Source organism: Cognatilysobacter terrigena (genome assembly GCF_004361065.1).
In the GTDB taxonomy this organism is placed as follows: domain Bacteria; phylum Pseudomonadota; class Gammaproteobacteria; order Xanthomonadales; family Xanthomonadaceae; genus Cognatilysobacter; species Cognatilysobacter terrigena.
The window spans coordinates 1-109,143 of sequence record NZ_SELT01000004.1 but is presented as its reverse complement, the minus strand read 5'-3'; the positions used below and the strand labels follow the sequence as shown (position 1 = coordinate 109,143).

117 protein-coding genes and 1 riboswitch are annotated in these 109,143 nt (G+C 68.2%); of the genes, 66 read left to right on the top strand and 51 right to left on the bottom strand.

The window, feature by feature from the left end; genetic code table 11:
* Positions 1-68 precede the first annotated feature (68 nt).
* A complete protein-coding gene (locus EVS83_RS16230) occupies positions 69-260 on the top strand; it encodes a 30S ribosomal protein THX (protein WP_133499856.1) in 192 nt (63 codons plus the stop codon).
* 72 nt (positions 261-332) lie between these two features.
* Here EVS83_RS16230 and EVS83_RS04650 read toward each other — a convergent pair whose 3' ends face one another.
* The 4 genes from EVS83_RS04650 to EVS83_RS15600 form a co-directional block, all read right to left on the bottom strand.
* A complete protein-coding gene (locus EVS83_RS04650) occupies positions 333-1,361 on the bottom strand; it encodes a CE1 family esterase (protein WP_208108686.1) in 1,029 nt (342 codons plus the stop codon).
* Positions 1,362-1,483: 122 nt separating this feature from the next.
* Complete coding sequence (locus EVS83_RS04645; RefSeq protein ID WP_133499855.1) at positions 1,484-2,701, bottom strand: dipeptidase; 1,218 nt, start codon at positions 2,699-2,701, stop codon at positions 1,484-1,486.
* A gap of 22 nt (positions 2,702-2,723) precedes the next feature.
* Positions 2,724-3,935 (bottom strand): imidazolonepropionase, encoded by a 1,212-nt coding sequence (gene hutI, locus EVS83_RS04640; protein WP_133499854.1) that lies wholly within the window; start codon positions 3,933-3,935, stop codon positions 2,724-2,726.
* 133 nt (positions 3,936-4,068) lie between these two features.
* A complete protein-coding gene (locus tag EVS83_RS15600; protein WP_166636803.1) occupies positions 4,069-4,224 on the bottom strand; it encodes a hypothetical protein in 156 nt (51 codons plus the stop codon).
* 60 nt (positions 4,225-4,284) lie between these two features.
* Here EVS83_RS15600 and EVS83_RS04635 point away from each other — a divergent pair, with 60 nt between their 5' ends.
* Positions 4,285-5,517, top strand: coding sequence for a formimidoylglutamate deiminase (locus EVS83_RS04635; RefSeq protein ID WP_133499853.1), 1,233 nt, complete (start codon positions 4,285-4,287; stop codon positions 5,515-5,517).
* A 78-nt stretch (positions 5,518-5,595) separates the two neighbouring features.
* On the opposite strand, the gene EVS83_RS04630 is transcribed toward EVS83_RS04635, so the two are convergent.
* Together EVS83_RS04630 and EVS83_RS04625 are read right to left on the bottom strand one after the other, a co-directional pair.
* A complete protein-coding gene (locus EVS83_RS04630; RefSeq protein ID WP_133499852.1) occupies positions 5,596-6,153 on the bottom strand; it encodes a hypothetical protein in 558 nt (185 codons plus the stop codon).
* A 2-nt stretch (positions 6,154-6,155) separates the two neighbouring features.
* Positions 6,156-7,394 carry an alkaline phosphatase family protein gene (locus tag EVS83_RS04625; protein WP_246022774.1) on the bottom strand — a complete coding sequence of 413 codons (1,239 nt, stop codon included), beginning with the start codon at positions 7,392-7,394 and terminating at the stop codon, positions 6,156-6,158.
* Positions 7,395-7,490: 96 nt separating this feature from the next.
* Between EVS83_RS04625 and EVS83_RS04620 the strand changes: the two genes are divergently transcribed.
* From EVS83_RS04620 to EVS83_RS04600, 5 genes are all read left to right on the top strand, one after another.
* Positions 7,491-8,012, top strand: coding sequence for a YybH family protein (locus tag EVS83_RS04620; protein WP_133499850.1), 522 nt, complete (start codon positions 7,491-7,493; stop codon positions 8,010-8,012).
* 89 nt (positions 8,013-8,101) lie between these two features.
* Entirely contained in the window at positions 8,102-8,455 is a 354-nt protein-coding gene (locus EVS83_RS04615; RefSeq protein ID WP_133499849.1) for a hypothetical protein, read from the top strand.
* A gap of 122 nt (positions 8,456-8,577) precedes the next feature.
* Positions 8,578-9,363, top strand: coding sequence for an SEL1-like repeat protein (locus EVS83_RS04610; RefSeq protein WP_133499848.1), 786 nt, complete (start codon positions 8,578-8,580; stop codon positions 9,361-9,363).
* 56 nt (positions 9,364-9,419) lie between these two features.
* Positions 9,420-11,090, top strand: coding sequence for a urocanate hydratase (hutU, locus tag EVS83_RS04605; protein ID WP_133499847.1), 1,671 nt, complete (start codon positions 9,420-9,422; stop codon positions 11,088-11,090).
* Positions 11,091-11,092: 2 nt separating this feature from the next.
* Complete coding sequence (locus EVS83_RS04600) at positions 11,093-11,374, top strand: DUF3253 domain-containing protein (protein WP_133499846.1); 282 nt, start codon at positions 11,093-11,095, stop codon at positions 11,372-11,374.
* Positions 11,375-11,514: 140 nt separating this feature from the next.
* On the opposite strand, the gene EVS83_RS04595 is transcribed toward EVS83_RS04600, so the two are convergent.
* Positions 11,515-11,712: a hypothetical protein gene (locus EVS83_RS04595; RefSeq protein WP_133499845.1), complete on the bottom strand. Its 198-nt coding sequence runs from the start codon at positions 11,710-11,712 to the stop codon at positions 11,515-11,517.
* Between the two features lie 78 nt (positions 11,713-11,790).
* Here EVS83_RS04595 and EVS83_RS04590 point away from each other — a divergent pair, with 78 nt between their 5' ends.
* Positions 11,791-12,282, top strand: coding sequence for a hypothetical protein (locus EVS83_RS04590; protein ID WP_246022773.1), 492 nt, complete (start codon positions 11,791-11,793; stop codon positions 12,280-12,282).
* On the opposite strand, the gene EVS83_RS04585 is transcribed toward EVS83_RS04590, so the two are convergent.
* Positions 12,267-12,776: a GNAT family N-acetyltransferase gene (locus EVS83_RS04585; RefSeq protein ID WP_133499844.1), complete on the bottom strand. Its 510-nt coding sequence runs from the start codon at positions 12,774-12,776 to the stop codon at positions 12,267-12,269. The genes EVS83_RS04590 and EVS83_RS04585 overlap by 16 nt on opposite strands.
* A gap of 49 nt (positions 12,777-12,825) precedes the next feature.
* On the opposite strand from EVS83_RS04585, the gene EVS83_RS04580 reads away from it, so the two are divergent.
* Together EVS83_RS04580 and EVS83_RS04575 are read left to right on the top strand one after the other, a co-directional pair.
* A complete protein-coding gene (locus EVS83_RS04580; RefSeq protein ID WP_133499843.1) occupies positions 12,826-13,179 on the top strand; it encodes a hypothetical protein in 354 nt (117 codons plus the stop codon).
* Positions 13,180-13,190: 11 nt separating this feature from the next.
* Positions 13,191-13,625, top strand: a complete 435-nt coding sequence (locus EVS83_RS04575) for a nuclear transport factor 2 family protein (protein WP_133499842.1) — start codon at positions 13,191-13,193, stop codon at positions 13,623-13,625.
* On the opposite strand, the gene EVS83_RS04570 is transcribed toward EVS83_RS04575, so the two are convergent.
* Both EVS83_RS04570 and EVS83_RS04565 read right to left on the bottom strand, forming a co-directional pair.
* Positions 13,626-14,033, bottom strand: coding sequence for a hypothetical protein (locus EVS83_RS04570; protein WP_133499841.1), 408 nt, complete (start codon positions 14,031-14,033; stop codon positions 13,626-13,628). It lies immediately after the preceding gene.
* 10 nt (positions 14,034-14,043) lie between these two features.
* A complete protein-coding gene (locus EVS83_RS04565) occupies positions 14,044-15,246 on the bottom strand; it encodes a zinc-dependent alcohol dehydrogenase (RefSeq protein WP_133499840.1) in 1,203 nt (400 codons plus the stop codon).
* Positions 15,247-16,080: 834 nt separating this feature from the next.
* Here EVS83_RS04565 and EVS83_RS04560 point away from each other — a divergent pair.
* Entirely contained in the window at positions 16,081-16,317 is a 237-nt protein-coding gene (locus EVS83_RS04560; protein ID WP_133499839.1) for a hypothetical protein, read from the top strand.
* Between the two features lie 3 nt (positions 16,318-16,320).
* On the opposite strand, the gene EVS83_RS04555 is transcribed toward EVS83_RS04560, so the two are convergent.
* The 4 genes from EVS83_RS04555 to EVS83_RS04540 all read right to left on the bottom strand — a co-directional run bounded on the left by EVS83_RS04555 (position 16,321) and on the right by EVS83_RS04540 (position 21,976).
* Positions 16,321-17,904, bottom strand: a complete 1,584-nt coding sequence (locus EVS83_RS04555; RefSeq protein WP_133499838.1) for an XVIPCD domain-containing protein — start codon at positions 17,902-17,904, stop codon at positions 16,321-16,323.
* Between the two features lie 12 nt (positions 17,905-17,916).
* Positions 17,917-18,429: a hypothetical protein gene (locus EVS83_RS04550; protein ID WP_133499837.1), complete on the bottom strand. Its 513-nt coding sequence runs from the start codon at positions 18,427-18,429 to the stop codon at positions 17,917-17,919.
* Between the two features lie 323 nt (positions 18,430-18,752).
* Positions 18,753-21,257: an ABC transporter permease gene (locus EVS83_RS04545; protein ID WP_133499836.1), complete on the bottom strand. Its 2,505-nt coding sequence runs from the start codon at positions 21,255-21,257 to the stop codon at positions 18,753-18,755.
* Positions 21,257-21,976 carry an ATP-binding cassette domain-containing protein gene (locus EVS83_RS04540; protein WP_133499835.1) on the bottom strand — a complete coding sequence of 240 codons (720 nt, stop codon included), beginning with the start codon at positions 21,974-21,976 and terminating at the stop codon, positions 21,257-21,259. The genes EVS83_RS04545 and EVS83_RS04540 overlap by 1 nt, the downstream gene beginning before the upstream one ends.
* 112 nt (positions 21,977-22,088) lie before the next feature.
* Between EVS83_RS04540 and EVS83_RS04535 the strand changes: the two genes are divergently transcribed.
* On the top strand, positions 22,089-22,691 hold the full coding sequence (locus tag EVS83_RS04535; protein WP_425456063.1) for an arylesterase: 603 nt from the start codon (positions 22,089-22,091) through the stop codon (positions 22,689-22,691).
* A 3-nt stretch (positions 22,692-22,694) separates the two neighbouring features.
* On the opposite strand, the gene EVS83_RS04530 is transcribed toward EVS83_RS04535, so the two are convergent.
* Positions 22,695-22,907, bottom strand: a complete 213-nt coding sequence (locus EVS83_RS04530) for an RNA-binding S4 domain-containing protein (protein WP_133499887.1) — start codon at positions 22,905-22,907, stop codon at positions 22,695-22,697.
* 5 nt (positions 22,908-22,912) lie between these two features.
* A complete protein-coding gene (locus tag EVS83_RS04525) occupies positions 22,913-23,308 on the bottom strand; it encodes a DoxX family protein (protein WP_133499834.1) in 396 nt (131 codons plus the stop codon).
* Positions 23,309-23,436: 128 nt separating this feature from the next.
* On the opposite strand from EVS83_RS04525, the gene EVS83_RS04520 reads away from it, so the two are divergent.
* Positions 23,437-23,835: a VOC family protein gene (locus EVS83_RS04520; protein WP_133499833.1), complete on the top strand. Its 399-nt coding sequence runs from the start codon at positions 23,437-23,439 to the stop codon at positions 23,833-23,835.
* A 106-nt stretch (positions 23,836-23,941) separates the two neighbouring features.
* Positions 23,942-24,307, top strand: a complete 366-nt coding sequence (locus EVS83_RS04515; RefSeq protein ID WP_133499832.1) for a cupin domain-containing protein — start codon at positions 23,942-23,944, stop codon at positions 24,305-24,307.
* A 4-nt stretch (positions 24,308-24,311) separates the two neighbouring features.
* On the opposite strand, the gene EVS83_RS04510 is transcribed toward EVS83_RS04515, so the two are convergent.
* A complete protein-coding gene (locus EVS83_RS04510; RefSeq protein WP_133499831.1) occupies positions 24,312-25,256 on the bottom strand; it encodes a DMT family transporter in 945 nt (314 codons plus the stop codon).
* A 128-nt stretch (positions 25,257-25,384) separates the two neighbouring features.
* A complete protein-coding gene (locus EVS83_RS04505) occupies positions 25,385-26,278 on the bottom strand; it encodes a LysR substrate-binding domain-containing protein (RefSeq protein WP_133499830.1) in 894 nt (297 codons plus the stop codon).
* Positions 26,279-26,448: 170 nt separating this feature from the next.
* On the opposite strand from EVS83_RS04505, the gene EVS83_RS04500 reads away from it, so the two are divergent.
* Genes EVS83_RS04500 through EVS83_RS04490 form a run of 3 tightly spaced genes read left to right on the top strand, consistent with a single transcriptional unit; the run spans position 26,449 to position 28,330 of the window.
* Positions 26,449-27,342: a DMT family transporter gene (locus tag EVS83_RS04500; protein ID WP_133499829.1), complete on the top strand. Its 894-nt coding sequence runs from the start codon at positions 26,449-26,451 to the stop codon at positions 27,340-27,342.
* 5 nt (positions 27,343-27,347) lie between these two features.
* Entirely contained in the window at positions 27,348-28,103 is a 756-nt protein-coding gene (locus EVS83_RS04495) for a DUF6058 family natural product biosynthesis protein (RefSeq protein WP_133499828.1), read from the top strand.
* A complete protein-coding gene (locus EVS83_RS04490; RefSeq protein WP_133499827.1) occupies positions 28,100-28,330 on the top strand; it encodes a cyclase in 231 nt (76 codons plus the stop codon). The genes EVS83_RS04495 and EVS83_RS04490 overlap by 4 nt, the downstream gene beginning before the upstream one ends.
* Here the strand turns inward: EVS83_RS04490 and EVS83_RS04485 are convergent.
* Both EVS83_RS04485 and EVS83_RS04480 read right to left on the bottom strand, forming a co-directional pair.
* Positions 28,319-29,215, bottom strand: coding sequence for a DUF72 domain-containing protein (locus tag EVS83_RS04485; protein WP_246022772.1), 897 nt, complete (start codon positions 29,213-29,215; stop codon positions 28,319-28,321). The genes EVS83_RS04490 and EVS83_RS04485 overlap by 12 nt on opposite strands.
* 98 nt (positions 29,216-29,313) lie before the next feature.
* Positions 29,314-29,616, bottom strand: a complete 303-nt coding sequence (locus EVS83_RS04480) for a hypothetical protein (protein ID WP_133499826.1) — start codon at positions 29,614-29,616, stop codon at positions 29,314-29,316.
* Positions 29,617-29,775: 159 nt separating this feature from the next.
* Here EVS83_RS04480 and EVS83_RS04475 point away from each other — a divergent pair, with 159 nt between their 5' ends.
* The gene (locus EVS83_RS04475; RefSeq protein WP_133499825.1) at positions 29,776-32,193 is read left to right on the top strand and encodes a TonB-dependent receptor plug domain-containing protein; all 2,418 of its coding nucleotides are present in this window, start codon (positions 29,776-29,778) and stop codon (positions 32,191-32,193) included.
* Positions 32,194-32,263: 70 nt separating this feature from the next.
* Here EVS83_RS04475 and EVS83_RS04470 read toward each other — a convergent pair whose 3' ends face one another.
* Positions 32,264-32,833 carry a BON domain-containing protein gene (locus tag EVS83_RS04470; protein WP_133499824.1) on the bottom strand — a complete coding sequence of 190 codons (570 nt, stop codon included), beginning with the start codon at positions 32,831-32,833 and terminating at the stop codon, positions 32,264-32,266.
* A gap of 162 nt (positions 32,834-32,995) precedes the next feature.
* On the opposite strand from EVS83_RS04470, the gene motA reads away from it, so the two are divergent.
* Positions 32,996-33,856, top strand: coding sequence for a flagellar motor stator protein MotA (gene motA, locus EVS83_RS04465; protein ID WP_133499823.1), 861 nt, complete (start codon positions 32,996-32,998; stop codon positions 33,854-33,856).
* 3 nt (positions 33,857-33,859) lie between these two features.
* Positions 33,860-35,035, top strand: a complete 1,176-nt coding sequence (gene motB / locus EVS83_RS04460) for a flagellar motor protein MotB (RefSeq protein ID WP_133499822.1) — start codon at positions 33,860-33,862, stop codon at positions 35,033-35,035.
* Positions 35,036-35,038: 3 nt separating this feature from the next.
* On the opposite strand, the gene EVS83_RS04455 is transcribed toward motB, so the two are convergent.
* Positions 35,039-35,986 carry a peptidylprolyl isomerase gene (locus EVS83_RS04455; protein WP_133499821.1) on the bottom strand — a complete coding sequence of 316 codons (948 nt, stop codon included), beginning with the start codon at positions 35,984-35,986 and terminating at the stop codon, positions 35,039-35,041.
* 307 nt (positions 35,987-36,293) lie between these two features.
* On the opposite strand from EVS83_RS04455, the gene EVS83_RS04450 reads away from it, so the two are divergent.
* Entirely contained in the window at positions 36,294-36,719 is a 426-nt protein-coding gene (locus tag EVS83_RS04450) for a PadR family transcriptional regulator (protein ID WP_133499820.1), read from the top strand.
* Positions 36,716-37,642: a sensor domain-containing protein gene (locus tag EVS83_RS04445; RefSeq protein WP_133499819.1), complete on the top strand. Its 927-nt coding sequence runs from the start codon at positions 36,716-36,718 to the stop codon at positions 37,640-37,642. The genes EVS83_RS04450 and EVS83_RS04445 overlap by 4 nt, the downstream gene beginning before the upstream one ends.
* A 66-nt stretch (positions 37,643-37,708) precedes the next feature.
* Here the strand turns inward: EVS83_RS04445 and EVS83_RS04440 are convergent, their stop codons facing one another.
* Together EVS83_RS04440 and EVS83_RS04435 are read right to left on the bottom strand one after the other, a co-directional pair.
* Complete coding sequence (locus EVS83_RS04440; protein WP_133499818.1) at positions 37,709-38,956, bottom strand: polyhydroxyalkanoate depolymerase; 1,248 nt, start codon at positions 38,954-38,956, stop codon at positions 37,709-37,711.
* Positions 38,957-39,027: 71 nt separating this feature from the next.
* Positions 39,028-39,636, bottom strand: coding sequence for a class I SAM-dependent methyltransferase (locus EVS83_RS04435; protein WP_133499817.1), 609 nt, complete (start codon positions 39,634-39,636; stop codon positions 39,028-39,030).
* Positions 39,637-39,708: 72 nt separating this feature from the next.
* Here EVS83_RS04435 and EVS83_RS04430 point away from each other — a divergent pair, with 72 nt between their 5' ends.
* Positions 39,709-40,158: a CopD family protein gene (locus EVS83_RS04430; RefSeq protein WP_133499816.1), complete on the top strand. Its 450-nt coding sequence runs from the start codon at positions 39,709-39,711 to the stop codon at positions 40,156-40,158.
* A 141-nt stretch (positions 40,159-40,299) separates the two neighbouring features.
* Here EVS83_RS04430 and EVS83_RS04425 read toward each other — a convergent pair whose 3' ends face one another.
* Positions 40,300-41,985: an alkaline phosphatase gene (locus EVS83_RS04425; protein WP_133499815.1), complete on the bottom strand. Its 1,686-nt coding sequence runs from the start codon at positions 41,983-41,985 to the stop codon at positions 40,300-40,302.
* 176 nt (positions 41,986-42,161) lie between these two features.
* On the opposite strand from EVS83_RS04425, the gene EVS83_RS04420 reads away from it, so the two are divergent.
* Both EVS83_RS04420 and EVS83_RS04415 read left to right on the top strand, forming a co-directional pair.
* The gene (locus EVS83_RS04420; RefSeq protein WP_133499814.1) at positions 42,162-43,490 is read left to right on the top strand and encodes a dicarboxylate/amino acid:cation symporter; all 1,329 of its coding nucleotides are present in this window, start codon (positions 42,162-42,164) and stop codon (positions 43,488-43,490) included.
* Between the two features lie 25 nt (positions 43,491-43,515).
* Complete coding sequence (locus tag EVS83_RS04415) at positions 43,516-44,007, top strand: acyl-CoA thioesterase (RefSeq protein ID WP_133499813.1); 492 nt, start codon at positions 43,516-43,518, stop codon at positions 44,005-44,007.
* Positions 44,008-44,061: 54 nt separating this feature from the next.
* Here the strand turns inward: EVS83_RS04415 and EVS83_RS04410 are convergent, their stop codons facing one another.
* Entirely contained in the window at positions 44,062-44,703 is a 642-nt protein-coding gene (locus EVS83_RS04410; protein ID WP_133499812.1) for a C40 family peptidase, read from the bottom strand.
* A 167-nt stretch (positions 44,704-44,870) separates the two neighbouring features.
* Positions 44,871-45,419, bottom strand: a complete 549-nt coding sequence (locus EVS83_RS04405) for a C40 family peptidase (RefSeq protein WP_246022771.1) — start codon at positions 45,417-45,419, stop codon at positions 44,871-44,873.
* 114 nt (positions 45,420-45,533) lie between these two features.
* On the opposite strand from EVS83_RS04405, the gene EVS83_RS04400 reads away from it, so the two are divergent.
* Positions 45,534-46,013 (top strand): FKBP-type peptidyl-prolyl cis-trans isomerase, encoded by a 480-nt coding sequence (locus tag EVS83_RS04400; protein ID WP_133499810.1) that lies wholly within the window; start codon positions 45,534-45,536, stop codon positions 46,011-46,013.
* Positions 46,014-46,088: 75 nt separating this feature from the next.
* Here the strand turns inward: EVS83_RS04400 and EVS83_RS04395 are convergent, their stop codons facing one another.
* Complete coding sequence (locus tag EVS83_RS04395) at positions 46,089-47,696, bottom strand: M4 family metallopeptidase (protein ID WP_133499809.1); 1,608 nt, start codon at positions 47,694-47,696, stop codon at positions 46,089-46,091.
* Positions 47,697-48,000: 304 nt separating this feature from the next.
* The gene (locus tag EVS83_RS04390; RefSeq protein ID WP_133499808.1) at positions 48,001-49,593 is read right to left on the bottom strand and encodes a M4 family metallopeptidase; all 1,593 of its coding nucleotides are present in this window, start codon (positions 49,591-49,593) and stop codon (positions 48,001-48,003) included.
* A gap of 382 nt (positions 49,594-49,975) precedes the next feature.
* Here EVS83_RS04390 and EVS83_RS04385 point away from each other — a divergent pair, with 382 nt between their 5' ends.
* From EVS83_RS04385 to hutG, 3 genes are read left to right on the top strand one after another with little or no spacing between them, the layout of a single operon-like run.
* Positions 49,976-51,250 (top strand): NAD(P)/FAD-dependent oxidoreductase, encoded by a 1,275-nt coding sequence (locus EVS83_RS04385; RefSeq protein WP_133499807.1) that lies wholly within the window; start codon positions 49,976-49,978, stop codon positions 51,248-51,250.
* Positions 51,251-51,309: 59 nt separating this feature from the next.
* Positions 51,310-52,668, top strand: coding sequence for a glutathione-disulfide reductase (gene gorA / locus EVS83_RS04380; RefSeq protein ID WP_133499806.1), 1,359 nt, complete (start codon positions 51,310-51,312; stop codon positions 52,666-52,668).
* A gap of 16 nt (positions 52,669-52,684) precedes the next feature.
* Positions 52,685-53,500 (top strand): N-formylglutamate deformylase, encoded by an 816-nt coding sequence (hutG, locus tag EVS83_RS04375; RefSeq protein WP_133499805.1) that lies wholly within the window; start codon positions 52,685-52,687, stop codon positions 53,498-53,500.
* 3 nt (positions 53,501-53,503) lie between these two features.
* Here hutG and EVS83_RS04370 read toward each other — a convergent pair whose 3' ends face one another.
* Positions 53,504-53,908, bottom strand: a complete 405-nt coding sequence (locus EVS83_RS04370; RefSeq protein ID WP_166636802.1) for an antitoxin Xre/MbcA/ParS toxin-binding domain-containing protein — start codon at positions 53,906-53,908, stop codon at positions 53,504-53,506.
* Between the two features lie 226 nt (positions 53,909-54,134).
* Positions 54,135-56,045, bottom strand: a complete 1,911-nt coding sequence (parE, locus tag EVS83_RS04365) for a DNA topoisomerase IV subunit B (protein ID WP_133499803.1) — start codon at positions 56,043-56,045, stop codon at positions 54,135-54,137.
* 171 nt (positions 56,046-56,216) lie between these two features.
* Here parE and EVS83_RS04360 point away from each other — a divergent pair, with 171 nt between their 5' ends.
* From EVS83_RS04360 to EVS83_RS04315, 10 genes are all read left to right on the top strand, one after another.
* The gene (locus tag EVS83_RS04360) at positions 56,217-56,936 is read left to right on the top strand and encodes a hypothetical protein (protein ID WP_133499802.1); all 720 of its coding nucleotides are present in this window, start codon (positions 56,217-56,219) and stop codon (positions 56,934-56,936) included.
* A 124-nt stretch (positions 56,937-57,060) separates the two neighbouring features.
* A complete protein-coding gene (locus EVS83_RS04355; protein ID WP_133499801.1) occupies positions 57,061-58,743 on the top strand; it encodes a CTP synthase in 1,683 nt (560 codons plus the stop codon).
* Positions 58,744-58,813: 70 nt separating this feature from the next.
* On the top strand, positions 58,814-59,653 hold the full coding sequence (gene kdsA / locus EVS83_RS04350; RefSeq protein WP_133499800.1) for a 3-deoxy-8-phosphooctulonate synthase: 840 nt from the start codon (positions 58,814-58,816) through the stop codon (positions 59,651-59,653).
* A complete protein-coding gene (locus tag EVS83_RS04345) occupies positions 59,650-60,171 on the top strand; it encodes a hypothetical protein (RefSeq protein WP_133499799.1) in 522 nt (173 codons plus the stop codon). Before kdsA ends, EVS83_RS04345 begins: the two co-directional genes overlap by 4 nt.
* Positions 60,161-61,444: a phosphopyruvate hydratase gene (eno, locus tag EVS83_RS04340; RefSeq protein WP_133499798.1), complete on the top strand. Its 1,284-nt coding sequence runs from the start codon at positions 60,161-60,163 to the stop codon at positions 61,442-61,444. The genes EVS83_RS04345 and eno overlap by 11 nt, the downstream gene beginning before the upstream one ends.
* 3 nt (positions 61,445-61,447) lie before the next feature.
* The gene (gene ftsB, locus EVS83_RS04335; RefSeq protein ID WP_133499797.1) at positions 61,448-61,792 is read left to right on the top strand and encodes a cell division protein FtsB; all 345 of its coding nucleotides are present in this window, start codon (positions 61,448-61,450) and stop codon (positions 61,790-61,792) included.
* Positions 61,789-62,496, top strand: a complete 708-nt coding sequence (gene ispD / locus EVS83_RS04330; protein ID WP_133499796.1) for a 2-C-methyl-D-erythritol 4-phosphate cytidylyltransferase — start codon at positions 61,789-61,791, stop codon at positions 62,494-62,496. Before ftsB ends, ispD begins: the two co-directional genes overlap by 4 nt.
* A complete protein-coding gene (gene ispF, locus EVS83_RS04325; protein WP_133499795.1) occupies positions 62,493-62,972 on the top strand; it encodes a 2-C-methyl-D-erythritol 2,4-cyclodiphosphate synthase in 480 nt (159 codons plus the stop codon). The genes ispD and ispF overlap by 4 nt, the downstream gene beginning before the upstream one ends.
* Positions 62,972-64,012: a tRNA pseudouridine(13) synthase TruD gene (gene truD, locus EVS83_RS04320; RefSeq protein ID WP_133499794.1), complete on the top strand. Its 1,041-nt coding sequence runs from the start codon at positions 62,972-62,974 to the stop codon at positions 64,010-64,012. The genes ispF and truD overlap by 1 nt, the downstream gene beginning before the upstream one ends.
* Before the next feature lie 112 nt (positions 64,013-64,124).
* The gene (locus tag EVS83_RS04315; RefSeq protein ID WP_133499793.1) at positions 64,125-64,361 is read left to right on the top strand and encodes a hypothetical protein; all 237 of its coding nucleotides are present in this window, start codon (positions 64,125-64,127) and stop codon (positions 64,359-64,361) included.
* On the opposite strand, the gene EVS83_RS04310 is transcribed toward EVS83_RS04315, so the two are convergent.
* Complete coding sequence (locus tag EVS83_RS04310) at positions 64,358-64,906, bottom strand: Smr/MutS family protein (RefSeq protein ID WP_133499792.1); 549 nt, start codon at positions 64,904-64,906, stop codon at positions 64,358-64,360. The genes EVS83_RS04315 and EVS83_RS04310 overlap by 4 nt on opposite strands.
* A 134-nt stretch (positions 64,907-65,040) precedes the next feature.
* Here EVS83_RS04310 and surE point away from each other — a divergent pair, with 134 nt between their 5' ends.
* The 4 genes from surE to EVS83_RS04290 are packed head-to-tail and all read left to right on the top strand — an operon-like array spanning position 65,041 to position 67,898.
* The gene (gene surE / locus EVS83_RS04305; protein ID WP_133499791.1) at positions 65,041-65,826 is read left to right on the top strand and encodes a 5'/3'-nucleotidase SurE; all 786 of its coding nucleotides are present in this window, start codon (positions 65,041-65,043) and stop codon (positions 65,824-65,826) included.
* A 2-nt stretch (positions 65,827-65,828) separates the two neighbouring features.
* Positions 65,829-66,500, top strand: a complete 672-nt coding sequence (locus EVS83_RS04300; RefSeq protein ID WP_425456062.1) for a protein-L-isoaspartate(D-aspartate) O-methyltransferase — start codon at positions 65,829-65,831, stop codon at positions 66,498-66,500.
* 13 nt (positions 66,501-66,513) lie between these two features.
* A complete protein-coding gene (locus tag EVS83_RS04295; RefSeq protein WP_133499789.1) occupies positions 66,514-67,128 on the top strand; it encodes a YqaA family protein in 615 nt (204 codons plus the stop codon).
* On the top strand, positions 67,125-67,898 hold the full coding sequence (locus EVS83_RS04290; protein ID WP_425456061.1) for a peptidoglycan DD-metalloendopeptidase family protein: 774 nt from the start codon (positions 67,125-67,127) through the stop codon (positions 67,896-67,898). The genes EVS83_RS04295 and EVS83_RS04290 overlap by 4 nt, the downstream gene beginning before the upstream one ends.
* A 202-nt stretch (positions 67,899-68,100) precedes the next feature.
* Here EVS83_RS04290 and EVS83_RS04285 read toward each other — a convergent pair whose 3' ends face one another.
* Entirely contained in the window at positions 68,101-68,475 is a 375-nt protein-coding gene (locus EVS83_RS04285; RefSeq protein WP_133499788.1) for an Mth938-like domain-containing protein, read from the bottom strand.
* Positions 68,476-68,520: 45 nt separating this feature from the next.
* Positions 68,521-68,829, bottom strand: a complete 309-nt coding sequence (yhbY, locus tag EVS83_RS04280; RefSeq protein WP_246022770.1) for a ribosome assembly RNA-binding protein YhbY — start codon at positions 68,827-68,829, stop codon at positions 68,521-68,523.
* A gap of 78 nt (positions 68,830-68,907) precedes the next feature.
* Here yhbY and rlmE point away from each other — a divergent pair, with 78 nt between their 5' ends.
* From rlmE to EVS83_RS04215, 14 genes are all read left to right on the top strand, one after another.
* Positions 68,908-69,540, top strand: a complete 633-nt coding sequence (gene rlmE, locus EVS83_RS04275) for a 23S rRNA (uridine(2552)-2'-O)-methyltransferase RlmE (RefSeq protein ID WP_133499787.1) — start codon at positions 68,908-68,910, stop codon at positions 69,538-69,540.
* Positions 69,541-69,705: 165 nt separating this feature from the next.
* The gene (gene ftsH, locus EVS83_RS04270) at positions 69,706-71,598 is read left to right on the top strand and encodes an ATP-dependent zinc metalloprotease FtsH (protein WP_166636801.1); all 1,893 of its coding nucleotides are present in this window, start codon (positions 69,706-69,708) and stop codon (positions 71,596-71,598) included.
* 67 nt (positions 71,599-71,665) lie between these two features.
* A complete protein-coding gene (locus tag EVS83_RS15595; protein ID WP_166636800.1) occupies positions 71,666-71,821 on the top strand; it encodes a glycine zipper domain-containing protein in 156 nt (51 codons plus the stop codon).
* The gene (gene folP, locus EVS83_RS04265; protein WP_133499785.1) at positions 71,821-72,720 is read left to right on the top strand and encodes a dihydropteroate synthase; all 900 of its coding nucleotides are present in this window, start codon (positions 71,821-71,823) and stop codon (positions 72,718-72,720) included. Before EVS83_RS15595 ends, folP begins: the two co-directional genes overlap by 1 nt.
* A 298-nt stretch (positions 72,721-73,018) precedes the next feature.
* A complete protein-coding gene (locus EVS83_RS04260; protein ID WP_133499784.1) occupies positions 73,019-74,440 on the top strand; it encodes an amino acid permease in 1,422 nt (473 codons plus the stop codon).
* Positions 74,441-74,456: 16 nt separating this feature from the next.
* The gene (gene miaA, locus EVS83_RS04255; protein WP_133499783.1) at positions 74,457-75,410 is read left to right on the top strand and encodes a tRNA (adenosine(37)-N6)-dimethylallyltransferase MiaA; all 954 of its coding nucleotides are present in this window, start codon (positions 74,457-74,459) and stop codon (positions 75,408-75,410) included.
* Between the two features lie 147 nt (positions 75,411-75,557).
* The gene (hfq, locus tag EVS83_RS04250) at positions 75,558-75,833 is read left to right on the top strand and encodes an RNA chaperone Hfq (protein WP_115646894.1); all 276 of its coding nucleotides are present in this window, start codon (positions 75,558-75,560) and stop codon (positions 75,831-75,833) included.
* A gap of 24 nt (positions 75,834-75,857) precedes the next feature.
* Positions 75,858-77,162 (top strand): ribosome rescue GTPase HflX, encoded by a 1,305-nt coding sequence (gene hflX / locus EVS83_RS04245; RefSeq protein WP_133499782.1) that lies wholly within the window; start codon positions 75,858-75,860, stop codon positions 77,160-77,162.
* Positions 77,163-77,276: 114 nt separating this feature from the next.
* Positions 77,277-78,392 carry an FtsH protease activity modulator HflK gene (hflK, locus tag EVS83_RS04240; protein WP_133499781.1) on the top strand — a complete coding sequence of 372 codons (1,116 nt, stop codon included), beginning with the start codon at positions 77,277-77,279 and terminating at the stop codon, positions 78,390-78,392.
* Complete coding sequence (hflC, locus tag EVS83_RS04235; protein WP_133499780.1) at positions 78,389-79,252, top strand: protease modulator HflC; 864 nt, start codon at positions 78,389-78,391, stop codon at positions 79,250-79,252. The genes hflK and hflC overlap by 4 nt, the downstream gene beginning before the upstream one ends.
* Positions 79,252-79,440, top strand: coding sequence for a DUF2065 domain-containing protein (locus tag EVS83_RS04230; RefSeq protein WP_133499779.1), 189 nt, complete (start codon positions 79,252-79,254; stop codon positions 79,438-79,440). The genes hflC and EVS83_RS04230 overlap by 1 nt, the downstream gene beginning before the upstream one ends.
* Before the next feature lie 220 nt (positions 79,441-79,660).
* Entirely contained in the window at positions 79,661-80,953 is a 1,293-nt protein-coding gene (locus EVS83_RS04225) for an adenylosuccinate synthase (protein WP_133499778.1), read from the top strand.
* A gap of 142 nt (positions 80,954-81,095) precedes the next feature.
* Positions 81,096-81,788 (top strand): VgrG-related protein, encoded by a 693-nt coding sequence (locus EVS83_RS04220; protein ID WP_133499777.1) that lies wholly within the window; start codon positions 81,096-81,098, stop codon positions 81,786-81,788.
* Between the two features lie 64 nt (positions 81,789-81,852).
* Positions 81,853-82,032: a hypothetical protein gene (locus EVS83_RS04215; protein ID WP_133499776.1), complete on the top strand. Its 180-nt coding sequence runs from the start codon at positions 81,853-81,855 to the stop codon at positions 82,030-82,032.
* Here the strand turns inward: EVS83_RS04215 and EVS83_RS04210 are convergent.
* From EVS83_RS04210 to modA, 3 genes are read right to left on the bottom strand one after another with little or no spacing between them, the layout of a single operon-like run.
* On the bottom strand, positions 82,029-82,652 hold the full coding sequence (locus EVS83_RS04210) for an ATP-binding cassette domain-containing protein (RefSeq protein WP_133499883.1): 624 nt from the start codon (positions 82,650-82,652) through the stop codon (positions 82,029-82,031). The genes EVS83_RS04215 and EVS83_RS04210 overlap by 4 nt on opposite strands.
* An 8-nt stretch (positions 82,653-82,660) precedes the next feature.
* Positions 82,661-83,353, bottom strand: coding sequence for a molybdate ABC transporter permease subunit (gene modB, locus EVS83_RS04205; protein ID WP_133499775.1), 693 nt, complete (start codon positions 83,351-83,353; stop codon positions 82,661-82,663).
* On the bottom strand, positions 83,350-84,120 hold the full coding sequence (modA, locus tag EVS83_RS04200; protein ID WP_133499774.1) for a molybdate ABC transporter substrate-binding protein: 771 nt from the start codon (positions 84,118-84,120) through the stop codon (positions 83,350-83,352). The genes modB and modA overlap by 4 nt, the downstream gene beginning before the upstream one ends.
* Before the next feature lie 105 nt (positions 84,121-84,225).
* Here modA and EVS83_RS04195 point away from each other — a divergent pair, with 105 nt between their 5' ends.
* Positions 84,226-86,880: an excinuclease ABC subunit UvrA gene (locus tag EVS83_RS04195; protein ID WP_133499773.1), complete on the top strand. Its 2,655-nt coding sequence runs from the start codon at positions 84,226-84,228 to the stop codon at positions 86,878-86,880.
* Here EVS83_RS04195 and EVS83_RS04190 read toward each other — a convergent pair.
* The 3 genes from EVS83_RS04190 to EVS83_RS04180 all read right to left on the bottom strand — a co-directional run bounded on the left by EVS83_RS04190 (position 86,858) and on the right by EVS83_RS04180 (position 89,373).
* Positions 86,858-88,330, bottom strand: coding sequence for an MATE family efflux transporter (locus tag EVS83_RS04190; RefSeq protein ID WP_133499772.1), 1,473 nt, complete (start codon positions 88,328-88,330; stop codon positions 86,858-86,860). The genes EVS83_RS04195 and EVS83_RS04190 overlap by 23 nt on opposite strands.
* Before the next feature lie 62 nt (positions 88,331-88,392).
* Positions 88,393-88,641 (bottom strand): hypothetical protein, encoded by a 249-nt coding sequence (locus EVS83_RS04185; RefSeq protein ID WP_133499771.1) that lies wholly within the window; start codon positions 88,639-88,641, stop codon positions 88,393-88,395.
* Between the two features lie 3 nt (positions 88,642-88,644).
* Positions 88,645-89,373 carry a Crp/Fnr family transcriptional regulator gene (locus EVS83_RS04180; protein ID WP_246022769.1) on the bottom strand — a complete coding sequence of 243 codons (729 nt, stop codon included), beginning with the start codon at positions 89,371-89,373 and terminating at the stop codon, positions 88,645-88,647.
* A 264-nt stretch (positions 89,374-89,637) separates the two neighbouring features.
* On the opposite strand from EVS83_RS04180, the gene EVS83_RS04175 reads away from it, so the two are divergent.
* Positions 89,638-89,955, top strand: coding sequence for a KGG domain-containing protein (locus EVS83_RS04175; RefSeq protein ID WP_133499769.1), 318 nt, complete (start codon positions 89,638-89,640; stop codon positions 89,953-89,955).
* A gap of 63 nt (positions 89,956-90,018) precedes the next feature.
* Here EVS83_RS04175 and gcvP read toward each other — a convergent pair whose 3' ends face one another.
* Positions 90,019-92,964: an aminomethyl-transferring glycine dehydrogenase gene (gene gcvP, locus EVS83_RS04170; protein ID WP_133499768.1), complete on the bottom strand. Its 2,946-nt coding sequence runs from the start codon at positions 92,962-92,964 to the stop codon at positions 90,019-90,021.
* 67 nt (positions 92,965-93,031) lie between these two features.
* Positions 93,032-93,135, bottom strand: a riboswitch (glycine riboswitch).
* A gap of 161 nt (positions 93,136-93,296) precedes the next feature.
* Between gcvP and EVS83_RS04165 the strand changes: the two genes are divergently transcribed.
* Positions 93,297-94,016 (top strand): hypothetical protein, encoded by a 720-nt coding sequence (locus EVS83_RS04165; RefSeq protein WP_133499767.1) that lies wholly within the window; start codon positions 93,297-93,299, stop codon positions 94,014-94,016.
* 3 nt (positions 94,017-94,019) lie between these two features.
* Here the strand turns inward: EVS83_RS04165 and EVS83_RS04160 are convergent, their stop codons facing one another.
* Complete coding sequence (locus EVS83_RS04160; RefSeq protein ID WP_133499766.1) at positions 94,020-95,822, bottom strand: ABCB family ABC transporter ATP-binding protein/permease; 1,803 nt, start codon at positions 95,820-95,822, stop codon at positions 94,020-94,022.
* Between the two features lie 172 nt (positions 95,823-95,994).
* Here EVS83_RS04160 and EVS83_RS04155 point away from each other — a divergent pair, with 172 nt between their 5' ends.
* Positions 95,995-97,248, top strand: coding sequence for a multidrug effflux MFS transporter (locus tag EVS83_RS04155; protein ID WP_133499765.1), 1,254 nt, complete (start codon positions 95,995-95,997; stop codon positions 97,246-97,248).
* 42 nt (positions 97,249-97,290) lie between these two features.
* Here the strand turns inward: EVS83_RS04155 and EVS83_RS04150 are convergent, their stop codons facing one another.
* From EVS83_RS04150 to EVS83_RS04125, 6 genes are all read right to left on the bottom strand, one after another.
* The gene (locus EVS83_RS04150) at positions 97,291-99,318 is read right to left on the bottom strand and encodes a M2 family metallopeptidase (RefSeq protein WP_133499764.1); all 2,028 of its coding nucleotides are present in this window, start codon (positions 99,316-99,318) and stop codon (positions 97,291-97,293) included.
* Positions 99,319-99,399: 81 nt separating this feature from the next.
* Positions 99,400-99,918 (bottom strand): hypothetical protein, encoded by a 519-nt coding sequence (locus EVS83_RS04145; RefSeq protein ID WP_166636799.1) that lies wholly within the window; start codon positions 99,916-99,918, stop codon positions 99,400-99,402.
* A 25-nt stretch (positions 99,919-99,943) separates the two neighbouring features.
* Entirely contained in the window at positions 99,944-100,204 is a 261-nt protein-coding gene (gene minE / locus EVS83_RS04140; protein ID WP_133499762.1) for a cell division topological specificity factor MinE, read from the bottom strand.
* A 3-nt stretch (positions 100,205-100,207) separates the two neighbouring features.
* A complete protein-coding gene (gene minD / locus EVS83_RS04135) occupies positions 100,208-101,017 on the bottom strand; it encodes a septum site-determining protein MinD (protein ID WP_133499761.1) in 810 nt (269 codons plus the stop codon).
* Positions 101,018-101,107: 90 nt separating this feature from the next.
* Positions 101,108-101,893, bottom strand: a complete 786-nt coding sequence (gene minC / locus EVS83_RS04130) for a septum site-determining protein MinC (RefSeq protein ID WP_133499760.1) — start codon at positions 101,891-101,893, stop codon at positions 101,108-101,110.
* Positions 101,890-102,492: a GNAT family N-acetyltransferase gene (locus EVS83_RS04125; RefSeq protein WP_133499759.1), complete on the bottom strand. Its 603-nt coding sequence runs from the start codon at positions 102,490-102,492 to the stop codon at positions 101,890-101,892. Before EVS83_RS04125 ends, minC begins: the two co-directional genes overlap by 4 nt.
* 139 nt (positions 102,493-102,631) lie before the next feature.
* Here EVS83_RS04125 and EVS83_RS04120 point away from each other — a divergent pair, with 139 nt between their 5' ends.
* The 5 genes from EVS83_RS04120 to EVS83_RS04100 all read left to right on the top strand — a co-directional run bounded on the left by EVS83_RS04120 (position 102,632) and on the right by EVS83_RS04100 (position 106,976).
* Positions 102,632-103,837 (top strand): sensor histidine kinase, encoded by a 1,206-nt coding sequence (locus EVS83_RS04120; protein WP_133499758.1) that lies wholly within the window; start codon positions 102,632-102,634, stop codon positions 103,835-103,837.
* Positions 103,834-104,496, top strand: a complete 663-nt coding sequence (locus EVS83_RS04115; RefSeq protein WP_133499757.1) for a response regulator — start codon at positions 103,834-103,836, stop codon at positions 104,494-104,496. Before EVS83_RS04120 ends, EVS83_RS04115 begins: the two co-directional genes overlap by 4 nt.
* Positions 104,497-104,798: 302 nt before the next feature.
* The gene (locus tag EVS83_RS04110; RefSeq protein ID WP_133499756.1) at positions 104,799-105,869 is read left to right on the top strand and encodes an SRPBCC family protein; all 1,071 of its coding nucleotides are present in this window, start codon (positions 104,799-104,801) and stop codon (positions 105,867-105,869) included.
* A 79-nt stretch (positions 105,870-105,948) separates the two neighbouring features.
* Positions 105,949-106,299, top strand: a complete 351-nt coding sequence (locus tag EVS83_RS04105; RefSeq protein WP_166636798.1) for a DUF423 domain-containing protein — start codon at positions 105,949-105,951, stop codon at positions 106,297-106,299.
* Positions 106,300-106,301: 2 nt separating this feature from the next.
* The gene (locus EVS83_RS04100; protein ID WP_133499754.1) at positions 106,302-106,976 is read left to right on the top strand and encodes a DNA-3-methyladenine glycosylase family protein; all 675 of its coding nucleotides are present in this window, start codon (positions 106,302-106,304) and stop codon (positions 106,974-106,976) included.
* 285 nt (positions 106,977-107,261) lie between these two features.
* Here the strand turns inward: EVS83_RS04100 and EVS83_RS04095 are convergent, their stop codons facing one another.
* From EVS83_RS04095 to EVS83_RS15590, 3 genes are all read right to left on the bottom strand, one after another.
* A complete protein-coding gene (locus EVS83_RS04095) occupies positions 107,262-108,053 on the bottom strand; it encodes a M15 family metallopeptidase (RefSeq protein ID WP_133499753.1) in 792 nt (263 codons plus the stop codon).
* Between the two features lie 38 nt (positions 108,054-108,091).
* On the bottom strand, positions 108,092-108,604 hold the full coding sequence (locus tag EVS83_RS04090) for a hypothetical protein (RefSeq protein ID WP_133499752.1): 513 nt from the start codon (positions 108,602-108,604) through the stop codon (positions 108,092-108,094).
* Positions 108,605-108,607: 3 nt separating this feature from the next.
* The coding region (locus tag EVS83_RS15590; protein ID WP_484029926.1) for an alpha/beta fold hydrolase at positions 108,608-109,143 on the bottom strand (536 nt) is incomplete at its 5' end.

Sequence of the window (109,143 nt, the reverse complement as noted above, 5' to 3'; positions counted from 1 at the left end):
CGCGGCTCGTCCGCAGGCCCGCAGACGCGGCGCCGACGTTTCAATTCTCAGATTCCAGGAGCACCACGATGGGTAAGGGCGACCGCAAGACCGCCAAGGGCAAGCGCTACAACTCCAGCTACGGCAACGCCCGTCCGAAGGCGACCGCCGTCGCCACCGGCACGACCGCTGCCCCGGTCGCGAAGAAGGCGACCAAGACCGTGGCCAAGGCGCCGGCGACCAAGAAGGTCGCGGTGAAGAAGGCCGCGTCGAAGGAGTAAGCGCCCGGTTCGCCGGATGCAGAAAAGCCCCGCGAGAGCGGGGCTTTTTCGTTGTTGATGTTGCAATGCGCGTTACGACCGCGGCGGCATCGACTCGAAGAAGCGCCACATGACGTCGTTCGCCGAAATGGCCTGTGACGCCGGCTCACCGCGATCCTTGTGGCCACCGGGCCACGAATGCGCACCCGTCTCGGTGACGCAGAGCTGCACCTGCGCGCCACCGCCGCACGGCGCCCGCAGTTCGCAGTACGCGCCGGGCACGGTGAGCACGCGACGCGGCGGTGCGGCGCAACCGTCCCGACGCGCCCACATCTCGATCGTCTTCGGCACCGACATGAACTCGGTGACCATCGACGGATCGCGGAACGCGTTCGGACCGGCGCCGCCGTCGAACAGCACGTGATCGTCGTTGCGCGCGTGGAAATGCGCGACGGCGACGGGGCGCGACGGCGCGCATCGAACGGTGTTGTCCGTGCCGGCCACGGGCGCGACCGCGCGGAACACATCGGCGGCTTCGCACGCGAGCCGGTAGGCCATCATTCCGCCGTTGGACATGCCGGTCGCGTAGACGCGTGATCGATCGATGTCGAGCTGATGCTCGACGTTGTCGACGACCGTTTGAATAAAGCCGACATCGTCGATGCCGCGATCACGCGCCGCGCCGCAGCAGCGCCCTGCATTCCAGGTGGCGAGATGTCCGCCCGGCATGCGACTGAAACCGTTCGGGAAGACCGCGACAAAGCCGTGCTGTTCCGACGCCGTGATCAGCCCGTACTTCGAGTCGTCCGCCTGCCAATCCATGTCGCCACCACCGCCGTGCAGGGCGACGAGCAGCGGCGCCGGTCGGCCCGGCCGATAGCTGCGCGGCACGTGCACGCGGTAGAGGCGGGTGATGCCGTCGTGCCGGATCTCGTAGCGGTAATCGCCCGGTGTCGCGAGACGGGCACGCGGATCGCCGCCGGTCACTACAGACGCATCGGCGCGTCGCTGGGCCATGCGCGCTCGCAGCATCTGCGCAAAACGGCCGTCGCGCGCCTGGGCCAGCACGTCGACGGCGACGAGGAACAACAGCGCGATTGCGATCCAACGCCAGTGGCGCATGGCGACCTCGATCCATGGGATTAGCCACCGCGAACGCGCCGATACGGCGCGCGTTGACATCCGATACGCGTCGCCTCGTTCAACCGGAGCTCGCGGAGCAGCGCCGCCGTGCTGCCCGATCGTCAGCGCGACCCGCCGCGAAGCTTCGCGCCCGCTGCGTCCACCGCCGTCCACACGCGCATGAGGTTGGCGCCGAGTACTTTGCGGATCGTCGCGTCGGCATAGCCGTGTTCGCGCAGCGCCTGCACGAGATTCGGGTAGTCCGCCACGCTCTTCAGGCCTTCGGGCAACGCACCCGACACGCCGTCGAAGTCCGAGCCGAGGCCGACGTGGTCCTCGCCGAGCAGCTTGATCGCGTAGTCGACCTGGTCGACGACCTGCGACAGCTTCGTCGGCGGCTTTGGATGCGCCTTGTCCCACGCCGCGTCCCAGTCCTCGAGCGATTGCACCGTTTCGCCGCGTGCCTTCGCCTCGGTCTGCGCGCGCTGGAATCTCGCGAGCTCGCGGAAATAGGCCGTGGTGTCCGCGGCTGCGGCGGCATCGATGAAGCCGCTGCCGAAGGTGATCTGCACGACGCCGCCACCCTTCGCGATCTTCTTCGCCAGCTCGTCGCTGAGATTGCGTTCGAAGTCGGGCGTGAAATGGCGCAGGCCCGAATGACTCGCGATCACCGGCGTCTTCGACACACGCAGCACATCTTCGACCGATTCGTCGGAGAGATGCGAGACGTCGACCATGATGCCGAGGCGGTTCATTTCGGCGACGACCTTTTCGCCGAACGGGCTGAGCCCGTGCCACGGCCGATCGAGCGAATACGACCCGTCGGCGATGCGATTGCTGTGGCTGTGCGCGAGCGTGATGTAGCGGACGCCGCGATCGTGGAAAACCTGCAGCTGCGAGAGGTCGTCGCCGATCGGCGCGCCGTTCTCCATGCCGAGCGCGAGCAGCACGCGGCCGCCCTGATGCAGGCGCGCGTAGTCGCGCGGTTCGGCGATGACCGCGAACTTGTCCGGATGGCGGCCGACCATCGCCTCGACCGCATCGATCTCCATATGCGCCTTCTGTCGCGCCGTGCCCGCCGCGTCGTCCTCGGGCGAGGTGTAGATCGACATGAAGGCGACATCGAGGCCGCCCTGGCGTGCACGTGGATAGTCGAATTCGCGGTCCGGCGTGGCGGCGCCGAGATCGCGCCACGACTTCAGCAGTTCGCTCGGCGCATCGATGTGCGTGTCGACGACGACCGCGTCGTCGGCGAGTGCGCGTGCGCTCGGGTTGCGATCCGCCGCAAGGGCGAGCGCAGGTGCGAGCAGGAGGAGGACGGGCAGGGCGATGGGGCGCATTACGTTCTCCGTGTCGAAAGCATCAGGTGCGGCGGCCGGCGACCCAGCGCGCCTGCAGGAGGTCGCCGCCGAGCCAGTAGCAGAGCTCGGCGGGATGATTCACCCGCCACAGCGCGACATCGGCGCGCAGGCCGACGCGCAGCATGCCACGATCGGCGAGGCCGAGTGCACGCGCCGCGTGCGTCGTCGCGCCGCGCAGCGCGTCTTCGGGTGTCAGCCGGAAATGCGTGCAGGCGAGCTGCATCGCCTGTCGCAACGACAGCAGCGGCGAGGTGCCGGGATTGCAATCTGTTGCGACGGCCATCGGCACGCCGTGTGCACGGAACGCGTCGAGCGGCGGCCACTTGGTTTCGCGCAAGACATGGAACGCGCCGGGAAGCAGCACGGCGACCGTGCCGGCCGCGGCCATCGCACGCACCGCATCCTCGTTCGTGTGTTCGACATGATCGGCCGACAGCCCGCCGAATTCCGCGGCGATCGCGGCGCCGCCAAGATCGCTCAACTGGTCGGCGTGCAGCTTGACCGGAAGGCCGAGCGAACGCGCGCGCTCGAACAGGCGGCGCGTCTGCGAGGGCGAGAAGCCGATGCTTTCGCAGAACGCATCGACCGCGTCGACCAGGCCTTCGTCATGCAGGCGCGGCAGCCAGTCGATCGCGGCCTCGATGTAGTCGTCGGCGCGGCCGGCGTATTCCGGCGGCAATGCGTGCGCCGCGAGGTAGGTGGTGCGTACCGTCAGCGTGCCCTCGCCGAATCGGCGCGCGATGCGCAGCATCTTGCGTTCGTTCTCGAAGTCGAGGCCATAGCCCGACTTGATCTCGAGCGTCGTCACGCCGTCGGCGCGCAGGGCGTCGATGCGCGGCTTCGATTGGGCGTACAGCGCGTCTTCGGACGCATCGCGCACCGCGCGCACGGTCGACAGGATGCCGCCGCCGGCACGCGCGATCTCTCCGTAGGTCGCGCCCTGCAGGCGCATTTCGAATTCGACGGCACGATCGCCGGCGAACACCGCATGTGTGTGGCAATCCACGAGGCCGGGCGTGATCCAGCCCTCGACGTCCTCGACCGCGTGCGCGATCGACGCGGGATCGCCGGGCAAACCGGAACGGGGCCCGACATAGGCGATAACGCCATCGCGCCAGGCGATCGCGCCGTCGCGGATCGCGCCGTAGTCGTCGCCGTCGAGGGTGGCGAGCGATGCGCCGACGAGCAGGTGGTCGTACAGCCGGTCTGTCATGGTGCGGGTGTCGTCGACGACGTATGGCGGAAGGCGGAGTTCACGACGGGCGCCGCAAAGCTTGGCGGAGACCCGGAGGCCCTGCGCTCGAAGAGGCGAAAGTGCCGCCGACGATCAACCTGCGACCGCACCGTCACCGATCAGGCTCGCCGTCGTTGGAGGCGTCGTGCACGCGCGCCGCGGCACTGCGCTCGCGCTCGACAGATTCCAGCGTATGCGGTCGGCCGAGTAGCCACGCGAACAGCCCGATCAGGGCGACGATGACGCCGACGAATTCGACGATGCGCATGCGGTCCTTCCGTCCTGCGGCCGCGGTAGCCTAGCGCACCCCAAGCGTCCGCGGCCCGCCATGTCCGAATCGCCCGTCCAGCGCACCGCCCGGGGCTGGGAGCTTCCCGGCCTCGCCAACCTCCATTCGCATGCGTTCCAGCGCGCGATGGCGGGCATGGCCGAGCGCCAGACCGATCCGGCCGACAGCTTCTGGACCTGGCGCGACACCATGTACCGCATGGCGGCGCGCTTCGATCCCGACACGTTGCGCGAAGTCGCGGCGCAGCTCTACGTCGAGATGCTCGAGGCCGGTTACACCGCGGTCTGCGAGTTCCACTACCTGCACCACGCGCCCGACGGTCGGCCGTACGACGACCCGGCTGCGATGTCGCGCGCGCTGATCGATGCGGCGCGCGAGACGGGCATCCGCCTCACGTTGCTGCCGGTGCTGTACATGACGGGCGGTTTCGACGGCCGCGCGCTCGCGGAGCGCCAGCGTCGTTTCGGTCACGACATCGACGCCTATCTGCGACTGCTCGACACCTTGCGCGCATCGCAGGACGACACGCTGCGCATCGGCTGCGCGCTGCACTCGCTGCGGGCCGTACCGGAAGCCGCGATGCGCGACGTGCTCGCGGCACTCCCCGGGGACGCGCGCATCCACATCCACATCGCCGAACAGACGGCGGAAGTGGACGAATGCATCGCGGTGCGCGGCGCACGACCTGTGCGCTGGCTCCTCGACCATGCACCGGTCGATTCGCGCTGGACACTGGTGCACGCGACGCACCTCAACGATGACGAGATCGCGGGCATCGCGGCGTCGCGCGCGACGGTCGCGATCTGCACGACCACCGAGGGCAACCTGGGCGATGGGCTGTTTCCACTGCGTCCATTCCTCGATGCCGGCGGGCGCTTCGGCATCGGCTCGGATTCGCATGTGTCGACATCGCCGGTAGAGGAGCTGCGCTGGCTGGAATACGGCCAGCGACTCGTGACACGTCGTCGCAACATCGCCGTGCGCGAATCCACGAGCGTTGGCGAGACGCTGCTTGCAGGTGTGCTTTCCACTGCCGCCGATGCGACCGGGCAGACGATGCAGGGCGATCGCGTGGTGCTCGATGCGGGCGCACCGATCCTCGCAGGCGCGACGGAGGGCGACGTCATCGACCGCTGGATCTTCTCGGGCAACCGACCCGTCGTGCAGACGGTCGAAGTCGCCGGCGGCGAACGCGTGTGCGAGGGACGGCACGTCGACGCCGAGGCGATCGCGGTGCGTTACCGTGCGGCGATCGCGCGTCTGGTGGCTTAACGCACGACTTCGGGCTTCGTCCGCGCGAACGACGAACGACGTGGCGCTGCGCGCATCGCGGGCACGCGTTGTCGGACGCTACCGCGGCCCGTCGGCCTCCAGCCGATGCAGCCGCTCCGCCTGACTCGTCGCGAGCAGGCGTGCGTAGTCGCGATAGACGTATGCGAAGTAGCCGGCGAGCAGAACCGCGGCGACGAGCATCAGTGCCGATCGCCGCCGCAGGGTGCGGAGCGTGCCGCCGTACGCGAGCAGCCCGAACAGACCCAGCACCACGACGACCGCGTCGAAGCTCGATCGCTGCCAGTAGCTGCCGCCGAGATGCAGCCACATGCCGAACTCGTCGAACGTCAGGGCCATGCCGACGCCATAGAGCACCGCGAGCACACGACGCGCGCGTCGACCGGGCGTCCAGAACAGCAAGGCCGCGCCGACGATCGCCAGCGCGAAGATGCCGAAGTTCAGATGGTGGACGTGCGTGCCGCCGAGGTGCAGGTACAGATCGGGCAGCGTGCGCGCCATGATCAGGTAGACCAGCAGGCGTGCAACGAGGACCGTGATCACGAAGCTCGCGAGCGCAATGCGCCGCAGGCGGCGATCATCCGCATGCGGCGCGGGCTTCGTGGTCGCGGTGTCCATGTTCAGGGCGTGGGACGCAGCGCTCCCGCCAGCGCCTCGGGGTTGCCGTCGTTCGGCATCGGCGTCACGCCGAGCACGCGCGCGAGCATCGGATAGACGTCGACGTTGTCGATCGGCGGCAGCACCACGCCGTCGCGGAACGACGGGCCGTCCGCCACGAAGAGCGCACGCATCGACGGCAGCGCGGGATCGAAGCCATGCGAACCGCGCGGGCCTTTGCTTCGCGTCGCGAGCTTCGCGCGCGCCACCGCATCCCAACCTTCGTCCATCTGGCAGACGATGGGCGGCACGCGCGGACTCGTGCCGTACTGCCAGCGCGCGGGCAGCGTCTCCTTGGTCCAGCATTCGTAGTGATCGTGGCGGCCGACGAGCTTGGCCGTCGCTTCCGCTTCGTGACCCGGAAGCGGACGGAAGCCGACCGACTGCCCCGTCGTGATGTTCGCCGCGATGTCGGGCGAGGCCATGTCCTCGATCGTCACCGTATGGCCTTCGGCCACCGGCGCCATGCCGTGGTCCGACACGACGACGATGTTCACGCGATCGGCGAGCCCGCGCGACGCCAGCCCCGCGCGCAGGCGGCCGATGTAACCGTCGACGCGCGTTTCAGCGGCGAGGTCTTCCGCCGAGCCCGGGCCGTGGTCGTGTTCCTCGTGGTCGACGTCTTCGAAGTACAACGTGATCAGCTTCGGACGCACGCCTTCCGGGCGATCGAGCCACCCGAGCACGGCGTCGACGCGCGATGCGCCGGGGAACTTGTCGTCGAACGGACGCCATTCGGTCGGGCGAACGCCGCCGATCGGTGCCGCGCTGCCCGGCCAGAACATCGTCGCCGCGCGCTGGCCCGACTTCTCGACCGTCGACCAGATCGGCTCGCTGCCCCACCACGCGGCCGTGGCCGTGGCGACGTCGTCGTCCATGTTGAAGTGACCGAGCTGCGGGTCGTCCATCGTGTTGTGCACGATGCCGTGGTGATCCGGACGCAGGCCCGTCACCAGCGTGTAGTGGTTCGGGAACGTCAGGCTCGGGTACGACGGGCGCATGTATTCGGCGCGCACGCCGTGCCGGGCGAGGGAATCGAGGTTCGGCGTGTGGCCGCGCTGCAGCGCGTTGGCGCGGAACCCGTCGATGGAGATCAGGATGGTCGACGCCGCGGGGGTTGCCGGTGCCGTGGAGTGCGGGGAGGTCGAAGCGCAGGCGGCGAGCGTGGCCGCGGCGAGGGCAAGTACGAGCGGTCGGAGCACGTGGACGGGAGAGGTCGAAAGAGACCGTGACTTTAGCGGGTCGCGATGAATCCCCGATGCGCACACCATCGCGCAACTTCAAGGGAGAGAACCGCCATGGCTTTCGCGTTCGTGCTCGTTCCCGCGCTCGCCGCTGCGGCCGCCGCCGCGCCGACGCCTCCGCCACCGGCACCGTTTTCCGCCGACGAATGTGCGGTGTTCGCACGCGAGCTGTCGTTCGCGAAATCGGTGGCGGATCACGATGCCGCGGCGTTCGCAGAACACGTCGCGCCCGACGCCGCGTTCGCCGCCGGATCGCCGCATCCGCAGCGCGGGCGCGATGCGATCGTCCGCGCGTGGACGCCGATCGTGAAGGGCGAGGGCCTCCGCCTCGAGTGGTATCCGGTGCGCACGACCGTCGTCGGCGACATCGCGTGGTCCACCGGCCCGGCGCTCGCGGAGGAAAGCGAGAAGGGCACGACGCGGCTCACGCGCAGCACGTTCCAGTCGGTGTGGCGCCGCAATGCGCAGGGCGTCTGGCAGGTCGTGTTCGACGGCGGCACGCCGCCGCGCGAGGTGCAGGCGGCGGACGCCGAGGCGTTCCGCAAGGCGCGTCCGGCCGCCTGTCCGCGCGCGTAAGCCCGGCCTGAATCCGGCGGCGGCGTCCATGCGCCGTCGCCGCCGCGTAGGCGTATCGTGGCGGTGTCGACCCATTCGGGAGGCCCGTCATGAACACCCGACCGATTCTTCTCCCCACGCTCGTGCTCGCCGCGCTGCCCGCGTTCGCGGAACAGGCGACGCCCGAGCCGGCCGCCGCGCCGGCACCGACCGCGGACGCACAGCCTGCGCCGGCGCCTGCGACCGTTGCCACGGCGTCGCCCAAGACCGTCGCCGCCCGTGACGACCTCGCGGATCGCACCTGCCTCCGCGAGACCGGCACGCTGATCCGCGCGCGCTCCAGTCGCGACGCCAAGGGCTGCACCGGCTTGCCCGGCCGCGCCTACACGCAGGATGACCTGCGTCGCACCGGCCAGACCGACATCGCCGACGCACTGCGCATGCTCGATCCGTCGATCCGCTGATCGATACCGCTTCGTCGCACGACGCCCGGCTCCGGCCGGGCGTCGCCGTTTCGGGTTCAGGAAGCGGCCGTAGCCGCCGATAATCGGGCGATGCGCCGGCGCCCGGCGCCGGAGACGACCGAATGACCCGCACGCGCCTGCTCGCACTCGCCCTCTCGCTGGCCATCGCGCCCGCCGCGGCCGCCGACGCACCCGCCGTCGACCAGGCCGCGGTCAAGCAGAAACTCGAAGCCGCGCAGACCGCGATGAACGCGGGCGACACCGCCGAGGCATTCCGCCTGCTCGGGGCGGCGACGGAAATCGCGCATAGCGGGGCGATGGCGCACAAGCTGGGCCACCTCTACGAAGGCGCGGCCGCCGTGCCCAACCACGACGCGCTCGCGACCAAGTGGTTCGCCTACGCGGCCGAGCTCAACGACGCGGAATCCCTGCATCACCTCGGCATGCGCTACATCGACGGCACGGGCGGTGTGTCGCCCGATTTCCGCAAGGGCCTCGCACTGGTCAACCGCTCGGCGAACGGCGGCTACGACGTCGCCGAGGACTACATGCGCAAGTTCAATGCGGATCAGGACACCAAAGGCCGCTGCATGCTGTCGACGCTGCGCGGCTACGACATGCGCGAAGTCGTGTTCGGTGCGAACCGCTTCTACGACTTCAGCGACACCGGCGGTGAGGACGGCGGCGGCGACACGTACGAGATCGTCGGCCTGCGCGCCTACAACGACATCCTGCCCGCCGATACGCGGCCGGTGGCGCTGACGGTCGACGGCTTCTCGCATGTCGGCTACACGGAGGTGGATGGCCACCACTTCTACGAGGCGTACTACGACAAGCGCCGCCCCAGCAGCGCCGCCCTCCAGCGTGCCGCGCAGGTGCGCGCCAAGTGCGGCGTGCCCGAAGCCTGAGCCGCGACCGGCGCGAGCGGCGATAATCGGGCCTCCGCCCGACTGCCGACGCGCCGATGTCCAATCGCAATGATCCGTCCCGCGTGGTCCGCGCCCCGCGCGGCACGCAGCTGACCTGCAAGTCCTGGCTCACCGAAGCCCCGTACCGGATGCTCCAGAACAACCTGGATCCGGACGTCGCGGAGAGCCCCGCCGAGCTCGTCGTCTACGGGGGCATCGGGCGCGCCGCGCGCGACTGGGACTGCTTCGACGCGATCCTGAAGTCGCTGCGCGAGTTGAACGACGACGAGACGCTGCTCATCCAGTCGGGTAAGCCGGTCGGCATCTTCCCGTCGCATGCGGACGCGCCGCGCGTGCTGCTCGCGAACTCCAACCTCGTGCCGCACTGGGCGACGTGGGAGCACTTCAACGAGCTCGATAGGAAGGGTCTGATGATGTACGGCCAGATGACGGCCGGCTCGTGGATCTACATCGGCTCGCAGGGCATCGTGCAGGGCACGTATGAGACGTTCGTCGAGATGGGCCGTCAGCACTACGGCGGCAACCTGACGGGCAAGTGGATCCTCACCGCAGGCCTCGGCGGCATGGGCGGCGCACAGCCGCTCGCGGCGACGCTCGCCGGCGCGTGCTCGCTCACGATCGAATGCCAGCAGAAGAGCATCGATTTCCGCCTGAAGACGCGTTACGTCGACGAGCAGGCGACCGATCTCGACGACGCGCTCGCACGCATCGGGAAGTACACGAGGGCGGGCGAAGCGAAGTCGATCGCGCTGCTCGGCAATGCCGCCGACGTGCTGCCGGAACTCGTGCGTCGCGGCGTGCGTCCGGACGCAGTCACCGACCAGACGTCCGCTCACGATCCGGTGCACGGTTACCTGCCGATCGGCTGGACCGTCGACGAGTGGCTCGCCGCGCAGAAGACCGACCCGCAGCGCGTGCGCGACGACGCCAAGAAGTCGATGCGCGTGCATGTCGAGGCGATGCTCGCCTTCCAGAAGCTGGGCATCCCGACCTTCGACTACGGCAACAACATCCGGCAGATGGCGTTCGACGAAGGCTGCACGAACGCGTTCGATTTCCCGGGCTTCGTGCCGGCCTATGTGCGTCCGCTGTTCTGCCGCGGCGTCGGGCCGTTCCGCTGGGTCGCCCTCAGCGGCGACCCCGAAGACATCTACAAGACCGACGCCAAGGTGAAGGAGCTGATCCCCGATGATCCGCACCTGCATCGCTGGCTCGACATGGCGCGCGAGCGCATCAGCTTCCAGGGCCTGCCCGCGCGCATCTGCTGGGTCGGCCTCGGCCAGCGCCACAAGCTCGCGCTCGCGTTCAACGAAATGGTGCGCAACGGCGAACTCAAGGCGCCGGTGGTGATCGGCCGCGATCATCTCGACAGCGGCTCCGTCGCGTCGCCGAACCGCGAGACCGAAGCAATGAAGGACGGCAGCGACGCCGTGTCCGACTGGCCGCTGCTCAACGCCATGCTCAACGTCGCCGGTGGCGCGACGTGGGTGTCGCTGCATCACGGTGGCGGCGTCGGCATGGGTTACTCGCAGCATTCGGGCGTGGTGATCGTGTGCGACGGCACCGAAGCAGCGGATAGACGTCTAGCGCGCGTGCTGTGGAACGACCCGGGCACCGGCGTGATGCGACACGCGGACGCCGGCTACGAGATCGCGCAGCAGTGTGCGGTGGAGCAGGGTCTCAAGCTGCCGATGCTCGGCCGCTGAGCATGGTTGGCGACGCGACGATCCGCGAACGCATCGTCGCGTTGCTCGCATCGCGAGCGCCGACGTCGTCGATCTGTCCGTCGGACGTCGCCCGCTCGTTGAGCGACGACGAAGCCGAATGGCGCGCGTTGATGCCGCGGGTTCGACACGTCGCCGCGATGTTGTCGGAGACGCGTGTCGTTACCGTCACGCAAGGCGAGGGCGTATTGCCTTCGGCCGGCGTGCTCACCGCATCGGGGCCGATCCGGCTTCGCCGCGGCGCGATGTTTCCCGTCGACCGGTGAGGCGTTACGAGCGTTGCGTGTGGAGCCGCGCAGCTAGCGCACGCGGCTGCGCTTTGAGGCGCGATGTGGACGTCGACGGTATTTGATCACGTCGCCGCAAACGATCGTCGAGCGCGCGTCCCTCAATGCAGACCCAGAGGTCAGCACGCGCCGACGACAAAGCTGCACGTTGACTGAGGCTGCATGCGGCGCTGGCGGCGCGCAAGAAGCGCAGCGAGCTGTTGCGCGTCGATCTGCACATGCTCGCCCAGCTGGACGATGTCACGTTCTCCGAAACCCTGGATCGCAGGGATATCGCCCGCCCCTGATGCGGCGTCTCGGTCGCGCGGCGCGGACATCTGCGTGTGGCGAGGTGTCTTCGAACTGCAATACGACGGTCATAAGGTGGCGGCACACGTCCCTTCGCGCCGACCGCCATGGCCCTGCGTCGCCTCGCGTCCCTAATGCTCGTCGCCCTGCTGTCGTTCGCCGCCATCGCGGGCGAGCGCTACGTCGCCATCGAGAAGCGGCTCACGCCCGAAGAGCTCGCGTCGATCGGTCTCACGCCGGAGCAATTGCAGCGGCTCAATACGGTGCTGCGCGATGCTGCAGCACGCGATACCGCCTCTGCCCCGACGCCGCGTCGCGACGTCAGCGTGTCGAACGACGCCACGCCGTCGCCCAAGCAGCACGTCGGCCTCGACAGCGAGGCGATGACGGCGAAGGTGCGCGGTCGCGTCGACGGCTGGTCGCTGGGCACCGTGTTCGATCTCGACAACGGCCAGCAGTGGACGGTGCTCAAGGGCACCGTGAAGCTCAACCGCGCGATCGACTCGCCGACGGTGCGACTGGTGCCGGGCATCGCGGGACGCTGGTTCCTCGAACTCGACGAGGACCACCCGAAGGCGCGCGTCTATCGCAGCGACTGAGCAACGTCCGCGGCCTGCAGGCTGACCTGCTTGCCGCCGGGCAAGGTCTGCCGGCCCACTTCGACAAAGCCCTGTCGCGCGTGGAAACGTTCCGACGCCGGATTCGGTGGTTCGACATCGAATTCGCAGGTCACCCGCGGCACGTCATCGCGACGCGCGCGCTCGAACACGTCGGCATAGAGGCGCTGGCCGAAGCCCGCACCACGACATGCGGTATCGACGACCACACGATCGACGTACAGGAAGCGCGGATAGCGTGCGTCGAACCAGCGATAGTTGACGCTGTCGTAGTCGGCGCCTTCCCGGAAGGCCAGTACGAACGCGCGGACGTCGCGATTCTGTTCGACGACGCGGCACATCGCGCTCGCGGCGAGCAGTTGATCGAGACGCGCGTCGTTCATCGGGCTCAGCACCGCGACCGACGCGGCGTTGAGCGCGAGCAGGGTGGGGCGATCGTCGTCGCGGACGTCGCGCAGGTGCAGTTCGTCGGCCATGGTCGAGGGATCGTAGGCGTGGCGCGCGACCGGCGCTAGCATGCGGCCCATGTACGAGTCCCGCACGCGTCCGCTCCTGCCATTCCCGCTGTTCCTTCGACGCGTCGGGCGACACGCGCTCGTCGCGCTCGCGCTGCTCGCGTTCTCGCTGGGCATCGGCATGGCGGGCTACATGGCCTTCGAAGGCCTCAACGGGACCGACGCCTTCCTCAACGCGTCGATGCTGCTCGGCGGCATGGGCCCGGTGGACGCGCCGAAGCACGAGAGCGGCAAGATCTTCGCCGGCCTCTATGCGCTGTATGCGGGCCTGGTGTTTCTGGTCGCAGCGGGTCTCGTCGTCGCGCCGCTGGCGCATCGCCTGCTGCACCGCTTCCATTGGGAAGACGACGCGACGTCGTCGTAGTGGAGATCGCCATGTTGCGTCGGATCGCGTTGCTTTGCCTGCTGCTGCCGACCGTCGCCGTCGCGATGGATCGCAGCGAACGCGACCTGCGCGATACCGAACGCGCGGTCTGCCATGCATTCGAAGGCGGCGACGCGGCGTACTTGCGTCGTGCGTTGGATCCGACGTTCACGCTCACCGGTTCGAACGGCGTCGTGCAGGACCTTGCCCAGACGCTGCGCGAAGTCGAGCAGCGCGAGCCGCGCTACGACGAGTTCCGCAACAGCGACCAGGTCGTGCGGCGCTACGGGAGTGCCGCGGTGATCACCGGGATCACACACATCCGCGGCACGGCCGCCGGCAGCGCGTTCGCTGCCGACTTTGCGTTCACCGATACGTGGATTCGTCGCGACGGGCACTGGGTGCTCGTCGCGAGCCATGCCTCCAAGAAGCCGCCGAAAACCTGATCAGCTCTTGCGCAGCCACAACATCGCGACGAGCCCGACGAGGCCGACCGCCGCGATCGTATGCACGCGCTTGGAGTGTCGCGCGTCGTCGAACAACCCTTCGATGACGTTCACGCGGTCGGCGAGCAGCAGCATCATCCAGTGACGCAGCCGGCCTTCGCTGTGCCGGAATGCGGCGCGGCGAATCTTTCCTGAGAGGCCCGACGGTGGGCACGCACTGCCGAACACTGGCGTGATGCCCGGACGTTCGATCGAGTGCAGCACCTCGACGGTCTGCCGCTGGGGTTCCGGAATGTCCCAATGCACGTTCTCCAGGCGCGGTGGCTGGCGCTCCATCGGCACGGCCGGGCGGTTGGCGCGATCGAGGTCGGCGCCCCAGCCGGAGATCTGCGAGCGGTCGAAAGTCATGGCGGTTTCCTCAGTGCAGATGGGTCGGCGTGGTGGTCGTGGTCACGGTGCCGGTGTTGACGGTTTCCATGCCGGGCGGAATGAGCACGGTCTTGATGCAGCCGTCCTTCTTCGCCGAAAACATGTGGTACGCCTCGTCCACGTCCTCGAGCGCGACGCGGTGCGTGATGATTTCGCGTGGCTTGATACGGCCGGCCATGACGTGCTCGAACAGGCGGGGGAGGTGGCGCTTCACGCTCGCCTGGTTGCCGCGGATGGTCAGGCCTTTGTTGAGCGCATTACCGATCGGCACCATGTTCACGGTCGGGCCGTAGACGCCGACGATCGAGATGTTGCCGCCCTTGCGCACGGAGTTGATCGCCCACTGCAATGCGGTCGCCGCGCCCGCCTGGATCTTCATGCGCACGCCGGTGATCGACTGCCAGAGCGAACCGTCGGCTTCGGCGCCCACGCAGTCGATGCAGACGTCCGCGCCGAGCCAGTCGGTCATTTTCTTGATGTGCACGACCATGTCGTCGACTTCCTTGAAGTTGACGACCTCAGCCGGACCCCACTTCGATACGAAGTCGAGGCGATAGTCGACGTGATCCACCACAATCACGCGGCCCGCACCCATCAGCCACGCGCTCCGCGCGGCGAGGATGCCGACCGGGCCGGCACCGAAGACGACGACGGTGTCGTTCTCCTTGATGTCGCCCATTTCCGCGGCCTGGTAGCCGGTGGGCACGACGTCGGTGAGCAGCACCGCGTCTTCGATGTGCATGCCGTCGGGGATCTTCGTCGGGCCGATGTCCGCGAACGGCACGCGCGCGTATTCCGCCTGGCCGCCGTGGAAACCGCCGGTGGTGTGCGAATAGCCGAAGATGCCCCCGACGGCTGTCGCCTGCGGGTTAGTGTTGTGGCAGTTGGAATACAGCTCGCGCTGGCAGAAGTAGCAGGTGCCGCAGGCGATGTTGAAGGGCACGATGACGTGATCGCCCTTCTTGAGGTTCTGCACCGACGAGCCGACTTCTTCGACGATGCCGCAAAACTCGTGCCCGAAGATCTGGCCGACGCGGGTGTCGGGCACGAGGCCGTGGTAGAGGTGCAGGTCCGAACCGCAGATGCACGTGCGCGCGATTTTGACGATCGCGTCGTTGGGATGTTCGATGACGGGTTCCGGCATCTGCTGTGCGCGGACCTTGTAAGGACGTCGATAGACGGTCGCGAGCATGTCGTCGTTCTCGAAGAGTGCGTGGGAACGACGTTAGGTCGCGCGATATCTAGATGGCGGCAAGCCAGCCGTGGTGAATGCGCACGACGTTGCGATGCAATCGTGTGCGTCACGTTCGCTGATGGTCGACGTCGTCCGCTTCATCGATGCATCGACATGCAGGCAGGCTGTGCAGTCGATGCCGGAGGACAACGATGTGCAGTGTCGATGTGCGATTGGATTTCGCGACTGACGCGCATCCCGATTGCCGGCTGCGACATGGCTCGCGTGCAAACGGCGCATCGCATCGCAACCATCGAGCGGATCAGGATCGGTTAACCCGGCCGCGGGCACCTTTGCTGCAAGGCCGCCGACAAGCAAAGCCAACGGCACCGACCGCGGCCCCCGCACGCCCGTGCACAGGCGTTGCGCGGCGACGACGCTTGCCTGCCCCGACTCCTGTCGGGGCTTTCTTTTTAAGCGTTCGAATGCATCGGAGCGCGATGCAGGTGTCGCGTGGCGACGAACGGCAAGCGGCCATCACGACGATCTCACGGCCGCTGGATGAGCCTGAATACGTAGTTCGCATCACCGTGGTCGCAGGTCATTCCTCTCCGCCCCGAGCCTTCCGGCTCGGGGTTTTTTCTGCGTGTGTGCCGTCACGCACGGCTAACGCATGTCGGCGCAGCGTGATGGCGCGACGGCTCTCCGTCGCGGTTCCGCCTCGCGCGGATACGCCTCCTGTGAGGCATGAGTCCCCGGCGTCGTCGGCCGGGGACTCCTCGTAGAGGGCTCTCGAACCGGAGGCCGCCCGATGCGGCTACGACTGGCGACCACGTCGCCCGCGAGGCATGCATGCGCCTTCATGCATTCCAGATGACCGACGGCACGATGCACGTGGTGGCCGAACGGCTCGCCGCCGCACTCGATGCGCATCGCGAGCTCGACGCCCACGACATGGGCGTCGCCGAAGTCGACCTCGCGCAACTTAGTCCCAATCTCGTGCTCGGCATCGGCCTCGATGCCTGGGCGATCGCGCGCGGCGAAGACGCGTTGCTGATCCGCTCCGCGATCTCGATGCAGACCTGCTGAGGGTCAGAGCGCGCCGATGGTGCGAACGGGCGCGGGCTGCGCCTGCTGCGGTGCAACGCGGTCGGGGGTGTCGCGCGCAGTGTCGCGTCGCCGATCGAGTTCGGCACTCAACGTCCGCAACGCCTGCAGGCTCGTTTCGACGGGCGTGTTCGCGGCGACCGCCGCATCCACGCGCGCCCAGCGATTGGTCGGTGATGTCAGCTCACCTTGAACCGCGAACAGGTAACGGCCGTCATCGCTGCGGACGACACGATCGATGCGTTCGAGCCCGGCCTCGCGTGCGACCGGCAGCAGCGCGGCGGCGACACGCTCGCTGATCGCGTCGGGCGTGCGACCGAACTGGGCGTCGAGGCGGTGCACGCCGTCGAGTGCTTGGGCGCGCAGCGTGGCGTCGGCGGGGCGCAGCGACTCGGTTTCGGATCGCGGAGCGACGTCGGCCTGGGTCTTCGTCTGAAGCGCCGCCGGGACAGGCCCGATCGCGACCGGACGGAACTCGAATCGCGCTGCCAGCGCGTCATCGCGCGGCTCCGCATTGAAGCGGTCGCCCGGTGTGCCACGTGGTGCAAGCTCGTCGACGCGACCGCGTTCGCCGTGCCGGTCGAAGACCGACGTGCGATAGAAGAACGCACCTTCTTCGGAGCGGTGGATGACGTAGCGACCGGGGTCGGCGGGTAGGTCGCGCTTCTGCGCGAGCGATGTGTCGGACAGGCCGTTGAGCGAATCCACGACGAGGTTGTACGACAGCGTTCCGAGGCCATCGTGGTGGTAGCTGTCGCCTGCGTTCGAATGCGCGCCGGCAACGGTTACGGAAAGGAAGCGTCCGTCCGCCGTCGCACCGGGATCGAGAATGCTCGTCGACTGGAAGAGATTGCGGCGCTCGTCCGCGGCGACGATCTGGAAGCCGGTCATCACCGACGCGGGCGGCCGTCGGTCCGAGAGGCGTGGCATTCCCGTACCGACGGGATCGATAAGGTCGAGTGCTTGCGGCACCCGTCCGGGCGGAACCAATGGCGGCGCGGTGTAGTGCAGTTCACTTCCTTCGTGCCGAAATCCGCGCGGATCCTGGATGCCGCGTTCGTGCACGACCCGCGCGAACGCCGCGGCTTCTTCGGCGCCACGCGAGAAGCCGAGGTCCGCGATGCGGATCTCGACGTTCGGGTTTTCCGCCTTCCACTGCGCCGCCTTTTCGATGAGGAGACGGTACATGCGCTCGATACGGTCGTCGTACGTGAACCCCACCGCGCCGTCGGCGAGTCGGATGACCGCATTGCTCTGCGTCCCGATACCTTCGACGTAACCCGAACCGATGCGCGGGTCGCGGCGGCGGGCGTCCTCGACGTCCTGCCACACGCGCGCCACCGCCGTAGCGTGTTCGGGGTCGTGCCGCATGTCGTTTCCCGTGCCGTCGAAGCACGCGACGAACAGTCGTGCATTCGCGTCGCCGGCGGGGAGGAAGCGCGGTGTGCGCATCGTCGCCAGCTGCTGCTCCGCGTGGCGATAGGTCTCGATGTCCGCCTGCGTGGCGGGGCGGAAGCTCACACCGTCTTCGAGAATGCCGTCCTGGCCAACCTTGTGATGTTCCGTCATCAGTGCGCGGCCTCAGTAGGTATGCGACCAGGCGCGTACGGGGTCGGCGCGGAAACTGCTGTGAGGGTTGCCCGGGATCTGCGGGTCGCGTGTCGGGACGAATGCCTTCATGTAGACGGCGACGGTACGGTCGTCGACGACCACGATGATCCCCGGATCGCCCATTACCGCGTTCGGCGGGATCTGATCGGCCGGAACCCGATGGAGGACGACATGGCCGGGAAAGATGCGGTCGAGATCGAGTGTGGCTTCGAGGGGCGTACCGTCTTTCGACGTCCAGCGCACGACTGCGGGCCCGGCGAATGTCTTGTCGACGATCGCGTTCGCTTCCCAGTGTTTGATGTCACTCTCGCCGTTGAACGAGTGCGTCGCAGCGCGTTCGCTCGGCACGACATGCTCCATACCGCCGTACGTGACGCTGCAGCTTCGGGTGTCGTAGCAGTAAGCGCCGAACGTGTGGTTACGGAAGTGCTGGCCGTTCGCTGCGGTGACGACCGGCAGGTCGGACGAATTCGCGTCGTGCACGGGCAGGCATCCTGATGCAAGAAGAAAGGGAGCGCAGGCGAGAAGTCGCGACAGCGGCGTCACGGCGTGATCCCCATCGAGGGCAACGAGCCGAGCGGCGTCGCGCGGGAACTGACCGCGGGGTTACGGCGCATCGATAGCGCCTTGCCGAGAGATGCGGCGAGCGTACCCGCTACATCCGGCGCTGCTCGCGGGGTGATGGACGTCACTGCACTGGAGCGGAGCCTGGCGCCAACGCGCCCGGACGACATTCGGAACATTCCATGTTTCCCGAAACGATCTGCCGCCACGCTAGCGGCAGGCTCACGAGTGGTCAATCGACCTTAGTCCTGCAACTCCCTCAACGTCGTCGACGGCGGCGCATCGAGCACGCGACGCGTCGCCCACAGTCCGGCAATCAACGCGGCCAGCGTGCCGATCGCTGCGCCCGCAATCGCAGGCTTGGGATCGAAATGCCACGGCAGGTCGAACACACGCGTGGCGACGACACCCGACAATACCGATGCCGCGATCGCAGCGACGAGTCCCGACAGCAGGCCGATCGCGACGAACTCGGATGCCTGTGCGAGGCGCAACTGCCCGCGCTTCGCACCGAGCACGCGCATCACGCCGCCTTCGAGGAGGCGTTCGTCCTGGCTCGCGGTCACCGCCGCCATGAGCACCAGCACGCCTGCGGCGAGCGAGAACCAGAACACCACCTGCACGACGGTGGACACCTGATCGCCGGTGGCGCGCACCTGCGCGAGCACGGCGTCGACGTCGATCACCGTGAGATTAGGGAAGCGGTCCACGATGCGCGCGGTGAAGCGCGGTTGCGATACGGGGACGCGCACGGCGGTGATCCAGCTCGCGGAATAGCCGTCGAGCGCATGCGGCGACGCGACCACGAAGAAGTTCGGCTTGAAGCTTTCCCAATCGACCTCGCGCAACGACGTGATGCGCGCTTCGAAGGGCTGGCCGGCCACGTCGAACTCCACGCGATCGCCGACCTTCCACCCGAGGCGATCAGCGAAGCGCTTTTCGACCGACAGCTCCGGCGCGCGCGGCGTGCCCGTCCACCAGCGGCCGGCGACGATCCGGTTGCTCGTTTCCGGTTTGTCGGCGACGGACAGATTGAACTCGCGTTCGGCGAAGCGGCGCGCATCCTCGTCGGCATACGCCTTGGGATCGACCGCCGCACCGTTCCGGCTCACGAGGTGCGCGCGGATCATCGGGAACAGCACCGGCGCTTCAAGGCCTTCGCCGCGAATGAAGGTGCGCACGTCGGCGACCTGGTCCGGCTGCACGTTGATGATGAAGCGATTCGGCACGTCGGCGGACAGCGACTGCTGCCAGCGATCGAGCAGGTCGGTGCGCACGAACGTGAGCAGCAGCAGGGCCATCAGCCCGAGGCCGAGTGCACACACTTGCGCGACGCTCGCGCCGGCGCGTCGGCTCACGTTCGCGAGCCCGTAGCGCAGCGGCCCACGCAGTCGCGTACGCAACATGCGTACGGCGACGATCAGGAGGCCGGCGAGCAGCGCGAGCACCGCAAGCGTCGCGACGACGCCGACGAGCATTGCAACGCCGAGCGTCGCCGAACCCGCCTTCCACCACAGCAGGCCGCCCAACGCGGCAAGACCGAGCGCGCCCACCAGCCACGCGCTCGGTTCTGAGGCATCAAGGTCGCGGCGCAACACGCGCAACGCGGGCACGCGACGCAACGCCAGCACCGGCGGTGCGCCGAATGCGATCAGCACCACCAGGCCGAGCAACAGGCCCTGCAGCGCGGGCCACGCGGTAGCGGGCGGAATCGAGATGGCGAGCTTCTGCGCCAGCCACAGCCCGACGCCCCACTGCATCGCGAAGGCGAGCGCGACGCCGATGACACTCGCGCCCAGTCCGAGCAGCATCAGCTCGCCGACATGGATGGCGACGATGCGTCGTTGCGACGCACCGAGGCAGCGCATCACCGCGGCGCCCGCACGGTGTCGTTCGCTGTGCCGACGTGCGGCCATCGCGACGGCGACGGCCGCGAGCATCACCGACACCATCGCCGCGAGACCGAGGACGCGTCCCGCACGATCGAGCGCGGAGCGCACTTCCGGCCGCGCGTTGCCGATCGTGTCGAGTCGCTGGCCGCGTTGCAGCGTCGACTTCGCGACGGCGTTGAAGCGCTCGACCGCACCAGCCTCACCGGCGACGACGAGCTTGTATTCGATGCGGCTGCCGGGTTGCACGAGCCCCGTGCGCTGCAGGTCGCCAAGCGAAATCAGCACGCGCGGCGCGATGTTGAAGAGATCCGTCGACGCGTCGGGTTCCTGCGCGACGATCGCGGCGATCGGGAACTGTGCGTCGCCGAGCGACACGACGTCGCCGAGTTTCGCGTCGAGCGCCTGTGCGCCGTTGCGCGTGATCCACGCACTGCCCGGCGCGGGGCCGTGGGTGGCGGTAGATTCGCGGCCGGTCGCGTCGATGAGGCGGAAGCTGCCGCGCAGCGGGAATGCGTCGCCGAGCGCGCGCAGGTCCGCGAGCTTCAGGCGTTGCGCATCGCCTTCGCCGATCGACGCCATTGTGGTGAGCTGGCGTGTTTCGGCGAAGCGCAGGCCGGGTGCACGCGCGGCCTGCAGTTGCCGCGGCGAGGCCGGGTCGTCACCGCGCAGCACTGCATCACCGCCGAGCAGCCGGTTGGCTTCGATGGCCAGCGCGCGATCCGCGCGGTCGGTGACGAACCCGACGGCGGTGACCGCCAGCACCGCGAGCAGGATCGCGGCGAGCAGGATGCGCACTTCGCCCGCGCGCAGGTCGCGGCGGAGCTGGCGCCAGGCGAGGATGAGGGCGGTGGGCATCAGACGGTCGCCGAATCGTCGACGAGCCGGCCGGCGTCCAGGCGCAGGCGGCGACTGCAGCGTGCGGCCAGCGCGTCGTCGTGCGTCACCAGCACGAGCGTGGTCCCCGCCTGCGCGTTGAGTTCGAACAGCAGGTCGATGATCGCAGCGCCGGTGCGGGTGTCGAGGTTGCCGGTGGGTTCGTCGGCGAACAGCAGGCCGGGGCGGGTGACGAACGCCCGCGCGAGCGCGACACGCTGCTGTTCGCCGCCGGAGAGTTGGCGCGGGTAGTGGCCGAGCCGTTCGCCCAGGCCGACGCGCTGCAGGATCGATCGCGCCGGCGGTTCGGCGTCGGCGTCACCGCGTAGCTCCAGCGGCAGCATCACGTTCTCCAGCGCGGTCAGCGAGGGCAGCAACTGGAAGTTCTGGAAGACGAAGCCGACCTTCTCGCCGCGAACGCGCGCACGGCCGTCCTCGTCCAGCGTGGAGAGCGGCGCGCCGTCGAGCAGCACGCGGCCGGAGGAGGGCACGTCCAGCCCCGCGAGCAGCGAGAGGAGGGTGCTCTTGCCCGAGCCCGAGGCGCCGACCACCGCCACCGCCTCGCCGGGCGCGATCGCGAAGCCGACGTCGCGCAGGATGACCAGGTCGCCCGAGGGCAGGGGGACGTGCTTGCCGAGGCCCTCCGCGGTGAGCGCGGAGGGCGCGGTCCTTCGGCCGGGGTTCACGGTGGCGTCGAGCATCATGTCTCCAGTGGGGCCGGGCGTCCGGCCGGAGGACTGCATGAAACTGGCATATGACGGCGTGAGCGCGCGCATTCAACAGGGTCTTTGGTGGGTGGTACTTCTGGTCGCGATGGCGCTGGTCGCGCCGGTGCAGGCCAAGGCGCCGGTCCGCGCCCCCGCGACGACGAAGACGGTGCTCGTCATGGGCGACTCGCTGTCGGCTGGTTACGGCATCGCGGTGTCGCAGGGCTGGGTGTCGCTGCTGGGCCAGCGGCTGAAGGCGACGAGCCCGCGCTGGTCGGTGGTCAACGCCAGCGTGAGCGGCGAGACGACGGCCGGCGGCCTGTCGCGGTTGCCGGCGGCGCTTGCGCGCGCGAAGCCGGGCGTAGTCGTTATCGAACTCGGGGCGAACGACGGCCTGCGCGGCCTGCCGGTGCGCGACATGCAGGCCAATCTCGATCGCATGGTGAAGCTGTCGAAGGCGTCGGGCGCGAAGGTGCTGGTGATCGGCATGCGCATGCCGCCGAACCTAGGGCGCGCCTACACCGAGGGCTTCGCGAACGCGTACACGACGGTGGCGAAATCGAACGGCGCGACGCTGCTTCCGTTCTTCCTCGAGCCGATCATGCTCGACCGCGGCGCGTTCCAGCGCGACAACCTGCATCCCACCGCGGCGGTGCAGCCGCGCCTGCTCGACCACGTCTGGCGCCCGTTGGCGCCGATGCTGCGCTGATCGTCAGCCGACGCGGATTTCGGTCGTGCCGACGCGCACGACCTGGCCGGCGCGGATCTTCGCCGTCTTGCGCAGCTCCACGGTGCCGTCGACGTTGACGGCACCGCTCGCGACGATCTGCTTGCCCGCGCCGCCGCTGTCGCAGAGGCCGACCAGCTTGAGCAGCTGGTTGAGCTCGACGAATTCGCCCTCGAGCTCGAAATCGATGACCTGCATGCCCATCAGCGTTCGTTGACGCTGAAGCGTCCCGGGCCGAGTAATGCGAGCGCGAGTGCGGACACGAGGTACATCGCCTGCAGCTCCAGCGCCCAGCCGCCCTGTTCGTTGAACGAGCCGATCTGGCCCATGTGCACGAGCAGGATCGCGACGACCATGTTGATGAAGACCAGCACCGCGCCGATGCGTGCGTGGAAGCCGGCGATCAGCATCAGCGGGCCGATTACTTCGCCGAGCAGCACGCCATAGCCGAGCGCGCCGGGCAGGCCGTGCGACTGCACCATGTGGACGATGCCGCCCATGCCGCCGTTGAGCTTGGATAGGCCGTGGAACAGGATCAGCACGCCGAGCGTGATGCGCAGCAGGAGCTTGGCGATGTCGTGCTGGGTATTCGCGTTCATTCGGTTCCCCCGTGATCGCGGCGAGGATAGACGCATCGCCGCTCCGCTGTCTTCGCCGGCGGATGGCGGCATCGCGATCGTGTGAATTGGTTAGCATCCCGACCGACTTTTCTTCCGGGACGCCACCGATGATCGCCTACACCACCCTCGGCACCAACGACCTGCCGCGCGCCGCCGCGTTCTACGACGAGCTGCTCGCGATCATCGGCGCCAAGCGCGAGATGGAGCAGCCCGGCTACTTCATCGCCTACGGCAACGGCGGCGCCGGCGCCGGCCTCGGCGTGACCGTGCCGTTCGACAAGAAGACCGCGACGGTCGGCAACGGCGTCATGGTCGCGCTGGAAGCGAAGGACCGCGCGCAGGTCGACGCCGTCTACGCGAAGGCCGTTGCACTCGGCGGCACCGACGAGGGCGCGCCGGGTGAGCGCTTCCCGGGCTTCTACGCCGCCTATTTCCGCGACCTCGACGGCAACAAGCTCAACGTCTGCTACATGACGTTCGATCAGGGCGAGCACGCGCCGGCCTGACCGTCGGCCAGAGATTGATCGCCGAAGGCGTCGCCCCGTGCGGCGCCTTCGTCGTTCTGATCGCGCGTCGACGCCCGCGGTGCCAGCCTTCGTGCAGGAGGCGGCCATGCACACCAAGAAGCTCAGGTTCGGCGAAGGATTCCGCGTCGCGTTCGAGGTGCGGAAAGCGCAATGCGCGGAGATGGTGCTCGCGCCCGGCGACGCCGAGGGCGGCGACGACAACTATCACCGCGGCGCGGATCAATGGCTCTACGTGGTCGATGGGCGCGGCGTGGCGACGGTAGAAGTGGACGGCCGCAAGCGTCGCATTACGCTGGAACCCGGCCGTCTGCTCGTCATCGAAAAGGGCGAGCGCCACGAGGTGCGCAACACCGGGACCGGTCTGCTGCGCACGCTCAACTTCTACTACCCGCCGGCATTCGCGCGCGACGGCGACCCGAAGGGGCCGGGGAAGAAGCGCGCGTCGAAGTGATGCATCAGTCGACCATGCCCTTCGACTCCGACGCCGCGAGCATCTCCGGATGCTCGATGCGACGCAGCCGGTGCAGCAGCGGATACGCGAGCACCGCGCCGAGGATGATGGCGACGCCGCCGTAGAAGGCGAGGCTCAGCTCACGCTGCTCGCCGAGCAGCAGGATCGCCAGCACGATCGCGTACACCGGCTCCAGATTCACCGCGAGCTGCGCCGCGAACGCACTCATATGCCGCAGCGCAACCAGCGAGAGCGCATAGGGAATCAGCGTGCAGCCGATCGCGAGTGCGAGCAGGAGGCCAATGTCGTGCAATGACGGAACAGCCAGCGTCAGCGCTTCGCCGGGCGCCACGATCGCCATCAGCGGCGACAGCACCGTCAGCGTCAGCACGCCGGCGCCGAGTTCGATCGCCGTCACCGTCAGCGCATCGCCATGCTCGACCATGCGCTTGTTGAGCGAACCGAACAGCGCGACGAATAGCGCCGATAGCGTGCCGACCGAGACGCCCGCGCGCATGCCGTGCGGAATGCCGCCAACGACGAGCGCGACACCCGGCAGCACCGCGACACCGAGCAGGAAATCGCGCGGCTGGAATTTCGTTTTCGCGAGCCACGGCTCCGCCATCGCGGTGAAGACCGTGCCGAGCGCGATGCACGTTGCGCCGACGGACGCGTTCGACAACTTGATCGAGCCGTAGAACGTCAGCCAGTGCAGTGCGACGAGCGCACCGATGCCCGCATACGCCGCGACGATGCGCCCCGGCATCGCACGCAGTCCGCGCCACACGCGGGGCACGAACGCCAGGGCCGCGACCACGAACAGCATGCGCCACCACACCAGCGGCAGCGCGCGCAGCGTGATCAGCTTGCCGAGGATGGCCGTGAAGCCCCAGAGGACGACGCAGACGTGGATCTGCAGGAAGGCGCGGCGGGTTTCGGGGGTCGACATCGCGTCATTATCGCGTCGCAACGGACACGCATGTCGATCGATCGCGGCACGCGTTCGCAGATCGACGCTTGCGTTGCGCGACACGGTGATCGGCCGCGGCCGAGTCGGACCGCTGCGCCGCGCCGCGGTCAGCCGCCTTGCGCCCGCGCTTCCTCGATCACCCAGTCGACGAACGTGCGCGCGGCTGGGCGCAGGCGACGATGCGTCGGCAGCACGACGTAGTACGACCAGCGCGATACGAGCGACGGCCCGGGCAACTGCACCAGCCGTCCGTTGGTGATGTACGGCGCGACGATGTGCTCTCGCGCGAGCACCGCGCCGAGGCCCGTGGCGGACGCTTCGAGTGCGCCCGTTGAATCGGTGAAGCGGAAGCGTTCGTCCGGCGTCACGCCGAGCACTTTCGCGGCGCGGAACCAGTCGTGCCAGCCCTGCCGTGCGTTGTCCGAGACCAGCGGCAGGGCGGCGACGTCGCGCGCCGTCTTCGTTGTCGCGAATCCGGGCATGTGCGGCGCGGCGACGGGGTACAGGTGCTCGTCCATCAGCTTGGTCGCCTGCGTACCCGGCCACTGGCCCGAGCCATGGCGGATCGCGAGGTCGGGGCCGCTGTCGTCGAAGCGGGCGAGCGCGAAGCCGGTTTCGATGCTCAGGCGGATGCCGGGGTGGGCGTCGGCGAATCGCGCGAGTCGCGGCATCAGCCATGTGCAGGTAAAGGAGTGGAGCGTCGCGATACGCACGAGGTCGCGGTCCTCGCTCGACGCCTTGAGGCCGCGCAGCACGTCCTCGAGGTCCGCGAGCGAGCTGCTGGCGGCGTCGGCGAGCTGCCGCCCGGCAGCGGTCAGCGCGACTCCGCGCGCATGGCGCTGGAACAGCGGCAGCCCCAGACGCGATTCGAGCTTGCGCACGTGGTGGCTCACCGCGCTGGCGGTGATGTGCAGCTCCTCGCCGGCGTGGGCGAAGTTCTGGTGGCGCGCCGCGGATTCGAAGGCGGCCAGAGCCGAAAGCCATTCCGCACGGGTGCTCATCGGAGCCTCAAATCAGATTTGGGTCGGGCCTCCAAAGTATGCGCTTGTGCCGGCCCACGGTGCGCGGACAATGGGTTCCGACACCAAACTGGCTCATGGCCGACGGTGCGCACGATGCGGATAGCGTCGGCGGCGCGCCCGGCGGAGCCTGCGCCATCCGGAGGATGCCCATGGCCGTGAACGCTTCCGCCGCACCGATCGCTCCCTCTACCACTGCACGCTGGGCGACGCCGCTCGAGATCGGCGTGCTCGGTGCGATCTGGGGCGCGTCGTTCCTCTTCATGCGCGTCGCGGCGTCCGAGTTCGGGCCGGCGGCGCTGGTCGAACTGCGGCTCGCGCTCGGCGCGATCGTGCTGCTGCCGTTCCTGTGGAAGGCGCGTGCGTCGTTCCCGCTGCGCCTGTGGCCGAAGCTCGCGCTCATCGGCGCGATCAACTCCGCGATTCCGTTCCTGCTGTTCGCCTGGGGCGCCGAACGCGCGCCGGCAGGCGTCGGCGCGATCTGCAATGCGATGACGGTGCTGTTCACCGCGCTGGTCGGTGCGTTGTTCTTCGGCGAGAAGATCGGGTTCGCGCGGAGCATCACGCTTGCCGTCGGTTTCGCCGGCGTCGTGGTTCTCGCGAGCGGCCGCATCGCTGGTGCCGATATCGCGCCGGCCGTGATGGCCGGCTCGGCCGCGGCGCTGCTGTACGGCATCGGCATCAATCTCGTGCGTCGCCATCTCACGGGTCTTCCGGCAAAGGCCGTGGCGCCTGCGACGCTGCTGTGCAGCGCGATTCTCGTGCTGCCGTTCGGCATCGCGCAGTGGCCGTCGACGATGCCGTCCGCACACGCGTGGCTGTCGGTCGTGCTGCTCGGCGTGATGTGCACGGGCATCGCCTTCGTCATGTACTACCGGCTGATCGCGCGCATCGGCGCGGGCAGGGCGTCGACGGTGACCTACCTCGTGCCGCTGTTCGGCGTTGCGTGGGCGTGGATGCTGCTCGGCGAAGCCCCGACGCTGCGCATGCTGATCGCCGGCGCGCTGATCCTTGGCAGCGTGGCGATGAGCCAGCGGGCGAAGTGATCGCGATGTCCGTCGCGCGATACCTCGCGGCGCAGTACTGGACGTCAGAGCGCCTCGCCTCGGAATGCGGGGTCGCAGAAAGAACGCTCGACGCGCTCGTCGACGCAGGCATCGTTCCCGCGCCGTCGTACCGGGTCCATGCGCAGGGTGTGCTGACGTCGGTCGTGTTCGGCGAATTCGCCGGCATGGATGCCGCACCGGGGGCGTACTTCCATCCCGGCACGAAGCGATGGGTGCGACGCGCGCTGCAGGTCATCGCGCGCGTCGGCCTCGACGATGCGCCGGCAGCGCTGCGCCGCGGATTCGAACGTCGCTTCGCGGCCGCATTGCGCCGCACGGACCGCGAGCTGCTCCGCATCGAGGATTGCTTCGCACCCGATGGAACGCCGCGCGACGCGGCGATCCATGCACGCTGCAGCACGGCGTGGACGTACCTCATGAACGGGACATTCGGGCTGTGCGTGCGCGACTGCGGTTCGGTGGCGTCGATCGTCCGCAAGGAGCTGCTGCAGGAGCACCTGACGCGCTACGCCGCGCGCGAGACGATCGAGGATCGCGATGTCGCGCCGCTGCTGACGCTCCTCGACATCTATGCCGATGCCGCGATGCCGTTCGCGCCGCCGGAATATCCCGCCAGCAGCCGCAAGCGCCTGGTCGAGGACTTTGGTGCGCGGGTGCGTTCGCGGGCGTCCCGCATCGCACCCGCAAGTCCCCGCCGCCTCGATCGGGAAGCGGTCCGGATCACCGAGCGGACGCCATGAGCGACGTCCAGCACCGCGCCGTCTTCGACTTCGAAATCGCGTTCAGCAATGGCGGCGGCCTGTGCGGCTGGGATTTCCGCCTCGAAATCCCCGGCGACGCCGTTGACGAGGCGTGGCTCGCCGCGCGCATCGTCGATGACATGCGGCTGCTGTTGGTGGGTTCGGTGACGTTGTCGAACGTGCGCGTGATCGCCGAAGCGCACAAGCGCGTCGCGTCAGCGGCGTAGCAGCTTCGAGATCATCGACATCGCGGCGGCCGGGTTGCGCTGCTTCGCGCCGCTGATGAAATAGACGAACACGTCGCGCGCGCGCGGCGCAGCGGGCTCGGCCAATCGCGGAATGTCGGCGGGCGCATCGCCATGCGCCCATAGGCGCGCACGTTCGAGCCACGCGTCGACGTCGTCGCTCTCGTAGCCTTCCGCGACGTCGACGCGCGACCGCATCAGGCGCAGGTAGACGACGTGGCCGGTGACGTCGCCGAAGGCCGGCAGGTCGGGCGCGTCGGTGAATACGGTGGCGGCGCCGAAGTCGCGGGCCACTTCCACGTAGCGCGGATCGACGAAGCTCGGATGTCCCGGCTCGATCACGTGCTGCAGCGGGCGGCCGTCGAGCGTGCGGGGCAGCAGGTCGAGGAAGGCGGCGAGATCGTCGGCATCGAACACGCGGCTGGGCGGCATGTGCCACAGCACGGGGCCGAGGCGGTCACCGAGCTCGGCCAGCCCGCCGTTGAGGAAGGCCCACGCCGCCTTGCCGCACTTCGCGAGCGGGCCGCGCTGCGTGATGTGCTGCGGCGCCTTGACCGAGAACACGAAACCGTCCGGTGTCTGCTCGCGCCACTGCGCGTATTCGGACGCGCGCCGGGCGCCGTAGAACGTCGTGTTGATCTCCAGCGTGGAGAAGCGCCGGCTCGCGTATTCGAGCTCGCGCCGCGTCACCAGGCCCTGCGGATAGAACGTGTGCCGCCACGGCGCGTACGTCCAGCCGCCGATGCCGACCCGGATGCCGTCGACCGCGGGCACGCCGCTGCCGAAAACGGCCGGCGCGTTCGCGAGAAACGCACTGGTCCGCGGCGTTCGGTCCGACAGCAGCATCTCGCGCGGCCGGCCCTGCACGATCAGGCTCCCTGCGACGGGCCGAGGAGGCGCGCGGGTTCGCGCGCGGGGCGGCATTCGACACGGGACAGGCAGGGCATGCGGCGCACGGTCAGGCCTCAGCTGTTCCAGTCGTCGTCGTTCTCGAACTCGACGAGCACGTCGAGGTCGTAGGCCAGCGCTTCCACCGCATCGCGCACGCGGCGCACGGTGTAGTCGTTGCCGGCTTCGATCTCGAGTTCGTGCACGCCGGGGCCCTGGTCATCGGGCAGGCCGGCGGAACTGGAGTCGTCGTCGTCCAGATGCGGCATCAGGTCGGCGACTTCCTCGACATGCTCGATGCCGTCGATGCTCGCCAGCAGATTGCCGATGGCGCGGGCGTGGTGGTCGCTCCCGGTCACTCGCATTCGCATCACGGGCATGGTGGGGACTTCCTGTGGTGGGGCGATTTCGAAGCTAGGACGCCAGCGGCAAAGGCGGCGTGATGGATTCGCAAGGTCCCTGAGCGGTTCATCGCGTGGACGCGTGGCGTTTGTCCCGCTAGATTCCGTGCGGGGGATCACTTCTTCGGGGACAACCAGATGCAGGGACCAATCGACCTTTCGCGTCGCGCCGTTCTGTGTTCGACGATCGCGGCCGTGCTCGTGCTCGCCGCGCCGTATCGCGCCCATGCGCAGGACGCGACGTCGACCACTGATACATCGACCGCGAAACAGCTCGACACCGTCGCGGTGATCGGCTCGCGTCGCGTGCAGCGTTCGTCCGAGACCACCACGCCGGTGCCGGTCGACGTGCTGCCGATGCAGCGTCAGGCCGAGACCGGTGGACAGTTCGACCTCGCGCAATCGCTGCAGGCCACGGTGCCGTCCTTCATCTCGACGCGGCAGACCGGCGCGGACGGCGCGGACCTCGTCGACGGCGCCGCGCTGCGCGGACTCGGCTCCGACCAGACGTTGGTGCTGGTCAACGGCAAGCGCCACCACACGGTGTCGCTGGTGAACATCTACGGCGCGCGCGACCGCGGCAACACCGGCACCGATCTCAACGCCATCCCGGTGATGGCGATCGACCGCATCGAAGTGCTGCGCGACGGCGCGGCGGCGCAGTACGGCTCGGACGCGATCGCGGGCGTCATGAACATCGCGCTCAAGCGCCGCGAAGGCTGCGAGAGCGCGCTGGGTTGGGGCCAGTATTCGCGCGGCGACGGCGAGAACTGGCTGGCGTCGGCGTACTGCGGCATGAAACTCGCGACCGGCGGCTCGCTTTCGGTGACCGGTGAGTGGCAGGACCGCGGCCGCTCCAATCGCGCGACGGCCGAGAACCCGCTGCGCATCATCGGCGACTCGCAGGTCATCAACCGCACGCTCTACCTCAACGGCGACCAGCCGCTGGGCGAAGCCGCGACGCTGTACTTCACCGCCGGCATGCAGAGCCGCGCCGCGTCGTCGGCCGCGTTCGCGCGCGGTGGCGTGGGCAGCGACGACATCCCGTCGCGCAACTCCGCGGCGATGTATCCCGACGGCTTCGTGCCCTTCATCGACGGCGACCTGCAGGACCGCTACGGCATCCTCGGCCTGCGTGGCGACGTCGGCCTGTGGCATTGGGATCTCTCGCAGACGCACGGCTACAACGAGCTGCGCTACGACATCAACCACACGCTCAATGCGTCGATCGCGAACGCCGAAGCGCTCGCAGGCCGTCCGGCCGTCAGCCAGGACCGCTTCGACGCCGGCGGCTTCTCGTTCGAGCAGAACACCACCAACCTCGACCTTTCGCGCTTCTACGACGGCGTGCTGCAGGGCATGAACGTGGCGTTCGGCGCCGAGCATCGCGAGGAGCGCTACCGCATCCGCGCGGGCGAGCCGAACTCGTACATCGACGCGGACGGCGCGGGCACCGGCGGCAACGCGGGCAGCCAGGGCTTCCCGGGCTTCCAGCCGGGCGACGTGACGAATCGCAGCCGCAAGAGCGATGCGCTGTACGTCGACGTGGAACTCGACCTGACCTCGCGCTGGACCACCGACCTCGCCGCGCGCTGGGAGGACTACAGCGACTTCGGCTCGACGCTCAACGGCAAGATCGCGAGCGCGTTCAAGGTCACCGACACCTTCCTGCTGCGCGGCTCGTACAGCAGCGGCTTCCGTGCGCCGTCGCTGCAGCAGAAGTACTTCTCGTCGACGATCACCGACTTCATCAGCGGCCAGCCGGTCGACATCGTGATCGCCGCGAACGACAGCGCGCTGGCGCAGGCGGCGGGCATTCCGTCGCTGAAGGAAGAGACGTCGAAGAGCGCGACGCTCGGCTTCACCTGGACGCCGTCGCGTGCGCTGTCGTTCACGGCCGACGCCTACCGCATCGACATCGACGACCGCGTCATCCTCACCGGCGAATTCGGCACGGACGACCCGAACATCGGCGCGATCCTGGCCGCGCGCGACATCGGCAGCGCGCGATTCTTCGTCAACGCGGTGAACACGCGCACGACGGGCCTCGACCTCACGCTGTCGAACCATTCGACGCTGTGGGGCGGTGCGCTCGACACATTCCTCGCCGCCAACTTCGGACGCACCGAAGTGACGAAGGTGAACGCGCCGGCGTCGCTTGCCGGCCGCGAGGATGCGCTGCTGCCGGAGCGCGATCGCCTGTTCGTCGAGAACGGCGCGCCGGATCGCAAGGCCGTGCTCGGCTTCGACTGGACGCGCGCGCAGTGGAACGCGAACCTGAAGATCATCCACTTCGGTCCGCAGGAACTCGGTACGTTCTCCGGCACCGCCGCGGGCGTTCCGAACCAGCACTACGACGCGAAGACCTCCGCCGACATTAGCGGCACCTACGCGTTCACGCCAAAGGCGAAGTTCACGGTGGGCGTCACCAATCTGTTCGACGTCTTCCCGACGCGGCAGGATCCGAACGAGACCGACAACGGTCACATCTACGAGAGCGTGCAGTTCGGCCTGAACGGCCGCGCGTACTTCGCAAGGTTCTGGTACGGCTTCTGATCGGCACTGCGACCTGTGATGCGAAAACGCCCGCGAGATGCGGGCGTTTTCGTTTTCGAGGGCAATGGGTTCAGTCGACGCGCGAATCGCGCGGCTGCCAGTCCTCGTTCGGCGGCGAGCTGGAGAAGCCGCTGCCGGGCTGGTTGAGCCCGCTGCGCACCGCGCCGCCGGGGCCGAACGAGGCGATGCCGTTGTCGACGTGGATGCGGTTCTCGACATGGACGACGCCGCGGATCGCATCGGCGATGTCCTCGGCGCGATGCTTCATCCAGCGCGTCGGCACGTCGCCGGCGAGCACGACGCGGCCTTCGTCGACGGTGACGAGGATCTCCGACGCATCGACGAGTTCGTCGTCGCGCAGCCGCTCGTTGAGTTCCTCGGCGATGAGCAGGTCCGAACGCGTCGCGTTCTTCGTGCCGCGGCGCGCATGCATGGCGCGATGCGTCGAGCGCTTGATCGCGCGGTCCTCTTCCTGGCGGAGGTCGTAGCGCGGTTCCTGGGGGCCGCCGATCTCGGGCGGGCCGAACGAGTCGTCCGCGCGGCCGGTTCCGGCCCAGCCGTGGTCGGTCAGGGACGGCAAGTTCTCGTAGAGGCGCGCGCCGGCATCGCGATTGGGGCCGTGAGGGGTATTCGGATTCATGGTCGGGCTCCTGCGGGTCCAGCTTCCGATGCTGGTCGCGCCGGTGTGACCGGTGCGCCAACAGCGAGCGGCCGTAGGTCGCTGAACAGGCCCGACCTCAAGAAGCGGCCCCGGTCGCCGATAGCTTCCGTGTCGAGTCCCCCGCAGCGCTGGAGCACACGGATGTACCTGATCATCGGCGCGTTTGTCGTCATCGCGAGCGTGCTTGGCGGCTTCATGATGGTCGGCGGCAAGCTGCTGGCGTTGTGGCACGTCAACGAGATCGTGGTGATCTGCGGTTCGGCGCTCGGCTCGTGGGTGGTCGCCACGCCGATCAAGACGATCAAGGCCTCGCTCGCCGGCGTGAAGGGCGTGCTGAAGGGCCCGAAGTACAAGCGCGAGGACTACGTCGATCTCCTGAAGCTCATCTACGAGCTGCTGGTGAAGATGCGTCGCGAAGGCATGATGGCCATCGAAGCGCACATCGAGCAGCCGAACGACAGCTCGATCTTCCAGAAGTATCCGAAGGTCCTCGCGGACCATCACATGCTCGACTTCATCACCGACTGCCTGCGCCTGATCGTCGGCGGCAACATGGCGCCGCACGAGCTGGAGTCGCTGCTCGAGTACGAGCTGGAAACACATCACCACGAAGCGCTGGAACCCGCGCATTCGGTGCAGAAGGTCGGCGACGCGTTGCCGGGCTTCGGCATCGTGGCCGCGGTGCTCGGCATCATCAACACGATGTCGATCGTCGGCAGCGCGGCGCCCGCCGAGATCGGCGAGAAGGTCGCGTCGGCGCTGGTCGGCACGTTCCTCGGCATCCTCGTGTCGTATGGCTTCGTCGGCCCGATCGCGAGTGCGATGGAGAACCGCGCGCACGAGGACGGCAAGGCGTTCGAAGTGGTCAAGATGGCGCTGATCGCGTCGCTGCGCGGCTACGCGCCGAGCGTCGCCATCGAGTTCGCACGCAAGCTGCTGTTCTCCGACGTGCGTCCGTCGTTCCAGGACCTGGAAGCGGATCTCAAGGCGGCCAAGGGCTGATCCATGGCCGCGCAGCAGCAACAGCCGCCGATCATCCTGATCAAACGCCGCAAGAAGGGCGGCGGCGGGCATCACGGCGGGTCGTGGAAAGTCGCGTACGCCGACTTCGTCACCGCGATGATGGCGTTCTTCATGGTGATGTGGCTCGTCGCGCAGATGCCGCAGGAGCAGCTCGGCGGCATCGCCGACTACTTCAAGAACCCGAGCGCGGTGCGCGGCCGCACCAGCACGATGGTGCAGGGCAAGATGGGTCCCGGCGGTGCGGGCGATACGCCGATCAAGATGTTCCAGCAGGTGCGCAATCCGCCGGGCGCGGGCGCGGCCAAGATTCCGGGCCTCGGCAACGGCAAAAACGCCGACGCCGAAGCCGCGCGCAAGGCGCTCGAACAGGCCGACAAGAAGAAGCTCGAGATCCTCAAGCAGGATCTGCAGAAGGCGATCGGCCAGAGCCAGGCGCTCAAACCGTTCAAGGACCAGCTGCTCATCGACATCACGCCGGAAGGCCTGCGCATCCAGATCATCGACGCGCAGAACCGGCCGATGTTCGATTCGGGTTCGCCGGACCTGAAGCCGTACACCAAGTCGTTGCTGGTGGAACTCGCGCGGTACGTCGACCAGGTGCCGAACCGCGTCGCGATCAGCGGCCACACCGATACGTTCCGCTATGCAGCGAAGATCGGTTACAGCAACTGGGAACTGTCGGCCGATCGTGCGAATGCGGCGCGCCGTGCGCTGATCGAAGGCGGCATGCGCGAGGAAAAGCTCGCGCGCGTCGTCGGCCTGTCGTCGTCGGTGCCGTTCAATCGCAACGATCCGGCCGATCCGAAGAATCGCCGCATCTCGCTGGTCGTGCTGAGCCAGGAAGCCGAGCGCATCGCTGCCGAAAGCGATGAACCGCGCCTCGCGGGCGACGGCAAGCCGAACGATCCGCCGCCGGTGCCGAAGTCGATGGACGCCGGTCCGCTGGTCGCGCGCAAGGCGATCGCGTTGTCGAACGTCACGCCGGACATCGTGCCGATTCCGGCCGTGTCGAATGCAGCGGCAAAGCCCGCCACCAACACGGCGTCCGGTAAGGACGATGCCGTCGCCGCGACAGAGGCCGCGCTCAAGGTCGCGAACGGGCGTCCGACGCAACCGGCGGCGCGCGCGGTCGTCGCGCCGCCGATGATCACGCGCTGACCGTCAGGACTTCGCTTCGCGCACCGGAAGCGGCACGTTGCACAGGTCGATGTGGTGCGCCTGCACCTTGTAGAACGCGTCGCGACGATTGCGGCGCGATTCGACGAGCTGCTTGAACACCGCGGACTCGGTGCGCATCAGTTCGAGGTTCGTGCGCTCGGCGGCCGGCACGTCCGACGCCAGCTTGATCGACGCGATGCCGACACGCTGCTCGGGCTTTTCGAAGAACCCCATCGCACCCGGGCCGCGCGGAATCGTCGACAGCCACTCCATGCCCTGCACGACGCGGCCGATCATCGACATGTTGCGATCGAGCTGGCGGGGCGACTGGCCCGTCACGACGTAGAGCTCCGTCGCGTCGCTCGAATCGGCCGCTTCGTTGCGGCCCGCGCCGACGGCGCCGTAGCAATGCGCCATCCAGTACGTGCCGGCCTTGGGATCGTGGCCGGCCGGGAAGCCATCGGCGAAACCGACCTGCGGCGCCCAGCCGTCGACGTCGGGCAGGCGCGTCCACGTTTTCGTCAGCGATGCATCGCGGCTGGTGAACTCCGCAGGCAGCTTCTTGATCGCGCCGCCGAGCGGCTTGCGCTTGGCCTGGTCGTCGCTGTCCGGGTCGCCCCACTGCACGACGAAGTTGTCCTGCGAACGCACGATCGCCAGGCCGTTCCAGTAGCCCTCCTTCGCGAACGTGCGCGCGTTCGCGACGTGCTTGGGCGAGAAGTGCGGCGCGAGTTCGATGACGACGCGATGGCCGTTCGCGAGATCCATGTACAGCGTGTTCGCCGGATCGAGCGCGCGCCAGTCGGACGGCTTGGAGGCGTCGATGATCTCCTGCATGGACATCACCTTCGCCGGCGTGGCGGGCGCCTTCGGCGTGGCGGCGTGCGCGCCGAACGCGAGGCAGGCGAGGGCACAGGACAGCGGAACGGCGAGCGGGCGCAGCGTCGGCATGGCGGATTCCCCAAGGTGGTCCGCCGATTCTGGCGCAGCGGCTGCTCGGGCTGCACGCCGCGGTGCGATCGGCTCTTTCGCGACGCGCGAGCGCCGCGTCCGCCGTGGTGGCCAAAACCACAGCGACTTTGCTGCCGGCCCTGCTGCTCGCTGGTCGCGCCCGGGCGCTGCACCCCGGCGTCCTTACGGGGTCCGGGCCCCACCCACGGGTCAATCCAGCCATGACGTCGGTCCCCATGACGTATGGCAGGCTCGCTATAGCGGAGTTCGCACTAGAGTGAACTCGACCCTAGGACGAGCCTTCGCCATGTCCGCCCAACCCGAACACGAACCCGATCTCGACCTGCAGCTGCGCAAGTTCCAGAAGGAGCTGAGCGCGGGCACCGTCTCGCTGGCGCTGCTGGCCGTGCTCGGCGACGCCACCGAGCCCATGTACGGCTACCAGATCGCCAAGCGGCTGGAGCAGCTGGAAGGCGTGCTCAGCGGCAAGCAGAGCGCGCTGTACCCCGTGCTGCGCGGCCTCGAAGGCAACGGCCTGCTCGAGAGCTTCGTCGAGCCCTCCGTCTCCGGCCCGCCGCGCCGCTACTACCGCATCAACGACGCCGGCCGCGTCGTGCTCGCACGCTGGGCCGACGCCTGGCGCGCCACGCGCGACTCCGTCGACGCCGTGCTCGGCCCGCTGGCCGCCCATCCATCCACCGACTCGTCCGTCTCCCGGGGAGACCTCGCATGAACGCCGCCACGTCCTTCACCGACCTGCCGCGCCCGCCGGCCACGATTGCCGACTATCTCGAACGCCTGCGCGTCGCCCTCGCCGGCGCGGACCCCGCGCTCATCCAGGACGCGCTCTACGACGCCGAGGATTACCTGCGCTCGGAGATGGCCGCGAACCCCGGGCGTTCCGAAGCCGAGGTCATCGCGGAAGTCGCCGGTAGCTACGGCGCACCGAACGAGGTCGCCGACATCTACCGCGACACCGAGGCGCGCGTGCAAACCGCGCTGCAGCCGCCCAAGCGGCCCGCCGCCCGCTCGGCGCTCGCGCGCTTCTTCGGCGTCGCCGCCGAGCCGCGCACGTACGCCGCGCTGTTCTACATGCTGCTCTCGCTCGCGACCGGCATCTTCTACTTCACGTGGGTGGTGACGGGGCTTTCGATGAGTGCTGGTCTCGCCGTGCTGATCATCGGCATCCCGTTCGTGATCCTGTTCTTCGGTTCGGTGCGCGTGCTCTCCCTGGTCGAAGGGCGACTGGTCGAAGTGATGCTCGGTGAGCGCATGCCGCGTCGTCCGACCTACGTCGCGAAGGACGGCACGCTGCTCGAACGCATCCGCGAGCTGTTCGTCGACCCGCGCACGTGGGGCTCGATGCTCTACATGCTGCTGATGCTGCCGTTGGGCATCATCTACTTCACGGTCGCGGTGACGCTGCTGTCGATCGCCGCGGGCTTCATCGCTGCGCCGGTACTCGCGCTGTTCGCATGGGCCGGCTGGGCGCCGTTCGACGAATTCACGATCAGCGGCGTGAACTACTGGGGCCTGCCGTTCGTGTTCGTCGGTGGCATCGTGCTGCTGTTCGCGACCCTGCACCTCGCCCGCGGCGTCGGCAAGCTGCACGGCCAGATCGCGAAGACGATGCTGGTGAAGTCGTCGCCGGCCTGACGCATCTGAACTCCGCAAACGAAACGGGCGCCTTCAAGGCGCCCGTTTTTCGTTGCGTCGATCAAATCACTTCGACGAATACGTCGCGAAGAAATCGCGCACCTTCGGATACACCTGCGTGCGCCAGCGGCGCCCGCTGAAGATGCCGTAATGGCCCGCGCCTTCGACGACGAGGTGCTGGCGGTCCGCCTCGGGAATACCGCTGCACAGCTTCTGCGCCGCGCGCGTCTGGCCGCGGCCGGAGATATCGTCGAGCTCGCCCTCGATGGTGAGTAGCGCGGTGTCATGGATCTTCGACGGATCGACGCGCTGGCCGCGCACTTCCCATTCGCCCTTCGGCAGCAGGTGTTCCTTGAACACGATGCGCACCGTGTCGAGGTAGTACTCGGCCGGCATGTCGAGCACGGCGTTGTACTCGTCGTAGAAACGACGATGCGATTCGGCGTCGTCGAGATCGCCCTTCAGCAGGTTCTCGTAGAAGTCCCAGTGCGACTGGAAATGCCGCTCCGGATTCATCGCGACGAAGCCCATGTGCTGCAGGAAGCCCGGATACACGCGGCGGCCCGCGCCCGGATACGGCACCGGCACCGGATGGATCAGCTGCGTCTCGAACCACCACATCGGCTTGTGCGTGGCGAGATCGTTCACCTGCGTCGGGTTCTCGCGTGTATCAATCGGGCCGCCCATCATCACCAGCGACTTCGGCGTCGGCTCGCCGCGCGCGGCCATCAACGACACCGCCGCGAGCACCGGCACCGTCGGCTGGCAGACGCTGATCACGTGCAGGTTCTGCGTGCCGATGTGACGGATGAACTCCTCGACGTAGAGCACGTAATCGTCGAGGTGGAACGGGCCGTCCGCGGCGGGCACCATGCGCGCGTCGATCCAGTCGGTGATGTAGACGTCGTGGTCGCGCAGCAGCGTGCGCACGGTGTCGCGCAGCAGCGTGGCGTGGTGACCGGAGAGCGGGGCGACGACGAGCACCGTCGGCGCACCCTGCAAGGCTTCGACGCTCACAGCGTCGTCGGCATAGCGCTTGAAATGCAGCAGTCGGCAGAACGGCTTGTGCAGCGCCTCGCGTTCGATCACCGCATAGCTGCGGCCATCGACCTCGACATCGCGGATGTCGAAGCGCGGCTTCTCGTAATCCTTGCCGAGGCGGTAGAACAGCTCGGAGCCCGCCGCCATCTGCGACGCGCCCGGCATCGACGACAGCCAACTGCCCGGCGCGCCGAAGGCCTTGCTCATCGCATCGGCCCAGTAGGTCATCGGCGCGAGCCAGGCCCGGCCGAGTTCATGCATCTGATAGAGCATTCGGATCCCCCCGTTGCACCGCAGCATAGCGCAGGGGCTTGACGCCGGAATGTGAAGCGGGTCCGGCTCGTTCAGGCGGGAATTTCCAGCGCGGCTGCCTCGTCGGCAAGCGCCGGCGACAGCCAGAGATGCGAGCCCAGCGCGGTGAATCCCGCGGCCTCGAAACGCTCGCGATAGAAGCGTGGAGGGCGACGACGGAAGCCCGCGGTGTCGCCTTCGATCTCGTCCTCGCGGGTGAACGTCTCGAGAAATGCGACGCCAGCGCACAACTCGGCGAGGCCCGGCAGACCGGCGTCGAGCTCGCGCGCCTCGAGGTAGTGCATGACGTCGCTGCAGACGACGAGGTCGGCGGGCGGGCAGGGCCGCAGCGATGCGAAGTCGCCGAACGTCGCGAGGTGCACGTTGCGGCGACGCCCGTAGCGCTCGACCGCATACGCGCTGCTGTCGAACCCGATGTACGCCGCCTTCGGCAGCAGCTTCTTCAGCGCGGGCTGCCACGCGCCCTCGCCGCAGCCGACATCGAGCACGCTGCGCAGAGGACGTTCGAGCCAGTACTCGGCCGTCGCGACCGCGAGCGCCACCTTGCGCGCGAGCCGCGCCGCACCGCCGATCGCCTCGCGTCGAAGCGCGGGGTCGCGATACCAGCGTTCGAAATAGTCGCGGTCGTAGTGCTTGGTCATGGAGGTCGCCGTGGACGGACGGTGCGCGATGCGCGTGGCATCCTACCGGCCCCGATCGAAGCGCGCTCCGCCATGGCCTATTTCTGGATCAAGACCGCCCACGTCGTGTTCGTGATGGCGTGGATGGCGTCGGTGTTTTACCTGCCGCGCATCCTCATCAACATCGCGGAAGCGGGCGATGTTCCAGCGGTGCGCGAACGCCTCGTGCTGATGGGCCGGCGGCTCTATCGCTTCGGCCACATGATGTTCGGCTTCGCGTTCGCGCTCGGCCTGCTGCTCGCACTCGGCGGCAAGGTCATCGCCGGCATGCCCGTGTGGTTCGCACCGGGCAACGGCTGGCTGCACGCGAAGATCGGCCTCGTGATCGTGATGCTCGCGTTCTTCATCGTGAGCGGGCGCTGGCTCAAGCGCGCGGCACGTGGCGAAGCGATTCCGACATCGCGCACGTTGCGCATCATCAACGAAGTGCCGGTGTTGCTGCTCGTCGTGATCGTCTACCTGGTGCTCGCCAAGCCGTTCTGATCCGGGCGGCGCAGAAGCCAAGCACGGCGGCGCTCGCGGCTAACACCTGTTCGACAGGCGCCGTCGAGCACGAAACGCGAGCAATCGCGAACGCACTAGGACCGACCGCCAACGCACTCGCGCAGCGGTCAATCGCCGACGTCAGAGCCTCGGAACGATCGTCGCCGGCATCGTCACCGGCACGCCATGCGCATCGCAGCCGCCGGCCTTGCACACCGCGGTGCGGAGACGCGGCGTCGCCTGCAGCAGCACGTGGAAGATCGAGTTCTCCTCGAGCGAGCCGCGGATCGCCTCGCTGCCCGGGCCGCGCGCCCAGATGCCGACGTCGTCGCCGCCGTGCGTTTCCGAGGCCATCGGCACCAGCGCTTCCTGCATGTAGTCCTTGTCGGTGGTGTCGACGCGCGTCAGGTCGGGCCGGCCCTTGGTGGCTTCCTGCGCACCGCTGACGAGGTGCGGGTAATGCTTCGTGCCTTCGGGCTGCTGATCGGTCGCGCCGGTATAGCCGGGACCGTTCGAGTAGTTGAGCGTGGTGTACGGGCGGCCGGTCGCATCGAGCGCGTATTCCGTCTTGCCGTCGCCTTCGCCGCTGCTGCCTTTCACTTTGCCGAGGATCGGATTGCCGCGCTGCGGATAGCCGACGAAGCTCAGCGTGTGCGAGTGGTCCGCGGTGACGAGGATCAGCGTGTCGTCGGCGGACGTCGCCTGCATCGCCGCGCGCACGGCATCACTGAAGGCGATGGTTTCGGTCAGCGCGCGATATGCGTTGCCTTCGTGGTTCGCATGGTCGATGCGGCCGCCTTCCACGAGCAGCACGTAGCCGGTGCCGCTCTTCGAAAGTCGCGAGACGGCTTCGCGCGTCATCGTCGCGAGGTCGGGTTCGCCGCCCTTGTCGGTGTCGCGATCGGCGACGTAGTGCATGTGGCTCGGGTCGAACAGGCCGAGCACAGGCGCACCGGCCGGCGCATCGGCGAGCTGCTTCGCATTCCACACATAGGCGCCGCCCGGATGCTTCGTGCGCCATTCGCCGATGAGGTCGCGGCCGTCGAGGCGCAGGCCGTGCTTGTCGGCGTATTCGGGGTCCTCGTCCGCGGCGGGCATGAAGTTCGAACGTCCGCCGCCCATCAGCACCTTCACCCGATCGGCGAGCGGCGACTCGATGAGCTGGCGCGCGATGTCGATGCAGCCCGCGGCGCGCGCGTCCTCCGGCATCTCCTCGTCGACTTCCCAGTTGCGATCGGGCACGTGGGTGAACGTTGCAGCCGGCGTCGCATGCGTCACGCGCGTGGACGTCACGATGCCGACATCCATGCCCTGCGACGCGGCGAGTTCCCACAGCGTCGTCGTCGGGTGCAGCTTCGCCTGTTCGCAATTCCCGCGCGGCACTTCGGGGCCGACGGAAATCACGCCGATGCGCGTTTTCACGCCCGTCGCGATCGCGCTCATCGTGCCGGCCGAGTCCGGCGTCTGCGAATCGGTGTTGTAGGTCTTGCTGAGCGCGGTGTACGGGAAGTCTTCCCAGCTCAGGCGGTTCTCTTCGCCCGGATGGCCGTTGCGCTGGCCTTCGAGGATGCGCGCGGCGGCGACGGTCGTCAGGCTCATGCCGTCGCCGAGGAAGACGATCACATTCTTCGCATGCCCGCCCATCGCGCCGCGCTCGGCGGCCTGCGCGGCGCCGTTGCGGACCCACCACGCCGTGGTTTCGCCGGCAGGGTGCTGGATGGTGGGGACGTCGACGGTGTAGGCGGCCGCGGTCGGCGCAGTGGTGGCGCAGGCGCCGCAGAGCAGCGTGGTGGCGAGCGCGAGGCCCGCGGGAAGAAGGCGATGCATGGACGACACGGCAGGGGCGAAGGCGGCCGATTATGCCGATCGGGCGTGACCGTTCGCGTCGGCCGTTCGCAGTCGTGCGGTCGGTCACGCTGGCGGGACGCTGCGGCGTCACGCCCGGCATCGTTCCACGACGCGCACTTCGCTATGGTGCAGTCCTGACCTTTCCGGCCCGTCCCATGTCCCTCGTCCACGCCTGGCTGAAGATCCGCTTCTGGAAGCGCGTGCTGCTCGGCTTCGCGCTTGGCGCGCTCGCGGGCTGGCTGCTCGGGCCGGCGGCGGCGACATGGTTCGGCCCGCTCGGCGACCTCTATGTCCGCCTGATCAAGATGATCGCGGTGCCGCTGGTGTTCTTCGCGGTGGTCAACGCGGTTGCCGCGCTGCACGGGCAGAAGTCGATGGCGGCGCTCGGCGGTCGTACGTTCCTGTGGTTCGCGCTGACGGCGGTGATCGCGGTCGGCATCGGGCTCGGCGTCGGCACGCTGCTGCAGCCGGGCGTCGGCGTGACGCAACTGGCCGTCGACCCCGACTACGTGCCGCGCTACGTGCCCAGCGTGTCGAACGTGCTGCTGTCGGTCGTGCCCGACAACCCGTTCGCCGCGATGACCGGCATCGGCGAGAAGAAGAACGCCGCGGGCGAAATGGTGCTCGCGTTCGGCAAGGGCTCGATCCTGCCTGTGATCTTCTGGGCCGGCATCCTCGGCTTCGCGATGGTGAAGCTCGGCGACCGCGTGCCGCGCCTGCGCGAGCTGATGGGCGAGGGCCGCGACCTGATGGTGCAGGTCACGCGCTTCGTGCTCGAGATGACGCCGATCGGCACGTTCGGCCTGATCGCCGCACTCGTCGGCGAATTCGGTTTCGAGAAGCTGCTGCCGCTCGGCAAGTTCGTGATCGCGCTGTACCTCGCCTGCGGCCTGCACATCGTGCTGAGCTACGGCGGCCTGCTGCTGCTGCATCGCCTCAATCCGCTGCGCTTCTTCAAGGGCGCGTTCCCCGCGATGCAGGTCGCGTTCGTGAGTTCGTCGAGCTTCGCAGCGATGCCGGCGTCGCTCAATGCGGCGACGCGCAACCTGGGCGTCGACAAGGACTACGCCGCGTTCGCCGTGCCGCTCGGCGCGTCGATCAAGATGGACGGCTGCGGCGCGATCTATCCGGCGCTGTGCGCGATCTTCATCTCGCAGTACACCGGCGTGCCGCTCACGCCCGACCAGTACTTCATCGTGCTGATCGCGTCGGTGCTCGGCAGCTTCGGCACGGCCGGGGTGCCGGGCACGGCGGTGGTGATGGCGACGGTGGTGCTGTCGGCGGCCGGCCTGCCGCTGCAGGTCATCGGCTACCTCTACGCCATCGATCGCGTGCTCGACATGATGCGCACGATGACGAACGTGACGGGCCAAGTGCTGGTACCCGTGCTGGTCGCGCGCGAGACCGGGCTGCTCGATACCAACGTCTACAACGCGGGCCGCACTGACGTCGGCGGACTCGACGCCGAAACCGAAGCCGCCTGACGGCGGCTGTGGTACACCGTCGCGCATGAGCGACCGCGAACTCACGCTGCGTTTCCTCGCCCAGCCCACCGACGTCAACTACGGCGGCAAGGTGCACGGAGGGGCGGTCATGAAGTGGATCGACCAGGCCGGTTACGCCGCGGCGGTCGCGTGGAGCGGGCACTACTCGGTGACGGTCGCGGTCGGCGGTATCCGCTTCCTCGCGCCGATCCGCATCTCCGACCTCGTCACGCTCGAAGCCAAGCTCGTGCATACGGGCACGACGAGCATGCATTTCGCGATCGAAGTCCGCGCGCGCGACCCGAAGGATCCCGCATCGGGCGATCGCCTGTGCACGCACTGCGTGATCGTGTTCGTCGCGCTCGATCAGCCGGAAGGCAAGCCGGTCCCGGTGCCGCCGTGGACGCCGGTCGACGAGAACGACCGGCGGCTCGCCGACTACGCGCAGCAGGTGATGGCGCTGAGCCGCGGGATCGAGCCGCTGCTCGAAGACGTGGTCAAGGCCACGCACGCCTGAAACGAGGAAGGCCGCCCGGAGGCGGCCTTCGAACACCGAAGCAGTGCGTCGAACTCAGATTCCGGCGACGCGGCGCGCTTGGACGAACTTGCCGTTCCAGTAGCCCGTGTCGAGCTGGGAGACGGTGACGTCGCGACCGGTGCGCGGCGCGTGCAGGAACTTGCCGTCGCCGATGTAGATGCCGACGTGGTCCACGCCGCTGCTGTGCGTGCTGAAGAACACGAGGTCGCCGGCGGTGAGCTGGCTGCGCTCGACCTGCATGCCGGTCTGCGCCTGCTCACGCGCGACGCGAGGCAGCTCGACGCCGAGGGCGTTGCGGAAGACGTAACCGACGAGACCGCTGCAGTCGAAGCCTTCGGTCGACGTGCCGCCCCAGCGATACGGCGTGCCGAGCAGGGCGAACGCGCGGGCGAGGACGCTCTGCGCGCGGCCGGTGACCGGCGTGGCGGTGGCGTTCGAGGTCGAACGCGCGCCCGGCACGATCAGGCGGTTGATGTCCGACGCCAGCATCAGCGCGCGGTCGGACAGGCTCATCGAATCCGGCAGCGCGGCGCGCGAGTCGGCCGGCGCGTCGGCGCTGTCCGCTCCCATGCCCGTGGTGGTCGCCGGATCGGCGAACGCCGGGGCGGCCGCCAGCGCCAGAACGGCGGCCAGGGCGGCGCGGGTGAAGGAGCGGTTGAAAATGTTTCCGGTCATCACCGGGACCTCACGAATTCGTCACGGGGGCATCATGCCCGCCGAACGGAGGCGTTTGGTTAGCAGAACGTTAGACGACCGTTAATTCGCGGGGCCGGTGTCCCAGAAACGGACTTCAGCGTTGTGACGGCGGCTGTGCCCCGGACCGGCGTCCGGCCGCTTGGTCGTCACATCAGGACGCGCCGTGCGCCGCGGAAGTGATCGCGCCAATACGGGCCGTCCAGCCGGTCCAGGCGGACCGTCCCGCCGGTGCTCGGGGCATGCACGAAACGCCCTTCGCCGACGTAGATGCCGACGTGGCTGACCGACGCGGCATCACCGAACACCACCAGATCGCCCGTCGCCATGCGCTCGAAGCCCACGCCTTCGCCGAGGCGGGCGAGTTCCCCGGAATTGCGTGGCAGCTGGCGCGAGAGCACGTCGTGGAAGACGTAGCCGACGAGGCCGCTGCAATCGAACCCGGATTCCGGCGTGTTGCCGCCGTAGCGGTAGGGCGTACCGACCAGCGACAGCGCGCGCATCAGCACGGCGTTCGCGGCGTCCGGGTTTTCGGGCGTCACGATCGGCCACACGGCCGGGAAGACGGTATGGGTCACCGACGGCGAATGGCGCACCGTCGGCGCGTTGCCGCCACAGGCGCTGAGGAGCAGCGACAGCGCGAGCACCGCGCTCGCTGGCGCGGCGAAACGCTTGCCGGGATAATGCGGCGGTTCCATGTCGGCAAAGCTTGACGGCTCCATCACGCCGCTTCAATGCCGCTCGTCCCGCCAGCTACTGCGTCCGCGCGTCGCCGGCATCGCCCTTCCGCCGCCGGCGGCATCAGGATTCCCATGAAGATCGAAAAGAACAGCGTCGTCCGCTTCCACTACACGGTGTCCGAGCAGGGCCAGGAGCCGATCGAGTCGTCCGAGGGCCGCGAGCCGCTGGCCATCCTCATCGGCCACGGCAACATCATCCCGGGCCTCGAGGAAGCGATGATCGGCCACGAGGCCGGCGACAAGTTCGACGTCGACGTCCCGGCCGCGCAGGCCTACGGCGAGCGTCGCGACGGCCTGACCCAGCGCATCCCGAAGAAGCACTTCGAAGGCCAGCCGCTGCAGCCGGGCATGCAGGTCGTGCTCAACACGAACTTCGGCCCGCGCGCCGTGACGATCGAGAAGGTTGGCATGACGGTGGTCGACGTCGACCTGAACCACCCGATGGCCGGCAAGGACCTGCACTTCGCGATCCAGATCGACGAGGTGCGTGAAGCCAGCCCGGAAGAGCTCGAGCACGGCCACGTGCACGGCGACGGCGGCCATCACCACTGATCCGCCGCGCATACATATATATGTGCAAACGAAAGGCCCGCCGAAGCGGGCCTTTCGCATTTCCGGGCTGCGGAATCAGCGGGTCGACGAGGTCACGTTCGCCCCGGCCCAGGCGCGGTTGACGGCGTTGTACTCCGGGGAGTTCAGGCCGTAGAGGTCGCGCGCGGCGTTCAGCGTGCTGGTGCGGGCCTGCGCGTACGTCGAGCTGGACGTGAAGTACAGGTCCATGGCGCGGTACCAGATCGCCGCCGCCTTGCTCCGGCCGATGCCGGTGATGCCGGTATCGCCATTGCAGACGAGGTTGACGGGCATCAGGTTGTAGCTCGTGCCCGCACCGAACCCGGCCGGCACCACGGCGCCTTCCGCCAGCAGGTAGAAGAAGCGGTTGGCGACGCCCGAGGTGTAGTGCGGGTCGTCGAAGAAGGTGAAGCGGCGGTTGCGCGGATAGCAGACGTACGACGCGCCATCCATGTCCTGCTTGAACATCCGGCGCAGCGCCTTCGTGTTGTCGGGATTCGAGTTGTAGATCTCCTCCCCGATCAGGTAGTCGCCCGGATCGTTGGCGTTCGCGACCGACCACTCGACCATCGTGCCCATGATGTCGCTGGACGCTTCGTTCAAGCCGCCGGCATCGCGCGAGTAGGCGAGGCCGTTCACCGCGCTGGTCACGCCGTGCGTCATCTCGTGGCCGGCGACGTCGAGCGCGACGAGCGGACGATACGTCGAGCCGTCGCCGTCGCCGTAGCGCATGCAGAAGCACGAGTCGTCCCACGATGCGTTGACCCAGTTGGTGCCGACATGCACCAGGCTCTTCGCACCCTTGCCATCGTTCTTGATGCCGCTGCGGCCGAAAGTGGTCTTGTAGAAGTCCCAGGTCGCGGCGACGCCGTAATGCGCGTCGACTGCCGCGGTGGCGCGATCGCTGGTGCTGCCATTGCCCCAGGTGTTGTCGGCGTCGCTGAAGATCGTGCCGGTGGTCGAGCTGGTCGAACCGTTGTGGTTGTCGAGCGTGGTGCCGTTGCCGCGTGTGGTGTCACGCAGTTCGAAGCCGCCGGTGACGGAATCGGTGCTGATCGACACGGTGCCGAGCGTGAGCGAGTTGCCGGTGCCCGTGGCCGCGGCAGTCTGGATCGCGTCCCAGCGGTCGAGCAGGCGACCGCTGCGCGCGTCGACGAAGTAGTGCATTTCGGTTGGCGTGCGGTCGGGCTTGAAGCCGCGCATCACGACTTCCCATGCGAGCGCAGGCACGGCGTCGCGCGCGAACACGACCTTGCGCGCGGTCGGCATGCCCTGGAAGCCCGTGCCGAAGTCGGCGCCCGCAGCGACGATCGCATCGTTCGAACTGATGCGCGCGGCGATGTCGGGACGGATCGTCGTCGCCAGGCTCAGCGACGTCCCGCGCAGCTGCCCGTTGCGCGAATGGGTGACGAAGTCGCCGCCGATCACCGGCAGGCCGAGGTAGCTGCGGGTGAACCGCACGTGCTCCGTGCCGTCGCGGTCGACGACCACGTTGCGCACCGCGAAGGTGTCGCCGTCGGTGGCCGCGAGATCGGCGCGATGGGCATCGAGAAGCGCGCGGGCGCGGCTGGCGGCGGGCGAGGCATCGGCCGCGATCGCGGCCCAGACGGAAGCGCCCAGGGCCGCGACGACGGCGAGGCTGAGGAAGGTTCGGGTGTGGGACATGGCGGGTCACCTATGGGGTCGGGGGAAGGCGGGCAACGCGGGACGCGCCGGCCTCTCGGCCGGCACGGCGGCCCAGTCCCGAGGGCATCCTGCGGAAGACCTGCCGGAAACGTCCGTGTGCTTCCAATCCGGGCAGGCCCGGACGCGAGACGATCCGGGAATGTGACGCGGGTCAAAAAATAAACCCTTCCGGAACGGCGCGAACCGGGCGCGGCCGCATTTGCCCCTCCGTTCGTCGGAAGCAGGCCGCCGAAAAGAAACGGCCCGCCGAAGCGGGCCGTTGCAGTGACTGCCGACGAGGCGATCAGTTGACGCTGGTGGCGGTCCACGCGCGGGCGACGGCGTTGTACTCGGCCGAGTTCAGACCGTAGAGGTCCTTGGCGGCGTTGAGCGTGGCGGTGCGCGCCTGCGGGTAGGTCGTGGTGGAGGTGAAGTACACGTCCATCGCGCGGTACCAGATCGCCGCCGCCTTGGCGCGGCCGATGCCGACCACACCGGTGTCGCCGTTGCAGACCAGGCTGGCCGGCGTGAGGTTGTACGACGTACCCGCACCGAAGCCGGCCGGTACCACGGCGCCTTCCGCCAGCAGGTAGAAGAAGCGGTTGGCGACGCCCGACGTGTAGTGCGGATCGTCGGTGCGCTTGAACGCGCGGCCCGGGTAGCAGACGTACGACGCACCGTCGAGGTTCTGCTTGAACATGCGGCGCAGCGCCTTGGTGCCGTCGTTGACGTTGTAGATCTCCTCGCCGATCAGGTAGTCGCCCGGATCGTTGGCGTTCGCGACGGACCATTCGACCATCGTGCCCATGATGTCGGACGAGCCTTCGTTGAGGCCGCCGGCGTCGCCCGAGTACGCGAGGCCGTTCACCGCACTGGTCACGCCGTGCGTCATTTCGTGGCCGGCGACGTCGAGCGCGACCAGCGGCTTGTACGTCACGCCGTCGCCATCGCCGTAGCGCATGCAGAAGCAGGCGTCCGACCACGACGCATTGACCCAGTTGGTGCCCACGTGCACGAGGCTGAGCGCGCCCTTGCCGTCGTTCTTGATGCCGTTCCGGCCGAACGTGTTCTTGTAGTAATCCCACGTCGCCGCGACGCCGTACGCGGCATCGACCGCCGCCGTCGCGCGATCGCTGGTGCTGCCATTGCCCCAGGTGTTGTCGGCGTCGGTGAAGATGGTGCCCGTCGTCGAGGTGGTCGCCGCGTTGTGGTTGTCTTCGCTCAGGCCGCCACCGCGCACGGTGTCGCGCAGCTCGTAGCCGCCGGTGATCGAATTGGTGTTGATCGACACCGTGCCGAGCGTCAGCGAGTTGCCGGTGCCGGTTGCCGCCGCCGTTTCCACCGCATCCCAGCTGTCGACGATGCGGCCGTTGTTCGCGTCGACGAAGTAATGCATCTCGGTCGGCGTCTGGTCGCGCTTCGCGCCGTTCATGACGACTTCCCACGCGAGGATCGGCGCGGCATCACGCGCATAGATCACCTTGCGGGCGGTCGGCATGCCGTGGAAGCCAGTGCCGAATTCGGCGCCTGCCGCAACGATCGCGTCGTCACCACTCAGGCGCGCGGCGATGTTCGGACGCAGCGTCGAACGCAGGCTCATCGAGGCGCCGCGCATCTGGCCGTTGCGGGCATGCGTGACGAAGTCGCCGCCGATGACGGGCAGGCCGAGGTAGCTGCGGGTGAAACGCACGTGCTCGGTGCCATCGGCGTCGACCGACACGTTGCGCACGGCGTAGGTGTCGCCGTCCGCGCCGGCGAGCAGCGCGCGGTTGGCGTCGAGCAGGCCGCGAGCGTGATCGGCGGCGGGCGAGATGCCGGTGCCGGCGAGCGAATAAGCGGAAACCCCCAGCGTCGCGAGGATGGCTGCAGCCAGCGCGACGGACTTCGTATTCGACATGGAAACCCCTTCGGTTCGGGAGAGAGATGGAGCAGGGCGCTCAAGACTCCGGCGGCGTCCTGTCGACACGGCGCATGGGCAACGTCGAACGTAGAAAAACAGGACAGGCCGATGCGGTCGGATGTTTGAATGGGTGACCGGCGTCGCGAAACCGTGTCTGAAGTGGACAGATCCAGCGAAGTAAACGGCGGTTCGTGCTGCGACGCGTCATGAAGATGGCGTGAGGCGGACAGCTTGGATGCGCGTTGCCTTGGAACGCGCCGATGCGCGTTCGTGCCTCGGAGGCGCCAGCAGGCGCGTGCGAAACTTGCGGCCGTGGCGGACGCACGGCGACCGCTCGCTGCGCATCGACGCGCCGCCCCACCAGAAGGACGCTTGACCCGTGACACCCGCCCCGCAGGACCCGACGACGGACGTGCTCATCATCGGCGGCGGCGTGATCGGGCTGGCCAGCGCGCTGGCGCTGGCCGAGGCGGGCCGCTCCGTCCACGTCATCGAAGCCGGCCGCATCGGCGGCGGCAGTTCGCACGGCAACTGCGGAACGATCACCCCGAGCCATGCGCCGCCGCTCGCGGCGCCGGGCATGGTCACGCGCGCGCTGTCGATGATGCTGACGCCGGACGCGCCGCTGTACATCCGTCCGCGTGTCGACCTCGCGCTGTGGCGCTGGTTGTGGGAACTGCGCGGACGCTGCAACCCGCGACACTGGCGCGAGAGCGCGACAGCGAAGGCCGCGCTGCTCAACGATTCGCGCGTGCGGCTGGAGGAGTGGGTCGCACGCTACGGCCTCGACTGCGAATTCCTGCCGACGGGCGAGGACTACGTGTTCCGCGACGAACGCCGCTTCGAGCACGGCCAGCACGAGGTCCCGCTGCTGCGCAAATTCGGCGTCGACGTGCAGGTGCTCGATGGCGCGACGTACGAACGCGACGAGCCTGCGATGAAACCCGGCGTCGCGGGTGCGCTCCGCTTCGAAGGCGATGCCGCCTTGCGTCCGGATCGTTACGTCGCCGAGCTGGCGCGTGTCGCGCGCGAACGCGGCGTGCTGATCGACGAGCAACGGCCGTTCACTGGGCTGACGACGTCGGCGCAGGGGCATGTCGTCGAAACGTCGCGCGGTTCGATCGCCGCACGCGATGTGGTCGTCGCCACGGGCGCGTGGTCGCCGCGTCTTGCCGACGCGCTTGGCCTGCGTTGGCTCGCGCGCACGATCCAGCCCGGCAAGGGCTACTCGATCACGTACGACCCGCCGGCGCTCACGCCCAAGCGACCGCTCGTGCTGCGCGAACGTGCGGTGTGCGTGACCGCGTGGGCGAGCGGCTATCGCCTCGGCAGCACGATGGAATTTTCCGGTTACGACGAGCGCCTCGACGAGCGTCGCCTCGGCGCACTCGAACGCGGCGCGCGCGAATACCTGCGCGATCCCGTCGGGCCGCGCGTTCGCGAACGCTGGTTCGGCTGGCGGCCGATGTCGCTCGACGACGTGCCCATGATCGGCGCGGTGCCCGGTCAACGCGGTCTCTGGCTCGCGACGGGTCACGGCATGATGGGCGTCGGCATGAGCGCGGGCACGGGCCAGCTGCTCGCCGACCTGGTCGCCGGCCGCGCGCCCGCGATCGATCCCGCGCCGTACCGACCCGATCGGTTCGTCCGCTGAGTGCAGCGACGTAACGCGGCCCTCGGCGTAATGCAGCGTCAACAGCGACCGGACACGACATGACCGAAGCACGGACCGACTTCGACCTGATCGTCATTGGCGGCGGCTCCGGCGGCCTCGCCGGCGCGTTTCGCGCCGCGAGCCATGGCGCGCGCGTGGCGCTGCTCGAGCCATCCGCGCTCGGCGGCACCTGCGTCAACGTCGGCTGCGTGCCGAAGAAGGCGATGTGGCTCGCGGCGGAGGTAGCCGGCAAGCTGCGCCACGCGGCGACGCTCGGCTTTCCCGCGGCCGACTGCGCGCTCGACTGGCCGACCTTCATCGCGCATCGCGAGCGCTACATCGAAGGCATCCATGCGAGTTATCGCCACCGCCTCGACGACGCCGGCATCGCGCTCATGCCGACGCGCGGCACGTTGCTCGACGCGCGGCGCGTCCGCACGGGCGAGGGGCTCGTGCTCAGTACATCGCACATCCTGATCGCCACCGGCGGGCATCCGATCAAGCCCGAAATTCCGGGCGCGGAACTCGGCGGCGTGTCGGACGACTTCTTCGCATGGCGCGCGCCGCCGCCGACCGTCACGATCATCGGCGGCGGTTACATCGCGGTCGAACTGGCGGGCGTGTTGCAGACGCTCGGGAGTCGCGTGTCGCTGCGCGTGCGCGGGCCGGAACTGCTTCCCGGCTTCGACCACGAGATCACCGCGCAACTCATCGACGACTACCGGCATCTCGGCGTCGACGTGCAGCTGTCGACGCCGACCACTGCGATCGAACGCGTCGACGGCGGCCTGCGCGTGCGCGGCGACGGTGACGGGTGGAGCGATCCCGTCGAGCAGGTGCTGTTCGCGACGGGTCGTCGACCCAACACGCAAGGCCTCGGGCTCGATGCCGCGGGTATCGCCGTCGATGCGCAGGGGTTCATTCCCGTCGACGCGCTCAACCACACGGCTGTCGGTGGCGTGTACGCGGTGGGTGATGTCACGCCGTCGCCTGCGCTCACGCCGGTCGCGATCGCCGCGGCACGCCGCCTCATGGATCGCGTGTTCGGCGGTCGCCCGCATGCGCCGCTCGTCCTCGACGACGTGCCGACCGTGGTGTTTTCGCATCCACCGATCGGGCGTGTCGGGTTGTCGGAGCGCGCCGCGCGCGCGATCTACGGCGACGACGTCTACATCGCGCGAGCGGGTTTCCGTCCCATGCTCAACGCATTGTCCGCATCGCCGCAGCGCAGCCTGTTCAAACTCGTCTGCACGGGCGAGGAGCGACGTGTCGTCGGCCTGCACCTGCTCGGCGACGCGGCCGATGAAATGCTGCAGGGCTTCGCGGTCGCCATGCGTCGCGACATCACGCTCGACGACCTGCACGATACGATCGCCATTCATCCGACCAGCGCCGAGGAGGTCGTGCTGATGCGCTGAGCATCGCGCGAACCGCATGACCGACGACGTCATCACCACCGACACGTACACGCTCTACCGCGGTCGCGCGCCGCTGCTCGTGAGCCTGCCGCACGACGGGAGCGAGATTCCTGCCGACCTCGCCTTGCGCATGACGGACGACGCACGCCGCGCGCCCGACACCGATTGGCACGTCTCGCGCCTGTACGCGTTCGCGCGCGACATGCTGGGGGCCTCGATGCTCGTCCCGCGCTTCTCGCGTTACGTCGTCGATCTCAATCGGCCACCGGACGACACGTCGCTGTATCCCGGCCAGAACACCACCGGTCTATGCCCAACGCGGCGCTTCACCGGCGACGACGTCTATCTCCCCGGTGCGCAGCCGGACGAGGACGAGGTGCGGTCGCGCGTCGATACGTACTGGCGTCCCTACCACGACGCGCTGCAGTCGGAACTCGCGCGACTGCGCGATGCACACGGCCGCGTCGTGCTGTGGGAAGGCCATTCGATCCGCGGCAGTGACCTGCCGTTCCTGTTCGACGGGCGATTGCCGGACCTCAACCTCGGCACGTCGAGCGGCGCGAGTTGCGATGCCGCGCTGCAGGCGTCACTGGAACGTGTGTTGGGCGAGCAGTCGACGTTCGACTGGGTCGCGAATGGACGCTTCAAGGGCGGATACATCACCCGTCACTACGGTCGGCCCGAAGACGGCGTCGACGCCGTGCAGCTGGAAACCAGCCAGCGGAACTACATGGACGAGGCGAGCTTCGACTACGACGACGTCAAGGCGTCCGCGTTGCAGAACGTTCTCGAGCGCCTCCTGCGGACCGCGCTCAACCACACGCGCCGCTGATCGCTACCAGAGGCAGTCCTTACACCGCGATTCGACGTTCGCGACGACCCGTGCCAGACCTTCGGGCGTGCGCATGAGGTCGCGGGGACGGCCATGCAGCGCGGGTTCCTCGTTGTCGAGCCAATGGTCCATCCGGTCGGTGGAGCCATAGACATCCCCGAGACCCCGGTGAAGGCGCACGAGCAGCAACAGGCGCTGTGCGATGTCCGAGCCCGGCGGAATTCGCGCCGTGCCCGATGCGATGGCGCTCGCGGTCACATTGTCGACATCGGCGACGGCACGGACGTCCGCGTTGCGTAGCGCCAGCGCCGCGATCGCGCGGCGCGCATCGAGCGCCAATGCTTCCGCGGAAACGCGTGCGTCACCGCGGTCGACATGGACGGCGTGGAAGTCGGGGTTCGCGCTCATGGGCGTCACCTTCGCCGATCGACGATGACGGAGGAGTCCACGGCCGGCCTGGCCGACGGACAACATTCATCAGATGCGAAGCGTCTTGACGTGAACGCGTTGCTGTCGAGCGGACGACGCCCTGACCGCTTGCAGGGGCCTGCCGCGAGCGAGCGTTGACGGATGCATCACAGGCGTCGCGGAGAAGGCCGGAAACCGCGTCTTCTCCGCCGGGACGCGGTGAACCTCAAACCTCCAGCGTCGCCAGATCGCCCTTGCTCTCCAGCCACGCCTTGCGGTCGGACGCGCGCTTCTTCGCGAGCAGCATGTCCATCAGCGCGAGCGTTGCGTCGTTGTCGTCGACGGTGAGCTGCACCAGGCGGCGCGTGTCGGGGTGCATCGTCGACTCGCGCAGCTGTTCGGGGTTCATCTCGCCGAGGCCCTTGAAGCGGGTGACGGAGATGGCGCCGGTCGGCGTGCCCTTCTTCTTGGCAGCGCGATCGCGTTCGATGCGGTCGATGAGGATGCGCTTCTCTTCCTCGTCGAGCGCGTAGAAGACCTGCTTGCCGACGTCGACGCGGAACAGTGGCGGCATGGCGACGAACACGTGGCCTTCGCGTACCAGCGCCGGGAAGTGGCGGAGGAACAACGCGGACAGCAGCGTCGCGATGTGCAGGCCGTCGGAGTCGGCGTCGGCGAGGATCACGACCTTGCCGTAGCGCAGGCCCGAGAGATCGTCCTTGCCGGGGTCGCAACCGATCGCGACGGCGAGGTCGTGCACTTCCTGCGAGGCGAGCACGCCGCCGGATGCGACTTCCCACGTGTTGAGGATCTTGCCGCGCAGCGGAAGGATCGCCTGGAAGTCCTTCTCGCGCGCCTGGCGCGCGCTGCCGCCTGCCGAATCACCTTCGACGAGGAACAGCTCCGTGCGCGAGAGATCCTGCGATGCGCAGTCGGCGAGCTTGCCCGGCAGCGCAGGCCCCTGCGTCACCTTCTTGCGCAGGACGACCTTCTCGCTCTTCAGGCGCGCGGCAGCGCGTTCGATCGCCAGCTGCGCGATGCGCATGCCGAGATCGACATGCTGGTTCAGCCACAGCGAGAACGCATCGTGCGCGGCGGATTCGACGAAGCCCGCGGCCTGGCGCGACGACAGGCGTTCTTTCGTCTGACCGGAGAACTGCGGGTCGGTCATCTTGATCGACAGCACGAACGCGACGCGATCCCACACGTCTTCCGGCGCGAGCTTCACGCCACGCGGCAGCAGGTTGCGGAAATCGCAGAACTCGCGCAGCGCATCGGTGAAACCGGTGCGCAGGCCGTTGACGTGCGTACCGTGCTGCGCGGTCGGGATCAGGTTGACGTAGCTTTCCTGCACGAGGTCGCCTTCGGGCACCCACGCGGCCGCCCAGTCGACGACTTCGGTCTCCTTCGTCAGCGAGCCGACGAACAGCTGCGACGGCAGCACCTCGCGCTCGCCGAGTTCACCCTTGAGGTAGTCGCGCAGGCCGTCCTCGAAATACCACTCGTCGCGCTCACCCGTGGCTTCGTCGATCAGGCGCACCGTCAGGCCGGGGCACAGCACCGCCTTCGCACGCAGGAGGTGGCGCAGCGCGCGCGCGTTGATCTTGGGCGTGTCGAAATATTTCGGATCCGGCCAGAACTGCACGCGCGTGCCGGTGTTCTTCTTGCCGACGGTGCCGATCACCTCGAGCTTGGAATCGCGGAAGCCGTCCTTGAACGTCATCCGGTATTCGTTGCCGTCGCGCTTGATGCGCACGTCGACATGCTTCGACAGCGCGTTCACCACGCTCACGCCGACGCCATGCAGGCCGCCCGAGAACGTGTAGTTGTTGCCGCTGAACTTACCGCCGGCGTGCAGGCGGGTGAGGATGAGCTCGACGCCCGGGATCTTCTCCTCGGGGTGGATGTCGACCGGCATGCCGCGGCCGTCGTCGCTGACCGAGCAGCTGCCGTCGGTATGCAGCGTGACCTCGATGGTCTTGGCATGCCCGCCCAGGGCTTCGTCGACCGAGTTGTCGATGACTTCCTGTGCGAGGTGGTTGGGGCGGGCGGTGTCCGTGTACATGCCCGGGCGGCGCTTGACCGGGTCCAGCCCGGAGAGCACCTCGATGTCGGCGGCGTTATATCGCTTGTTCATTAGTCGAAATGCTAACAGAGGGCGTCGCACCCGCTCGGACGCTCGAAGCTGAACAACTTGTTGCCGCTTTAGCTTCCTTTTCACGTGGGGGCTACGGGGCGGGTCCGTAGGGTCGCGGCCCGGATGACGGCACTCCCCCGGGCCGTCCCGGTACCCCCTCAAGGAGGCTCCATGAAGAAGCGCATTCTCGCCCTGTCGATTCTGGCCACGCTCGCGGTTCCCGCGTTCGCGCAGGTGTCGCTGCCGCCGGTCGCCACGCCCGTGACGCCCACCACGACGGTTCCGGCCACGCCGGTCACCGGCTCGGTGGATGGCGCCGTGAGCGGCACCGTCGGCGCGACGGTTGACACGACCGATGCGGTCAAGGCGACGGGCAAGGCGCGCAGCAATGCTGTGCATACCGCCAAGTCGACCGCCCGCACCGCGGGTGACAAGGTCGGCGCGGTGGTCCGCGACGCCGGCCGCGCGGTTCCGCCGGTCACCGCGACCACGGGCACGACTGTCGACGCTGGTGCGACCGTCGGTACGTCGGGCGTCGATGCCACCGGTTCGGTCAGCGGCAATGTCGCCGGCTCGACCACCGGCACCTCGGCGACCGGCACCGCTGGCGCGACCACGGGCGCGACGACCCCGGCCGTCCCGGTGACCGGTGCGACCAACGCCGCCGTCCCGGCGCGCGTGAACTCGCAGGGCGCCGTGAACGCGTCCGGTCAGGCCGCGGATGCCGTCTCCGGCAACGCGACCGCGGCGACCCGCTCGGCAGTGACCGCGGGCGACACCACGGCGACGGTGACGACGGACGACGCGCTCGCCGGCACCGGCCAGCTGAAGGGCGATGACGCCAAGTCGGACAGCAAGACGAAGTCGAGCAAGACGCGCAAGCACAAGTAAGCGAACCGCGCTCGAGCACGCTCGAAACGCCCCGGCTTCGGCCGGGGCGTTTTCGTTCCGGACGCCGGAGTCGCGGTCGCGGCGTCGCATCTGTAAACTACGGCTTTCCAGCGCACCCGTGCCCATGACTTCCGCAAGCCATGTAACGCCGCTCGTGTTCGTCACCGGCGGCGTGGTGTCCTCGCTCGGCAAGGGCATCGCAGCGGCCTCGCTCGCGGCCATCCTCGAATCGCGCGGCCTGCGCGTGACGATGATGAAGCTCGATCCGTACATCAACGTCGATCCGGGCACCATGAGCCCGTTCCAGCACGGTGAGGTGTACGTCACCGACGACGGCGCGGAGACCGACCTCGACCTCGGTCATTACGAGCGCTACGTCCGCACGCGTCTTAGCCGCAAGAACTCGATCACCACTGGCCGCATCTACGAGGCCGTGATCCGCAAGGAGCGCCGCGGCGACTACCTCGGCGGCACCGTGCAGGTGATCCCGCACATCACCGACGAGATCAAGCGCGCGATCGTCGACGCCACCGACGGCTACGACATCGGCCTCGTCGAAATCGGCGGCACCGTCGGCGACATCGAGTCGCTGCCGTTCCTCGAGGCGATCCGCCAGCTGCGCAGCGAGCGCGGCCCCGAGTCGACGCTGTTCATGCACCTCACGCTGGTGCCGTGGATCGCCGCCGCCGGCGAGCTTAAGACCAAGCCGACGCAGCACTCCGTCAAGGAACTGCGCTCGATCGGCATCCAGCCCGATGTGCTGCTCTGCCGAAGCGAACAGCCGCTGCCGGATTCCGAGCGTCGCAAGATCGCGTTGTTCACCAACGTGCCCGAGCGCGCGGTCATCTCGGCGATCGACCTGGACAACATCTACAAGCTGCCGCGCTTCTTCCACGACCAGGGCCTCGATGAGATCGTGATCCGTCGCCTCGGCCTGCAGGCCGGCGCCGCGAACCTCGCCGAATGGGATGCCGTGCTCGATGCGAGCGAGCATCCGGTTGACGAAGTCACGATCGGCGTCGTCGGCAAGTACGTCGACCATCAGGACGCGTACAAGTCCGTCGCCGAAGCGCTCAAGCACGGCGGCCTGCGCCAGCGCACGCGCGTCAACCTCAAGTGGCTCGAATCCAGCGACATCGAGAAGCAGGGCGTGTCCGTGCTTGACGGTGTCGACGGCATCCTCGTCCCCGGCGGCTTCGGCGATCGCGGCTTCGAAGGCAAGGTGCTCACGTCGAAGTTCGCGCGCGAACACGGCATTCCGTATTTCGGCATCTGCTACGGCATGCAGGCGGCGGTGGTCGACTATGCGCGTAACGTGTGCGGTCTCGCGGGCGCGAACAGCACCGAGAACGATAAGGCGTCGCCGCATCCGGTCATCGGCCTGATCACCGAATGGCGTACGCAGACCGGCGACATCGAGCGTCGCAGTGAAGGCAGCGATCTGGGCGGCACGATGCGCCTCGGCCTGCAGGACCAGCGCCTCAAGCCGGGCACGCTCGCGCGCGAGACCTACGGCCGCGATGTGGTCGGCGAGCGTCACCGGCATCGCTACGAGTTCAACAACCGCTATCGCACGCAGCTCGAAGACGCGGGCCTCGTGATCTCCGCGAAGTCGATGGACGACCTGCTCGTCGAGATGGTCGAGCTCAAGCGCGATGCGCATCCGTGGTTCCTCGCCTGCCAGGCGCACCCCGAGTTCCTCTCGACGCCGCGCGACGGGCATCCGCTCTTCATCGGCTTCATCCGCGCCGCGCGCGAGCACAAGGCGCAGGCTGGCGGCCGTCTGCTGAAGGAAGTGCGCAACTGATGCGCATCGCCTGCGTTCCGTCTTTCCGTGCGATGCGCGATGCGCGCGTCCCCACGTTTCGGAGTCACCCATGAACCTCTGCGGATTCGAGGTCGGCCTCGACAAGCCGTTCTTCCTGATCGCCGGTCCCTGCGTCATCGAATCGATGGAACTGCAGATGGAGACGGCGGGTCGCCTCAAGGAGATCACCTCCGAGCTCGGCATTCCTTTCATCTTCAAGTCGAGCTTCGACAAGGCGAACCGCACGTCGATGTCCGGTTTCCGCGGCCCCGGCATGGAAGAGGGCCTGAAGGTGCTGTCGGAAGTGAAGCGCCAGCTGGACCTGCCGGTGCTTACCGATGTGCACGAGTACACGCCGATCGACGAGGTCGCGAGCGTAGTGGACGTGCTGCAGACGCCAGCGTTCCTCGTGCGTCAGACCGACTTCATCCGCAACGTCTGCGCCGCGGGCAAGCCGGTCAACATCAAGAAGGGCCAGTTCCTCGCGCCGTGGGACATGAAGCCCGTGGTCGAGAAAGCGAAGTCGACCGGCAATCAGCAGATCATGGTGTGCGAGCGCGGCGCGAGCTTCGGCTACAACAACCTCGTGAGCGACATGCGTTCGCTCGCGGTGATGCGCGAAACCGGTTGCCCGGTCGTGTTCGACGCGACGCATTCCGTGCAGCTGCCCGGCGGGCAGGGCACGTCGAGCGGCGGTCAGCGGCAGCACGTGCCCGTGCTCGCGCGCGCGGCGATGGCGGTCGGTATCGACGGCATCTTCATGGAGACGCATCCGGATCCATCGAAGGCGTTGTCCGACGGTCCGAACGCGTGGCCGCTGCCGAAGATGCGCGCGCTGCTGGAAACGCTGAAGCAGCTCGACGAAGTAACCAAGCGCAACGGTTTCCTCGAGTCGGAATACGCTTCGTGACAGCGGCGCGGTTCGTCCTGACGCTGTTTTTATTGGCGGCGGCCAGCGCCGCTGCGGCGAGCGAGCCGCCGGCCGCCGCACCGCAAGCGGCGCCGCAGTCCGACATCTCCGCACAGTTCGATGCCGACGTCGCGCGTTACCAGCCGTTGGTCGAAGAGTCGGCCGCGATCAAGAAGTGCGTCGACGCCGAGCTCGCGCGTCGCGGGCTCGACATGCAGTCGGCGATGGATGTGCTCGACGCCACGCCCGATGCACCGACGCTTCGCACGAACCTGCTTCGCCTGATCGACCAGGACGTCGAGCTCAGTGCCGACGATCGCAAGACGCTCGACGCCGACGGTCGCCTGCGCGTTCCCTACATCGGCTACCAGACCAAGGGCGCCGCGACGTTCGATCTCGGCGTCGTCGCCCGCGTCATTGCGGTGCAGTCCGTCTATCTCGATCGCGCGCTCGACAGCCGCTGCGGTCCCAGCCCCAAGCTTCTTACTTTCATCGGAGTTACGCCCCGTGCAGATTGAACGCATCCACGCCCGCGAAATCCTGGACAGTCGTGGCAACCCGACGCTCGAAGCGGAAGTCACGCTCGCCGATGGCAGCTTCGGCCGCGCGATGGTGCCGTCGGGTGCGTCCACGGGTACGAAGGAAGCCGTCGAACTGCGCGATGGCGACAAGACGCGCTACCTCGGCAAGGGCGTCACGCACGCGGTCAACAACGTCAACACGACGATCGCGCAGGCGCTCGCGGGTTTTGACGCGAACGACCAGACGGGCCTCGACCGTCGACTGATCGACCTCGACGGCACGGACAACAAGGGCCGCCTCGGCGCGAACGCGCTGCTCGGCGTGTCGATGGCGAATGCGCACGCGGTCGCGGCGTCGAAGAAGATGCCGCTGTGGCAGCATCTGGCGAATGGGCGCGAAGCCGTGCTTCCGGTGCCGATGATGAACATCATCAACGGCGGCGCGCATGCGGACAACAACGTCGACCTGCAGGAGTTCATGGTGCTGCCGGTCGGCTTCGACAGTTTCCGCGAAGCGCTGCGTGCGGGCACCGAGATCTTCCACGCGCTGAAGAGCGTGCTGAAGGGTCGCGGTCTTTCGACGGCGGTGGGCGACGAAGGCGGTTTCGCGCCGGACCTGCGCAGCAACGAGGAAGCGCTGGAGACCATCCTCGAGGCGATCGGCAAGGCCGGCTATCGCGCGGGCGAGGACGTGCTGCTGGGCCTCGACGTCGCGTCGAGCGAGTTCTTCGAGAACGGCAAGTACAACCTCACTGGCGAAGGCAAGCGCCTGACCAGCGAGCAGTTCGTCGACTTCCTCGCCGACTGGACGCAGCGCTATCCGATCATCACGATCGAGGACGGCATGGCCGAGCACGACTGGGCCGGCTGGAAGCTGCTCACCGAGAAGATCGGCAACAAGGTGCAGCTGGTCGGCGACGACCTGTTCGTCACCAATCCGAAGATCTTCAAGGAAGGCATCGATCAGAAGGTCGCGAACGCGATCCTCATCAAGGTCAACCAGATCGGCACGCTGACCGAAACGCTCGAAGCCATCGCGATGGCCGATGCGAACCGTTACGCCGCGATCGTCTCGCACCGCTCGGGCGAAACCGAGGACACGACGATCGCCGACATCGCCGTCGCGACGACCGCCACGCAGATCAAGACGGGTTCGCTGTGCCGCAGCGATCGCGTCGCCAAGTACAACCAGCTGCTGCGCATCGAAGAGCAGCTCGGCGCGGCCGCGCGCTACGCCGGTCGCAACGCGTTCGTCTCGCTGGCGCGCTGATCGATGGCGCGAACGCGCTACGGCCTGCTGATCCTGATCAGCCTGCTGGCACTGCTGCTGGTGGGCCTGCAGACACGGCTGTGGCGCGGCGAGGGCGGCCGCGAAGCGGTGGACACGCTGCAGCGCCAGGTCGACGCGCAGGCGCATGAAAACGGCGGTCTTCGCCAGCGCAACGATGCGCTGGCTGCCGAAGTGGAAGACCTCAAGTCGGGCGAGGCGGCCGTCGAGGATCGCGCGCGCAGCGAACTCGGCATGATCAAGCCGGGCGAGGTGTTCTATCGCGTCGTCGAGAACGCGCAGACGCAGCCGAAGCCGGCGACCGCGGATACCGCGCCGGCGACGCCATGACGGCGATCTGGGCCGTGGTGCCGGCCGCGGGCAGCGGCAGCCGTTTCGGTGGCGACATTCCCAAGCAGTACCTCGAGGTCGCCGGGCAATCGCTGATCGCGCACGCGCTGGACGCCTTGCTGTCGCATCCGCGTGTCGCCGGAGCGATGGTCGCGTTGGGCGCAGGCGACACGCACTGGCCCGGCTGGACAGCGCGACGCGGCAAGCCGGTGCATTCGTGCATCGGCGGCGCCGATCGCGCGGCGTCGGTGCTGGCGGCGCTACAGGCGCTCGCGCCGGTCGCGGGCGAGGACGTGCTCGTGCTCGTGCACGATGCCGCACGCCCCAACCTGGACACGCGCGACCTCGATCGCCTGATCGACGCCGCATTGCAGGACGGGCACGGCGCGCTGCTCGCCGCACCGGTACGCGACACGCTCAAGCGTATCGACGACGACGGCCGCAGCGCGGGCACCGAGCCTCGCGAGCGCCTATGGCGCGCGTTGACCCCGCAGGCCGCGCGCCTCGACGTGCTGCGCGAAGCGCTCGAAAGCGCACGCGACGCTGGCACTCTCGTTACGGATGAAGCAATGGCGCTCGAACGCATGGGCCGTCGCCCCCGCATGGTCGAAGGCCGCGACGACAATATCAAGGTGACGACGCCGGCCGACCGTGCGCTCGTCGACCATCTGCTTTCGAGCCGAGCGAACCGGGAGCGCGCATGAGCATTCGCATCGGCCAGGGTTTCGACGTCCATGCATTCGGCGACGGCGACCACGTCATGCTCGGCGGCGTCCGCATTCCGCACAGCCGCGGTGTCGTCGCGCACTCCGACGGCGACGTGGTGCTGCATGCGCTGTGCGACGCGATCCTCGGCGCGCTGGCGCTCGGCGACATCGGCCGCCATTTTCCGCCGAGCGACGAGCGGTGGCGCGATACGGACAGTCGTGCGTTCGTGCGCCGTTGCGTGTCGCTCGCCGCGGAGCGCGGATTCCGGGTCGTCAATGTCGATGCGACGGTGCTTGCCGAGCGTCCGAAGGTCGGTCCGCATGCGCAGGCCATGCGCGAGCTCATCGCGGGGGATCTCGGTATCGAAGTCGACGCTGTGAGCGTCAAGGCGACGACGACCGAACGGTTGGGTTTTACCGGTCGCGAAGAGGGCATCGCCGCGATGGCGGTCTGCCTGCTCGAGTCGATCTGATGACGACCGACTTGCCGCGCGCGCACGGCCCGTCCGTGCTCACCGCGACGTTCCGCGCCACGCCGGACGATTTCGTTGTCGAGGAAATTGCCGGCTTCGAGCCGACCGGCAGCGGCGAACACCTGCTGCTCGAGATCGAAAAGCGCGGCCTCAACACGGCATTCGCGGCGCGGCGCATCGCGGAGTGGGCGGGCGTCAAGGACGTCGCCATCGGTTATGCAGGCCTGAAGGATCGGCACGCAGTGACGCGACAGCGCTTCACCGTGCATCTGCCGGGGCGCGAATCGCCGGATGTGGCCGCGCTGGAAGGTGCGTCGTTGCGCGTGCTTTCGTCGACGCGCCACGCACGCAAGCTCCCGCGCGGCGCGCTCGCCGGCAACCGTTTCATCCTCACGCTGCGCGATGTCGACGGTGATGTCGGCGCGATCGATGAGCGCCTGTCGCTCATCGCAACGCGCGGCGTGCCCAACTACTTCGGCGAGCAGCGGTTCGGCCGCGCCGGCGATAACGTCGAGCAGGCGCTCGCGATGTTCGCCGGCCGTCGCGTCCGTCGCGAGGACCGAAGCCTGCTGCTGTCGGCAGCACGATCGGAGCTTTTCAACCGCGTACTTGCCGAACGCGTGCGTCGGCGCTGCTGGGACACGCCCCTGGACGGCGAGGTCTGGATGCTCGACGGCCGCCGCAGCGTGTTCGGACCGGAGCCGTTCGACGACGCGCTCGCGGAGCGGTTGGCGACATTCGACATTCATCCGACGGGTCCGCTGTGGGGCCGCGGCACGTTGCGCACCACCGGCGAATGTCGCGATCTCGAGCAGGCCTGCTTGGATGCGGACAACGGTCCGGCGCTGCGCGAGGGATTGGAGCGCGCAGGGCTCGAACAGGAGCGACGCGCGCTCAGGCTTCGTCCGGCCGATCTCGACTGGGCATGGGCGTCCGATCGCGTGCTCGAACTGCGTTTTGCGCTGCCGCCAGGTGCTTACGCGACCTGCGTGCTCGACGCGTTGGGCGACGTCGCCGCGGCGTCCCGTCGGCCCGACTGACCGTTCGTCGAACGCGGCCAGCCGTCACATGCGGCGCTGGTAGCGCGGGCGTATAACCGCTTCGACGCCCGCCATGGGGGCGGACGCCGCGTTGACGTCCGAAGGAGGGTCTATGTCCGCAATGCGTTCCGCATTCCTGGTCGTTCTCCTCGCCGGCAGTGCCGCCGGCTGCGCGAGCACGCACGATTCGTCCGCGTCCACCTACGTTTCACCCCGGGCATCGAGCTCGGTGCTTGCTCAGCAGGACGGCGAGTACATCGCACGCATCAATCAGCAGGCGCTGACGCGTGGCATTCATGTCGAATGGGTGAATCCGCCGCTGAAGCACGCCGCGAAGCCGCCTCGCTAACGCTTCGCCAGCACGACCACGACCGCGCCCGTCCCGCCCTGTGCGGGCGGCGCGGAATGGAAGCCCAGCACGTCCGCGCGCTGGCGTAGCACGCGGTCGACCATGTTCTTGAGCAGCGGCGCGCCGCTGCTGTCGAGTTCCGCGGCGCCGCGTCCCTTGCCGTGGATGATGCGCACGCAGCCGACGCCGTGTTTGCGCGCGTCCGCGAGGAACGCGCGCAGCAGCGACTGCGCCTGGCGCGCGTCGAGCCCGTGCAGGTCGAGTTCATCCTGCGCCGACAGCTCGCCGCGCTTGAGGCGCTGGAAGACGGCGGGCGGAAGGCGTTCGTCGCGATGGCTGAGCACGTCGCCGGCGCCGAGCAGTTGCTCGTCCAGCGCGAGGCGGAATTCGCTCGCCGCGGCGGCTTCGTCCTGTTCGGCCATGCGTGCGCGGGGACGCGGCTTCGGCGCGGTCGGCGGCAGGGGCGGCGCCTCGACCGGGCGCACGGGGCCCACCGCCTGCCGGAACAGTTCCGAATCGTCGTCGCGTGGATCGCTCTCGCCCATGCCGCCAGCGTAAACGCCGGGCGCGCGGCGCGCTGCGACGACGTCTTCATCGCGCGAATGGGCGGCCGGGACGTTCGGCTATCATGAGTCCCCGCCGTCGCCGGCGGTTCCTCCACCCGGCGCACCGAGTTCGAATGCGAGTCCTCATCAGCAACGACGACGGCGTCGACGCGCCGGGCATCCGCGTCCTCGCGGAGCACCTGCGCGCCGCCGGCCATAGCGTCATCACCGTCGCGCCCGATCGCGACCGCTCCGGCGCGAGCAATTCCCTCACCCTCGACATGCCGGTGCGCGTGATCCAGCAGGACGCGCAGACCTGGCGCGTCCACGGCACGCCCACCGACTGCGTGCATGTCGCGCTGACGGGCATGCTCGACGAGGAGCCGGACATCGTCGTGTCGGGCATCAACAACACGGCGAACCTCGGTGACGACGTGATCTATTCCGGCACCGTCGCTGCGGCGATGGAAGGCCGCTTCCTGGGCCTGCCGGCGATCGCGGTGTCGCTCGCCACGGCAGATCACGTCGGGCGTCATTACGAAACGGCCGCGCGGGCGGCGGTCGAGCTCGTGGCGCGACTGTCGGTCGACCCGCTACCGGCCGACACCATCCTCAACGTCAACGTGCCCGACGTGCCGTGGGATGCGCTGGCCGGCTTCGAGGTCGGCCGCCTCGGCAATCGCCACCGTGCGGAAGCCTGCGTATCGCAGGTCGACCCGCGCGGTCGCCAGTGGTACTGGATCGGCGCGGCCGGTGCCGAGCAGGACGCCGGTCCCGGCACCGATTTCCACGCCGTGCGACGCGGTTGCGTGTCGATCACGCCGATCCATGTCGACCTCACGCGCTTCCAGGCGCTGGAGCAGGTCGCCGGCTGGGTCGGTGGGCTCGCCGACACGCTGCGCCTGAAGTCGGAGGCGTGACGATGCGCATGAACATGAAGCCGGAGACCACCGGCAGTGGCCTGACGTCGCAGCGCGTGCGCGACCGACTGGTCGAGCGCCTGCGCGCCAACGGCATCGTCGACGAGCGCGTGCTGAACGCGATCCGCACGGTGCCACGTCATCTGTTCGTCGACGAAGTGCTCGCGTCGCGCGCGTACGAAGACACCGCGCTGCCGATCGGTCACGGCCAGACGATCTCGCAGCCGTGGGTCGTCGCGCGCATGACCGAGGCACTGCTCGAAACGAGCCCGAAGAAGGTGCTGGAGATCGGCACCGGTTCGGGCTACCAGGCCGCAGTGCTTGCGGCGCTGGGTCTCGAGGTGCACACGGTCGAACGCATCGGCGAGCTGTTGCGCGTCGCGCGCAAGCGTTTGCGCCAGCTCGGCATGACGGTGCGCACGAAGCACGACGACGGCCGCATCGGCTGGCCCGAAAACGCGCCGTTCGATGCGATTCTCGTCACTGCGGGCGCGCCGGCGCTGGTCGATGCCCTGAAGGCGCAACTCGCGTCGGGCGGTACGCTGATCGCGCCGGTGGGGCCCGCGAACGCGCAGGCGCTGGTGCGCATCCGGCAGCGCGAGGACGGCAGCTTCGACGAGCAGGTGCTTGCGCCCGTCGTATTCGTGCCGCTCCTGTCGGGCATCGTGGATTGATACGGAGAACCGCTTGAAGCTTTTCGCCCCGTTGTACGACCGCGCGATCGGATGGGCCCGCCATCGGCATGCCGAGCGTTACCTCGCGGTGCTGAGCTTCTTCGAGGCGATCATTTTCCCGGTGATGCCGGAAGTGATGCTCGCGCCGATGTGCGTCGGCCAGCCGCGTCGCGCGTTCCGTTTTGCGACCGTGAGCCTCGTGTTCTCGTTGCTGGGATCGGTCGTCGGTTACGCGCTCGGGCACTACGCCTTCGAAGCGGTGAAACCGCTCTTCGCCGCCATGGGCATGCTGCCGGCGATCGAGTCGGGCATCCGCACCGTGCAGGCCGAGATGGCGAAGTCGCCGTGGGCGGTGTTCACCTTCCTCGTGCTCGGCGGTTTCATGCCGATCCCGCTCAAGGTGTTCACGTGGGCGTCGGGCATCGTCGGCGTGCCGATGCTGCAATACCTGCTCGCGATGGCGGTGGGACGCGGCAAGCGCGTGTTCCTGCTCGCGCTGCTGATCCGCATGGGCGGCGAGCGCGCGGAGGCGCAGCTGCGTCGCTACATCGAGCCGGTGGGCTGGATCGCGACGGCGATCGTCGTGGTCGGTATCGGCGTACTGGCGTGGAGAGCGCACGGGGCATGACGATGCAACGAATCGCGATGTGGAGCGTGACTGCGCTGTTCGCGTTGCTCGCGGGCTGTTCGAGTACGGTCATCCGCGAGCCGTCGGCGACGCGTAGTCCGCCGCGTGTGTCGACGCCGAAGCCCGGCGCAACGACCGTCGTCGAGCGCGGCGACACGCTCTATTCGATCGCGACGCGCAACGGCATCAGCGTGCTTGATCTCGCGTCATGGAATGCGTTGCCGCCGCCGTACACGATCTATCCGGGGCAGCGGCTTCGCCTGTATCCGGGCGGCACACGCGTCGTGTCGACGCCGCCGCGCACCACGCCGCCGCGTACTTCGACGACATCACCGGCGACTCCTCCGCGCGACACGCGTCCCGCACCACCGCCGGTGGTGGTCGCGCCGCCTGCAAGCGGTTTCGCGTGGCGCTGGCCGGCCGAGGGCGCGCTCGTGTCGCGCTATGTGCCGGGCGAGCCGACGAAGCAGGGTATCGACATCGGTGGCAAGGAAGGCTCGCCGGTGCGTGCGGCGGCCGATGGCACCGTCGTCTATTCCGGCGCAGGGCTGGTCGGCTACGGCGAGCTCGTGATCATCAAGCACAACGAGCAGTGGCTGTCGGCGTACGGCCACAACCGCAAGCGGCTGGTCAACGAAGGGCAGCTCGTTAAGGCGGGCGACGCGATTGCGGAGATGGGCCACCGCGGCGCGCCGCGCGACATGCTGCACTTCGAGATCCGCTACGCGGGCAAGCCGGTCGATCCGCTGCTTTATCTGCCGGCGAAGTAATCGAGGCGTCGGAAGAGAACGGGCGCGCGGCATTCTGCGCAGGCGGCCGCGGTGTCATTCGATCGCTCTCGCGAGCGAACGTGCCGGCGTGTCGATCAGACCGCTGCTTGACGCGCTCCGATCGCGTCGGATCTTTGCTGCCGCTCGAACGCTCGCGACGATTCTTCGTCGTCGCATCGCGGCGCCTGCCGCTCCGCGCCGATCAACCGCCGAGGATGAAGCCCGCGACGACCCGCCGTCCTTCGCCTGCGAGCACCGCATACGTCCGCGCGGCGGCCGAGTTGTTCATCACCTCGAACCCCACGCCCGCTTGCAGGCAGGCGGCCTGCGTTGCAGCCGGCGCGAACGCCTGGCGATCACCGCTGCCGATGACGATGACGTCGGGCTTCAGCGCGAGCAGTGGTTCCAGCAGTTCGGGTGTGAGCAGCCCGACGGCAGCGACCGGCCAGTCTTCGACCAGCGTTTCGGGCGACACGATGAAGCTGGTCGTCAGCTGGCGGTCGTTCACCAGCGCCGAGCGGCCGTCGGCGCCGCGCAGGACGTTGATGTGATCGGGGTTTTCGAGCGTCAGTTGCATGCCGGCCGTCGCAGGGAGTGTCGACGCGTCGCCGTCGGAAGGGCGTCAGGCCCGCGGCAGGACGATCTGCCGCTTGTCGCGGCTCTGGCGGTAGAGCACGGCGGTGTGGCCGATGCGCTGGACCAGTGCCGCGTCGGTGCCCTTGACCAGTTCGTCGACGAGCGCGTCGCGCGCCTCGCGATCCTCGGCCGCCACCTTCACCTTGATCAGCTCGTGGTCCTCGAGCGCCTGACCGACTTCCGCCACCAGCGCCGGGGTCACGCCCTTGCCGCCCACCTGCAGCATCGCTTTCAGGCCGTGGGCCTGGCCGCGGAGGAACCGGATCTGGGCGTTGGTAAGGCGTGGCGAAGTCAAGCGAACGTTCCAGGAGCGCGGGGAGGCGCAGGGTATCATGCGGCCTTGCGCCGCCTTTTCCGGCGCGTGCACATACCGATGCCGACGCGCAGCAAGTCCAGCCACCGCTGGCTCAAGGAACACTTCTCCGACCCGTACGTGAAGAAGGCGAAGGCCGAAGGCCTGCGCTCGCGTGCGGCGTACAAGCTGGAAGAACTCGTCGAACGTGACCGGCTCCTCAAGCCCGGCATGGTCGTGGTCGACCTCGGCGCGGCGCCCGGCGGCTGGTCGCAGTGGGTTCGCCAGAGCCTGGGCGACAGCGGGCGCGTCATCGCGCTCGACATCCTCGCCATGCCGCCCTTGGCGGGCGTCGAATTCCTGCACGGCGACTTCCGCGAGGACGAAGTTCTCAAACAGCTCGAAGCCAGTCTCGGCGGGCAGCCGGTGGACCTTGTGCTGTCGGACATGGCCCCCAACATGAGCGGTATGGACGCGGTGGACCTGCCGCGGGCGATGCACCTGGCGGAACTCGCGATGGATTTCGCCGACCATCACCTGCGGGTGGGCGGCAACTTCCTCATCAAGCTGTTCCAAGGTGTGGGGTTCGACGAGTACGTGAAGGAACTCCGGCGTCGGTACGACAAGGTCGTCATCCGCAAGCCGGCAGCGTCACGTAAACGGTCGCCCGAGGTATATGCGCTCGCGCAAAGCCGGCGTGCGCAGATGAAGTAAGGTGGCATGACGCCGTTAACGGCGTGATGCAGGGGCGTCGCTGAACCGCGATGCCACGAGCACGGCCCGTAAGCGGCCGTGGCCGCATGATCGGAGCCATTCCGGCACGCGGCTTGAAGGGACGTACAGGGTGTACGTGCTCCAATGGCGCCTCAAGGTATGAAGATGAACGACTTGGCCAAGAATCTTTTGCTGTGGGTGGTGGTCGCCGTCGTGCTGATGGTGGTCTTCCAGGCCTTCGGCCCGCGCAGCGCCCAGACCGAGACGCTGGCCTACGACCAGTTCATCCAGCAGGTGCAGTCCGACCGCGTGCAGAAGGTGCAGATCGCGGAAGACCGCACCACGATCGCGGGTGAGCGCAAGGACGGCACGAAGTTCGTGACGTATGCGCCGGAAGACAGCGGTCTGATGTACGACCTGCTGCACCACCGCGTGTCCGTCGCCCAGCAGCCGCCGCAGAACGGCCCGTCGCTGTGGGCGATCCTGCTCAATTTCCTACCGATCCTGTTAATCGTCGGCGCGTGGATTTTCGTCATGCGCCAGATGCAGCAGGGCGGCAGCAAGGGTGCGATGAGCTTCGGCAAATCGCGCGCGAAGATGCAGGGCGAGGACCAGGTCAAGGTCACGCTCGCCGACGTCGCGGGTTGCGACGAGGCGAAGCAGGAAGTCGGCGAACTTGTCGAGTTCCTGCGCGATCCGTCGCGCTTCCAGAAGCTCGGCGGCAAGATCCCGCGCGGCGTGCTGATGGTCGGTCCGCCGGGTACGGGTAAGACGCTCCTTGCGCGCGCCATCGCGGGTGAAGCGAAGGTGCCGTTCTTCTCGATCTCCGGCTCGGACTTCGTCGAGATGTTCGTGGGCGTCGGCGCGAGCCGCGTGCGCGACATGTTCGACCAGGCCAAGAAGCACGCGCCCTGCATCATCTTCATCGACGAGATCGACGCGGTCGGTCGTCATCGCGGCGCCGGTCTCGGCGGCGGTCACGACGAGCGCGAGCAGACGCTCAACCAGCTGCTGGTCGAGATGGACGGGTTCGAGGGCGGCGAGGGCGTGATCGTCATCGCGGCGACCAACCGTCCGGACGTGCTCGATCCGGCGCTGCTGCGCCCGGGCCGTTTCGACCGTCAGGTCACCGTCGGCCTGCCGGACGTTCGCGGTCGCGAGCAGATCCTCAAGGTGCACATGAAGAAGCTGCCGCTGGGCGAGGACGTCGACGCGATGGTCGTCGCGCGCGGCACGCCGGGCTTCTCGGGTGCGGACCTCGCGAACCTCTGCAACGAGGCCGCGCTGTTCGCCGCACGCGACAACGCCAAGCAGGTGCACATGGAGCACTTCGACAAGGCACGCGACAAGATCCTGATGGGCGCCGAGCGTCGTTCGATGGCGATGAGCCTCGAAGAGAAGACCAACACGGCGTACCACGAGGCGGGCCACGCGATCGTCGGCCGCCTCGTGCCGGAGCACGATCCGGTCTACAAGGTCACGATCATCCCGCGCGGTCGCGCGCTGGGCGTGACCATGTACCTGCCGGAAGGCGACCGCTACAGCTACAACCGCACCATCATCGAGTCGCAGCTGTGCTCGCTGTATGGCGGCCGCATCGCCGAAGAGCTGATCTTCGGTCCGGGCAAGGTCACGACGGGCGCGTCGAACGACATCGAGCGCGCGACGAAGATGGCGCGCAACATGGTCACGAAGTGGGGCCTGTCGGAACTCGGCCCGATCACGTTCGGTGAGGAAGAGGACGAGGTGTTCCTCGGCCGTTCGGTGACGCAGCACAAGAACGTGTCCGACGAGACCGCGCGCAAGATCGACGAAGTCGTCCGTGACATCCTCGACCGCGCCTATGCGCGTTCGACGAAGATCCTCACCGACAACATCGACAAGCTGCACGCGATGGCGAAGGCGCTGCTCGAGTACGAGACCATCGACGCCACGCAGATCGACGCGATCATGGAAGGCCGCGATCCGCCGCCGCCGACCGGCTGGGGCCGCGGCGGCCCGGCGACGGAAGAGCCGAAGCGCCTGACGCTCGGCGGTCCGCAGCCGACCGGCACCTGATCCGCGTTGCCAGTGACACCCGAAAAGGCCAGAGTCCGCTCTGGCCTTTTTTCTTTGGAGCGAAGGGATGCGCAGGCATCGGCGGGGTGCGTTTCTTGCCATCGGCATCGGCGCGGGCACCGCGATCGGTGTGGCGCTGCACAACATCGCGATGGGCGTGGCGCTCGGCGTCGCGTTCGGCGTCATCCTCATGGCGATCGCGGCGCGACGGGGACGCGGCTGATGTTCGACATCGCCCCGCGCCTCGACTGCAACGGCCGCGAGCTCGTGCTGGATCGCGCGCGCGTCATGGGCATCGTCAACGTGACGCCGGATTCGTTCTCCGATGGCGGCGATCATTTCGACGTCGAGGCGGCGGTGGCGCACGGGCGCCGGCTCGTCGATGAAGGCGCCGACCTGCTCGACGTCGGCGGTGAATCCACCCGGCCGGGCGCGGCGGACGTGGACGCCGACGAGGAGATCCGTCGCGTCGTGCCGGTCATCGAACGACTCGTGCGCGACACCGCGGTGCCCGTCAGCGTCGACACGTCGAAGCCCGAGGTCATGCGCGTGGCGGTCGCGGCGGGCGCCGGAATGATCAACGACGTCTACGGGCTGCGTCGCGAGGGCGCGCTCGAGACCGCGGCGTCGCTGGGCGTGCCCGTGGTGCTCATGCACATGCTCGGCGAGCCGCGTTCCATGCAGGACGATCCGCAGTACGACGACGTGGTCGCCGACGTGCATCGCTTCCTCGCAGAACGCATCTTCGCCGCGGAGATGGCGGGAATCGCCAAGAAGCGCATCGTCGTCGACCCCGGCTTCGGGTTCGGCAAGACGCGCGACCACAACCTGCAGCTGCTCGCGCGCTTCGATCGGTTTACCGACCTCGGCGTGCCCGTGCTCGCCGGGCTCTCGCGCAAGCGCACGATCGGCGACCTGACCGGACGTGACGCTCCTGCCGATCGCGTCTTCGGTTCGGTGGCAGCGCATCTGATCGCGGTCCAGCACGGCGCGCGCATCGTGCGCGTGCACGACGTCGCGGCGACGGTCGATTCGTTGAAGGTGTGGGCGGCCGTCGATGCGCAGCCCAAGCCGAAGACGCGGGATGCCGTGCCGACCATCCGCTGGCCGGACGACGACTGATCAACTGCGGCATGGGCCATCTCGATGATGCGAGCGCACATCGCGTCGCGCGGCTCACACGGTCGCGATCGCTACGACGGAACGAGCGAGCACGTCAATCGTCACGTTATCGACAGCGCTTGTGGATAACCGGTGGGGCATCGATGTGGATAACGACGACGGCGCCCGCCGCCGCAGGCGTCCACGTCGTTCTGGCGAACTTTTGACCACGGCTGCGGGCACCCGATCGGTCGCGTCGCATGCACGCGCGACATGAGCGACACTGCGGCCTCGACCGTAGACCCGGATGACCGAACGCATGCAGACCTGGCTCCGTCGCAAGGACATCGACCGCATCACCGTGCACGAGGAAGGGCGCCGCCTGGTGCGCACGCTGAGCTGGCCGCACCTGGTCGCGCTCGGCATCGGCGCGATCGTCGGCACGGGCATCTACACACTGGTCGGCGTCGCCGCGAACCTCGCGGGGCCGGCGGTGCTGCTCTCCTTCCTCGTCGCCGGCGTGGTCTGCGCCTGCGCCGCACTCGCATATGCCGAGATGGCGACGATGATGCCCGCCGCCGGCAGCGCCTACACGTACAGCTATGCCGTGCTCGGCGAAGCCATCGCGTGGGTGGTGGGCTGGAGCCTGATCCTCGAGTACTCGCTCGTCGTGAGTGCGGTGGCCGTGGGCTGGTCGGGATCGGTCGTGGAATTCCTGCGCGGCCTCGGCGTCGCGTTGCCGCAGGCGTTGATCGCCGGCCCGCATGCGGGTGGGGTGGTGAACCTGCCTGCGGTCGTGATCGTGTTCGTCGTCGCCGGGCTGCTGATGCTGGGCACGCGCGAAAGCGCGACGCTCAACGCGATTCTCGTGACGGTCAAGGTGCTGGCCCTCGGCGTGTTCGTCGCGATCGCGATGCCGCATTTCGATTCGGCGAACCTGCATCCGTTCATGCCGTACGGCTTCGTCAAATCGACGGGCGCGGGCGGCGTCGAGCACGGCGTGATGGCCGCAGCCGCGATCATCTTCTTCGCGTTCTACGGTTTCGACGCGATTTCCACCGCGGCGGAGGAAGCGAAGAACCCGGGGCGCGACCTGTCGATCGGCATCGTGGGTTCGATGGTGGGCTGCACGCTGATCTATCTGCTGGTTGCGGTCGCCGCGGTGGGCGCGATGCACTTCACCGCGTTCGCGCAGAGCCCGGCGCCGCTCGCGCTGATCATGCGCGAACTGGGGCAGGGCGCCGCGGCGAAGATCGTCGCGGGCGCGGCGGTGGTCGCGCTGCCGACCGTGCTGCTCGCCTTCTTCTATGGCCAAAGCCGCATCTTCTTCGTCATGTCGCGCGACGGCCTGCTGCCGCATCGGCTGTCGAAGGTGAATCCGCGCAGCGGCACGCCGACGGCGGTGACGTTGTTCACCGCGGTGATCGTCGCCGCGCTCGCGGGTGTGGCGAGCCTCGACGAGATCGCATCGCTCGCGAATGCGGGCACGCTCGCCGCGTTCACGGCCGTCGCGGTCTGCATGCTGGTGCTGCGACGCCGCGATCCGAACCGTCCGCGCACCTTCCGCACGCCGGCCGCATGGATCGTCGGCCCGGCCGCGATCGTGGGCTGCATCTACCTCTTCATCAGCCTCAAGCAGCAGACGCAGCTGTGGTTCCTGCTGTGGAACGTCATCGGCATCGTGGTCTACGTGGTGTTCGGCCGACGCGGCAGCCTGCTCGCGCGCGGCCAGCACGCCTGAGTCGCCGACGTCGTCGATGGCCGACCGTCGTCCGCTCGCCATCGCATTGATGGGCCCGACCGCGTCGGGCAAGACGGCGCTGGCGGTCGAGTGGGCACAGCGGTTCGGCGGTGAAGTGGTGAGCGTCGATTCGGCGCTCGTCTATCGCGGGCTCGACATCGGCGCGGCCAAGCCGACGCAGGACGAACGCGGCGGGATCCCGCATCACCTCATCGATGTGCGCGACCCGTGGCAACCGTATTCGGCCGCGGAGTTCGCGACGGACGCACGCGCCGCGGTCGACGACATCGTCTCGCGCGGGAAGCTGCCGATCCTCGCGGGCGGGACGGGCCTCTACTTCCACGCGCTGCTGCACGGCCTTGCGCCGATGCCCGAGGCGGATGCGGCGACGCGTGCATCGATCGAAGCCGAGGCCCGCGAACGCGGATGGGCCGCCTTGCATGCCGAGCTCGGGACGATCGATCCCGACGCCGCCTACCGCATCCACGCCACCGACGCGCAACGCATCCAGCGCGCGCTGGAAGTGTGGCGGCTCAGTGGCCGCACGATTTCAGATTGGCGACGCGAACGTCCAGCGCATCGATTTCCCTGTCGCGTGCTGAAGCTCGTGGTCGCGCCGCCGTCCCGCGACGTGCTGCACGCACGCATCGCCAAGCGCTTCGACGCGATGCTCGACGCCGGCTTCCTCGACGAGGTGCGTCGCCTGCGCGCATTGCCGGAGCTCGCGTCGCATCCAAAACCCCTCGACCTGCCGGCGATCCGCGCGGTCGGGTATCGACAGGCGTGGGAGCACCTCGACGGTGCGTTCGACGCGGCCGAGTTCCGCGACCGCGGCATCTTCGCCACCCGCCAGCTCGCGAAGCGGCAGCTCACCTGGCTGCGTGGCGAGCTCGATGCGCTCTGGGGCGACCCGATCGACGGGCGCGCCCGACTCGAGCGACTCGTGACGGACTTCGTCGAACCGCATTGAAATCGCTTTCATCGACGCCGTCCCGACAGGGAATCCGGCACATTGCGTTAACATCGGGCCGTCGCTGCCGTGGGGACAACCGCGGCGACACGGTCCGGTCTGCCGGTACCGCCCATAACAACAAGATCAAAAGGTGGGGAATACGCAATGTCGAAGGGGCAATCTCTCCAGGACCCGTTCCTGAACGCACTGCGCCGCGAGCGCGTGCCGGTGTCGGTTTACCTGGTCAACGGGATCAAGCTGCAGGGGACGATCGAGTCGTTCGACCAGTTCGTGGTGCTGCTTCGCAACACCGTGAGTCAGATGGTCTACAAGCACGCGATCTCGACCGTCGTGCCGGCGCGCAACGTGCGCGTGGGGCCGGGCGGTGGCTACGTGCAGCCGAGCGATGGCGATGCGTCGTCGGAGCCGGTATCGGAATGAGGACACTGCGGTTGGAGGTGCGCATTGTTTGAACGCTCCCGCAAGGGTGAGAACGCGCTGCTGATCCAGCCGCATGCCGGCCCGCTCGACGAGGCGGTGCTGGAGGAGTTCCAGGAACTCGCGCGGTCCGCGGGGGCGAGCATCGCCGCCGTCGTGACCGCGCGCATCGACCGCCCGAATGCGGCGACGCTGATCGGCAGCGGCAAGCTCGAGGAAGTGCAGGCCGCCGCGGAAGCCAGCGGCGCCGACCTCGTCATCGTCAACCACGCGCTGTCGCCCGGCCAGGAACGCAACCTCGAGCGCACGCTCAAGCGTCGCGTCGTCGACCGCACCGGCCTGATCCTCGACATCTTCGCGCAGCGCGCGCGCAGCCACGAAGGCAAGCTGCAGGTCGAGCTCGCGCAGCTGCGCCACATGGCGACGCGCCTCGTGCGCGGCTGGACCCACCTGGAGCGCCAGCGCGGCGGTTCGATCGGCCTGCGCGGTCCCGGTGAAACACAGCTCGAAACCGACCGTCGACTGCTGCAGAAGCGGCTCGAACAACTCTCCAAGCGCCTCGACAAGGTCGAGGTGCAACGCGCGCAGATGCGTCGTGCGCGACTCAAGGGCGAACTGCCGCGCGTCGCGCTCGTCGGCTACACGAACGCCGGCAAGTCGACGCTGTTCAATGCGATGACCGGCGCCGAGGCCTACGCCGCCGATCAGTTGTTCGCGACGCTCGATCCCACGGTGCGCCGCATCGACCTCGCCGGCGGGGGTGTCGTGCTGGCGGACACCGTCGGCTTCGTGCGCGACCTGCCGCACGACCTCGTCGCCGCGTTCCGTTCGACGCTTTCGGAAGCGCGCGAGGCGGACCTGCTGATCCACGTCATCGACGCCGCCGATCCGCTGCGCACCGATCGCATCGCGCAGGTCGACGCGGTGCTCAAGGAGATCGGCGCGAGCGAGATTCCGCAGCTGCTCGTCTTCAACAAGATCGACCGGCTCGAGGACACGCCGCCGCGCTTCGACCGGTTCGTCGAGGAGCGCCCGCGCGTCTGGTTGTCCGCGCGCGACGGCACGGGCCTCGACCTGCTGCGCGAGGCGCTCGGCCAGATGCTCGGCCTGGAGCGCGTGACCGGTCGCATCCACCTGCCGACCACCGCGGCGCGGCTGCGCGGCCGGCTCTACGAACTCGGGGCGATCCGCGCCGAGCGCGCGGAGGACGACGGCTGGTGGCTGGACGTCGACCTGCCGCAGACCGACGCCCGCCGCATCGCGGCAGGTGCGGGCGGTCACGTGCTGACGCCGCTGCTTCCACCACCCGCCGACGCCTCGCCCCTTGGTTGAGGCGGCCGGACCCCCCACCTAGAATCCCGACACTTCCCGCGCCGGCGCGACAGCCGACCGCACCGGCGCCCGATGCGCCCGCGGCGGCACGACGGCGCATCCTCCGGAGTCCGCATGGCCTGGAATACGCCCGGCAGTGACAACGGCGACCGCGATCCGCGACCCCGCGGCCGGCGCGGGTTCGCGCCGAACGACCTGCTCGATCGCCTCCGCGGCCTGTCGGACGGGGGCGGCCCCGTTCGCTGGGTGGCACTACTGCTGGGCCTGTGGCTCGTCTGGTCGACGTTCGAACTCGTATCCGAGCAGCAGCGCGGCGTCGTGCTGCGCTTCGGCCAGTTCAACCGCCTGATGACGCCGGGCCCGCACCTCAAGCTGCCGTGGCCGCTCGAGCGCGTGATCAAGGTCAACGCGACGCAGATCAAGACCTTCACGCAGACCGTGCCGGTGCTGACGTCCGACGAGAACATCGTCTACGTCGACCTCAACGTGCAGTACCGCATCGCCGATCCGCAGCTCTACCTGTTCGGCACGCGCAATGCGGACGACGTGCTGAAGGAAGCATCGCTGTCGACGGTGCGCGAGATGGTGGGCCGATCGAACCTCGACACGGTGCTCGGCGCCCGCAACCAGTTGGCGGTCAATGCGCGTACGCGGCTCGAAGCGTCGCTGAAGGCCTACCGCACTGGCCTGACGGTCACCGAGCTCAACCTGCCGAACGCGCGTCCGCCGGAAGAAGTGAAGCCGGCATTCGACGACGTCAACAGCGCGCAGCAGGACAAGGATCGCGTGATCAGCGAAGCGCGCGCGTACGCCGCGAAGGTGATCCCGGAGGCGCGTGGTGAAGCCGCGCGCGTGCGTGCGATCGCCGAAGGCGAGAAGGCATCCGCCATTGCACGCGCGACGGGCGATGCGCAGCGCTTCTCGCTGCTCGTCGAGCAGTACAAGGCCGCGCCGGACGTCACGCGCAAGCGCCTCTGGCTGGAAACCGTGCAGCAGGTGCTGTCGGAGAACCGCACGATCGTCAGCGGCGATTCGCGCCAGCTGATCTACGTGCCGATGCAGGACGCGCCGACGACGCAGCCCGTCATGCCGCCGCTGCTCGCGCAGCCGCAAGCGACCCCGGCGATCGTTCCGGACGTGCTCGCGCCGGTGACGGCGACGGGTGAGGCCGGCGGACGCGGGCCGCGTTCACCGCGCGCGCCGCGCAGCGCTACGGGAGACGAACGATGAGATACCCCGCCTGGATCGCCCTGATCGTCGCGACACTGCTCGCGCTGATGGGCTCGGTGTTCGTCGTGCCAGAAGGTTACGGCGCGATCGTGCTGAACCTGGGTCGCCTCGATCGCACGGACCTCGGCCCCGGCCTGCACTTCAAGTTTCCGCTGGTCGAAAGCCAGCTGACGTTCGATCGTCGACTCAACGTGCTGCCGGCGGAACCGGAGCGTTACCTGACGTCCGAGCGCAAGGACATCAGCGTCGACTTCTTCGGCGTCGGCCGTATCGAGAACCTTCGCGCGTTCTATCGCGCGACGGGTGGCGACGAGAGCGTGGCGATCGAACGCCTCGCGCCGATCATCAAGGACGCGCTGCGCAACGAGATCAATGCGCGCACGCTGTCGGAAGTGGTATCGGGTGATCGCAGCAAGATCGTCGCGGCGCAATTGGCCACGATCAACAAGGGTGCGGCGACGCTCGGTGTGCGCATCCTCGACCTGCGCATCAAGCAGATCGACCTGCCGACCGACAGCAAGGTCATCGGCGACGTCTACAGCCGCATGCGTGCGCAGCGTCAGCAGGTCGCAAGCCAGCTGCGTGCGGAAGGTGCGGAGCAGGCGCAGCGCATCAAGGCCGACGCCGACCGCGACCGCGCGGTGATCGTGGCGGAAGCCGAACGCGACGCGCAGACCCTGCGCGGCCAAGGCGACGCGGCCGCGGCGCGCCTGTACGCCGACGCCGCGCAGAAGGACGCCGGCTTCTACGCGTTCCAGCGCAGCCTCGAGGCCTACCGCAATGCCTTCGGTTCGGGGCAGACGGTGATCGTCGTCGACAAGAACGATCCCTTCCTGCAGTACCTCAAGTCGGACCGTTGATGGCGCGCGAGTTGCTGTCGGCGCTCTGCCTCGTCGCGGTGCTGGAGGGCCTGTTCCTGTTCCTCACGCCGGAGGGCTGGAAGCGCACGGCGGAGCGGCTGTATGCACTGACGACGCCGCAGCTGCGCACCTTCGGCGCGGTGATCGTGCTGGTCGGGCTGGCCTCGCTCTGGGCCGTGCGGGCCTGAACGAAGCGACCGGCGGGGTGGCCCCGCCGCACCGAAACCCGGATAATGCACAAAAGCCGGACGGGGACACCCTCCGGCTTTTTCCGTGTCTGCGTTCCGCTACGGCGGAGCGGTCGATGGAGGCGCTCGCCGCGCCGTTGCACGCGCTGCCGTGCGCCCTTGATGTCGCGTGTCGTCGCGACGGACGCTCCTACGCATGCAGCCGGTTCGGAGAGTGGTGATGGGTCAGTCAGTGGTGGTGCTCGGCGCGCAGTGGGGCGACGAGGGCAAGGGCAAGATCGTCGACCTGCTGACGCAGGACATCGGCGCGGTCGTGCGCTTCCAGGGCGGCCACAACGCCGGCCACACGCTGGTCATCGCCGGCAAGAAGACGGTGCTGCACCTGATTCCCTCGGGCATCCTGCGCGACGACGCGCTGTGCCTGATCGGCAACGGCGTGGTGCTGCACCCGGGCGCGCTGCAGAAGGAAATCGCGGAGCTCGAAGGCAACGGCGTCGAAGTGCGTTCGCGCCTGAAGATCTCGCCGGCGACGCCGCTGATCATGCCGTACCACATCGCGCTGGATCAGGCGCGCGAGAAGGCCGCGGGCGGCAAGGCGATCGGCACCACCGGCCGCGGTATCGGCCCGGCGTACGAGGACAAGGTCGCGCGTCGCGGCATCCGCGTGGCGGATCTGCACTACCCGCAGGAACTCGCCGAGAAACTGCGCACCGCACTCGACTATCACAACTTCGTGCTGACGAAGTACCTCGGCGTCGAAGGCGTCGACTTCCAGCAGACGCTGGACGAAGCGCTCGCGTTCGGCGAATACGTCGAGCCCATGAAGGCCGACGTCGCCGGCATCCTTCACGACCTGCGCAAGCAGGGCAAGAAGGTTCTGTTCGAGGGCGCGCAGGGTTCGCTGCTCGACATCGACCACGGCACGTATCCGTACGTCACCTCGTCGAACACGACGGTGGGCGGCGCGCTCGCCGGCACCGGCGTCGGCGCGGATGCGATCGACTACGTGCTCGGCATCGCGAAGGCGTATGCCACGCGCGTCGGTGGCGGCCCGTTCCCGACCGAACTCGACGACGAAGTCGGGCAGGGCATCCGCGACCGTGGACAGGAATACGGTGCGACGACCGGTCGCCCGCGTCGTTGCGGCTGGATGGACATCGTCGCGCTCAAGCGCGCCGTCGCCATCAACGGCATCAGCGGCCTGTGCATTACCAAGCTCGACATCCTCGACGGGATGGAGAAGCTGAAGATCTGCATCGCCTACGAATACCGCGGCAAGCGCACCGAATACGCGCCGCTCGACGCCGCCGGTTGGGACGAGTGCACGCCGGTCTACCTCGAGTTCCCGGGCTGGAACGAGAGCACGGCGGGCATCACCGAATGGGACAAGCTGCCGGCCGCGGCGCGCGCCTACCTGCGTTCGCTCGAAGAGCTCGCCGGTTGCCCGATCGCGATCGTGTCGACCGGGCCGGATCGCGACGCGAACATCGTGCTGCAGGATCCCTTCGCGTAATCGACCGCGAATTGCGTGAACGACGGGCCGCCTTCGGGCGGCCCGTTGCGTTTACGGCGTCCGTGGATGCCGTCTCCACGCCTGCTGTGCGACGAAGACGCATCGAACCGGCCGTTGAAGCGGCCGCGCAGGGAGGCGACGCATGGCCACGATGACGCTCCGGCAGGCCCGCAAGCGTCTTGCGCAATGGCGGCTCGGACTGACGTCGAGCCGCTACGAATCCGGCGGGCGCGGTGCCGCGACGATCTCGACCGGACGCGGGGACGCCGGCGGTGTCTCCTATGGCGAATACCAGCTGTCGTCGAACGCGGGCACGCTGCAGGCGTATCTCGCGCAATCGCGTTTCGGTTCGCGATTCGCCGGCCTCAAGCCCGCGACGCGCGCGTTCAATGCGCTCTGGCAACGCCTCGCGCGCACCGAAGCGGCCTTTGCGCAGGAGCAGCACGACTTCATCGGCCGCACGCATTACGACACGCAACTCGAACGGCTTCGCGACGCCGGCATCGATCTCGCGCATGCGGGCCGCGCCGTACAGGATCTCGTCTGGAGCACCGCGGTGCAGTACGGCGCGCTCACGCTGTCGATCGTGACCAAGGCGCTGCGCACCGCATTCGGCGCGACGGTCGATGCCCGCACATTGACCGACGCGCAGATCGTCACCGCGGTGCAGGACTACAAGCTCGCGCACGTCGACACGCTATTCGCGCACTCGAAGCCGCTCTGGCCCGGCTTGCGACGACGCATCGTCGACGAGAAGCGCGATCTGCTGCGGCTGGCCGAGGCGGAGCGCATCGCGATGCAGGCCGACCGTCCACCGCCGACGGGCCCTGCGTGACCGCGTGCACCTGCGGCTAACGTCGCGGGTCTAGGCTGGACGTCTTCCGCACGGACGCACGACGATGCGCGCTCTTCCCGCCAACGCTCCACGTATCGCGATCGTCGCGAGCGTGCCGCTGCTGTGCTCCGGTTGCCAGATGCTGGGCGCGCTGTTCAACGTGCATCCGCTGCGCGTGATCATCGGGGTGGTCGTGCTTGCGGCTGCGGTCGCCTTCATCGCCTCTAAGTCGGCGAAACGCTAAGCCTCGTCGATGCGGTGCACGTCCTGCGCGATGCGCGCGACCTCCGCAGGCACGTGGCTGACGTAGATCATCGGCAGCCCACTCCCGTCGCGCACGCGCTGCAGGTAGGGCAGCAGCTCGTCGCGGCGGTCGGGGTCGAGCATCGACAGCGGCTCGTCGAGCAGCAGCAGGCGGGGTTGCGCGAGCAGGGCGCGGCCAAGGGCGATGCGTTGCACCTCGCCGCCTGAGAGACCCGCCGTGCGGCGCGTGAGCAACGGCGCGAGTGCCAGCAGGTCGACCACATCGTCGAAGCGCGTCGCCGTCGGCAGCGCTTCACGCGGCGCGCCGTAGAGCAGGTTGGCGCGCACGTCGAGATGCGGGAACAGGCGGCCATCCTGGAAGACGTAGCCGCTGCGACGACGGTGCGCCGGGATGTCGATGCGTCGAGCGGAATCGAACAGGCATTCCCCCGCGACTTCGATGCGGCCCTCCACCGGACGCACCAGTCCCGCGACCGCGTGCAGCAGCGACGTCTTGCCACTGCCCGATGCGCCGATCACCGCGACCACGCGCGACGCGCTCTGCAGATGGACACGCCGCTCGAAGCCGCCTCGGCGAAGTCGAACGTCGATGCGATGCACGATGTCGTTCACGTCGCGGGCTCCGCGCGGCGTCGCTGCACCAGCGCTTCGGCCGCGATCAACGCGACGAACGAGATCGCCACCGACACGCCGCACAGCATCCATACGCGCGACTCGGCGCCCGGCACCTGCAGCAGGCCGTAGATCGCCGACGATAGCGTCTGCGTTTCGCCGGGAATGCTCGATACGAACGTGATCGTCGCGCCGAACTCGCCGACCGCTTTGGCGAAGCCGAGTACGGCACCGGCGACGATGCCGGGCCACGCCAGTGGCAAGGTGATACCCACGAACACGCGCCACGGCGACGCACCGAGCGTCGATGCGGCGTTCTCAAGACGACGGTCCACGCCTTCGATGGACAACCGGATGGCGCGCACCATCAATGGAAAACCCATTACCGCGCACGCAAGCGCTGCGCCCGTCCACCGGAATGCGAAGGTGATGCCGAGGACGTCGTGCAGCCACGCGCCGATCGTGCCGCGCCGACCGACCGCCACCAGCAACGCATAGCCCGTTACGACGGGCGGCAATACGAGCGGAAGGTGCACGAGCGCATCGACGAGCAAGCGCCCGGGGAAACGTCGCCGCGCAAGCAGCCAGCCCGTCGCGATCGCGAACGGCAGGCTGGCGAGCGTCGCGACCGTCGCGACCTTGAGGCTCAGCAGGACCGCTGCGAGCTCGTCGGCGCTGAGGGCGGTCACTTGGGCGGCAGAAAGCCGTGCTTGCGGAACACCGCCTGCGCGGCGGGCGAACGCAGCCAAGCGACGAACGCTGCGGCCTGGGGATTCGTGCTCACGGCGATGCGCGCCGCGGGGTAGACGATGCGCGGATGCGTCGACGCCGGAAAACGTGCGACGACGCGAACGCGCGGCTCGGCCTGCGCATCGCTGGCGTACACGACGCCCAACGCGGCTTCGCCGCGCGCCACGAGCTGCAACGCGGCGCGAACGTTTTCCGCTTCGACGACGCGGGGTCGGACCTTCGACCACGCACCGAGCGATTCCAGCGCGGCGCGACCGTACTTGCCCGCGGGCACGCTCGCCGTCAGCGCGAGCGCGAGGCGGCCGTCGCGGCCCAGCGCAGGACGCAGGTCGACGCCGCGCTTCAACGCAATGCCGGGTGTCCTGGCATCGGCAGGCGCGACCAGCACCAGTGCGTTGCCCGCCACGTCGCGACGTGTCTTTGCATCGATCAAACGCTTCGCCTGCAGCTCGTCCATCCAGTCGAGGTCGGCCGATACGAACACATCGGCGGGCGCGCCGTCCTCGATCTGGCGTGCGAGCGCCGAACTCGCCGCGTATGACGCGCGCACCGGCGCGCCGTGACTGCGCTCGTACAGCACGCCCGCTTCGTCCAGCGTTTCCTTCAGGCTCGCCGCTGCGAACACCGTGATCGGCGGCGCGGCGAACGCGGGCAGGGCCGCGGCCAGCGACAGCAGCGCAGCGAGGAGGCGGATCGACAGGCGCATGGAGGCGGGTCGCGGGTACACGCCGGCAATTAGACCAGAGCCCGTCTTCACTTCGCGACCGCCGCCGTGATCGCCACAATGCCGCGGGTTCACCACGGGCTGGGCATGGACGGCGACACCGGGCAGGACAAGAGCCATCGCACGCGCCAGGACGCGTTCGTCCGCGTGCGCGGCGCGCGCGAGCACAATCTCAAGGATGTGGACGTCGACATTCCGCGCGATGCGCTGGTGGTGTTCTCGGGCGTGTCGGGATCCGGCAAATCGTCGCTGGCGTTCGGCACGTTGTACGCCGAAGCGCAGCGCCGGTATTTCGAGTCGGTGGCGCCGTATGCGCGACGCCTGATCGACCAGGTCGGCGTGCCGGATGTCGACTCGATCGACGGCCTGCCGCCCGCGGTCGCACTGCAGCAACAACGCGGCACGGCGAGCGCGCGATCCACCGTCGGCAGCGTGACCACGCTGTCGAGCCTCGTGCGCATGATGTATTCGCGCGCCGGCACGTATCCGCCCGGCCAGCCGATGCTGTACGCCGAGGATTTCTCGCCCAATACGCCGCAGGGCGCGTGCCCGAACTGCCACGGCCTCGGCTACATCTACGACGTCACCGAAGAATCGATGGTGCCGGATCCGACGCTGTCGATCCGCGAGAGGGCGATCGCGTCGTGGCCGCCCGCGTGGCACGGCCAGAACCTGCGCGACATCCTGGTGACGCTCGGCTACGACGTCGATCGTCCGTGGAAGGACCTGCCGAAGAAGGATCGCGACTGGATCCTCTTCACCGAGGAAACGCCGACGGTGCCGGTCTATCCGGGCTTCACGCCCGCGGAGACGCGCGCCGCGCTCAAGCGCAAGACCGAGCCCGCGTATATGGGCACGTTCATGGGCGCGCGACGCTACGTGCTGCACACGTTCGCGACGACGCAGAGTGCGTTGATGAAGCGTCGCGTCGGACGTCACCTGACGGGCACGTTGTGCCCCGTCTGCGATGGCAAGCGGCTCAAGCGCGAGGCCTTGTCGGTGACGTTCGCCGGCCTGGACATCGGCGAGCTGTCGCAACTGTCGTTCGACCGGCTCGTCGACGTGCTTCGACCGGTCGCCGAGGGACACTTCGACCGCGCCGCGTCGTCCCGCGCCGACCACCGCGGAGCGGAAGCGACCAAGCGCGATCGCGCGCGTCGCAAAGCCGCCGGTGCATCCGCACACGATGCCGCGCCGGACATCCATCGCACGCCGACGATGTCCGAAGAAAAGCGTATCGCCGCGCAACGCATCGCTGCCGATCTCGTCGCACGCATCGGCACGCTGCGGTCGCTCGGCCTCGGCTACCTCGCGATGGATCGCGCCACGCCCACGCTCTCGCCAGGCGAGCTGCAGCGCCTGCGTTTGGCGACGCAGATCCGCTCGCAGCTGTTCGGCGTCGTCTACGTGCTCGACGAGCCGTCCGCCGGCCTGCATCCGGCGGACAGCGAGGCGCTGTTCGAGGCGCTCGTGCAGCTGCGCGACAGCGGCAATTCGATTTTCGTCGTCGAGCACGACCTCGACACCATGCGCAGCGCGGACTGGCTCGTGGATGTCGGGCCGAACGCGGGCGAACGCGGCGGGGAGGTGCTGTACAGCGGTGTTCCAGCCGGCTTGGAAAGCGTCGCGACATCGGAAACCGCGCGGTACCTGTTCGACCGCGTGCCGGCGCCATCTCGCGTGCGGCGCGATCCGACCGGCTGGCTCGAACTGCGCGACGTACATCGCAACAACCTGCACGGGCTCGACGCGCGGATTCCGCTCGGTGTGCTCACTGCCGTGACCGGCGTGTCCGGCTCGGGCAAGTCGAGCCTGATCAGCCAGGCGTTGGTCGAACTCACGTGTGCGTACCTGGGACACGAGCCCGAGGACGACGAACCGGAGGTCGAAGACGGTCCGAGCGTCGTGCAACGGACGCGTGGACATCTCGGCGGCGACATCGAGGCCGTGCGCCGTCTGGTGCGCGTCGACCAGAAGCCGATCGGTCGCACGCCGCGGTCGAACCTCGCGACGTACACCGGGCTGTTCGATCACGTCCGCAAGCTGTTCGCCGCGACGCCGGACGCGCGCCGACGCCGTTTCGATGCCGGGCGTTTCTCGTTCAACGTCGCGAAGGGTCGCTGCGAAACCTGCGAAGGCGAGGGCTTCGTCAGTGTCGAGCTGCTGTTCATGCCGAGCGTCTACGCGCCATGCCCGACCTGCCACGGTGCGCGCTACAACGAGGCGACGCTGAAGGTGCAGTGGAACGGCAAGAACATCGCCGAGGTGCTGGCGCTGAACGTCGAGGATGCGTGCGACTTCTTCGTCGACGAACCGGCGGTCCTGCGTCCATTGCAGCTGCTGCGCGACATCGGCCTCGGTTACCTGCGCCTCGGCCAACCCGCCACCGAACTCTCGGGCGGCGAAGCGCAACGCATCAAGCTCGCGACCGAACTGCAGCGCAGCACGCGCGGGCGTGGGCTCTACGTACTCGACGAGCCGACCACGGGCCTGCATGCGGCCGACGTCGATCGCCTCATGGCGCAGCTGCACGGGCTTGTCGATGCGGGCAATACCGTCGTGCTAGTCGAACACGAGATGCGCGTCGTCGCGCAGAGCGACTGGGTGATCGACATCGGCCCGGGCGCGGGCGAGGAGGGCGGTCAGCTCGTCGCCTGCGGTCCGCCGGCGGATGTCGCCGCATCGACGAAGAGTCGCACCGCGCCCTATCTCGCCGAGGTCATGGGCCGCCAACGCCCGTAGCGTCCTCGTCGCAACTCGCGACGTCGGCCACCGGCGACGGTGGCTGCGCGGGGATTTCGGCGGGTACCGCCACCTCGTCGTGCTTGACCGGCAGCATCTTCGCCTTCCGCCACCCGCCGAATACGTAATACGCGGCCGACAGCAGCATCGCGACGATCGCGCTGACGGGAAAGCTCCACCAGATCGCGTCGGCGCCGAAGCGCGGCTGCAGCAGCGAAGCGAACGGCACACGCACGCCCCACAGTGCGAACGCGAGGATGATCAGCGGCGGGATCACGGCGCCCGTCGCCCGCACGACGCCGGACAGCACGAACGTCACCCCGAAGAACAGGAACGAGGTGATGACGATGGGATCCAGATGCTGCGCGATGACCAGCGCCGGACTCGTGTCCGGCAGGAACAGCGACAGCGTCTGTCGGCTGAAGACGATCAGCGGCACGATCAATGCGCCGGTCATGAGGAAGTTGAACAGCACGCCGGACTTCGCCGTCGAATGCACGCGATCCCAGCGGTTGGCACCCACGTTCTGCGCGGCCATCGACGAACATGCCGCGCCGATCGCCATCGCCGGCATCTGCACGTAGGTCCACAGCTGAAGTGATGCGCCGTACGCGGCGGTGGTCTCGACGCCATGCTTGTTGACCATCGTCATCATGGCGAGCATCGCCACCGAGATCAGCATCATCTGCAGGCCGATCGGAATGCCCTTGCCGATCAGTGACTTCAGCACGGCGAAGTTCGGCTTGTAGAGATGGCGCTCGCCGCGGCTGATCCACAGTCGATGCTTCTTGTGCCGCAGCCACAGCAGCAGCGCGGTCAGGCTGGTCGCATTGGCGATCAGCGTTGCGGTCGCGGCGCCCGCGATCCCCATCTTCGGGAAGGGGCCGAGACCGAACAGCAGCACCGGGTTGAAGCCGATGTCGAGTGCGACGGTCAGCAACAGGAAGATGAAAGGCGTTCGCGTGTCGCCCGAGCCTCGCAGGATCGCGGTGATGAACGTGAACGCGTAGAGGAAGGGCAGGGCGAGGAAGATGATCCGGAGATAGGCCTCGGCGAAGGGAAGCGCCGACGGTGGCGTGTCCATCCATGCGAGCAGGTGCCGCGAGAACGGCATGCCGATCGCGGCGATCAGCACCGACAGGCTGATGAAGAACGTCGCGCTGGTGCCGATCACGCAGCGCGCCTGCGTCAGGTCGTTACGCCCGATCGACTGCGCGACGAGGATGCTCGCCGCCATGCCGACGCCGAACACCGCGCCCAGCAGCAGGAACATCACGTTGTTGGCGTTCGCGGTCGCGGTCAGCGCCTGTTCGCCGAGGACGCGGCCGACCCACACCGCGTTGATCGAGCCGTTGAGCGACTGCAGCACGTTGCCGCCGAGGATCGGCAGCGCGAACAGGAACAGCGTGCGCGCGATCGGGCCTTCGGTGAGATTGTGACGAACGGGCATCGGCGGTCTCCGGAGCGGCATCCAGACTAGCCGCGACCTGTGGAGACGATGCGTTCGTCAGTTCAGAGCGAGGTCCGCGCTGCCGACGATCCCAGCAGTACGTGCGCTTCGGCGGCGCCGAGCGCCGCGAACAGGTGGCGTTCGAGCTGCAGCACCAGCTCGGGCCACGGGGCCGCGTCGGCATCGAGCACGCGCAGGAAGCCGCGTGCGGTCAGCGGGCCGTGCAACTGCACGGCGTCGTGGGGCGGTTCGAAAGGCGCAGGCACGAGCACGATGCCGCCATCGGCACTTCCGTAGATCGCAAGTTCCATCGATCAGATGCCGGCGTGCGGCGGCAGCAGCCGGTCGTATTCGCGACGGACGACGGTATAGCACTCGCAGGCCTGCTTCTCGAGACCCTTGCGGTCGACGATCCAGATGCGGCCGCGACCGCAGCGGATCAGCCCCAGCACCTGCAGGCGGCCCGCAGCTTCCGTCACGGCTTCGCGACGCACGCCCAGGCGCGTCGCGATGGTTTCCTGCGTGACCTGCAATTCATCGGTGCCGATGCGGTCGTGGCACAGCAGAAGCCAACGGCAGAGTTGCTTCTCGACCGAATGATGGCGGTTGCACACGGCGGTCTGCGCCATCTGTGCGAGCAGCACCTGCATGTAACGCACGGCCATGAACTGGAAATGGCCGCCCTTGCGGAATTCGCGATCGGCGATGTCCGCACGCAAGGCGAGCGCTTCGCCGGCGACCTGCACCACCGCGCTGGACGGCGTGGTCATGCTGTCCATCAACACCGAGGTGCCGACCATGCCTTCGCGGCCGATCATCGCGATCTCGGTGCTCTCGCCCTGTTCGGTGGTGTACGTCATCGACACCACGCCACTGCGCGGGAAATACATCGTCGTCTGCGGCATGCCTGCCGAATACAGCGTCTTGCCCTGCTGGAGTTCGACGACGTGCAGATCGGGACGCAGTCGATCGCACTCGTCGTGCGAGAGCGTTTCCAGCAGTCCGTTACGGACTTTCCAAGGTGTGGCGGTCGTTGTGGGCACGGAGTCTCCCCTATTCAGGGAGATTGTCGACGGGGCACGCGAAGATCGTATGTACGCCAGCGCACATAAGGCGGAGCGACCGGTCATCGGCGCGTCCCGGCCGGCCGCGAGCGCCCGGTTATCGCTCCGATAACACTGCGGTCGCTACGCTGCTCCTGCACCCGCGCATCACGCCCGGTTGCGAGGACCGGTCGCTGCGCGATGCCGGCGGCGACAGGACGGACGGCGTCCCCGACCGACGCCGACGCGTAGGAGGAAGCAGCAATGGCGAACAGCAACCGAGGCGGCCGCCACGGGGGCGGGTTCGGCAGCATGGACCCGGCCAAACAGCGCGCGATCTCGTCCATGGGCGGCCGCGCCGCGCACCAGAGCGGACACGCCCACGAGTTCGATTCCGAAGAAGCCCGCGAAGCCGGCCGAAAGGGCGGCGAGGCGGTCAGCCGCGACCGCGTGCACATGGCGCACATCGGGCGCCTGGGCGGCGAGGCGAGTCACGGCGCCGGCAAGCGCACGCCGGCGACCGCCGATGTCGCGCCGTCGATCGAGCGTCGCGCGGATCCGTTGATGGGCGATCTGCACTGAGATCGTCGTCCAAGAAAAAGCCCCGCGCGGGCGGGGCTCTTCCAGGATCGATCGTGCGATCGCTTACATCACGTTGGGCTCGCTGAAGGCTTCCGGCTCGCCGTCGAAGGCCTCGATCGGCACGCACGAACAGAACACGTTCTTGTCGCCGTAGACGTTGTCGACGCGCGCGACCGGCGGCCAGTACTTGTGCTGCTTGAGCACCGGCAGCGGGAACGCGGCCAGTTCGCGCGGATACGCGTGCGTCCACTCGCTCGCCGCGACCATCGTCGCGGTGTGCGGCGCGTTGCGCAGCGGGTTGTCCTCGCGATCCAGGCGACCATCCTCGATTGCACGGATCTCGTCGCGGATCTGGATCATCGCGTCGATGAAGCGATCGAGTTCGTGCAGCGACTCGCTTTCCGTCGGCTCGACCATCAGCGTGCCCGCGACCGGGAAGCTGAGCGTGGGCGCGTGGAAGCCGAAGTCGATGAGGCGCTTAGCGACGTCTTCCGCCGAGATGCCCGTCGCATCCTTGATCGGGCGCAGGTCGAGGATGCACTCGTGCGCGACGAGTCCGTTGCGGCCGGTGTAGAGCGTCTCGTAATGCGGCGCGAGCTTCTTCGCGATGTAGTTCGCATTGAGCAGTGCCACCTGCGTCGCGCGACGCAGGCCCGACGCGCCCATCATCGTCACGTACATCCAGCTGATCGGCAGGATCGACGCGGACCCGAAGCTCGCCGCCGACACCATGCCGACGTCACCTGTGCCGACGCCTGGTGTGCGCACGCCGTCAGCGCTCAGCGCACCCGGCAGGAACGGCGCGAGATGCGACTTCACCGCGCACGGGCCGACGCCCGGGCCGCCGCCGCCGTGCGGAATGCAGAAGGTCTTGTGCAGGTTGAGGTGCGAGACGTCCGAACCCCACTTGCCGGGCTTCGCGACGCCGACGAGCGCGTTCATGTTCGCGCCGTCGGTGTACACCTGGCCGCCGTGCTTGTGCACGATCTCGCAGATCTCGACGACGTCTTCCTCGAACACGCCGTGCGTGGACGGGTAGGTCATCATGATCGCGGCGAGGCGATCGCTGTACTTCTCCGCCTTCGCGCGGATGTCGGCGACGTCGACGTTGCCGTTCGCATCGCACTTGGTGACGACGACCTGCATGCCGCACATCTGCGCCGACGCGGGGTTCGTGCCGTGCGCCGACTCCGGGATGAGGCAGATGTCGCGATGCGCTTCGCCACGCGAACGGTGGTACGCGCGGATCGCCAGAAGGCCGGCGTATTCGCCCTGCGCGCCGGAGTTCGGCTGCAGCGACACGGCGTCGTAGCCGGTGCACTCGACCATCATCTGCTCGAGGCTGGCGATCAGTTCCTGGTAACCCGCGGCCTGTTCGGCCGGCGCGAACGGATGGATGTTGCCGAATTCCGGCCACGTTACCGGGATCATCTCGGCCGTCGCGTTGAGCTTCATCGTGCACGAGCCCAGCGGGATCATCGTCCGGTCGAGCGCGAGGTCCTTGTCGGACAGCGTGCGCATGTAGCGCAGCAGTTCGTGCTCGCTGTGGTGCGTGTTGAACACCGGATGCGACAGGAACGCGCTGGTGCGCTGCAGGTCCGCCGGGATCAGCGACGGCGCGCTGGCGTCGAGCGTATCGATGTCGGGCAGCTTCGCGTCGTCACCGCCGAAGATGCGCCACAGCAGTTCGAGGTCGGCGCGCGTAGTGGTTTCGTCGAGCGAGATGCACAGGTACTCGCCCCACGCGACGCGCAGGTTCGCGCCCATCTTCGCGGCGCGCGCTGCGAGCTCGGCGGTGCGGTCGCCCGTCTTGAGGCAGATCGTGTCGAACGCGGTGCCGTGGTGGTACCGGTCGAAGCCGAGTTCGGCGAGGCCGGCGGTGAGGATCGCGGTCATGCGCGCCACGCGCGAGGCGATGCGCTTCAGGCCATCCGGCCCGTGGTAGACGGCGTACATCGACGCCATCACCGCCAGCAGCACCTGCGCGGTGCAGATGTTCGACGTCGCTTTCTCTCGGCGGATGTGCTGCTCGCGCGTCTGCAGCGTGAGGCGGTACGCCGGCTTGCCTTCACTGTCGATCGACACGCCGATCAGGCGGCCGGGCATCGAACGCTTGTACGCATCGCGGCAGGCCATGAACGCCGCATGCGGGCCGCCGAAGCCGAACGGCACGCCGAAACGCTGGCTGTTGCCGATGACGATGTCGGCGCCCATTTGGCCCGGCGGCTTGAGCAGCGTCAGCGCGAGCAGGTCGGTCGCGAAGATCACCAGCGCACCGTGCGCGTGGATCGCTTCCGCATCAGCGGACCAGTCGGCGAGCCAGCCGCTGGAGGCCGGGTACTGGATCAGCACGCCGAAGAAATCGCCCTTGGCGAGCGCGGCCTTCCAGTCGTCGGCGCCCATCGCGATTTCGATCGCGATGCCGAGCGGTTCGGCGCGCGTGCGCAGCACTTCGAGCGTCTGCGGATGCGTGTCGCCGGAGACGAGGAACGTGTTCGACTTCGACTTGGCCGAACGCTTCGCGAGCGTCATCGCTTCGGCGGCCGCGGTGGCCTCGTCGAGCAGCGACGCATTCGCGATCTCCATGCCCGTCAGCTCGGCGCACATGGTCTGGAAGTTGATCAGCGCTTCCATGCGGCCCTGCGAGATTTCGGCCTGGTACGGCGTGTACGCCGTGTACCACGCGGGGTTCTCGAGGATGTTGCGCAGTATGACGTTCGGCGTGTGCGTGCCGTAGTAGCCCTGGCCGATGAAGCTGCGCGCGACGGTATTCTTCGACGCGATGGCGCGGATTTTCGCGAGGGCTTCGACTTCACTGATCGGCTCGGGCAGCGCCAGTGGATTGCCGGACGCGATGGAGCTGGGGACGATCGCTTGGGTCAGCGCATCGAGCGAATCGTGGCCGACGACCTGCAGCATCTGCGCGATCTCGGCGTCGTTCGGGCCGATGTGGCGTTCGATGAAGCCGTCGTGGTGCTCGAGGGCGCGAAGGGAAACAGGCTGGGTCATGGCGGAGAGTCGTGGCACGGCGCGCGGCCGCGGGAAGAGGGCACGTCGCCCGCCGGCATTAGCCGATGGGCGCCCCTCTGTCCTTTTGCCTGAGAGTTTGGAAGCGCGGGGGAGGATGCGCTTCTTGCCCCTTCGGCGCCGGATCGAACCGGTCTCTCCAGAGTGTTTGCAGCCGGCGGTATGGGGGCCTGAGCGATTCCGGGCGATTGCGCCTTCGGCAGCGGGCCGGGGCCCGCTTCTCCCACCGGTGCTTCGACGCGCATTGTAGCCCGTGGGGTGGGCGCGGCGGGCTCCCGCCGCTAGGCTGGCGGCCGCTCATTGGGGAGACGCACATGATCCGCAACGCCGTGCCGTTGCTGCTGCTCGCTGCCGTGGGAACGGTCGGGGCGCAGGAGCTCGAAATCCCCGATGTGCCGACGCCGCTGCTACCCGAGCGCGCCGCCACCGTAGAAGCGTTCGTGCCGAAGGGGTGGACGGTCGAGGAGCGCCTGACAGGCCCGGTCGACGCCGACGCGAAGCCCGACGTCGTCCTGTTGCTGCGCGACGCCGACCCGCGCAACGTGCTGCACAACGAGGGCCTGGGTGTGCCCGAGCTCGACACCAATCCGCGCGTACTGCTCGTGCTCCTCGCCGATCCGGCAGGCGGCTGGCGACGCGTGGCGCAGTCCGACACGGTCATCCGCCGCAACGACATCCCTACGCTGTCCGACGCGTACGAGGACGGCGGGCTGACGCTCGACAAGCGCGTGCTGGGCGTCACCGTCGGCTTCTTCGCCAACGCGGGTTCGTGGACGGCGAGTCACACGACCTACAAGTTCCGCTGGCAGGACGGCTGCATGCGCCTGATCGGATTCGACGAAGGCGTGCTGAACCGCGGCAGCGGCGAAACCACCGACACCAGCGTCAACCTGCTCACGCGCAAGGCGACGCGCGCGATAGGCAACATGGAGGTCGACGGCGCCGTGCAGCATCGCTACGCGCTCAAGCCGCGCGCGCCGGTGTGCCTCGAAGTCGTCAACGACGAGTTCGACCCGGGCATTCCCGCCGACTAGCGATCAGGCGACGGCCGCCTCGTCCGCCGCCTGCAACTGCAGCTGCCACAGCTGTGCATAGTGGCCGAGCGAGGCGATGAGCTCCTCGTGCGTGCCCTGTTCGACGATGCGGCCGGCGTCCATCACGAGGATGCGGTCGGCGTTCATCACCGTCGACAGGCGATGCGCGATGACCAGAGTCGTGCGGCCTTCCGCGATGCGATCGAGCTCCGCCTGGATCGCCTTTTCCGAGCGCGAGTCGAGTGCGGACGTCGCCTCGTCGAAAATCATGATCGCCGGGTTCTTGAGCAGCGCACGCGCGATGGCGACGCGCTGCTTCTCACCACCCGAAAGCTTCAAGCCGCGCTCGCCGACTTCGGTTTCGTAGCCGTCCGGCATCGCGAGGATGAACTCGTGGATGTGCGCGGCTTTTGCGGCGGCTTCCACTTCCTCACGCGTCGCGTTCGGACGTCCGTAGTGGATGTTGTAGTAGATCGTGTCGTTGAACAGCACGGTGTCCTGCGGCACGGTTGCGATCGCCGCGCGCACGGAGCCCTGCGTGAGATCGCGCAGGTCATGCCCGTCGATCGTAATGCGGCCGTGATCCGGGTCGTAGAAGCGGTAGAGCAGGCGGGCGAGGGTGGACTTGCCCGAGCCCGAATGGCCGACCACCGCCACCGTCTGGCCGGGTCGGATCTCGAAATTCACGCCCTTGAGGATTTCGCGGCGCGGGTCGTAGGCGAAGCGCACGTCCTCGAAACGGACGTGGGCCTTTCGCGTGTGCAGCGGCAGCGCGCCGGGCCTGTCCTGCACGTCGAGCTTTTCGTCGAGAAGGCCGAACAGGCGCTCCATGTTGGTGATCGACTGCTTGATCTCGCGGTACATCATGCCGAGGTAGTTCAGCGGCGCCGCGAGCTGCAGCAGGTACGCGTTGACCAGCACGAGGTCGCCGAGCGTGTACTGCCCCGCGACGACGCCCGCCGCCGCGCGCCACATCAGCGCGGTGACGCCCAACGACACGATCGCGGTCTGCCCGACGTTGAGCACGGCCAGCGACTTGAGGCTCATCACCGTGGCTTCTTCGACGTGCTTGAGGTTCGCGTCGTAGCGGCTGGCCTCGTGCTCTTCGTTGTTGAAGTACTTGACCGTCTCGTAGTTGAGCAGCGAATCGACCGCGCGCGCGTTCGCCTTGGTGTCGGCCTCGACCTTCGCGCGGTAGTAGCGCGTGCGCCATTCGGTGACGGCGAACGTCCATCCGATGTAGCCGGCCAGCGTCAGCAGCGTGATCACGCCGAACGACCAGCCGTAGTGGATGACGAGGAAGCCCGTCACCAGCGTGACCTCGATGATCGTCGGGATGATCGTGTAGATCGTCCAGTCGAGCAGGTCGGTGATCGCGGTGCCGCCGCGTTCGACATCGCGCGAGACGCCGCCGGTGCGACGCGAGAGATGGAATTTCAGGCTCAGCGCATGCAGGTGGCGGAATACCTTGAGCGTGACCTCGCGCGCGGTGCGTGCCATCACGCGCGCGAACACCACCTGCCGCAGTTCGGTGACGAGATTCACGCCGACGCGCGCCGCACCGTACGCGGTGAGCAGCAGCACGGGCAGCACGCGCAACGTCGCTTCGATGTTGAGCGAGTCGACGATGCGCTTGAGCAGCATCGGCACCGTCAGCCCGAGCAGCTTGGCGATCAGCAGGCAGCCGATCGCGAACGCGATGCGGCCGATGTGCGGCTTCAGGTAGGGGAACAGCGAGCGGACGATGCCGAAGTCGCTGCGCTGCGTGCCGCGCGCGGCGACGCTCAGGGGGTCAGGGGAGGCCATGGGTTCAACGTAAGGCCGGGGACGTGACGGAACAACCGTCGCCCGGCCGATGGCGCGTTCCATCGGTCGCCACCAAGCGGCCGTGCGCCCGCTGCAACGCGACGTTCGCCCCGGCGCGTCGGCCGTGACCGCCCCGGCGTTTACCCTAGTGCGCCCCGCCGCGGCCCGATCCATGACGCCCAACGTCCGCCCGTCCACGCGACGCCTCGCCCTGCTGCTGGGCGGGTTGGCGATGTTCGGCCCGTTCTCGATCGACACGATCTTCCCGGCGTTCCTGCAGATCGGCGCGCAGCTCGGCGCCGATGCCGTAGCCATGCAGCAGACGATCAGCGTCTACCTGATCGCCTACGCGCTGATGAGCGTGGTGCACGGGCCGCTGTCGGATGCGATCGGCCGGCGTCGCGTCATCCTTGGCGGGCTGATCGTGTTCGTTGCGGCGTCGGCGGGCTGCGCGCTCGCGAAGGATCTGCCGACGCTGCTTGCATTCCGCGCGCTGCAGGGGCTTTCGTCGGGTGTCGGCCTGATCGTCGGCCGCGCGGTGATCCGCGACGTGCTGCAGGGCCCCGACGCGCAGCGCCTGATGAGCCAGGTGTCGATGATCTTCGGCATCGCGCCGGCGATCGCGCCCGTCATCGGCGGCTGGCTGCTGGGCTGGAGCCGCTGGCCGATGATTTTCTGGTTCTTGGTGGTGTTCGGCGTGGTACTGCTCGTGGCCACCTGGGCCGTGCTGCCCGAGACGCATCCGCCCGCGGCGCGACTCGCGTTCGCGCCGCGTTCGCTGCTGCGCGACTACGCCGCGATCTTCATCAATCCGCGCTTCCAGCGGCTCGCGGCCGCGTCGTCGTTCAACTTCAGCGCGCTGTTCCTGTACATCGCATCAGCGCCGGTGTTCGTGCTCGAGATGCTGCGGCTGCACGGCCGTCACCTGGGCGAGACCGAATTCGCCTGGTTCTTCGTGCCGACCATCGGGGGAATGATCCTCGGCGCATTCGTGTCCGGACGCGCCGCCGGCAAGTTGAGTGGCGACCGCCTCGTGCGCATCGGCTTCATCTCGACCGCCATCGCGATGGCGTTCAACGTCGTCTACAACGCGCTCGCACCGGTTCCCGAGATCCCGTGGGCGGTGCTGCCGATGACGCTGCACGCGTTCGGCATCGCGCTCGTGTTCCCGGTGCTGACACTCGCGATCCTCGACATGTATCCACGCCAACGCGGCTCGGCGTCGTCGTTACAGGCGTTCACCAGCTTGGTGATGAATGCGCTGGTCGCGGGCGTGCTGTCGCCGCTGCTGTCGCATCACACGCTGTGGCTCGCCGCCGCGGCCACGGCGATGACGCTGGTGGCGTTCGCGTTCTGGAGCTGGGAGACCGCGGTGTCGCGGAAGAACGCGCTGCGCTGCGAAGGCGCCGACGTCCCGACGCCTTGACGCACTACGAAGAAGGGCCGGCGAGGCCGGCCCTTCGATCGATCACGCCTTGGCAGGCGCTGCGGGCTTCGCGGGCGCCGGTGTCGAGGCCGGCGGTGCAGAGGTCACCGCATTCGGTTCCCAGCCGCAGGTCTTGCCTTCGTTCTGCTGCTTGAGCCACTGCTGCAGCGGCGCGAAGTACTCGAGCACGGCGGACGCGTCCATCTTCTCGCTGCCCGTCATTTCCTTGAGCGTCTTCTGCCACGGCTGGCTCGCGCCGTGCGACAGCATCGTCAGGTAGCGATGGCCGGCTTCCGGGTTGCCGTAGAAGCTGCACTCGTACAACGGACCCTTGTAGCCCGACGCATCGCACAGCGACTTGTAGAACTGGAACTGCAGGATATCGGCGAGGAAGTAGCGCGTGTACGGCGTGTTCGCCGGCACGTGGTATTTCGCGGCCGGGTCGAAGAAGTTCTCGCCACGCGGCGTCGGCGGCGCGACGCCCTGGTACTTGGCCTTCAGCTGCCACCACGCGGTGTTGTAGTTCTCCGGCTTGATCGAGCCGTCGAACACGCCCCAGCGCCAGCGGTCGATCATCAGGCCGAACGGCAGGAACGCCACCTTCGCGAGCGCCATGCGCATCTGTGCGTTGATCAGCGCTTCATTCGTCTGCTGCGGCTGGTCGACGAGTCCGATCTGGTGCAGATAGGCGGGCGTCATCGACAGCACGATCGTGTCGCCGATCGCTTCATGGAAGCCGTCGTGCGCGCCGGCCTGGAACAGCGGCGGCTGCTTGTTGTAGGCCAGGTAGTAATACACGTGGCCCATCTCGTGGTAGATCGTGGTGAAGTCTTCTTCCGTAGGCTTCGTGCACATCTTGATGCGCACGTCGCCCGACATGTTCATGTCCCACGCCGACGCATGGCAGACCACATCGCGGTCGCGCGGCTTGATGAACTGCGTCTTCTCCCAGTACGACGTCGGCAGCTTGGGCATGCCGATCGACGTGTAGAAATCCTGCGCGCGCTCGTTCATCTGCTTCGCGGTGGCGAGCAGCGCATCGTGCTCGGCCTGCGACACCGCGGATGGCGAACGGTCGCCGCTGATCTTCGCGGTCTCGGCCGCGAGGTTCTTCTGGTACTGCGCATCGAGAGACGAAGTGACGTCGAGGCTGCCGGCGCCCGGATACGGCGCGAGCATGTCCCAGAGGTTGCCCCAGTCCTGCTGCCACATGTTGCCCATGAGGTGCGCCGGGAGCATGTGGCCGGCGACGTGGCCGCGCTGCGCGCCGTACTTGGCGTCGAGCTTGGTGCCGGCGTAACAGTGCAGCTGCTCGTAGAGCGGCTTGACCTGTCCCCACAGGCGATCGGTTTCCGCCGAGAGCTCGGCCGGCGTCATGTCGTAGCCGGAACGCCACAGCTCGCCGGCGTCGGCATAGCCCATGTCGCGCGCACCTTCGTTGATCAGCGTGACGAAGCGCGTGTAGTCCTTGCGCTGCGCGGACGCGGTCGAATGCCAGCCCTGCCACGCATCGAGCAGCTCGTCGTAGTCGCGGCTCTTCGCCAGCACTTCCTCGAGATCGCCGAGCTGGCGACACGTCTTGGCCGGGCCCTCGCCGGTGCAGTACGCGCCCTTGCCGTACGCGCCTTCCATGCGCGTCGCGATCTGCGTGAGTTCAGCCAGATCCTTCGGATTCTTCGGCGGCGGCATCGCGGCCTGCAGCTTGAGCAGCTGGATCGCGCGCGCCGTTTCCGGCGACATCTTCTGGCCTTCGAACCTGCGCGACTGCTCGATCCACGCGTTGAGCTGCGCGAGGTAGCGCTCATTCGCCTTCGACGACACGAGCTCGCTGTCATCGTTGATGTAGGTCGACGACAGCCACTGCGACGACGTGAGCTCCGGATACATCGCGCGGTATTCGTCGTTGACGCGCTTGACGAACTGGTCGGCGGTTTCGTTTTCCGGCGGCGTCGCGGCCGTGGTGGACGGGGCGGTGCCGGTCGAGGTGGACGCTCCGGGCGGCGCCTTGCAGCCGGACAGGCCGAGGACGGCGACGATGCTCACGGCGAGCAGGGCGCGGACGGGTTTCATGGCGGAGACTCCGGGGGTAGGCGTCGTCGCAGGCTAGAGGCCGCCCCCGGCCGGTGCAAGGCGCACTGCGGCGCGCGCGGTTCAGGCCGGCGGAGCGAGTCGCCGCGTGGTGGCGTTGGCCAGGCCCGCGCGTTCGAGCCACGCCCAGGCGTCGTCCGCATCCTGCTCGACGTAGGCCTTCGCCGAGCCGAGCCGGAACGTGTAGCCCCAGGCGTCCATGTCGGCGAGTACGCGGTCGCCGCCGACGCCCGGCAGTGCATCGCCGAGCAGCGACTGCAGCACGCAGACCGCGTTCTCTTCTTCGATGGAGTCAGTGGCGTCGGTGTGCACGGCGTCGCGACGCTCCGGCGGCAGCACGATGAGATGCGCGGCCTCGTGCAGCATCGAATGCACCGGCGTGTCGGCGCGCACGTGGACCGTCGAACCGATCAGCCCGGCCTCGCACTCGCCCCAGTAGCTGCCGGGAATCGGCTCGCCGTCGGGCACGCGCGACAGCACGAGGCCGTAGCGCGCGAGAAGCGCCGCGGCGGCGTCGAAATCGATGTCGGCGAGCGTCAGCATGGGCTTGAGACGACGATGCCCCCGCACAGGCGAGGGCATCGAAGAAGGCGAAACATGGAAACGGTCAGGCCTGCGCGCCGTTTTCCGGTAGCGCGACGGAAATGTCGAGCACCTTGTTGTCGCCGTCGCCGATCAGGTCGACCTTGACCGCTTCGGCGTCGACGTTGACGTACTTGCGGATCACTTCGAGCAGCTCGCGCTGCAGCATCGGCAGGTAGTCCGGGCCGCCACGCGTCACGCGCTCGTGCGCGACGATGATGCGCAGGCGATCCTTCGCGACCGAGGCGGTCGGCTTCTTCGCGGTCAGGAAATCGAAGATGCCCATGGATCAACCCCCGAAGAGCTTGCTGAGGAAGCCCTTCTTTTCGACCTGCACGTAACGCATCGGGCGGTTCTCGCCGAGCAGGCGCGCCACCGCGTCGTCATACGCCTGCGCGGCGTCGGACTGCGCTTCGAGGATGACCGGCTCGCCCTTGTTCGATGCGTTCAGCACGTCGCCCGATTCCGGGATCACGCCGATCGCCTTGAGGCCGAGGATCTCCTCGACGTCGCCGATGCTCAGCATCTCGCCGGTCTCGACGCGCTTGGGGCTGTAGCGCGTGAGCAGCAGGTGTTCCTTGACGCGCTCGCCGTTCTCGGCGCGCTTGGTCTTCGACGCGAGCAGGCCAAGGATGCGGTCGGAGTCGCGCACGGACGAGACTTCCGGGTTCACCACGACGACCGCCTGGTCGGCGAAGTACATCGCGAGGAACGCACCCTTCTCGATGCCCGCCGGCGAGTCGCAGACGATGTAGTCGAAGCCATCGGCGGCGAGGTCGTTCAGCACCTTCTCGACGCCTTCCTTCGTCAGCGCGTCTTTGTCGCGCGTCTGCGAAGCAGCGAGCACGAAGAGGTTGTCGAAGCGCTTGTCCTTGATCAGCGCCTGCTTAAGCGACGCTTCGCCGTGCACGACGTTGACGAAGTCGTACACCACGCGGCGCTCGCAGCCCATGATCAGGTCGAGGTTGCGCAGGCCGACGTCGAAGTCGATGACGGCGACCTTGTGGCCGCGGCGCGCGAGGCCGCAGGCGAGACTGGCGCTGGTGGTGGTCTTGCCCACGCCACCCTTGCCCGACGTGACGACGATAATTTCGGCCAACTGAGGTTCCTCCGGATTCGTTCTCAGGTCCCCGCCGGCGATGCCGGTGCGGGCGACAGCATGCCCTAAAGCATGCGGATATGTGACGGATTAGGCGTCCAGCGCTTCGATCTTCAGCTGGCCGCCATCGAGCCACACCTGCACGGGCTTGCCGAGCAGATGGGCGGGAATGTCTTCGGACACCTTGTAGTGCCCCGCGATCGCGACGAGTTCGGCATGGAACTCGCGGCAGAAGATGCGCGCCTGCTCAAAGCCCTGCGCGCCGGCGAGCGCGCGGCCGCGCAGTGCGCCGTAGATGTGGATCGAGCCGTCCGCCATCACTTCCGCGCCGGCGCCGACCGTCGCGAGCACGGTGAGATCGCGCTCCGCCGCGTAGACCTGCTGACCGGAACGCACGGGTGCGGCCTGCACCAGGCCCGGCTGCGAACTTGCATTCGCTGCGGCGGCGACCGCGGCAGGCGCGGGCGCAGGCTCGGGTTCGGGTGTACGCTCGCGACGCGACGGCGGCGCCGGTTCGGCAGGCGCATCGCCCGCACGCTCGTACTGCGCGCGGAACTTCGCGAGCAGCGGAAGGCCGAGCTCGCGCGACAACGCCTCGATCTCGCTGGTGCCGTAGGCGAGGGCGACGGGCAGCACGCCCGCATCGCGCAAAGCGTCGACGAGCGCTTTCGCGGTCGGGACGTCCGGTGTACGCGTCAATCCGCCGAAGTCGATGACGACCGCCGCGCGCGCGAACAGGTTCGGCGCGCGCTGCACACGACCGCGCATTTCCTCTGCAAGCTTGCCGACGTCCAGCGTGCGGATGCGCAGGTTGGCGATGCCGACCTGGCCGATCTTCAGCTCGCCCGCGGGCTCGAAATCCATTTGCGCGCTCATACGCGGCCTCCGGCAGCGCGCGTGCGCGCGACGTCGCGCGTCCGCGGGGTGTGGATCCAGGGTTCGGGCGGCAGGTCGCGCCCATACGTCTCGCGCACCCACGCATAGCTGCAGAGCGGCTTCATGAGCATGGACGCACGCAGGCCGGTTTCGTCCATGACGTGCTGGCCGACTTCGTTGAAGCCGAACGTGCCGTGGAAGAGCAGCACCGGGTCGTTGCCGCCCTGCATCAGCACTTCGCAGGCCATCTGCGGATAGCGCAGTTCGGCGTAGGTCTGCGCGTCGGCGTAGAACGCGCGCCCGACGCCGCCACCGCGACGCCGGCTCGCGACGACGATGCGGTCGATATAGAAGAACTCCGAGTGGCGCTCGCGGAACCAGCGGAAGTTCGAGCTGTCGTGCTCGGCCGCATCGCCCATCCCGATCAGGAAGCCCGCGAGCGAGCCGTCGCGCTCGGCGACGCGGAAGTATTCAGCGGTTTCGTAGAAGTGCTGGAGACGGGTCGCATCCAGCGGAAGGATCGCGGGGCCGGCGGCGTTGTTCAGCGCTAGGACGGAATCCAGCTCGTGCTCGCGCACGTCGCGGACGACGATCGACATTCTTTCCGGCTCCCGGGGTCGTGCAGCCCGCCAGTGCGGCGCGGCGCGCGATTATCGCACGGTGACCGGGCGGGGCCAGCGCCGCTTGGCATGACTTTCGGCGGGATGGCGTCACGAAAACGGGGCGTACGATGCTCCAATGCCGGTCCAACTGAATCACACCCGACTGTTGCGCTATTCCGGGCTCGCCACCTGGGCGATGGTCGGCTTGCCGTTGCTGTACATGTCGTTGGGGCCCAACGTGGCGCCCGACGATCTCGCGGCCGACGATGCGCTGGGTCCGCGTGCCCTGCCACTGCTGGGTTGGGGCGTCTATTTCCTGTTCGGCGTGAGCTACTTCGTGCTGTCGCAGGGCCTTGGGCGGCGTCATGCCCGTTTCGGCGACGTGGTCGGCCTGTTGCTCCTGACCGCGAGCGCGATCGGCGTCAGCTACTACGGCCGGAATGGCCTCGGCAGCGTGTTGTTGATGACGACGGCCTGCCTGTTGCCCTGGTTCCTACCGTTGCGCGCTGGTATCCCGTGGCTGATCGCCAGCCAGTTCGCGGTGATGCCTGTCTTCGTCTACGGGTTCAATTTCCCGCTGTTCGAAGCGCTCATGCAGTCGCTGCTCTACACGGGCTTCTCCGTGTTCGTCTTCGCCACCAGCCTGATCGCGCGCCAGCAGGCCGATGCGCGCGAAGAGCAGCGTCGACTCAACGCGGAACTGCGCGCCACGCGCCTTTTGCTCGCCGAAAGCGCGCGCGTCAACGAACGCACGCGCATCTCCCGCGAACTGCATGACCTCCTCGGTCACCACCTCACGGCACTGAGCCTCAACCTCGAAGTTGCGGGCCACCTCGCCGAAGGCCGCGCGAAAGAGCACGTTTCGCAGGCGCATACGCTCGCGCGCCTGCTCCTCACCGACGTTCGCGAGGCCGTGAGCCAGCTGCGCGAGGGCGGGGCGATGGACCTGTCCGTCGCGCTGCGCCCGCTCGCCGAGAACGTGCCGTCGCTCGACATCGCCATGGACATCGAGTCGCCGCTCACCATCGACGATCCCGAGCGCGCGCATGTGCTGCTGCGCTGCACGCAGGAAATCATCACGAACGCCGTGCGCCATTCGGGCGCGCGCCACCTCTGGATCGCCGCGCGCCGCGACAACGGCGCCATCGTCGTCACCGCACGCGACGACGGCCGCGGCGCCGACCTGCTCGTCGCGGGCAACGGCTTGCGCGGCATGCGCGAACGCCTGGCGCAGCAGGGCGGCACCCTCGATATCGATACCCGCCCGGGCGACGGCTTCCGTCTCCGGCTCGTCCTGCCCATCGCGGCCGCCCCGGCCGTCCGAGAAGGAGTCGCCGCATGAACGCCCCCTCCATTGCCCGCATCCGCGTGATGCTGGTGGACGACCAGACCCTCGTCCGCCAGGGCGTGCGGTCGCTGCTCGCGCTCGCCGAAGGCATCGACGTGGTCGCCGAGGCGTCCGACGGGCGTCAGGCGGTCGACCAGATACCGCAGGTCAAGCCCGACGTCGTGCTGATGGACATGCGCATGCCGGCGATGTCCGGCCTGGAAGCGCTGCAGACCCTCGCGCGCCTCGGCCAGCTGCCGCCCACCATCATCCTGACCACCTTCGACGATGACCAGCTCGTGCTCGCGGGCATCAAGGCCGGCGCCAAGGGCTATCTGCTCAAGGACGTCTCGCTCGACCAGCTCGTCGGCGCCATCCAGACCGTCGCCGACGGCGGCTCGCTGGTGCAGCCGGCGGTCACCCAGCGCCTCCTCTCCGGCCTGGAGCACATGCGCAACGACTTCGTGAGCCTGGACCGCCCGGATCCCCTCACCGAGCGCGAGACCGAGATCCTGCGCCTGATGGCGGGCGGCTTCTCGAACAAGGAAATCGCGAATTCGCTGGGCGTGGCCGAAGGCACGATCAAGAACCACGTGTCGAACATCCTGTCGAAGCTGGGCGTCCGCGATCGCACCCGCGCGGTGCTGAAGGCGTTCGAGCTGCAGCTCGTCTGACCGGCGTCCGGCCGGATGCCGTGTCCGGCCGGAAGCGGCCGTACGACGCCGTGTAAGGGGTCGTGCGACGCGGGGGTCGACGTGAAGGCGTTTCCCTCGGTGACGTGGAACCCGCGTGCCTAGCGCAACGTGTCAACCGCCGCGCACAGGCCAGCCCGATCGCGAAACCGGGCTGTCGTTCACGCCGTTGGGCAGCACGCGTTCAACGACATTCACGCCAGTGCCGCTGTCTTGCTACGATTGGCGGTCTGCGCCTCGGCCCTGCCACGGGTGGCGCGGGCCAGGCCCCGGAGAACTCCTGAATGACCCGTTTGCTCGAGATCCTGATTTCCATCGCGATCGTGTTCGCACTGTTCGTGATCGTGGGCATTTTCCTGCCCAGCAGTCGCCACCTGTCCGAGTCGGTGCAGTCGAATCGCAAGATTGCGATCGCGTACGACCTGCTCAACAACACCCGTCGTTTCACCGACTGGAACCCCATCCTGCTGCACGATCCGGCGGCTAACGTCCAGACCTCGGGCAAGGACGAGGGCGTCGGCGCGAAGGTCAGCTACCAGTCGAAGGTCCGCGGCGTCGGCAACGGCAGCTGGGAGATCACTGAGGCGGAGCCGAACAAGCGCGTCGTCTACGCCATCACCACCGATTCGCCGGGCAGCAACAAGCGCAGCGAGTTCACCCTGCAGCCGGTCGGTAACCGCGGCCGCAATACGCAGATCACGCAGACCTACGACGTGAACTACGGGTTCAACCCGATCGCGCGCTATGCCGGCCTGTACGTGAGCAACAGCGTCGGCGAGGACATCAAGCTCGGTCTCGGTCGCCTGACCAACGCGCTCGCCGGCGTGCCGAACATCGACTACAGCCAGCTGCCGGTCGAGTACAAGTCGCCGCTGCCGACCCTAGGCCAGCGTCCGGCCGAAACGCTGCTGACCGTCGGCGCCGTCGTGCCGATCGATCGCGACAAGATCAAGGGTCAGATGAACTCGAACCTTGAGTGGATCAAGAAGGTGATCGCCTCGAACGGTCTCGAGCAGGCCGGCCCGGTCCGCATCATCACTAACGAACAGGGTTCGGCGAACTATTCGTTCGACGTCGCCGTCCCGGTGAAGAAGGCGGGCGCGGGCGAGAAGATCGAAGGCATCAGCACCTCGGGTACCCCGGTGAAGGTCGCCTACAACGACGCCGCCAAGGTCGTCGGCACCACGTTCAAGGGCGACATGGGCAACCTGCAGCGTCTGCGCGACGCGATCCGCGCCTGGTCGCTGACGCACGGTTACGCCACGCTCGATCGTCCGTACGAGATCTGGAACGGCGGCATCGATGCCGGCTTCTCCGACCAGGGCGAGTTCACCGTCCAGTGGGCGGTCAAGTAAGCCCGATCGATATCGAAAACGCGCCGCTTGCGGCGCGTTTTTCGTTGGGGCGCCGCGTGCGTTCCGCGCGGGCGTTCGCATGAGCCGTGACGCGCGCTGGCCTGGTGTCATCGGTGGCCTCTACGGCGCCTGCGGCGTCGGCCTGTCGGCTTACGCGGCGCACGGCGCGACCGGCGACGCGCAACATGCGCTCTACACCGCAGCGGCGATGGCGCTCGCGCATGGCGTTGCGCTGATCGCCTATGCGCCGCGACGTTCGCGCGCCGGCGGCTTCGCGCAGTTCGCGTTCGTCCTCGGCGTGCTGCTGTTCTCCGGCAGCCTCGTCGGCGCATATGCGCTCGGCTGGCCCACCCGTCTGGCGCCCGCAGGCGGCGTGACGCTGATCGTCGGCTGGCTGCTCGCCGCGGTCGAACGTTCGTCGAGGCGCTGACGATGCCGCGCTGGTCCCGGGGCTTCGACGTCGACGCCGCTGCGAAACACCTGCGACGCGTCGATCGCGAACTCGGCGCGTGGATGCGCCGCATCGGGCCGATCGAAGCGAACGTTCAGTGGCGACGTCCGTTCGATCCGGTCGATGCGCTGGCGCGCGCGATCCTGTACCAGCAGCTGTCGGGCAAGGCCGCGGCAACGATCGTGTCACGTGTCGAAGCCGCGATCGGGAGTGACCGGCTTCACGCCGACACGCTCGGCCGTTGCGACGACCTCACACTCCGCGGCTGCGGCGTATCCGGTAACAAGCTGCTCGCGCTGCGCGATCTCGCGCGTCGCGAAGCCGACGGTGAAATCCCGACGCTGCGGCAGATGTCGGTGATGGACGAGGACGCGATCATCGCCGCGCTCGTTCCGATCCGCGGCATCGGCCGCTGGACGGTCGAGATGATGCTGATGTTCCGCCTCGGCCGGCCGGACGTGCTGCCGGTCGACGATCTCGGCATTCGCAAGGGCGCGCAGGTGCTCGACGGACTGGATGCGATGTTGCCGCCCCGTGCGCTCTCAGAACGCGGCGAGATATGGGGCCCGTACCGCACGTACGCGAGCTTCTACCTCTGGCGAATCGCCGATTTCGCGACGCCCGCAGCGAAGCCGGTCAAACGTTCGCAGAGCTGATCGAAAGCGGTGTTTCGACGCCTTCGACAAGATCCGTGCCGAGTCCGAAACGCGTAAACAACATATCCGCGAGCGCGTCGACGTCGTTCTTCGCGTCGTCGAAGTGCACGGCATGAATCCCGAGTGCCGTCGGCGCGTCGAATCCGCGCTTCCGGCAGATCGAGCGCCACGGACAGTGCAGCGAGCGTCGTGAACGAACCGGTCGGATGCGTCGTCAGTACGGCATCGAAGTCGAACAGCACCGCGCGAATCATGCGGGCGTTGCTGGCGGCCATGGGCGATGCTTCAGCCGCGATGGCACCAGTGCCAAGGCTCGTAGACGATGCCGTGCGGGTTATCGCGCGGGTAGCTCATCACGAAGCCGTACGCGCCGGCGTTTGCCGTCAGCCATTCGAAGGCGGGCGTGAGCTCGAACGATTCTTCCGCGGGCGGTTCGCCGGGCGAGGCGATGTCCAGCGCGCGGCCGGCGTGGTGTTCGCTGTAGCCGGGCGCCGCGTTGACGGTGAGGATCTCGTCGACCGTCTGACCGCGCGCGAGCTTTCGTTCGAAGATGCCAAGCTGGTAATCGTGGCTGCGATAACCCGAGATGGCTTCGAGCACGATGCCTTCGCGCAGCGCGGCGTCGTGCATCGTGCGCCAAGCGCGCGCCGCGGCGGGGCGGAGCCACAGGGGCCGCCGATAGCGGTCGAACCCCGCAAACCTAAGCGCGGCAGGCTCGGCGACGAGTGCGAGCCCCGTGCGTTCGCTGTACGCGTCGGCATCGAGGCCCAGCGCATGCAGACGGTGTTCGATGCGCGCGAGCGGCAGGTCGTGATCGTCGATATGCGAACCGCGCGGCGGCGCATCGAGTGCGCGCAGCGCCTGGTCGACGCCCCCTTCGCTGTGCCAATTCCACGTAAGCGGTTCGATGCCGGCCGAGGTCGACGCCGCCAGGAAGCGGCCGTCGCGCTTGCGCCGCAACACGTGCGTGGCGCGCGCCAGCGTGCGGGCGTCAGCGTTCGAGCGGGCGCGCAGCAGGTGCGCGGGCCAGAGCTCGACGTCGGGCGTATTGATGAGCGTGGTCGGGCGCGGTCGCATGCGGGCAGGGTAGCGGGCGGCTTCGGCGCGCGCGAGCGTCAGCGGTAGGTCGCGTTCACGGCGAGGAAGAACAGGAACGCGCGCAGCGGCAGGTCGTCGACCGTCGGCAGGTCGATCTCGAAGCGGCGACGCAGCGCCAGCATGCGCGTGGTTTCGCGAATCGCGCCCACCGCGCCAGTGCCGCTCGCGAGGTCGAAGTGCATCGGGCCGAACCACGCGCGACGCTCGACCAGCGTCCCGACCGTGCCGGGCGCCTCGATGTGCCACTTGCGCGGGCGACCCGGCTGCCCCGTCGCGGACGCACGGCGGGCGTCGCCCTGCATCAGTTTGAAGCGATAGAGCCGCGCGCCGCCGGCGGGCGAATCGAACGTCTCGTACTCGACGCGGTGCTCGACGCCCGCCGCTTCGATCATGACGTAGCCCGGCTCACCCAGCGAGAACCGCGCATTCCGCACCTGCGCCGGGCGTGTGGGCATGCGGATCGTCGCGCGCGGCTCGCCTGCCTCGAGCAGCGTGTAGGTGAACTTCGACAGGCTCTCACAGGTCAGCATCGATCAGCGATGGCCTTCGATCCACGCGGCGACGTCGTTGATGAGCTGCGCATCGACGTGGCCGGGGACGTCGTACGACTTCAACGTCGATGCGCCGGTGCCCGTAATCGCCAAGTGGTCGAGCGCGGGATACAGATGCAGCGTCGCGCGCGGATCGTGGCCGAACGCCTGTTGCCACAGCGCCCAGTCGGTATTCGTGACCTGGAAGTCGCGGCCGCCCTGCAGGAGCAGCATCGGCAGCTTGAGTGCGCGTGCATCCGCGAGCGGATCGACCGCGTCGATCGAACGCCAGTACGCGGCAGACAGGCCGAGCGGGGCGTCGGTGGGCGCAAGTGCACGGCCGCTGCGGATCGCAGCGATCGCGCTGTCGATCTTCGCGAGCGCGGTCTTTTCGGCGTCGCTGACATTGCCGTCGAGATTCGCGATGTAGCGGTTCTGCTCCGGCAGCAGGTCGAGCAGGCGTCGCGCCGGCGCGGCGAGCATCACCACGCCGGCGACATGGCCCGAGCGCGTCGCGATGCGCGGCGCGAGCATCGCGC

What these genes read in the sequence shown, in the direction of transcription:
- EVS83_RS16230 (WP_133499856.1), top strand. Translation starts at nt 69, where the DNA reads ATGGGTAAGGGCGACCGCAAGACCGCCAAGGGCAAGCGCTACAACTCC.
- EVS83_RS04650 (WP_208108686.1), bottom strand. Translation starts at nt 1,361, where the DNA reads ATGCGCCACTGGCGTTGGATCGCAATCGCGCTGTTGTTCCTCGTCGCC.
- EVS83_RS04645 (WP_133499855.1), bottom strand. Translation starts at nt 2,701, where the DNA reads ATGCGCCCCATCGCCCTGCCCGTCCTCCTCCTGCTCGCACCTGCGCTC.
- hutI (WP_133499854.1), bottom strand. Translation starts at nt 3,935, where the DNA reads ATGACAGACCGGCTGTACGACCACCTGCTCGTCGGCGCATCGCTCGCC.
- EVS83_RS15600 (WP_166636803.1), bottom strand. Translation starts at nt 4,224, where the DNA reads ATGCGCATCGTCGAATTCGTCGGCGTCATCGTCGCCCTGATCGGGCTG.
- EVS83_RS04635 (WP_133499853.1), top strand. Translation starts at nt 4,285, where the DNA reads ATGTCCGAATCGCCCGTCCAGCGCACCGCCCGGGGCTGGGAGCTTCCC.
- EVS83_RS04630 (WP_133499852.1), bottom strand. Translation starts at nt 6,153, where the DNA reads ATGGACACCGCGACCACGAAGCCCGCGCCGCATGCGGATGATCGCCGC.
- EVS83_RS04620 (WP_133499850.1), top strand. Translation starts at nt 7,491, where the DNA reads ATGGCTTTCGCGTTCGTGCTCGTTCCCGCGCTCGCCGCTGCGGCCGCC.
- EVS83_RS04615 (WP_133499849.1), top strand. Translation starts at nt 8,102, where the DNA reads ATGAACACCCGACCGATTCTTCTCCCCACGCTCGTGCTCGCCGCGCTG.
- EVS83_RS04610 (WP_133499848.1), top strand. Translation starts at nt 8,578, where the DNA reads ATGACCCGCACGCGCCTGCTCGCACTCGCCCTCTCGCTGGCCATCGCG.
- hutU (WP_133499847.1), top strand. Translation starts at nt 9,420, where the DNA reads ATGTCCAATCGCAATGATCCGTCCCGCGTGGTCCGCGCCCCGCGCGGC.
- EVS83_RS04600 (WP_133499846.1), top strand. Translation starts at nt 11,093, where the DNA reads ATGGTTGGCGACGCGACGATCCGCGAACGCATCGTCGCGTTGCTCGCA.
- EVS83_RS04595 (WP_133499845.1), bottom strand. Translation starts at nt 11,712, where the DNA reads ATGTCCGCGCCGCGCGACCGAGACGCCGCATCAGGGGCGGGCGATATC.
- EVS83_RS04590 (WP_246022773.1), top strand. Translation starts at nt 11,791, where the DNA reads ATGGCCCTGCGTCGCCTCGCGTCCCTAATGCTCGTCGCCCTGCTGTCG.
- EVS83_RS04585 (WP_133499844.1), bottom strand. Translation starts at nt 12,776, where the DNA reads ATGGCCGACGAACTGCACCTGCGCGACGTCCGCGACGACGATCGCCCC.
- EVS83_RS04580 (WP_133499843.1), top strand. Translation starts at nt 12,826, where the DNA reads ATGTACGAGTCCCGCACGCGTCCGCTCCTGCCATTCCCGCTGTTCCTT.
- EVS83_RS04575 (WP_133499842.1), top strand. Translation starts at nt 13,191, where the DNA reads ATGTTGCGTCGGATCGCGTTGCTTTGCCTGCTGCTGCCGACCGTCGCC.
- EVS83_RS04570 (WP_133499841.1), bottom strand. Translation starts at nt 14,033, where the DNA reads ATGACTTTCGACCGCTCGCAGATCTCCGGCTGGGGCGCCGACCTCGAT.
- EVS83_RS04565 (WP_133499840.1), bottom strand. Translation starts at nt 15,246, where the DNA reads ATGCTCGCGACCGTCTATCGACGTCCTTACAAGGTCCGCGCACAGCAG.
- EVS83_RS04560 (WP_133499839.1), top strand. Translation starts at nt 16,081, where the DNA reads ATGCGCCTTCATGCATTCCAGATGACCGACGGCACGATGCACGTGGTG.
- EVS83_RS04555 (WP_133499838.1), bottom strand. Translation starts at nt 17,904, where the DNA reads ATGACGGAACATCACAAGGTTGGCCAGGACGGCATTCTCGAAGACGGT.
- EVS83_RS04545 (WP_133499836.1), bottom strand. Translation starts at nt 21,257, where the DNA reads ATGCCCACCGCCCTCATCCTCGCCTGGCGCCAGCTCCGCCGCGACCTG.
- EVS83_RS04540 (WP_133499835.1), bottom strand. Translation starts at nt 21,976, where the DNA reads ATGCTCGACGCCACCGTGAACCCCGGCCGAAGGACCGCGCCCTCCGCG.
- EVS83_RS04535 (WP_425456063.1), top strand. Translation starts at nt 22,089, where the DNA reads ATGGCGCTGGTCGCGCCGGTGCAGGCCAAGGCGCCGGTCCGCGCCCCC.
- EVS83_RS04530 (WP_133499887.1), bottom strand. Translation starts at nt 22,907, where the DNA reads ATGCAGGTCATCGATTTCGAGCTCGAGGGCGAATTCGTCGAGCTCAAC.
- EVS83_RS04525 (WP_133499834.1), bottom strand. Translation starts at nt 23,308, where the DNA reads ATGAACGCGAATACCCAGCACGACATCGCCAAGCTCCTGCTGCGCATC.
- EVS83_RS04520 (WP_133499833.1), top strand. Translation starts at nt 23,437, where the DNA reads ATGATCGCCTACACCACCCTCGGCACCAACGACCTGCCGCGCGCCGCC.
- EVS83_RS04515 (WP_133499832.1), top strand. Translation starts at nt 23,942, where the DNA reads ATGCACACCAAGAAGCTCAGGTTCGGCGAAGGATTCCGCGTCGCGTTC.
- EVS83_RS04510 (WP_133499831.1), bottom strand. Translation starts at nt 25,256, where the DNA reads ATGTCGACCCCCGAAACCCGCCGCGCCTTCCTGCAGATCCACGTCTGC.
- EVS83_RS04505 (WP_133499830.1), bottom strand. Translation starts at nt 26,278, where the DNA reads ATGAGCACCCGTGCGGAATGGCTTTCGGCTCTGGCCGCCTTCGAATCC.
- EVS83_RS04500 (WP_133499829.1), top strand. Translation starts at nt 26,449, where the DNA reads ATGGCCGTGAACGCTTCCGCCGCACCGATCGCTCCCTCTACCACTGCA.
- EVS83_RS04495 (WP_133499828.1), top strand. Translation starts at nt 27,348, where the DNA reads ATGTCCGTCGCGCGATACCTCGCGGCGCAGTACTGGACGTCAGAGCGC.
- EVS83_RS04490 (WP_133499827.1), top strand. Translation starts at nt 28,100, where the DNA reads ATGAGCGACGTCCAGCACCGCGCCGTCTTCGACTTCGAAATCGCGTTC.
- EVS83_RS04480 (WP_133499826.1), bottom strand. Translation starts at nt 29,616, where the DNA reads ATGCCCGTGATGCGAATGCGAGTGACCGGGAGCGACCACCACGCCCGC.
- EVS83_RS04475 (WP_133499825.1), top strand. Translation starts at nt 29,776, where the DNA reads ATGCAGGGACCAATCGACCTTTCGCGTCGCGCCGTTCTGTGTTCGACG.
- EVS83_RS04470 (WP_133499824.1), bottom strand. Translation starts at nt 32,833, where the DNA reads ATGAATCCGAATACCCCTCACGGCCCCAATCGCGATGCCGGCGCGCGC.
- motA (WP_133499823.1), top strand. Translation starts at nt 32,996, where the DNA reads ATGTACCTGATCATCGGCGCGTTTGTCGTCATCGCGAGCGTGCTTGGC.
- motB (WP_133499822.1), top strand. Translation starts at nt 33,860, where the DNA reads ATGGCCGCGCAGCAGCAACAGCCGCCGATCATCCTGATCAAACGCCGC.
- EVS83_RS04455 (WP_133499821.1), bottom strand. Translation starts at nt 35,986, where the DNA reads ATGCCGACGCTGCGCCCGCTCGCCGTTCCGCTGTCCTGTGCCCTCGCC.
- EVS83_RS04450 (WP_133499820.1), top strand. Translation starts at nt 36,294, where the DNA reads ATGTCCGCCCAACCCGAACACGAACCCGATCTCGACCTGCAGCTGCGC.
- EVS83_RS04445 (WP_133499819.1), top strand. Translation starts at nt 36,716, where the DNA reads ATGAACGCCGCCACGTCCTTCACCGACCTGCCGCGCCCGCCGGCCACG.
- EVS83_RS04440 (WP_133499818.1), bottom strand. Translation starts at nt 38,956, where the DNA reads ATGCTCTATCAGATGCATGAACTCGGCCGGGCCTGGCTCGCGCCGATG.
- EVS83_RS04435 (WP_133499817.1), bottom strand. Translation starts at nt 39,636, where the DNA reads ATGACCAAGCACTACGACCGCGACTATTTCGAACGCTGGTATCGCGAC.
- EVS83_RS04430 (WP_133499816.1), top strand. Translation starts at nt 39,709, where the DNA reads ATGGCCTATTTCTGGATCAAGACCGCCCACGTCGTGTTCGTGATGGCG.
- EVS83_RS04425 (WP_133499815.1), bottom strand. Translation starts at nt 41,985, where the DNA reads ATGCATCGCCTTCTTCCCGCGGGCCTCGCGCTCGCCACCACGCTGCTC.
- EVS83_RS04420 (WP_133499814.1), top strand. Translation starts at nt 42,162, where the DNA reads ATGTCCCTCGTCCACGCCTGGCTGAAGATCCGCTTCTGGAAGCGCGTG.
- EVS83_RS04415 (WP_133499813.1), top strand. Translation starts at nt 43,516, where the DNA reads ATGAGCGACCGCGAACTCACGCTGCGTTTCCTCGCCCAGCCCACCGAC.
- EVS83_RS04410 (WP_133499812.1), bottom strand. Translation starts at nt 44,703, where the DNA reads ATGACCGGAAACATTTTCAACCGCTCCTTCACCCGCGCCGCCCTGGCC.
- EVS83_RS04405 (WP_246022771.1), bottom strand. Translation starts at nt 45,419, where the DNA reads ATGGAACCGCCGCATTATCCCGGCAAGCGTTTCGCCGCGCCAGCGAGC.
- EVS83_RS04400 (WP_133499810.1), top strand. Translation starts at nt 45,534, where the DNA reads ATGAAGATCGAAAAGAACAGCGTCGTCCGCTTCCACTACACGGTGTCC.
- EVS83_RS04395 (WP_133499809.1), bottom strand. Translation starts at nt 47,696, where the DNA reads ATGTCCCACACCCGAACCTTCCTCAGCCTCGCCGTCGTCGCGGCCCTG.
- EVS83_RS04390 (WP_133499808.1), bottom strand. Translation starts at nt 49,593, where the DNA reads ATGTCGAATACGAAGTCCGTCGCGCTGGCTGCAGCCATCCTCGCGACG.
- gorA (WP_133499806.1), top strand. Translation starts at nt 51,310, where the DNA reads ATGACCGAAGCACGGACCGACTTCGACCTGATCGTCATTGGCGGCGGC.
- hutG (WP_133499805.1), top strand. Translation starts at nt 52,685, where the DNA reads ATGACCGACGACGTCATCACCACCGACACGTACACGCTCTACCGCGGT.
- EVS83_RS04370 (WP_166636802.1), bottom strand. Translation starts at nt 53,908, where the DNA reads ATGAGCGCGAACCCCGACTTCCACGCCGTCCATGTCGACCGCGGTGAC.
- parE (WP_133499803.1), bottom strand. Translation starts at nt 56,045, where the DNA reads ATGAACAAGCGATATAACGCCGCCGACATCGAGGTGCTCTCCGGGCTG.
- EVS83_RS04360 (WP_133499802.1), top strand. Translation starts at nt 56,217, where the DNA reads ATGAAGAAGCGCATTCTCGCCCTGTCGATTCTGGCCACGCTCGCGGTT.
- EVS83_RS04355 (WP_133499801.1), top strand. Translation starts at nt 57,061, where the DNA reads ATGACTTCCGCAAGCCATGTAACGCCGCTCGTGTTCGTCACCGGCGGC.
- kdsA (WP_133499800.1), top strand. Translation starts at nt 58,814, where the DNA reads ATGAACCTCTGCGGATTCGAGGTCGGCCTCGACAAGCCGTTCTTCCTG.
- ftsB (WP_133499797.1), top strand. Translation starts at nt 61,448, where the DNA reads ATGGCGCGAACGCGCTACGGCCTGCTGATCCTGATCAGCCTGCTGGCA.
- ispD (WP_133499796.1), top strand. Translation starts at nt 61,789, where the DNA reads ATGACGGCGATCTGGGCCGTGGTGCCGGCCGCGGGCAGCGGCAGCCGT.
- ispF (WP_133499795.1), top strand. Translation starts at nt 62,493, where the DNA reads ATGAGCATTCGCATCGGCCAGGGTTTCGACGTCCATGCATTCGGCGAC.
- truD (WP_133499794.1), top strand. Translation starts at nt 62,972, where the DNA reads ATGACGACCGACTTGCCGCGCGCGCACGGCCCGTCCGTGCTCACCGCG.
- EVS83_RS04315 (WP_133499793.1), top strand. Translation starts at nt 64,125, where the DNA reads ATGTCCGCAATGCGTTCCGCATTCCTGGTCGTTCTCCTCGCCGGCAGT.
- EVS83_RS04310 (WP_133499792.1), bottom strand. Translation starts at nt 64,906, where the DNA reads ATGGGCGAGAGCGATCCACGCGACGACGATTCGGAACTGTTCCGGCAG.
- surE (WP_133499791.1), top strand. Translation starts at nt 65,041, where the DNA reads ATGCGAGTCCTCATCAGCAACGACGACGGCGTCGACGCGCCGGGCATC.
- EVS83_RS04300 (WP_425456062.1), top strand. Translation starts at nt 65,829, where the DNA reads ATGCGCATGAACATGAAGCCGGAGACCACCGGCAGTGGCCTGACGTCG.
- EVS83_RS04290 (WP_425456061.1), top strand. Translation starts at nt 67,125, where the DNA reads ATGACGATGCAACGAATCGCGATGTGGAGCGTGACTGCGCTGTTCGCG.
- EVS83_RS04285 (WP_133499788.1), bottom strand. Translation starts at nt 68,475, where the DNA reads ATGCAACTGACGCTCGAAAACCCCGATCACATCAACGTCCTGCGCGGC.
- rlmE (WP_133499787.1), top strand. Translation starts at nt 68,908, where the DNA reads ATGCCGACGCGCAGCAAGTCCAGCCACCGCTGGCTCAAGGAACACTTC.
- ftsH (WP_166636801.1), top strand. Translation starts at nt 69,706, where the DNA reads ATGAACGACTTGGCCAAGAATCTTTTGCTGTGGGTGGTGGTCGCCGTC.
- EVS83_RS15595 (WP_166636800.1), top strand. Translation starts at nt 71,666, where the DNA reads ATGCGCAGGCATCGGCGGGGTGCGTTTCTTGCCATCGGCATCGGCGCG.
- folP (WP_133499785.1), top strand. Translation starts at nt 71,821, where the DNA reads ATGTTCGACATCGCCCCGCGCCTCGACTGCAACGGCCGCGAGCTCGTG.
- EVS83_RS04260 (WP_133499784.1), top strand. Translation starts at nt 73,019, where the DNA reads ATGCAGACCTGGCTCCGTCGCAAGGACATCGACCGCATCACCGTGCAC.
- miaA (WP_133499783.1), top strand. Translation starts at nt 74,457, where the DNA reads ATGGCCGACCGTCGTCCGCTCGCCATCGCATTGATGGGCCCGACCGCG.
- hfq (WP_115646894.1), top strand. Translation starts at nt 75,558, where the DNA reads ATGTCGAAGGGGCAATCTCTCCAGGACCCGTTCCTGAACGCACTGCGC.
- hflK (WP_133499781.1), top strand. Translation starts at nt 77,277, where the DNA reads ATGGCCTGGAATACGCCCGGCAGTGACAACGGCGACCGCGATCCGCGA.
- hflC (WP_133499780.1), top strand. Translation starts at nt 78,389, where the DNA reads ATGAGATACCCCGCCTGGATCGCCCTGATCGTCGCGACACTGCTCGCG.
- EVS83_RS04230 (WP_133499779.1), top strand. Translation starts at nt 79,252, where the DNA reads ATGGCGCGCGAGTTGCTGTCGGCGCTCTGCCTCGTCGCGGTGCTGGAG.
- EVS83_RS04225 (WP_133499778.1), top strand. Translation starts at nt 79,661, where the DNA reads ATGGGTCAGTCAGTGGTGGTGCTCGGCGCGCAGTGGGGCGACGAGGGC.
- EVS83_RS04220 (WP_133499777.1), top strand. Translation starts at nt 81,096, where the DNA reads ATGGCCACGATGACGCTCCGGCAGGCCCGCAAGCGTCTTGCGCAATGG.
- EVS83_RS04215 (WP_133499776.1), top strand. Translation starts at nt 81,853, where the DNA reads ATGCGCGCTCTTCCCGCCAACGCTCCACGTATCGCGATCGTCGCGAGC.
- modA (WP_133499774.1), bottom strand. Translation starts at nt 84,120, where the DNA reads ATGCGCCTGTCGATCCGCCTCCTCGCTGCGCTGCTGTCGCTGGCCGCG.
- EVS83_RS04195 (WP_133499773.1), top strand. Translation starts at nt 84,226, where the DNA reads ATGGACGGCGACACCGGGCAGGACAAGAGCCATCGCACGCGCCAGGAC.
- EVS83_RS04190 (WP_133499772.1), bottom strand. Translation starts at nt 88,330, where the DNA reads ATGCCCGTTCGTCACAATCTCACCGAAGGCCCGATCGCGCGCACGCTG.
- EVS83_RS04185 (WP_133499771.1), bottom strand. Translation starts at nt 88,641, where the DNA reads ATGGAACTTGCGATCTACGGAAGTGCCGATGGCGGCATCGTGCTCGTG.
- EVS83_RS04175 (WP_133499769.1), top strand. Translation starts at nt 89,638, where the DNA reads ATGGCGAACAGCAACCGAGGCGGCCGCCACGGGGGCGGGTTCGGCAGC.
- gcvP (WP_133499768.1), bottom strand. Translation starts at nt 92,964, where the DNA reads ATGACCCAGCCTGTTTCCCTTCGCGCCCTCGAGCACCACGACGGCTTC.
- EVS83_RS04165 (WP_133499767.1), top strand. Translation starts at nt 93,297, where the DNA reads ATGATCCGCAACGCCGTGCCGTTGCTGCTGCTCGCTGCCGTGGGAACG.
- EVS83_RS04160 (WP_133499766.1), bottom strand. Translation starts at nt 95,822, where the DNA reads ATGGCCTCCCCTGACCCCCTGAGCGTCGCCGCGCGCGGCACGCAGCGC.
- EVS83_RS04155 (WP_133499765.1), top strand. Translation starts at nt 95,995, where the DNA reads ATGACGCCCAACGTCCGCCCGTCCACGCGACGCCTCGCCCTGCTGCTG.
- EVS83_RS04150 (WP_133499764.1), bottom strand. Translation starts at nt 99,318, where the DNA reads ATGAAACCCGTCCGCGCCCTGCTCGCCGTGAGCATCGTCGCCGTCCTC.
- EVS83_RS04145 (WP_166636799.1), bottom strand. Translation starts at nt 99,918, where the DNA reads ATGCCCTCGCCTGTGCGGGGGCATCGTCGTCTCAAGCCCATGCTGACG.
- minE (WP_133499762.1), bottom strand. Translation starts at nt 100,204, where the DNA reads ATGGGCATCTTCGATTTCCTGACCGCGAAGAAGCCGACCGCCTCGGTC.
- minC (WP_133499760.1), bottom strand. Translation starts at nt 101,893, where the DNA reads ATGAGCGCGCAAATGGATTTCGAGCCCGCGGGCGAGCTGAAGATCGGC.
- EVS83_RS04125 (WP_133499759.1), bottom strand. Translation starts at nt 102,492, where the DNA reads ATGTCGATCGTCGTCCGCGACGTGCGCGAGCACGAGCTGGATTCCGTC.
- EVS83_RS04120 (WP_133499758.1), top strand. Translation starts at nt 102,632, where the DNA reads ATGCCGGTCCAACTGAATCACACCCGACTGTTGCGCTATTCCGGGCTC.
- EVS83_RS04115 (WP_133499757.1), top strand. Translation starts at nt 103,834, where the DNA reads ATGAACGCCCCCTCCATTGCCCGCATCCGCGTGATGCTGGTGGACGAC.
- EVS83_RS04110 (WP_133499756.1), top strand. Translation starts at nt 104,799, where the DNA reads ATGACCCGTTTGCTCGAGATCCTGATTTCCATCGCGATCGTGTTCGCA.
- EVS83_RS04105 (WP_166636798.1), top strand. Translation starts at nt 105,949, where the DNA reads ATGAGCCGTGACGCGCGCTGGCCTGGTGTCATCGGTGGCCTCTACGGC.
- EVS83_RS04100 (WP_133499754.1), top strand. Translation starts at nt 106,302, where the DNA reads ATGCCGCGCTGGTCCCGGGGCTTCGACGTCGACGCCGCTGCGAAACAC.
- EVS83_RS04095 (WP_133499753.1), bottom strand. Translation starts at nt 108,053, where the DNA reads ATGCGACCGCGCCCGACCACGCTCATCAATACGCCCGACGTCGAGCTC.
- EVS83_RS04090 (WP_133499752.1), bottom strand. Translation starts at nt 108,604, where the DNA reads ATGCTGACCTGTGAGAGCCTGTCGAAGTTCACCTACACGCTGCTCGAG.